This window comes from Streptomyces sp. NBC_01016, assembly GCF_026341035.1.
In the GTDB taxonomy this organism is placed as follows: Bacteria; Actinomycetota; Actinomycetes; order Streptomycetales; family Streptomycetaceae; genus Streptomyces.
The window spans coordinates 5,252,805-5,364,261 of the sequence record NZ_JAPEOQ010000001.1 but is presented as its reverse complement, the minus strand read 5'-3'; the positions used below and the strand labels follow the sequence as shown (position 1 = coordinate 5,364,261).

The 111,457-nt window shown below is 70.9% G+C and carries 106 protein-coding genes, 3 pseudogenes and 4 riboswitches (2 of these 113 only partly in view); of the genes and pseudogenes, 52 read left to right on the top strand and 57 right to left on the bottom strand.

Annotated elements, in window-relative coordinates; translation table 11 throughout:
• On the bottom strand, positions 1-519 hold the 5' portion of the coding sequence (gene hutH / locus OG746_RS24130; protein ID WP_266717781.1) for a histidine ammonia-lyase. It extends 1,017 nt beyond the left edge of the window; 519 of the gene's 1,536 nt are visible here — the first part of the coding sequence; the start codon lies at positions 517-519; its stop codon lies beyond the left edge, outside the window.
• Between the two features lie 128 nt (positions 520-647).
• Here hutH and OG746_RS24125 point away from each other — a divergent pair, with 128 nt between their 5' ends.
• Positions 648-1,433, top strand: a complete 786-nt coding sequence (locus OG746_RS24125) for an IclR family transcriptional regulator (protein WP_266717779.1) — start codon at positions 648-650, stop codon at positions 1,431-1,433.
• 36 nt (positions 1,434-1,469) lie between these two features.
• Here the strand turns inward: OG746_RS24125 and OG746_RS24120 are convergent, their stop codons facing one another.
• From OG746_RS24120 to OG746_RS24105, 4 genes are all read right to left on the bottom strand, one after another.
• Positions 1,470-2,240 (bottom strand): NAD(P)H-dependent oxidoreductase, encoded by a 771-nt coding sequence (locus tag OG746_RS24120; RefSeq protein WP_266717777.1) that lies wholly within the window; start codon positions 2,238-2,240, stop codon positions 1,470-1,472.
• Positions 2,241-2,327: 87 nt separating this feature from the next.
• Positions 2,328-2,933 (bottom strand): DJ-1/PfpI family protein, encoded by a 606-nt coding sequence (locus OG746_RS24115; protein ID WP_266717775.1) that lies wholly within the window; start codon positions 2,931-2,933, stop codon positions 2,328-2,330.
• Between the two features lie 13 nt (positions 2,934-2,946).
• A complete protein-coding gene (locus tag OG746_RS24110; protein WP_266717773.1) occupies positions 2,947-3,915 on the bottom strand; it encodes a GlxA family transcriptional regulator in 969 nt (322 codons plus the stop codon).
• A 98-nt stretch (positions 3,916-4,013) separates the two neighbouring features.
• On the bottom strand, positions 4,014-4,226 hold the full coding sequence (locus OG746_RS24105; RefSeq protein ID WP_266717771.1) for a hypothetical protein: 213 nt from the start codon (positions 4,224-4,226) through the stop codon (positions 4,014-4,016).
• 229 nt (positions 4,227-4,455) lie between these two features.
• On the opposite strand from OG746_RS24105, the gene OG746_RS24100 reads away from it, so the two are divergent.
• Positions 4,456-4,983: a GNAT family N-acetyltransferase gene (locus OG746_RS24100; RefSeq protein ID WP_266719162.1), complete on the top strand. Its 528-nt coding sequence runs from the start codon at positions 4,456-4,458 to the stop codon at positions 4,981-4,983.
• An 87-nt stretch (positions 4,984-5,070) separates the two neighbouring features.
• Here OG746_RS24100 and OG746_RS24095 read toward each other — a convergent pair whose 3' ends face one another.
• Complete coding sequence (locus OG746_RS24095; protein WP_266717769.1) at positions 5,071-5,973, bottom strand: oxidoreductase; 903 nt, start codon at positions 5,971-5,973, stop codon at positions 5,071-5,073.
• A gap of 116 nt (positions 5,974-6,089) precedes the next feature.
• Here OG746_RS24095 and OG746_RS24090 point away from each other — a divergent pair, with 116 nt between their 5' ends.
• Positions 6,090-6,959, top strand: coding sequence for a helix-turn-helix domain-containing protein (locus OG746_RS24090; protein ID WP_266717767.1), 870 nt, complete (start codon positions 6,090-6,092; stop codon positions 6,957-6,959).
• Here OG746_RS24090 and OG746_RS24085 read toward each other — a convergent pair.
• Positions 6,943-8,001: an aldo/keto reductase gene (locus OG746_RS24085; RefSeq protein WP_266717765.1), complete on the bottom strand. Its 1,059-nt coding sequence runs from the start codon at positions 7,999-8,001 to the stop codon at positions 6,943-6,945. The genes OG746_RS24090 and OG746_RS24085 overlap by 17 nt on opposite strands.
• Positions 8,002-8,068: 67 nt before the next feature.
• Here OG746_RS24085 and OG746_RS24080 point away from each other — a divergent pair, with 67 nt between their 5' ends.
• Complete coding sequence (locus tag OG746_RS24080) at positions 8,069-8,605, top strand: TetR/AcrR family transcriptional regulator (RefSeq protein ID WP_266717763.1); 537 nt, start codon at positions 8,069-8,071, stop codon at positions 8,603-8,605.
• Here the strand turns inward: OG746_RS24080 and OG746_RS24075 are convergent.
• Positions 8,592-9,539, bottom strand: a complete 948-nt coding sequence (locus tag OG746_RS24075) for a DMT family transporter (RefSeq protein WP_266717761.1) — start codon at positions 9,537-9,539, stop codon at positions 8,592-8,594. The genes OG746_RS24080 and OG746_RS24075 overlap by 14 nt on opposite strands.
• 61 nt (positions 9,540-9,600) lie before the next feature.
• On the opposite strand from OG746_RS24075, the gene OG746_RS24070 reads away from it, so the two are divergent.
• The 3 genes from OG746_RS24070 (at position 9,601) to OG746_RS24060 (ending at position 13,024) form a co-directional block, all read left to right on the top strand.
• A complete protein-coding gene (locus OG746_RS24070; RefSeq protein ID WP_266719160.1) occupies positions 9,601-10,164 on the top strand; it encodes a MarR family winged helix-turn-helix transcriptional regulator in 564 nt (187 codons plus the stop codon).
• A 501-nt stretch (positions 10,165-10,665) separates the two neighbouring features.
• Positions 10,666-11,319, top strand: coding sequence for a response regulator transcription factor (locus tag OG746_RS24065; protein WP_266717759.1), 654 nt, complete (start codon positions 10,666-10,668; stop codon positions 11,317-11,319).
• Between the two features lie 463 nt (positions 11,320-11,782).
• Positions 11,783-13,024, top strand: coding sequence for a sensor histidine kinase (locus tag OG746_RS24060; protein ID WP_266717757.1), 1,242 nt, complete (start codon positions 11,783-11,785; stop codon positions 13,022-13,024).
• Between the two features lie 44 nt (positions 13,025-13,068).
• On the opposite strand, the gene OG746_RS24055 is transcribed toward OG746_RS24060, so the two are convergent.
• From OG746_RS24055 to OG746_RS24035, 5 genes are all read right to left on the bottom strand, one after another.
• Entirely contained in the window at positions 13,069-13,515 is a 447-nt protein-coding gene (locus OG746_RS24055; RefSeq protein ID WP_266717755.1) for a hypothetical protein, read from the bottom strand.
• Positions 13,516-13,738: 223 nt separating this feature from the next.
• Positions 13,739-14,239, bottom strand: a complete 501-nt coding sequence (locus OG746_RS24050) for a hypothetical protein (RefSeq protein WP_266717753.1) — start codon at positions 14,237-14,239, stop codon at positions 13,739-13,741.
• Positions 14,240-14,394: 155 nt separating this feature from the next.
• Complete coding sequence (locus OG746_RS24045; protein WP_266717751.1) at positions 14,395-15,588, bottom strand: ABC transporter permease; 1,194 nt, start codon at positions 15,586-15,588, stop codon at positions 14,395-14,397.
• A complete protein-coding gene (locus OG746_RS24040; protein ID WP_266717749.1) occupies positions 15,585-16,295 on the bottom strand; it encodes an ABC transporter ATP-binding protein in 711 nt (236 codons plus the stop codon). Before OG746_RS24040 ends, OG746_RS24045 begins: the two co-directional genes overlap by 4 nt.
• Positions 16,292-17,476 carry a peptidoglycan-binding protein gene (locus tag OG746_RS24035; protein ID WP_266717747.1) on the bottom strand — a complete coding sequence of 395 codons (1,185 nt, stop codon included), beginning with the start codon at positions 17,474-17,476 and terminating at the stop codon, positions 16,292-16,294. Before OG746_RS24035 ends, OG746_RS24040 begins: the two co-directional genes overlap by 4 nt.
• A gap of 432 nt (positions 17,477-17,908) precedes the next feature.
• On the opposite strand from OG746_RS24035, the pseudogene OG746_RS24030 reads away from it, so the two are divergent.
• The 3 genes and pseudogenes from OG746_RS24030 to OG746_RS24020 all read left to right on the top strand — a co-directional run.
• Positions 17,909-19,269 (top strand): annotated as a pseudogene (locus OG746_RS24030) (ABC transporter ATP-binding protein); the annotation flags it as partial.
• 33 nt (positions 19,270-19,302) lie between these two features.
• Positions 19,303-19,515: an MbtH family protein gene (locus OG746_RS24025; protein WP_266717745.1), complete on the top strand. Its 213-nt coding sequence runs from the start codon at positions 19,303-19,305 to the stop codon at positions 19,513-19,515.
• A 44-nt stretch (positions 19,516-19,559) separates the two neighbouring features.
• Positions 19,560-20,507, top strand: coding sequence for a TauD/TfdA family dioxygenase (locus OG746_RS24020; protein ID WP_266717743.1), 948 nt, complete (start codon positions 19,560-19,562; stop codon positions 20,505-20,507).
• A gap of 99 nt (positions 20,508-20,606) precedes the next feature.
• Here OG746_RS24020 and OG746_RS24015 read toward each other — a convergent pair whose 3' ends face one another.
• From OG746_RS24015 to OG746_RS24000, 4 genes are all read right to left on the bottom strand, one after another.
• Complete coding sequence (locus OG746_RS24015; protein ID WP_266717741.1) at positions 20,607-21,974, bottom strand: MFS transporter; 1,368 nt, start codon at positions 21,972-21,974, stop codon at positions 20,607-20,609.
• A gap of 124 nt (positions 21,975-22,098) precedes the next feature.
• On the bottom strand, positions 22,099-22,557 hold the full coding sequence (locus OG746_RS24010; RefSeq protein WP_266717739.1) for an RpiB/LacA/LacB family sugar-phosphate isomerase: 459 nt from the start codon (positions 22,555-22,557) through the stop codon (positions 22,099-22,101).
• Positions 22,558-22,607: 50 nt separating this feature from the next.
• A complete protein-coding gene (locus tag OG746_RS24005; RefSeq protein WP_266717737.1) occupies positions 22,608-23,603 on the bottom strand; it encodes a LacI family DNA-binding transcriptional regulator in 996 nt (331 codons plus the stop codon).
• Positions 23,604-23,713: 110 nt separating this feature from the next.
• Entirely contained in the window at positions 23,714-24,724 is a 1,011-nt protein-coding gene (locus OG746_RS24000) for a MurR/RpiR family transcriptional regulator (protein WP_266717735.1), read from the bottom strand.
• Between the two features lie 319 nt (positions 24,725-25,043).
• Between OG746_RS24000 and OG746_RS23995 the strand changes: the two genes are divergently transcribed.
• The 4 genes from OG746_RS23995 to OG746_RS23980 all read left to right on the top strand — a co-directional run bounded on the left by OG746_RS23995 (position 25,044) and on the right by OG746_RS23980 (position 29,473).
• Positions 25,044-25,436: a BadF/BadG/BcrA/BcrD ATPase family protein gene (locus OG746_RS23995; RefSeq protein ID WP_323179690.1), complete on the top strand. Its 393-nt coding sequence runs from the start codon at positions 25,044-25,046 to the stop codon at positions 25,434-25,436.
• Between the two features lie 149 nt (positions 25,437-25,585).
• A complete protein-coding gene (locus tag OG746_RS23990; protein WP_266717734.1) occupies positions 25,586-27,022 on the top strand; it encodes a sugar porter family MFS transporter in 1,437 nt (478 codons plus the stop codon).
• Positions 27,023-27,053: 31 nt separating this feature from the next.
• Positions 27,054-28,568, top strand: a complete 1,515-nt coding sequence (locus tag OG746_RS23985) for a sulfatase family protein (RefSeq protein ID WP_266717732.1) — start codon at positions 27,054-27,056, stop codon at positions 28,566-28,568.
• A gap of 131 nt (positions 28,569-28,699) precedes the next feature.
• The gene (locus tag OG746_RS23980; protein ID WP_266717731.1) at positions 28,700-29,473 is read left to right on the top strand and encodes a haloacid dehalogenase type II; all 774 of its coding nucleotides are present in this window, start codon (positions 28,700-28,702) and stop codon (positions 29,471-29,473) included.
• Between the two features lie 5 nt (positions 29,474-29,478).
• Here the strand turns inward: OG746_RS23980 and OG746_RS23975 are convergent, their stop codons facing one another.
• Complete coding sequence (locus OG746_RS23975; protein WP_266717730.1) at positions 29,479-30,348, bottom strand: bifunctional 5,10-methylenetetrahydrofolate dehydrogenase/5,10-methenyltetrahydrofolate cyclohydrolase; 870 nt, start codon at positions 30,346-30,348, stop codon at positions 29,479-29,481.
• A 22-nt stretch (positions 30,349-30,370) separates the two neighbouring features.
• A riboswitch (ZMP/ZTP riboswitch) is annotated at positions 30,371-30,456 on the bottom strand.
• Positions 30,457-30,547: 91 nt separating this feature from the next.
• Here OG746_RS23975 and OG746_RS23970 point away from each other — a divergent pair.
• Positions 30,548-30,838: a hypothetical protein gene (locus OG746_RS23970; RefSeq protein ID WP_266717728.1), complete on the top strand. Its 291-nt coding sequence runs from the start codon at positions 30,548-30,550 to the stop codon at positions 30,836-30,838.
• Positions 30,839-31,050: 212 nt separating this feature from the next.
• Here OG746_RS23970 and OG746_RS23965 read toward each other — a convergent pair whose 3' ends face one another.
• From OG746_RS23965 to OG746_RS23955, 3 genes are all read right to left on the bottom strand, one after another.
• Complete coding sequence (locus OG746_RS23965) at positions 31,051-32,241, bottom strand: amidohydrolase family protein (protein WP_266717726.1); 1,191 nt, start codon at positions 32,239-32,241, stop codon at positions 31,051-31,053.
• Between the two features lie 200 nt (positions 32,242-32,441).
• Positions 32,442-33,122 carry a (2Fe-2S)-binding protein gene (locus OG746_RS23960; RefSeq protein ID WP_266717724.1) on the bottom strand — a complete coding sequence of 227 codons (681 nt, stop codon included), beginning with the start codon at positions 33,120-33,122 and terminating at the stop codon, positions 32,442-32,444.
• The gene (locus tag OG746_RS23955) at positions 33,119-33,505 is read right to left on the bottom strand and encodes a (2Fe-2S) ferredoxin domain-containing protein (protein ID WP_266717722.1); all 387 of its coding nucleotides are present in this window, start codon (positions 33,503-33,505) and stop codon (positions 33,119-33,121) included. Before OG746_RS23955 ends, OG746_RS23960 begins: the two co-directional genes overlap by 4 nt.
• 61 nt (positions 33,506-33,566) lie before the next feature.
• Positions 33,567-33,689: riboswitch (cobalamin riboswitch) on the bottom strand.
• A gap of 94 nt (positions 33,690-33,783) precedes the next feature.
• Positions 33,784-34,007, top strand: a riboswitch (cobalamin riboswitch).
• A gap of 165 nt (positions 34,008-34,172) precedes the next feature.
• On the opposite strand from OG746_RS23955, the gene metE reads away from it, so the two are divergent.
• Positions 34,173-36,506, top strand: coding sequence for a 5-methyltetrahydropteroyltriglutamate--homocysteine S-methyltransferase (gene metE / locus OG746_RS23950; protein ID WP_266717721.1), 2,334 nt, complete (start codon positions 34,173-34,175; stop codon positions 36,504-36,506).
• 73 nt (positions 36,507-36,579) lie between these two features.
• Here metE and OG746_RS23945 read toward each other — a convergent pair whose 3' ends face one another.
• A complete protein-coding gene (locus OG746_RS23945; RefSeq protein ID WP_266717719.1) occupies positions 36,580-38,043 on the bottom strand; it encodes a PepSY-associated TM helix domain-containing protein in 1,464 nt (487 codons plus the stop codon).
• Between the two features lie 169 nt (positions 38,044-38,212).
• Positions 38,213-38,917, bottom strand: a complete 705-nt coding sequence (locus OG746_RS23940; RefSeq protein ID WP_266717717.1) for a hypothetical protein — start codon at positions 38,915-38,917, stop codon at positions 38,213-38,215.
• A 98-nt stretch (positions 38,918-39,015) separates the two neighbouring features.
• Positions 39,016-39,157: riboswitch (cobalamin riboswitch) on the top strand.
• A 30-nt stretch (positions 39,158-39,187) separates the two neighbouring features.
• Between OG746_RS23940 and OG746_RS23935 the strand changes: the two genes are divergently transcribed.
• The 4 genes from OG746_RS23935 to OG746_RS23920 all read left to right on the top strand — a co-directional run bounded on the left by OG746_RS23935 (position 39,188) and on the right by OG746_RS23920 (position 42,997).
• A complete protein-coding gene (locus OG746_RS23935; RefSeq protein WP_524540444.1) occupies positions 39,188-40,243 on the top strand; it encodes an ABC transporter substrate-binding protein in 1,056 nt (351 codons plus the stop codon).
• Between the two features lie 80 nt (positions 40,244-40,323).
• Positions 40,324-41,391 carry a FecCD family ABC transporter permease gene (locus OG746_RS23930; protein ID WP_266717713.1) on the top strand — a complete coding sequence of 356 codons (1,068 nt, stop codon included), beginning with the start codon at positions 40,324-40,326 and terminating at the stop codon, positions 41,389-41,391.
• Positions 41,388-42,179, top strand: a complete 792-nt coding sequence (locus tag OG746_RS23925) for an ABC transporter ATP-binding protein (protein WP_266717711.1) — start codon at positions 41,388-41,390, stop codon at positions 42,177-42,179. Before OG746_RS23930 ends, OG746_RS23925 begins: the two co-directional genes overlap by 4 nt.
• 131 nt (positions 42,180-42,310) lie before the next feature.
• Complete coding sequence (locus OG746_RS23920) at positions 42,311-42,997, top strand: haloacid dehalogenase type II (RefSeq protein ID WP_266717710.1); 687 nt, start codon at positions 42,311-42,313, stop codon at positions 42,995-42,997.
• 11 nt (positions 42,998-43,008) lie between these two features.
• Here OG746_RS23920 and OG746_RS23915 read toward each other — a convergent pair whose 3' ends face one another.
• Positions 43,009-43,872 carry an alpha/beta fold hydrolase gene (locus OG746_RS23915; RefSeq protein WP_266717708.1) on the bottom strand — a complete coding sequence of 288 codons (864 nt, stop codon included), beginning with the start codon at positions 43,870-43,872 and terminating at the stop codon, positions 43,009-43,011.
• A gap of 161 nt (positions 43,873-44,033) precedes the next feature.
• Here OG746_RS23915 and OG746_RS23910 point away from each other — a divergent pair, with 161 nt between their 5' ends.
• The gene (locus OG746_RS23910) at positions 44,034-45,296 is read left to right on the top strand and encodes an amidohydrolase (RefSeq protein WP_266717706.1); all 1,263 of its coding nucleotides are present in this window, start codon (positions 44,034-44,036) and stop codon (positions 45,294-45,296) included.
• On the opposite strand, the gene OG746_RS23905 is transcribed toward OG746_RS23910, so the two are convergent.
• Together OG746_RS23905 and OG746_RS23900 are read right to left on the bottom strand one after the other, a co-directional pair.
• Positions 45,290-45,805, bottom strand: coding sequence for a DinB family protein (locus tag OG746_RS23905; protein ID WP_266717705.1), 516 nt, complete (start codon positions 45,803-45,805; stop codon positions 45,290-45,292). The two genes, OG746_RS23910 and OG746_RS23905, sit on opposite strands and share 7 nt — an antisense overlap.
• Positions 45,806-45,959: 154 nt before the next feature.
• Positions 45,960-47,444, bottom strand: coding sequence for a glycosyltransferase (locus OG746_RS23900; RefSeq protein ID WP_266719156.1), 1,485 nt, complete (start codon positions 47,442-47,444; stop codon positions 45,960-45,962).
• A gap of 170 nt (positions 47,445-47,614) precedes the next feature.
• On the opposite strand from OG746_RS23900, the gene OG746_RS23895 reads away from it, so the two are divergent.
• Entirely contained in the window at positions 47,615-49,150 is a 1,536-nt protein-coding gene (locus OG746_RS23895; protein ID WP_266717704.1) for a DUF6056 family protein, read from the top strand.
• 1 nt (position 49,151) lies between these two features.
• Here the strand turns inward: OG746_RS23895 and OG746_RS23890 are convergent, their stop codons facing one another.
• The 5 genes from OG746_RS23890 to OG746_RS23870 form a co-directional block, all read right to left on the bottom strand.
• Positions 49,152-49,979 (bottom strand): HpcH/HpaI aldolase/citrate lyase family protein, encoded by an 828-nt coding sequence (locus OG746_RS23890; protein WP_266717702.1) that lies wholly within the window; start codon positions 49,977-49,979, stop codon positions 49,152-49,154.
• Complete coding sequence (locus OG746_RS23885) at positions 49,976-50,860, bottom strand: HTD2 family dehydratase (RefSeq protein WP_266717700.1); 885 nt, start codon at positions 50,858-50,860, stop codon at positions 49,976-49,978. The genes OG746_RS23890 and OG746_RS23885 overlap by 4 nt, the downstream gene beginning before the upstream one ends.
• Before the next feature lie 32 nt (positions 50,861-50,892).
• Positions 50,893-52,242, bottom strand: coding sequence for an MFS transporter (locus tag OG746_RS23880; protein ID WP_266717698.1), 1,350 nt, complete (start codon positions 52,240-52,242; stop codon positions 50,893-50,895).
• 162 nt (positions 52,243-52,404) lie between these two features.
• A complete protein-coding gene (locus tag OG746_RS23875; protein ID WP_266717696.1) occupies positions 52,405-53,217 on the bottom strand; it encodes an alpha/beta fold hydrolase in 813 nt (270 codons plus the stop codon).
• Between the two features lie 47 nt (positions 53,218-53,264).
• Entirely contained in the window at positions 53,265-54,221 is a 957-nt protein-coding gene (locus OG746_RS23870; RefSeq protein WP_266717695.1) for a LysR family transcriptional regulator, read from the bottom strand.
• 166 nt (positions 54,222-54,387) lie between these two features.
• Between OG746_RS23870 and OG746_RS23865 the strand changes: the two genes are divergently transcribed.
• Together OG746_RS23865 and OG746_RS23860 are read left to right on the top strand one after the other, a co-directional pair.
• On the top strand, positions 54,388-55,602 hold the full coding sequence (locus OG746_RS23865; protein ID WP_266717694.1) for a CaiB/BaiF CoA transferase family protein: 1,215 nt from the start codon (positions 54,388-54,390) through the stop codon (positions 55,600-55,602).
• A 76-nt stretch (positions 55,603-55,678) separates the two neighbouring features.
• On the top strand, positions 55,679-56,848 hold the full coding sequence (locus tag OG746_RS23860; RefSeq protein WP_266717693.1) for an acyl-CoA dehydrogenase family protein: 1,170 nt from the start codon (positions 55,679-55,681) through the stop codon (positions 56,846-56,848).
• Here OG746_RS23860 and OG746_RS23855 read toward each other — a convergent pair.
• Entirely contained in the window at positions 56,823-57,200 is a 378-nt protein-coding gene (locus tag OG746_RS23855; protein ID WP_266717692.1) for a recombinase family protein, read from the bottom strand. The genes OG746_RS23860 and OG746_RS23855 overlap by 26 nt on opposite strands.
• Before the next feature lie 94 nt (positions 57,201-57,294).
• Positions 57,295-57,753, bottom strand: coding sequence for an ATP-binding protein (locus OG746_RS23850; protein WP_266717691.1), 459 nt, complete (start codon positions 57,751-57,753; stop codon positions 57,295-57,297).
• Between the two features lie 317 nt (positions 57,754-58,070).
• On the opposite strand from OG746_RS23850, the gene OG746_RS23845 reads away from it, so the two are divergent.
• The 3 genes from OG746_RS23845 (at position 58,071) to OG746_RS23835 (ending at position 60,086) form a co-directional block, all read left to right on the top strand.
• Entirely contained in the window at positions 58,071-58,940 is an 870-nt protein-coding gene (locus tag OG746_RS23845; protein WP_266717690.1) for a Sco1979 family transcriptional regulator, read from the top strand.
• Positions 58,937-59,188, top strand: coding sequence for a DUF397 domain-containing protein (locus OG746_RS23840; protein WP_266717689.1), 252 nt, complete (start codon positions 58,937-58,939; stop codon positions 59,186-59,188). Before OG746_RS23845 ends, OG746_RS23840 begins: the two co-directional genes overlap by 4 nt.
• Positions 59,189-59,270: 82 nt before the next feature.
• Entirely contained in the window at positions 59,271-60,086 is an 816-nt protein-coding gene (locus tag OG746_RS23835) for an SAM-dependent methyltransferase (RefSeq protein ID WP_266717687.1), read from the top strand.
• Positions 60,087-60,137: 51 nt separating this feature from the next.
• Here the strand turns inward: OG746_RS23835 and OG746_RS23830 are convergent, their stop codons facing one another.
• A complete protein-coding gene (locus OG746_RS23830; RefSeq protein WP_266717685.1) occupies positions 60,138-61,652 on the bottom strand; it encodes a hypothetical protein in 1,515 nt (504 codons plus the stop codon).
• Between the two features lie 184 nt (positions 61,653-61,836).
• Here OG746_RS23830 and OG746_RS23825 point away from each other — a divergent pair, with 184 nt between their 5' ends.
• Entirely contained in the window at positions 61,837-62,529 is a 693-nt protein-coding gene (locus OG746_RS23825) for a DUF899 domain-containing protein (protein ID WP_266717683.1), read from the top strand.
• Between the two features lie 2 nt (positions 62,530-62,531).
• Here OG746_RS23825 and OG746_RS23820 read toward each other — a convergent pair whose 3' ends face one another.
• Positions 62,532-62,753, bottom strand: coding sequence for a hypothetical protein (locus OG746_RS23820; protein ID WP_266717681.1), 222 nt, complete (start codon positions 62,751-62,753; stop codon positions 62,532-62,534).
• 254 nt (positions 62,754-63,007) lie between these two features.
• On the opposite strand from OG746_RS23820, the gene OG746_RS23815 reads away from it, so the two are divergent.
• The 3 genes from OG746_RS23815 (at position 63,008) to OG746_RS23805 (ending at position 65,822) form a co-directional block, all read left to right on the top strand.
• Positions 63,008-64,213 carry a serine hydrolase domain-containing protein gene (locus OG746_RS23815; RefSeq protein WP_266717679.1) on the top strand — a complete coding sequence of 402 codons (1,206 nt, stop codon included), beginning with the start codon at positions 63,008-63,010 and terminating at the stop codon, positions 64,211-64,213.
• 30 nt (positions 64,214-64,243) lie between these two features.
• A complete protein-coding gene (locus OG746_RS23810; RefSeq protein ID WP_266717677.1) occupies positions 64,244-64,957 on the top strand; it encodes a TetR/AcrR family transcriptional regulator in 714 nt (237 codons plus the stop codon).
• 100 nt (positions 64,958-65,057) lie between these two features.
• Positions 65,058-65,822 (top strand): hypothetical protein, encoded by a 765-nt coding sequence (locus OG746_RS23805; protein WP_266717675.1) that lies wholly within the window; start codon positions 65,058-65,060, stop codon positions 65,820-65,822.
• On the opposite strand, the gene OG746_RS23800 is transcribed toward OG746_RS23805, so the two are convergent.
• Positions 65,794-67,449, bottom strand: a complete 1,656-nt coding sequence (locus tag OG746_RS23800) for a tetratricopeptide repeat protein (protein ID WP_266717673.1) — start codon at positions 67,447-67,449, stop codon at positions 65,794-65,796. The genes OG746_RS23805 and OG746_RS23800 overlap by 29 nt on opposite strands.
• On the opposite strand from OG746_RS23800, the gene OG746_RS23795 reads away from it, so the two are divergent.
• From OG746_RS23795 to OG746_RS23785, 3 genes are all read left to right on the top strand, one after another.
• Positions 67,387-68,004, top strand: a complete 618-nt coding sequence (locus tag OG746_RS23795) for a DUF3592 domain-containing protein (protein ID WP_323179650.1) — start codon at positions 67,387-67,389, stop codon at positions 68,002-68,004. The genes OG746_RS23800 and OG746_RS23795 overlap by 63 nt on opposite strands.
• A gap of 1,203 nt (positions 68,005-69,207) precedes the next feature.
• Positions 69,208-70,698: a UDP-N-acetylmuramoyl-L-alanyl-D-glutamate--2,6-diaminopimelate ligase gene (locus OG746_RS23790; RefSeq protein WP_266719154.1), complete on the top strand. Its 1,491-nt coding sequence runs from the start codon at positions 69,208-69,210 to the stop codon at positions 70,696-70,698.
• Positions 70,699-70,806: 108 nt separating this feature from the next.
• Positions 70,807-71,334: a cupin domain-containing protein gene (locus OG746_RS23785; protein ID WP_266717669.1), complete on the top strand. Its 528-nt coding sequence runs from the start codon at positions 70,807-70,809 to the stop codon at positions 71,332-71,334.
• Positions 71,335-71,350: 16 nt separating this feature from the next.
• Here the strand turns inward: OG746_RS23785 and OG746_RS23780 are convergent, their stop codons facing one another.
• From OG746_RS23780 to OG746_RS23770, 3 genes and pseudogenes are all read right to left on the bottom strand, one after another.
• Positions 71,351-71,524 carry a hypothetical protein gene (locus OG746_RS23780; protein ID WP_266717667.1) on the bottom strand — a complete coding sequence of 58 codons (174 nt, stop codon included), beginning with the start codon at positions 71,522-71,524 and terminating at the stop codon, positions 71,351-71,353.
• Positions 71,521-72,960: an ATP-grasp domain-containing protein gene (locus OG746_RS23775; RefSeq protein WP_266717665.1), complete on the bottom strand. Its 1,440-nt coding sequence runs from the start codon at positions 72,958-72,960 to the stop codon at positions 71,521-71,523. Before OG746_RS23775 ends, OG746_RS23780 begins: the two co-directional genes overlap by 4 nt.
• A gap of 335 nt (positions 72,961-73,295) precedes the next feature.
• Positions 73,296-73,725: pseudogene (locus OG746_RS23770) on the bottom strand (PIG-L deacetylase family protein).
• A gap of 464 nt (positions 73,726-74,189) precedes the next feature.
• Here OG746_RS23770 and OG746_RS23765 point away from each other — a divergent pair.
• The 7 genes from OG746_RS23765 to OG746_RS23735 all read left to right on the top strand — a co-directional run bounded on the left by OG746_RS23765 (position 74,190) and on the right by OG746_RS23735 (position 83,166).
• Positions 74,190-74,990: a triphosphoribosyl-dephospho-CoA synthase gene (locus OG746_RS23765; protein WP_266717663.1), complete on the top strand. Its 801-nt coding sequence runs from the start codon at positions 74,190-74,192 to the stop codon at positions 74,988-74,990.
• 119 nt (positions 74,991-75,109) lie between these two features.
• Positions 75,110-76,882, top strand: a complete 1,773-nt coding sequence (locus OG746_RS23760; RefSeq protein ID WP_266717661.1) for a PP2C family protein-serine/threonine phosphatase — start codon at positions 75,110-75,112, stop codon at positions 76,880-76,882.
• A 206-nt stretch (positions 76,883-77,088) separates the two neighbouring features.
• Positions 77,089-78,729: an AMP-binding protein gene (locus tag OG746_RS23755; protein WP_266717659.1), complete on the top strand. Its 1,641-nt coding sequence runs from the start codon at positions 77,089-77,091 to the stop codon at positions 78,727-78,729.
• Between the two features lie 43 nt (positions 78,730-78,772).
• Entirely contained in the window at positions 78,773-79,966 is a 1,194-nt protein-coding gene (locus OG746_RS23750; RefSeq protein ID WP_266717657.1) for an acyl-CoA dehydrogenase family protein, read from the top strand.
• A complete protein-coding gene (locus OG746_RS23745) occupies positions 79,963-81,321 on the top strand; it encodes a phosphotransferase family protein (RefSeq protein ID WP_266717655.1) in 1,359 nt (452 codons plus the stop codon). Before OG746_RS23750 ends, OG746_RS23745 begins: the two co-directional genes overlap by 4 nt.
• A gap of 44 nt (positions 81,322-81,365) precedes the next feature.
• On the top strand, positions 81,366-82,196 hold the full coding sequence (locus OG746_RS23740) for a crotonase/enoyl-CoA hydratase family protein (protein ID WP_266717654.1): 831 nt from the start codon (positions 81,366-81,368) through the stop codon (positions 82,194-82,196).
• A 43-nt stretch (positions 82,197-82,239) separates the two neighbouring features.
• The gene (locus OG746_RS23735) at positions 82,240-83,166 is read left to right on the top strand and encodes an enoyl-CoA hydratase-related protein (protein ID WP_266717652.1); all 927 of its coding nucleotides are present in this window, start codon (positions 82,240-82,242) and stop codon (positions 83,164-83,166) included.
• Positions 83,167-83,189: 23 nt separating this feature from the next.
• Here OG746_RS23735 and OG746_RS23730 read toward each other — a convergent pair.
• From OG746_RS23730 to OG746_RS23715, 4 genes and pseudogenes are all read right to left on the bottom strand, one after another.
• A pseudogene (locus OG746_RS23730) lies at positions 83,190-83,391 on the bottom strand (aldo/keto reductase); the annotation flags it as partial.
• Between the two features lie 57 nt (positions 83,392-83,448).
• The gene (locus OG746_RS23725; protein WP_266717650.1) at positions 83,449-84,474 is read right to left on the bottom strand and encodes a phosphotransferase family protein; all 1,026 of its coding nucleotides are present in this window, start codon (positions 84,472-84,474) and stop codon (positions 83,449-83,451) included.
• Positions 84,471-86,033, bottom strand: a complete 1,563-nt coding sequence (locus OG746_RS23720) for an acyl-CoA synthetase (protein WP_266717648.1) — start codon at positions 86,031-86,033, stop codon at positions 84,471-84,473. The genes OG746_RS23725 and OG746_RS23720 overlap by 4 nt, the downstream gene beginning before the upstream one ends.
• A gap of 124 nt (positions 86,034-86,157) precedes the next feature.
• Complete coding sequence (locus OG746_RS23715; RefSeq protein WP_266717646.1) at positions 86,158-87,225, bottom strand: AraC family transcriptional regulator; 1,068 nt, start codon at positions 87,223-87,225, stop codon at positions 86,158-86,160.
• 259 nt (positions 87,226-87,484) lie between these two features.
• Between OG746_RS23715 and OG746_RS23710 the strand changes: the two genes are divergently transcribed.
• Positions 87,485-88,615, top strand: a complete 1,131-nt coding sequence (locus OG746_RS23710; protein WP_266717644.1) for an NDMA-dependent alcohol dehydrogenase — start codon at positions 87,485-87,487, stop codon at positions 88,613-88,615.
• Positions 88,616-88,652: 37 nt separating this feature from the next.
• Here OG746_RS23710 and OG746_RS23705 read toward each other — a convergent pair whose 3' ends face one another.
• The gene (locus OG746_RS23705) at positions 88,653-89,336 is read right to left on the bottom strand and encodes a GAF and ANTAR domain-containing protein (RefSeq protein WP_266717642.1); all 684 of its coding nucleotides are present in this window, start codon (positions 89,334-89,336) and stop codon (positions 88,653-88,655) included.
• 213 nt (positions 89,337-89,549) lie between these two features.
• Between OG746_RS23705 and paaI the strand changes: the two genes are divergently transcribed.
• The gene (gene paaI / locus OG746_RS23700) at positions 89,550-89,930 is read left to right on the top strand and encodes a hydroxyphenylacetyl-CoA thioesterase PaaI (protein WP_266719152.1); all 381 of its coding nucleotides are present in this window, start codon (positions 89,550-89,552) and stop codon (positions 89,928-89,930) included.
• Here the strand turns inward: paaI and OG746_RS23695 are convergent.
• From OG746_RS23695 to OG746_RS23650, 10 genes are all read right to left on the bottom strand, one after another.
• Complete coding sequence (locus OG746_RS23695) at positions 89,911-90,411, bottom strand: nuclear transport factor 2 family protein (RefSeq protein ID WP_266717640.1); 501 nt, start codon at positions 90,409-90,411, stop codon at positions 89,911-89,913. The two genes, paaI and OG746_RS23695, sit on opposite strands and share 20 nt — an antisense overlap.
• A gap of 53 nt (positions 90,412-90,464) precedes the next feature.
• Complete coding sequence (locus tag OG746_RS23690; RefSeq protein ID WP_266717638.1) at positions 90,465-91,625, bottom strand: thiolase family protein; 1,161 nt, start codon at positions 91,623-91,625, stop codon at positions 90,465-90,467.
• 48 nt (positions 91,626-91,673) lie between these two features.
• Positions 91,674-92,432, bottom strand: a complete 759-nt coding sequence (locus OG746_RS23685; protein ID WP_266717636.1) for a 3-hydroxyacyl-CoA dehydrogenase — start codon at positions 92,430-92,432, stop codon at positions 91,674-91,676.
• Positions 92,433-92,476: 44 nt separating this feature from the next.
• Positions 92,477-93,634, bottom strand: coding sequence for an acyl-CoA dehydrogenase family protein (locus OG746_RS23680; RefSeq protein ID WP_266717634.1), 1,158 nt, complete (start codon positions 93,632-93,634; stop codon positions 92,477-92,479).
• A gap of 91 nt (positions 93,635-93,725) precedes the next feature.
• Positions 93,726-94,628 carry an acyl-CoA thioesterase gene (locus OG746_RS23675; protein ID WP_266717633.1) on the bottom strand — a complete coding sequence of 301 codons (903 nt, stop codon included), beginning with the start codon at positions 94,626-94,628 and terminating at the stop codon, positions 93,726-93,728.
• A complete protein-coding gene (locus OG746_RS23670) occupies positions 94,625-96,304 on the bottom strand; it encodes a class I adenylate-forming enzyme family protein (RefSeq protein ID WP_266717631.1) in 1,680 nt (559 codons plus the stop codon). Before OG746_RS23670 ends, OG746_RS23675 begins: the two co-directional genes overlap by 4 nt.
• Positions 96,305-96,327: 23 nt before the next feature.
• Positions 96,328-97,473: a CaiB/BaiF CoA transferase family protein gene (locus OG746_RS23665; protein WP_266717629.1), complete on the bottom strand. Its 1,146-nt coding sequence runs from the start codon at positions 97,471-97,473 to the stop codon at positions 96,328-96,330.
• Entirely contained in the window at positions 97,470-98,237 is a 768-nt protein-coding gene (locus tag OG746_RS23660) for a crotonase/enoyl-CoA hydratase family protein (RefSeq protein ID WP_266717627.1), read from the bottom strand. The genes OG746_RS23665 and OG746_RS23660 overlap by 4 nt, the downstream gene beginning before the upstream one ends.
• Positions 98,238-98,449: 212 nt before the next feature.
• A complete protein-coding gene (locus tag OG746_RS23655) occupies positions 98,450-99,325 on the bottom strand; it encodes a universal stress protein (protein ID WP_266717625.1) in 876 nt (291 codons plus the stop codon).
• A 173-nt stretch (positions 99,326-99,498) separates the two neighbouring features.
• Positions 99,499-100,479, bottom strand: coding sequence for an aldo/keto reductase (locus OG746_RS23650; protein WP_266717623.1), 981 nt, complete (start codon positions 100,477-100,479; stop codon positions 99,499-99,501).
• Positions 100,480-100,562: 83 nt separating this feature from the next.
• Here OG746_RS23650 and OG746_RS23645 point away from each other — a divergent pair, with 83 nt between their 5' ends.
• The 7 genes from OG746_RS23645 (at position 100,563) to OG746_RS23615 (ending at position 107,040) form a co-directional block, all read left to right on the top strand.
• Positions 100,563-101,198: a TetR/AcrR family transcriptional regulator gene (locus tag OG746_RS23645; protein WP_266717622.1), complete on the top strand. Its 636-nt coding sequence runs from the start codon at positions 100,563-100,565 to the stop codon at positions 101,196-101,198.
• Between the two features lie 120 nt (positions 101,199-101,318).
• Positions 101,319-102,341, top strand: a complete 1,023-nt coding sequence (locus tag OG746_RS23640) for a hypothetical protein (protein WP_266717620.1) — start codon at positions 101,319-101,321, stop codon at positions 102,339-102,341.
• A 185-nt stretch (positions 102,342-102,526) separates the two neighbouring features.
• Complete coding sequence (locus tag OG746_RS23635) at positions 102,527-103,435, top strand: LysR substrate-binding domain-containing protein (RefSeq protein ID WP_266717618.1); 909 nt, start codon at positions 102,527-102,529, stop codon at positions 103,433-103,435.
• 16 nt (positions 103,436-103,451) lie between these two features.
• A complete protein-coding gene (locus tag OG746_RS23630; RefSeq protein WP_266717616.1) occupies positions 103,452-104,555 on the top strand; it encodes a mandelate racemase/muconate lactonizing enzyme family protein in 1,104 nt (367 codons plus the stop codon).
• Positions 104,556-104,597: 42 nt separating this feature from the next.
• Entirely contained in the window at positions 104,598-105,452 is an 855-nt protein-coding gene (gene catA / locus OG746_RS23625; RefSeq protein ID WP_266717614.1) for a catechol 1,2-dioxygenase, read from the top strand.
• Between the two features lie 6 nt (positions 105,453-105,458).
• Positions 105,459-105,755, top strand: a complete 297-nt coding sequence (catC, locus tag OG746_RS23620) for a muconolactone Delta-isomerase (protein WP_266717612.1) — start codon at positions 105,459-105,461, stop codon at positions 105,753-105,755.
• A 109-nt stretch (positions 105,756-105,864) separates the two neighbouring features.
• On the top strand, positions 105,865-107,040 hold the full coding sequence (locus OG746_RS23615) for a pyridoxal phosphate-dependent aminotransferase (RefSeq protein WP_266717610.1): 1,176 nt from the start codon (positions 105,865-105,867) through the stop codon (positions 107,038-107,040).
• 28 nt (positions 107,041-107,068) lie between these two features.
• Here OG746_RS23615 and OG746_RS23610 read toward each other — a convergent pair whose 3' ends face one another.
• From OG746_RS23610 to OG746_RS23600, 3 genes are all read right to left on the bottom strand, one after another.
• The gene (locus tag OG746_RS23610) at positions 107,069-107,383 is read right to left on the bottom strand and encodes an EthD family reductase (RefSeq protein WP_266717608.1); all 315 of its coding nucleotides are present in this window, start codon (positions 107,381-107,383) and stop codon (positions 107,069-107,071) included.
• 102 nt (positions 107,384-107,485) lie between these two features.
• The gene (locus tag OG746_RS23605) at positions 107,486-107,683 is read right to left on the bottom strand and encodes an antitoxin (RefSeq protein ID WP_266717607.1); all 198 of its coding nucleotides are present in this window, start codon (positions 107,681-107,683) and stop codon (positions 107,486-107,488) included.
• A 132-nt stretch (positions 107,684-107,815) separates the two neighbouring features.
• Positions 107,816-109,918 carry a glycoside hydrolase family 3 N-terminal domain-containing protein gene (locus OG746_RS23600; protein ID WP_266719150.1) on the bottom strand — a complete coding sequence of 701 codons (2,103 nt, stop codon included), beginning with the start codon at positions 109,916-109,918 and terminating at the stop codon, positions 107,816-107,818.
• 179 nt (positions 109,919-110,097) lie between these two features.
• On the opposite strand from OG746_RS23600, the gene OG746_RS23595 reads away from it, so the two are divergent.
• Both OG746_RS23595 and OG746_RS23590 read left to right on the top strand, forming a co-directional pair.
• Positions 110,098-110,910, top strand: coding sequence for an endonuclease/exonuclease/phosphatase family protein (locus OG746_RS23595; protein WP_266717606.1), 813 nt, complete (start codon positions 110,098-110,100; stop codon positions 110,908-110,910).
• Between the two features lie 33 nt (positions 110,911-110,943).
• Positions 110,944-111,457, top strand: partial view of an alpha-amylase family glycosyl hydrolase gene (locus tag OG746_RS23590; RefSeq protein ID WP_266717605.1) — the 5' end (the start) only. It continues 1,097 nt past the right edge of the window; 514 of the gene's 1,611 nt are visible here — the first part of the coding sequence; it begins with the start codon at positions 110,944-110,946; its stop codon lies off the right edge, out of view.

Here is a 111,457-nt window from a genome sequence, read left to right as displayed (position 1 = left end):
GCCTGCGGGCTTCTTCTCACCGTCGGCGGTGCGCACGACACCCTCGCCCATGACGGCGAGCGCGCAGTGCGCGAGGGGGGCCAGGTCGCCGGAACAGCCGAGCGAGCCGTACTCGTGGACGACCGGGGTGATGTCGGCGTTCAGGAGGGCGGCGTACGCCTCGGCGGTCTCGGTGCGCACGCCGGTGCGGCCGGTGGCGAGGGTGGAGAGACGCAGCAGCATGAGGGCGCGCACGACCTCGCGCTCGACCTCCGGTCCCGAGCCCGCCGCGTGGGAACGCACGAGGCTGCGCTGGAGCTGGGCGCGCAGCTCGGTGGGGATGTGACGGGTGGCCAGAGCGCCGAAGCCCGTGGAGACGCCGTAGTGGGGCTTGACGTCGTCGGCGAGGGCCTTGATGACCTCGCGACTGCGGGCGATCTCCTGGAGGGCCTCGGGGGCGAGGCTCACCTGGGCGCCGTGACGGGCAACGGAAACAACTTCGTCGGCTGCGAGGGCGCCGACACCAACAACAACGGTCATGCCCCAATGAAGCCGCAGGCAGGCAGGGGTTCGCGAGTCGTGCGACACGTCTAGTGTCTGGGATCCCAGACACTTGATCTGGGATCCCAGACAGATGGTTTGCGACATCTCTGGTCTACGCTCGCCCCATGAGCATCGTCCCGGCCGCCGCCCAGGTCCTGGCGGTCCTGCGCTATCTCGCCCGCCAGGCCGCGCCCGTCCCCGCGGCCGCCATCAGCCGCGACGTGGGGCTGCCGCGCTCGACGACGTACCACCTGCTCGACACCCTGGCGGCGGACGGCTTCGTGGTCCATCTGCCGGAGGAGCGGCGGTACGGACTCGGGGTCAGCGCCTTCGAACTCGCCTCGGGCTACGAGCGCCAGGCCCCGTTCCAGCGCCTGGCCCGGGCACCGCTCGCCGCGCTCGTCGACCGCACGGGACACAACGCGAACCTCGCCGTGCTGCACGGCCGCGAGGTCATCTACGTCATCGAGGAACGCGCCCCCGGACGCCCGCCACTGATCAGCGAGGTCGGCGTCCGGCTTCCCGCCCACCTGACGGCGAGCGGACGGGCAGTGCTCGCTCTCCTCCCACCTGCGCAGGTGCGGGCGCTGTTCCCCGACCGCTCGGCGTTCGTGCAGCGGCACGGGGCGGGTCCTGCGACGCTCACCGCGCTGCGCACCCTGCTCACCCAGGCGCGGCGCCGCGGCTACGCGACGGAGGAGGGCGAGGTCACCCCGGGCCTGTCCTCGGTGGCCGCACCCGTTCTCGACCACCACGCCCACCCGATCGCCGGGATCGCGGTGACGTTCCCCGACGAGACGGTCGACGAGGCGGAGCAGCGGCGGATAGCGGGGCATGTGGCGCAGACGGCGCGGGAGTTGACGCGACGGGTGGGCGGGGCTACGCGGGGGCCGGGGACGCCGTCGGCGTAGGGCCGGGCGGGGCATGTGGCACCGTCGCGACGACTTTCACCGCTGGTGCACCCCCAGGCCGTCGCGGCCCGGCGCGAGTTCGGGGCGCAGGACGAGTTCCTCGTCGTAGTCACCGCCCGCCTCGGACCGGTACGCCAGCGGTTCCTCGTCGGGCAGCGTCCGCAGCCGCTCCCGCAAAGCGGCGGACGTACGGGCGTAGTCAGCCGCGTCGTGCCGGTCCGCGCCGTACGCCACGAACGGCTCGAGGGGCGCCATCCCCGTGTACCAGAACGTGCCGTGCAGCAGCGGGAACAGCACCTGGTCCAGCTGCCCGTGGATGCCGCGCGGCCCGAACCCGGACGGTCGGGCGCCCACCGACGTGACGATCAGGGCTCGCTTGCCGGCCAGACCGCCGTCGCCGTACCGGCGGGTGTGTCCGTCCGGCGCCTTCACACCGAATCCGAGCCCCTGCACCAGGACCCGGTCGAACCAGCCCTTGAGGATCGCCGGAGGCCCGAACCACCACAGCGGGAAGTGCAGAACCACGACATCGGCCCAGGCCAGCTTCTCGATCTCGGCACGGATGTCGGCGCTCAACTCACCTGCCGTGTACGCACGTTCCTGCTCGGCGCCGACCAACAGCCGCTCACCGTCGGGCGGCCCGCCGCCGAAGTCGTCGGCGTCGACGACCGCCTTCCACTTCATCGCGTAGAGGTCGGACACCTGGTACGCGTGCCCGAGCCCGTCGAGGGCTCCGAGCGCGTCGGCCATCAGGGAGCCGTTGAGGGAGCGCTGTTCGGGATGGGCGAAGACCCAGAGGATGTTCATGCCTTCGAGCGTGCGCCCTCACCCTCGTACGACATCAGTGGCCAGACGGCCATGGGGTGAAAGAATCTGGCCACCGCGGGCAGGGGGTTACGCGGCCGGCTCGTCCGCCAGGTACGGCGGCGCCGGCTCGTACTGCATGGCACGGCGCACCGCACGGGCGTGGTCGCGGCCGTGCAGCCGCCCGACGAGCCAGAGCGCGCTGTCGATGCCGGCCGAGACGCCCTGGCTGGTCAGCAGATTGCCGTCGACGACATAGCGGGCGTCGCGCACGACGGTGATGTCACCGAGCTCCTCCAGTCGCCGCTCGTGCTGCCAGTGCGTGGCGACGCGGCGCCCGCGGGTGAGTCCGGCGGCGTGCAGCAGGAAGGCTCCCGTGCACACACTGTGCACCCACGACGCCCGCTCGGCGGTCTTGGCGATCCACCCGGTGACCACGGAGTTGTCCACCTGGACAGTGCGCGCGCCGACACCGCCCGGCACCGTCACCACATCCAACGGCGGGTGGTCGTCGAGCGTGTGGTCGGGCAGCACGCGCAGGCCCTTCGCGAAGCGCACCGGGCCCGGCCCCTCGGCGACGAGCACCGCGCGGTCGATGTCACCACGCAGCCGCGCGGAGGTCGTGAACACCTGCCACGGCCCCACGACATCCAGATCCTCGGCATCATCGAAGACGAGCAGACCGTACACAGTCATCCTGAACTCCATCTCACAGTGCGGTAGTTGAACGAAAGCGGGCCCGGTACTCCGACGGCGCGACGCCGAGCCTGCGATGAAACGTGCGGCGCAGCGTCTCCGCCGTGCAGAAGCCGTGCCGCCGGGCGATCGCCTCCAACGGCTCGTCCCCCTCGGCGAGGGACCGCTGCGCCGCCTCCACCCGCACCTGCTCCACGTACCCGGCGGGCGTCACGCCCGTCTCCGCGGTGAAGCGGCGCTGCAGATGACGCGGGCTGAGGGCGGCATGCGTGGCGAGGTCGAGGACGCTGTGCCGGGCGCCCGGGTCGGCCTGGATCGCGGCGACGGCGGCCCGGATCGGGTCGGTGGCCGGCGGCCGCGTCGCCATGGCCACGCTGAACTGCGCCTGGTTGCCCGGCCGGCGCAGGAAGAGGACCAGCTCGCGGGCGACGGCGTGCGCGGCGTCCCGGCCCAGGTCGTCCTCGACCAGCGCCAGAGCGAGGTCCATGCCCGCGGTGACCCCGGCCGAGGTCCAGATGCGTCCGTCGCGGATGAAGATGGGACCGCAGTCCGCGGCGATCTCCGGGTGCTCCGCGGCGAGTTGACGCTCGCGGGCCCAGTGCGTGGTGACCCGCCGCCCCTCGAGCAGGCCCGCCGCCGCCAGGAGGAAGACCCCGCTGCACACGGAGGCGACGCGCCGGGCCCCGGCCGCCGCCTCACGGACCCAGCCGACCAGCTCCGGATCCTCGCGGGCCCGGTCGACACCCCGGCCGCCGGCCACCACGAGCGTGTCCACACCCGCCGGGTCCCGCTCGGCCAGGGAGTGCTCGGCGTGCAGCACCAGCCCGCTGCGCGAGCGCACCGCGCCGCCCGTGGGGGCGACGATCTCGCACGCGTACCGGCCACCGAGCCGGTCGCCGTGCTGGAACACCTCGTACGGGCCGACGAGGTCGAGCGACTGGAACCCGTCGAAGATCACGAAAACGATGCGGCGCTTTGTCACACCTCAACGTTCAGCGACCCCACCCCATGGCGTCAACGACACGCACCCCACAGATCGTGCCATGAGGGCAGTGACGCTCGGAGACGTGCCGGGCACGTCTACTCCATCAGGGAAACCGCGAACGCCACGACGATCAGCCCACTCGCCAACCCGACGAGAACGAGGCGCAGAGCGGCCTCCCGGTTCCGAGGTGGTCGGGAGCCATCACATTCGCGGGGCGGTGGCCCCTGCCCGAGCACGGGTGAATCGAGCCGGTTCGCATCGGTCGGCTCGGACTGTTCCTCTTCCTCGGCGCGCACGGTGTTGCTCATACCGGGGAAACGACACTGCACCGTGCACGGGCGCGGACCTGCCCGAACCGTTATGCCGCCCTCACCGAATCGGCACAGCCACCCGGCCCCCGCGCGACTCCGCGTAACGATCGCGGCACTTCGGCGGCGAGTGGTCCCGCGGCACTGCACGGTGTGGTGCATGTCCGATGCCACTGACCGCCGAGAAGGCGCACACGCGACGCAACACGGTGTCATCGCCGTGGAGCGCATGGACGGGGCTGCCGCGGTGCACGCCGCAGGCGCGTTCAAGCTGGTCTATGCCGAGGCGTTCGCCGGTCCCCCGTACGACGAGTCCGAGGACGACGTCGACGCTGCCTTCCGCCGCTTCCCCGTCCAGGCCCGCAAGCCCGGCTTCCGTTCTGTCCTGGCCCGTACCGAGGACGGCGAGCCGATCGGCATGGCGCACGGCCACCCCCTCGGGCCCGACACGGTGTGGTGGGACGAGTTCACCGAGCCCGTGTCCGACGACATGCGGCGCGAGGACGGGCAGCGCACCTTCGGGCTCATGGAACTCGCGGTGCGCCGCGCGTGGCGTGGACGGGGTGTCGCTCGGCGTCTGCACACGTTGCTGCTCGACGGCGTCGGAGCCGAGCGGGTGCTGTTGAACGTCCACCCGGCGAGCGGGGCGGCTCCGGCCGCCTACCGGTCGTGGGGATACCGCAAGATCGGCCAGGGTCGGCCGGGAGGCCAGGCAGCCGTGGACCTCCATGACGTGATGCTGCTCGACCTGCGCTGAACTCGACCTGCATTGAACTCGACCTGCGTTGAAGCGGATCCGTCAACTCACCGTGCGGGAGCGGCCATTCGCTCCGGCCGCCGTTCTTCACACTCGCACCAGATCCGCGCTGACGGTCAGCTTCTCGTTCGCGTCGACCTCGTCACGCATGCGCTCGATACGGGCCCGGGTACCGGCCAGCGCGTCCGATCCGAGCAGGAGCCGCAACGGCGGTTGTTCGGTGTCTACGACAGTGGCGATCGCGGCGGCGGCACGGGCGGGGTCACCGGGCTGGCGACCGGAGACCGCCAGGGTGGAGGCCCGGCGCCTGCCCGCGGTCTCCTCGTAGTCCGCGAGGTGTGTCCCGGACTGCCGCATCGAGGACCCGGCCCACTGGGTGCGCAGGCCACCGGGCTCGACGAGGGTGACCGCGATGCCGAGGGGAGCCACTTCCGCGGCCAGCGACTCCGACAGCCCTTCGAGGGCGAACTTCGTGGCGTGGTAGTACCCGGTCCCGGCGAAGGCGGCGAGGCCCCCGAACGAGGACACGTTCACGATCCGCCCCGACCGGCGGACCCGCATGCCCGGCAGCACCGCCTTGAGAACGGTGACGACGCCGTGCACGTTGGTGTCGTACAGCGCCCGGACCGCGGCGTCCTCGCCCTCCTCCACCGCGGCGAGGTATCCGTAGCCGGCGTTGTTGACCAGGACGTCGATGCGCCCGTACTCCTTCTCGCACGCCTCGACGGCGGCGGCGACCGACACGGGGTCGGTGACATCCAGCGACAGGGCGAGCGCACGGTCGCCGTGCGCGGCGGCGAGAGCGGTCACGCTCGCCACGTCGCGGGCGGTGACGGCCACCCGGTCCCCGCGCCCGAGAGCGTGCTCGGCGAGGGCCCGCCCCAGTCCGCTGGAGCAACCGGTGATCAGCCACACGGGCGCACCCTGGCCGTCCGCAGTGGAGGTCAAGTCGGCCAACTCATCAAATGCTGCTGTGTCTTGGTTCGTCATGCCATCAGTGCAACAGGGCTTCGGTGTGCGTGCCACGCCCCCTTGAGGGTGGCCCTCAGAGGGTCAGGCTCATGGAGCGGCGTCGTCGTTCACCGCCGACGGTAAAGTCCCACCTGATGACTCGCGACGACGGCAACCAGGACGACAACCGGCTCGGTTCCTTCCTGCGCAGCCGACGGGAGCGGATCGACGCCGCTTCGGCCGGCGTCGTCGACAACACCCGGCGGCGGGTCAAGGGTCTGCGCCGCGAGGAGTTGGCGCTGCTCGCCGGCGTCAGCCCCTCGTACTACACGCGCATCGAGCAGGGCCGCGACCGGCACCCCTCCCGCGAGATCCTCCAGGCCCTGGCCGGGGTGCTGCGCCTGGACGACACCGAACGCGGCTACCTCTGGAGCCTCGTGGCCCCGGCGCTCGCGTCCGCCGACGGCCAGGAGGCGGCGGATCCGGTCCGCACCGTGCGGCCAGGAGTGCTGGTGCTCCTCGAGCGCTGGGCCGACCTGCCCGCCCTCGTCGTCGGGCCCGGCCGCGACGTACTGGCCGCGACCGCCCTCGCGACCCGCGTCAACCCGGCGTGGAGCGCGGGGCACAACCTGATCGAGTTCACCTTCCTCGACCCGCGCGCCCGCGAGGTGTACCCCGACTGGGAGAACATCGCCGTCCAGGCCGTCGCGGGCCTGCGCACCACCGCGGCGGCCCGACCCGGCCAACTCGACGGATTCGTGGCGGACATGCGGGAACGCAGCGAGACGTTCCGCGCCCTCTGGGACTCCCATGAGGTGTACGACCGGGTGACCGGCGAGAAGCGGCTCGCGGTCGACGGCCTCGGCGAGGACGGCGTCCTCACCCTCGACTTCGAGACGTTCGCCCTCGCCGGGCCCGAAGGGCATGTGCTGTACGTGTACTTCCCGCGCCCCGGCAGCAAGGACGACGCCGCGCTTCAGGGGCTCGCCCGACGGTTGGAGCGAGGATTCAGGCCACCGGGATGAGCGGGGTGTCGAGGAGACTCCGGTCGCCGTCGGCGCCGTGGGCCAGCGCGGCGGCGACATCCTCGTACGGGGCGCCGAGCCGGATCGCGCTGACCTCGTCCAGCTTCTGGTAGTGGTGCGGGGCGAGTTCGACGTTCAGGGCGTCGAGGTAGCCCTCCAGGTGGGCCGGCGTGCGGGGCCCCACGATGGGGATCAGCGAGGTACCGGCCCGCGCCGCGCGCTGACGGAGCCAGGCGAGGGCGACCTGGACCGGGCCGGTGCCCAGCTCTTCCGCCACGGCGAGGACGGCGTCGAGTACGGCGGTGCGCTGGTCACCGCCCTCACCGACCGTGCCGTCGGCCGCGGCCCGCGCGCTGAGTCGCCCCTGCTCGCCCTGACGGTACTTCCCGGTCAACAGGCCGCCGGCCAGCGGTGAATAGAGGACGACGCCAAGACCGTGCGCTTCGGCCATCGGCAGGAGTTCACGTTCCGCGGAGCGTTCGGCCAGGCTGTACTCGGTCTGGACGCCGACCAACGGCATCCGTCCGCTCAGCTCCGACCTGACGGCGGCGCCCGCCACCCTCCAGGCCGGGAAGTTCGACAGGCCGCCGTAGCGGATCTTGCCCGCCCGGATGAGGTCCTCGAAGGCGGCCAGGATCTCCGGCATCGGCGTGACCCCGTCGGGAAAGTGCGGCATGAAGACATCGACGTAGTCGGTCCCCAGCCGCCGCAGGCTCGCCTCCAGGGACCGGATCATGGTCTTGCGGCTGTTGCCCGTGGTGCCGGGGCGGACCTCGGCACTCCTGGACCCGGTGTACTTGGTGATCACGACGTAGTCGTCGCGCTCGCGGCCCAGGAGCCCGCCCAGGACGGTCTCGGCCTCGCCGTTCTGGTAGATGTTCGAGACGTCGAAGGTGGTCCCGCCGGCCGCCACGAACGACTCGAAAATCTTCCGCGCCCCGTCCGGGCCCGCCGCTGCCGGGGCCGAGCCGAAGTTGGCCGTGCCCAGCACATACTCCGACACCCGTAGGCCGCTGTGTCGTCCGAAAGTCTGGTAGCGCATGGGATCCTCCTCGGATTCTGCGGTACGGTCGACGACACTAACACGTAAAACGAACGGTCATTCTCTTATGCCGAAGGTCAGCCAGGACCACCTCGACGCCCGGCGTCAGCAGATCATCGACGCCGCCCGCGCCCGCTTCGCCGAGCACGGCTTCGCACGCACCTCCATGCCCGACATCGTCAGGGCCTCCGGGCTCTCCACCGGGGCGATCTACCGGTACTTCAAGGGCAAGGACGAGATCGTCGCCGCGATCTGCGAACAGTCGAGCCGGGCGCTCCCCGCGGAGCTGACCGCCGAGTCCATCCACGAATTCCTCGAGCACATTCGCACCCTGGCGCGCGACGAGGGCCACGCCCGGCTGGTCGCCCAGATCTACGCCGAGGCCGCCGTCTCGCCGAGCCTCGCCGCGCTCGTCGACCGCCAACTCGAGGAACTGCGTGGGGCAGTCGTCGCGCTGCTGCCCGGCCACGAACCGGCGCGCGCGGGCCGAATCGCCGAGGCCTTCGTGGCTCTGTGCCAGGCCTACAGTCAGCAGCTTGCCGTGCGGGGCGACGTCGATCCCGCCCCCTTCACGGATGCTCTGGTCGCGATCACCCAGTCGTAGGCGAGGAGTTGGTACGCCTTCTTTCCGATCGCTCTGCTGCCTTAGCGCCCGTTGCGGCAGCGGTCACGCGACTCCTTGCATCGGCCGCACGCCTGGTCGGCCGTCCCAGTGCGATACCGACCAGGACCAGGGCCATGCCCGCGGCCTGGCGCACGGTGAGCGGTTCCCCTCCGAGCGCGACGCCGAGGGCCACGCCGGTGACCGGGTTGAGCAGGCCGATGAGGCCGACCGTGGCGGCGGGCAGGTGGCGCAGGCCGGTGAACCAGGCGACGAACGCGAGAGCCGTGGCGATCACGGCCGTGTAGGCGAGTGCCGCCACACCGGGGGCGGCGAGCGGCGGGGGTCCGCCCTCGAAGACGAGGGCCGCGACGAGCAACAGCACGCCCCCGAAGGTGAGTTGCCAGGCCGTGGTGGCCAGGACCCCGGCATCGGAATCCCAGCGCTTGGACAGGGCGTAGCCGATCGAGGACGAGGCGAGAGCGCCCACCGAGGCGAGCAGACCGGAGAGGCTGGGCGACCCGGCCTGGCCAGCCAGCATCAGCACCACACCGCCGAGCCCGATCGCGGCCCCGGCCAGCGGCGCCATCCGCGGCCGTTCGGACAGCAGGACCCACGCGCTGAGCATCAGGGCCGCCGGGGACAGCGCCATCAGCGTCGAGGCGGTCGCCGTGGTCAGCTGGTGGGCGGCGACGTAGACGAGCAGGAAGAACGCGCTGGTGTTGAGCAGTCCGAGCACCGCGGACCGCCACCACCAGGCGCCACGCGGAAGCTTGCGGGACAGGGCCAGCAGCAGACATCCGGCCGGCAGGGCCCGCAGCGCGGCGCCCCACCAGGGACTGTCGGCCGGGAGGTACTGATGGGTGACAAAGTAGTTGGCGCCCCAGGCCACCGGGGCGAGCGCCGCGACGGCACCCCACCGGTAAGTAGTTTCCATGGAAGCTAATATAGCTTCCATGGAAGACAACTCGTCCGGTGCGGACATGCCTCACCCGGACATGACTCCCCCGGATACCGCTCACACCGCTCACCCGGATCCCGCTCCCAAGGATCACGTCGCCCGCATCCAGGCCGCCTGGCGACAGGAACGCCCCGACCTCGACGTCGCACCGCAGGGCGTCATCGGCCGCCTGCACCGGATCGCGACGCTGCTCACGCAGGAGCTGTGCACGGTCTACGGCCGATACGACCTCAGCGAGGGCGAGTTCGACGTACTGGCCGCCCTGCGCCGCGCCGGCGCCCCCTTCGAACGCGCCCCCGGCGAACTGGCCGCTCACACCATGGTCACCACCGGCGCCATCACCAAGCGCATCGACCGTCTGGAGCGCGGGGGCCTGGTCGCGCGGCGCCGCGCCACGGGGGACGGACGCGGCCGGGTCGTCGCCCTCACCGACGCGGGCCGCGCCCTCTTCGACCGGGCGTTCACCGACCACATCCGCAACGAACACCGGCTCCTCGCCGCGCTGCCGCCGTCCGATGCCGCGGCCCTGGAACACCTGCTGACCTCGTGGCTCGCCCAACTGGAGCCGCCCGTACCGGCGCCGGAGCGCGACCGGCCATAGGTGCCGGGCGCGCTCCGGGGCGGGTAGGGGCAGTTCAGGTCGCCGCACCGCTCGCCGCGCTCCTCGATCGCCGAGGCATTCGCAGCTCTGTGCCAGGCCTACGGTCAGCAGCTTGCTGTGCGGGGCGATGTCGATCCCTCCCCCCCCTCCCTTCACGGATGCTCTGGTCGCGATCACCGAGTCGTAGCCGCGTTCGCGTAGGGGCAGAGCATGTCGACAGCGATGGGTGCTGGGTAGTCAGCCCAACAGGCGTCGGACTGGCGGTGTCTCGGACGTCTACCGCGCGCGCATGGACCGCAGCTGCGGCCTGGTCTGCTTTGCGTCGTCGGCCCGGGTCGCCAGCCAGGCGGCGAGGGCGGCGGGGGTGGGCTTGTCAGCTCAACGACCTGCTGATGTCGCTGGCGGCGGACGCCTCCGGACCTCCGACCGCACAGCCGTCGGACGAATCCTGACGGGTCTTGCATACTGCCGCGGCAACGCGGATCTGTGCCAATCTTTGGCATGCGAATTCTGGTGGCCGAGGACGAGCGTTTCCTGGCGGACCTGGTGGTCGAGGGACTGCACGATGAGGCAATGGCGGTCGATGTCGCCTATGACGGGGCCACGGCGCTGGAGCGCCTCGCCGTCAACGACTATGACGTACTGGTACTGGACCGCGACCTGCCCCGGGTGCACGGCGACGAGATCTGCCGCACCGTGGCCCAACTCGGGTCGCGGGTACGCATCCTGATGCTGACCGCCTCCGGCGCGGTGCACGACCGGGTCACGGGACTGAACCTGGGGGCCGACGACTACCTGGCCAAGCCCTTCGCCTTCGACGAACTGGTGGCGCGGGTCCGCGCGCTCGGGCGCCGCGCCGGGCCGCCGCTGCCCCCGGTGTTGGAGTGCGGCGACATCAGCATGGACACGGCGCGCCGACAGGCGTCCCGTGATGGGCGCTACCTGGCGCTGTCGCGCAAGGAGTACGCGGTCCTTGAGGTGTTGATGCGGGCGAGGGGCGCGGTCGTCAGCACCGAGGAACTGCTGGAGCGGGCCTGGGACGAGTACACGGACCCGTTCACCACGGTCGTCAAGGTGACGATGAGTAAACTCCGCTCCAAGCTCGGCGATCCGCCCGTCATCGTCACCGTGCCGGGAAGCGGCTACAGGCTTTGAGCCCGCATGAGCCGGTGCCGGAACGCTCGTTGGCGGGCCGGCACCACTGTGTCACCGGCCCGCCAACTGCATGGCTCAGATTGCCCCGCGACGAGCGGGGGACCACGACCGCGTCGGTGCGCGCGCAACTGCAGCACCAGGCATGCATGTCCGAAGTAGCGGATCCGGCCGCCGTTTTCGATGTGCCGGTCCGGTGCGAGGCTCGGCTCGGGGGCGAGCAGCCGGTCCAGCTGGGCGGCCTGGTCGCCGTTGAACTCGAGCGCCTCGTGCAGGGGGGCGGCGGTCGTGCCCTCATCAGCTTGTCCAGACCGGATCGGCAGACCCCGTACCCGCTGGAGGAGATCCGCAGAGCCCTCACGGCACGCCACGGTTGAGGATTCACCGCCTCCATACCAGCGATCTGCACCAATGGAACCTCGGATACTGGTGACCGAGTCACCGTCCCAGGAAGCAGGTACAGGGTATGAGGCCGGTACGGGGCATGCGGCGCTTCGCCTCTGTGATCAGCGGCTCGGTGCAGGCCAAGATCACGCTGCTCTACGGCGGTGTGTTCACGATCATCACCCTCGCGGTGCTCAGCAGCGTGCAATGGCTCCAACAGCGGTTCGTCGACGCCAAGTTGAACGACTTCGTATTCACCGGACCGGTCTCCGCGATCCCCTGTCCACCGCGACGCCCGGACGTTGCCTGTTCGACCGGTCCCTACCAGCCGTCCAAGGCCAGTCCCGTCGACGCGGCGGCCGGCCCGAGCCGCAGCATCTTCGACGGGAACGAGGAACTCCACAAGGACGTGGCAAGCACCCAGCAGATCTTCGCCCTGATCGCCATCGCCGCGATGATAGTGCTGGCGTTCGCGGTGTGCTGGTGGCTCACCAGACGGATCCTGCGCCCGCTGCACCGCGTCACCGCCACCGCCCAGCGCCTGTCGCTGTCCACCCTGCACGAACGCATCGGGCTGACCGGACCGCAGGATGAGCTGAAGGACCTCGCCGACACCTTCGACGCGATGCTCGATCGGCTGGATCGCGCCGTGGCGAGCCAGCGCCGCTTCGTCGCCAATGCCTCCCACGAGCTGCGCACTCCCCTGGCCATCCAGCGAACCGCGATCGAGGTCGGGCTGACCAAACCCTCTGCCGAGCGGGTCTCGCGGATCCGCGACGAACTGCTGCGCGCCACCGAGAGGTCCGAGCGGCTCATCGAGGGCCTGCTCGTTCTCGCGCAGGGGGAACAGGAACTCCTCGACCGGGACCCGGTGGATCTCGCCGCCGTGGTCACTCAGGTCGTCGGAGAGCATCTCCCCTTCGCCGAACGGCGCGGCATCACCCTCACCACCTCCACTCAGCCGGTCGTCGTCGCAGGCGACGACACGCTGCTCACCCGCCTTGTCGCCAACCTGGTACAGAACGCGATCCGGCACAACAACGCGGGCGGTTACGTCATCATCGACCTGTCCGCCGCCGGCGGCCTGGTGGTCTGCAACTCCGGCCCGCACGTCCCTGAGGACAAGGTGGACGGGCTGTTCGAGCCGTTCCGGCGGCTGCCCGCAGACCGGACCACATCGTCCGAGGGCGCGGGCCTGGGGCTGTCCATCGTCTCCGCCATCACGCACGCCCACGACGGCACCGTGCGCGCGACGGCCAACTCCGAGGGCGGGCTCTGGGTCACCGTGACCCTACCGGCCCACGCTCCGGCGCCGTCCGCCTGAGCCTCGACTCCGCCTGCGGCCGCAGGCGGAGTCGAGGCCGGGCCTCAGGCTCCCGGTTCCGTGCGACGCGTCTCCATCCATTCGGCTATCGCCTGCCATGCCCGGCTCAGCATCTCGGGCAGCATCAGGTTGGTGTGCCGGCAAGGCAGGCCGACCGCCGCGATGGAACCGCGGACGTAGGGCTCCCAGAGCCGCAGCCGTTCGTCCGGCGTGGCGTTCTCGCCGCCGTCCTCGGCGACGACGAGCAGCAGGTCGCCGTCGAAGACACCGAGCTCGTGCCGTCGTCGCATCTCCGTGTTGTTGCGGAAGATCTTCGCGATGAGGAGCAGTTCATCCTCCGAGATACCGTCGATGACCTCGCCGATCTCCTCCCTGAACCGAGCCGCGATCTCGTCCTCCGTGACGCCGGCGGACTCCCCGGCCCCGACAACCTCGCCAGGTCGGACCGGCTCGTTCAGCACCTCGTCGGGCGCCGTGGCGAGCAATGACAAGGTTCGGCGGCCACGGTGGGAAAGACGGTGCGCAGCGATTCATGGCGCACCAGCAAATCCCGGAGAGCCGCGCTCAATGCCGCGACATCCAACGGGCCGTGCATTGCCAAGGCAATGACGTTGTCATAGGTGAGACCCAGCCGGCTCGGCCATTCCAGCCCATGCGGGGAATAGAGCAAGGTGTGTCTGAACAGGGTCGCCGCGGAGCGGTGGCCGACGGCCGTCAGCCCTCGTCGGCGCCGATCTGCTTGTTGCAGGCGCTGAAGGCCTTCACCAGCTTGTCGTTGTCCGCGGTGCCTTCGATGGTGACGTCCAGCGTCCCGGGCTTGGGATCCTTGGCATTGACGCCTTTGTTGCGCAGGCACTCGGCCTTCTTCAGCGCCAGGTCCTTGTCGGCTTCCGTGATGTCCTCGTTGATGTCGTCGCTGGGGGCGTACTTCGCGCAGGCCGCCCGTGCCGCTTCGGCTTTCGCCTTGGAACCGCCGTCGGGCTTCTCGATATTGCTGTCCTTGTCCCCACCCTGGTCCGCGGCGGGTTCCGGAACGTCGACCCCTTGCTTGGCCATGCACTTGATGAACTGCTGCATGCGGTCGTAATCGGCGTCTCCCTGCGAGGGCGCGCTCTTCTTCGGGGATGAATCGTCGCCGCACGCGGTCAGTCCGAACATGGCGGTGGCCGTCAAAGTCACCGCGACGATAGTGAGTTTCTTCATGCTCACCAGCATGGCAACCGCCAGGTTTCGCCCCGGTGACCGTCAGCGTTAACCGAACTCTTACAGAGATCGCGGAGCCGGAGCAGCACACGGCAAACGGATGCCTCCGCGCCCATGAGCGGACGCGGAGGCACCCTGACGGCCGGCCGGGGGTTGTCGGCCGTCGGTCAGGTGGTAGCGAGGGCCTCCGTGGGAGTGAGGCCGGCGGCGCGGCGGGCGGGGTAGATACCGGCGACGGCGCCGATCGCGACGGCGGCCAGGGCGCCGCCCGCGATGGCCTGGCCTGGCAGGGTCAGGGGCCAGTCGCGGTAGAGGGCGTAGCCGAGGCAGGCGCCCAGTCCGATGACCACGCCGGCGGCCCCGCCGAGTGCCGACAGGCTCACCGACTCGGTGAGGAACTGCATCCGGATCTGTCCTCGGGTCGCTCCCAGCGACCGTCGCAAGCCGATCTCCTGCCGGCGCTCCAGCACCGAGATCACCATGATGTTGGCGATGCCGACGCCTCCGGCCAGCAGCGCGATGGCACCGAGGCCGAAGAACAGCGCGTTGAAGGTCTCCTCCGCGGCGGCCTGGGCGGTGAGCGCGTCGGAGGGGCGGCTGACCTGAACTTCCTCCGGGTTCTTGGGGTTGATGGTGCGCCCCAGCACGTCGCGCACCGACGACACCGTCGCGTCCGTGGACCGCTCGTACAGGGAGGTGACGTGTCCGTCGAACCCGAGACGGGCGGCGTAGGGCCAGCCGATCAGGGCCGAGCGGTCGATCTCGGGGGCGAGCGGGAGCTCGTCGAGGATGCCGACGACCAGGAACCACTGGCCGCCGATGAACACGTTCGCGTCGGCGCGGTCGATGCCGAGCCGGTCGGCGGCATCGGCGCCGAGCACCACCGACGGATACCGGCTGGTGGCGGAGTTGAGGAAGGCGCCTGAGCGCACCGTGCCGCTGAGCGTTTTTAGCAGGTTGGTCCGGGTGGCCTGTACCGCGACGCCGCTGGTCTTGGCCGAGGAGATCTTGTCCGTGCGTCGGACGGTCGCGTCCTCCACCAGGCCGATCCCGGACACGCCGGTCACGCCGGGGATCCGGGAGACCATGCCCTCCGCGTCCGTGGGGAGCTTCGCGGCATCGCCGCTCAGCGTCGTACCGGGTTTGGCGGTGAGCAGATTGGTGCCCATTTCCTCGATCTCGGCCATCAGCCCGGCCCTGCTGGCGCTGCTGAGGCCGACCAGCGCGACCATGGCGGCCACCCCGATGGCGATGCCCAGCGCGGACAGCACGGCTCGCAGCGGCCGGCCACGCAGTCCGTCCAGGCCTACCGCGACCAGGTCCCTTCCGCGAAGTCGGGATGTCTCGGGCAGTTCTTTCATGTCAACACCCCTGTATCGGCCTGGACTTGACCGTCGCGGATCTCCAGTCGCCGCGGCAGCGCGGCCGCAACGTCCAGGTCATGGGTGATCACCACGATCGCGGTGCCATCCCGGTTCAGCTCGCTCAGCAACTGAAGCACCCCCGCGCCGGACGCCGAGTCGAGGTTGCCGGTCGGCTCGTCGGCGAGCAGCAGCGGCGGATTTCCCACCACCGCCCGGGCGATCGCGGCCCGTTGCTTCTCTCCGCCCGACATCTGCTGCGGACGATGGTGCAAACGGTGACCGAGGCCCACACGCTCCAGCGCCGCCTTCGCCCGCAGCCGGCGCTCCCGGAGCGACAGGCCGTGGTACAGCAGGCCGGTCGCGACGTTGTCCAGGGCGGACAGGTGCGCGGTCAGGAAGAACTGCTGGAAGACGAACCCGATCCAGTGCGCCCGTACCGCGGACAGCCGCCGGTCGGGCAACGTGGCCACGTCGTGTCCGTGGATCAGGACCCGTCCCGAGCTCGGCCGATCCAGCGTCCCCATCAGGTTCAGCAGCGTCGACTTGCCCGACCCCGAAGGGCCGACGATCGCAACCAGCTCACCGGCCCTGATGGTGAGCGATGCCCGGTACAGGGCCCGCACATTGCCGCCGTAGACCTTGCTCGCCTCCTCCACGGCGATGACCGCGGCCGGCTCCTCCGCCGCCTCGACCCCTGCGGTCATGAGCGCGGCACCTGCACCTTCATGCCCTCGCGGAGGTCGCCCTTCACCTCGACGTTGTTCCCGTCGAAGATGCCGAGCTCGACCCGCACCGAGCGCACCTTCCCCCGAGGACTCACCACCTTCACCCGGTAGCCGCTGCCGGCGGCCAGCAGCGAGTTGATCGGCACCGCCAGTACGCCCTTGTGCTCGGTACTGGTGAACCCGACCGTCGCCGGAGCACGGTCCAGGTTCCCCGCGCTGTTCTGCTTGTCCAGCTCGACGTAGACCGGGATGGTGGCATCCTGCGTGCCCTGCCCGGTCTGGGACTGGGAGTTGCTGCTGCCCGCGGTCGCCACCTTGCCGACCGACACGATGTGCCCCTGGGTGGTCTTCTTTCCCGGCAGTGTCACCCGGACCTTCGCCCCCTTCTTGGCGATGTCCTGATCACTGACCGGCACGTCCACCGTGATCCAGCGCTCGGTGCTGCTGGCGGTGAACAGGTTGCCCTTGGCCGGGGCACCCGGCAGCGCCTTCACCTCGGTCACCCGGATCGCATCCTTCTGCACCGCCACTTCACCCGGCTTGACCACTCCGTTCTCGGTGACCCCGAGAGCCTTCTGCCACTCCTTCACGGCCGACTTGGTGGCCGAGCTGAACTCCTCGTTCACGGCCAGGTAGCCGCCGTAGCCGAGCGCCTGCAGATTGCGTTCGAGCTCCAGCACGTCGCGTCCGTCGGACATCCCGACCTTCAGATCCCGCCACAGCGGCACCGACCCGTAGATGAGCGGGACGGCACGGCCGTTCGCCTCGAAGACCCGCTCGCCCCGCTTGATCACATCGCCATTTCCGGGCAGCCACGTGAGCCGTCCGGAACCCTCGGCGAGCACCGTGTAACTGCCTCGATAGCCCAACGTCCCGTCTATCTCACTGGTGTTGACCATGTTCGTGCGGAGCACCTGCTTCGTCGGCAGCGATGACAGTTGCTGCTTGGGCGCACTGTCGTCATCGCGCCCCACCACATACACCGCGGCCGTGGCACCCATCGCCAGCACCACGGCCACGCTCAGCGTCTTCCAGGGCACGCGCCGGCGCCCGGCCGGCGGCGGCTCCTCCTCGTACTCCTGGTGCAGCTTCTGTTCCAGCTCCAGCTCCTGTTCCTGTTCCGGAACCCGCGCCTGGGCCGTGGTCTCAGACTCGAACATGATTCAGCCTCCACGTGTGCCGCTCGGCACGGCACGTCGGGCCGAGGGCGAGGACGACGGCCTTCATGGCCCCGGGACTTGAAATTACCTGCATGACTCAGAGAGTGGATTGCGGCAGGTTTCCCGACGGTGAGCGGGAACCTTAACCGCCGCCTTATCCCGCAGCGTTCGCCGTCGGCCGCGCTGTTCAACTGTGGCCGCGCCGAAGTTGAACAGCGCAGGCTTTCACACGCTTCGACTCCGCCGGTACGGTCACTGACGCATCGGCCACCCGTGCCGCTTGGGACCGCGACAAGAGGAGGATTCCGTGGCCATGATGGGCGGCCCGCGCATGGGTCTGATGCCGCTCGGCGCAGACAAGTCGATCACCAAACAGAAGATCAAGCCGGGCACGGTGCGACGCATCGTTCCCTATGCCCTGCGACCCAGACCTGGTTTTCCGGGCGGGTCGGCCAGGGCGTCATCTGCGACTTGCGCTGCCAGGTGTTCGAGCATGTCCAGCGGCAGCCACTGGCCTTCTTCACCCGCACCCAGACAGGGGCTCTGGTCAGCAGGCTCAACACCGACGTGGTCGGCGCACAGCGAGCGATCACGACGCTGCTTCCGAGGGCTTTGCCCAGAAGGCGGTCGAGGTCCGTGACGTCGCGATCAGGACAGCCGTCTGGGGGCGCGTTCTCGTCCTCATCGCCACTTTGATCGCCGGGGTGACCACCGCGCTGGTCTACGGCCTCGGCGGCGTGCTGACCATCAACGGCTCGCTCCAGATCGGCACCCTCGTCGCCATGGTCGCGCTGCTGCTGCGGCTGTACGGGCCGATCAACCAGCTGTCCAACATGCAGGTCAACATCATGATCGCGCTCGTCAGCTTCGACCGCGTCTTCGAGGTGCTGGATCTCAAACCGCTCGTCGACGAACGTCCCACCGCCCGACCGCTCCCGCTCGACGACGGCCTCGCCCCGGACATCGAGTTCGACGAGGTCTCCTTCCGCTACCCGGCCGCCGACGAGGTGTCCCTGGCCTCCCTCGAGTCGATCGCGCTGCGCACGCCGTCGCGTGGTGGCGACGCCATGGTCCTGAACGAGGTGAGTTTCCATGCACCGGCCGGCAAGCTCACCGCGCTGGTGGGCCCTTCGGGAGCAGGCAAGACCACGGTCACCAGCCTGGTTCCCCGGCTGTACGACACCACCTCCGGGACGGTACGCGTCGGCGATCACGACGTACGCGATCTGACCATGCGTTCCCTGCACGACACGGTCGGCGTCGTCACTCAGGACGCGCACCTGTTCCACGACACGATCCGGATGAACCTGCTGTACGCCAGGCCGGACGCCAGTGAGAAGGAGCTCGTCGAGGCATGCGAGGCGGCCCGGATCTGGGAGATGGTCTCGTCCCTGCCCGACGGTCTCGACACCGTGGTCGGCGACCGCGGTTACCGCCTCTCCGGTGGCGAGAAGCAACGCATCAGCCTCGCCCGGCTCCTGCTCAAGTCACCGCCGGTCGTCATCCTCGACGAGGCCACCGCGCACCTGGACTCCGAGTCCGAGGCGGCGATCCAGCGGGCGCTCAACGTCGCGCTGGCGGGCCGCACGTCCCTGGTCATCGCTCATCGGCTGTCGACCATCCTGGAGGCCGACCAGATTCTCGTTCTCGACGGCGGCCGGATCCGCGAACGCGGAACCCACACGGACCTGCTCGCCGCCGGCGGGCTCTACAGCGAGCTCTACCGCACTCAATTCGCAGGACAGCACTCGAACGGCACACCCAAGAATGTCGCGAACAAGGCGGGCATCTAACCCGGCCTGCCGCCAAGAGAAGAGGTCAGTAAGGTGCCAAACCCCTTTGAGGATCCTGACGCAAGCTATGTGGTCCTGGTCAACGACGAAAATCAGCACTCGCTGTGGCCGGTCTTCGTGGAGGTGCCGGACGGCTGGCAGACCGTATTCGGCGAGGCCGCTCGGGAAGAGTGCCTCGCGTACATCGAGAAGTCGTGGACCGATATACGGCCCAAGAGTCTGATCGAGGCCATGAAAGCGAATTGACCGCGGTCACGCCCGAAAGACACCACGCGCTTTTGGAGGACGTGTTGGACACCGTTGAGTCAGGCAGTGACGCCTGGCGGCCATACGAGATAGGCGCTGACGAGGTCGGCGCGTCCGCCCTCGCCGACCGGCTCGACGAGCTGGGCGCAGACGCTCTTGCCGACCTGCTCACCGAGCGCAAAGCGCTTATCTTCAGGGGCTTCGGCGTCTCGCCCGAGGCGATCGAGCCGGTGCTCTCCCGCCTGGTGCCGGATCGCCTGCCGTACGTGCACGGAAACTCGCCGCGCACCAAAGTGGGCGGCAATCTCTACACCTCGACCGAGTACCCGCAGAAATACACCATCTCCATGCACAACGAGCTCAGTTACGCCCACCGCTGGCCGACCCGGCTCACCTTCTACTGCGAGAAGGCGGCGGAGACGGGCGGCGCCACTCCGGTGCTCGACGGTCAGCTCTGGCTGGACTCGCTCGACGCCGAGGTGCGCGAGGCGTTCGCCGGCGGCATCCGCTACGTCCAGAACCTGCACGACGGGTTCGGCTTCGGAAAGAGCTGGCAGGACACGTTCGAAACCGACGACCGCGCGGCGGTCGAGGAGTTCCTCAGGCAGTCGCGGGCCGATTGGGAGTGGGGCCCGGACGGCCTGCGCGTCACCCAGCTCCGCCCCTCGACCACCAAGCACCCTGCCACCGGCGCCGAGGTCTGGTTCAACCAGGCCGACCAGTGGCATCCGGCCGGCCTGGGCGACGAAGCCTCGGCCGAGCTGTACGACATCCTCACGACCGACGAGTTCCCGCAGTACGTGACGTTCGCCGACGGAACCGCGATCCCTGACGCGTACATCGAGCAGATCATCGATCGTGGGCTGGAGAGCGCCGTCGACGTCGATTGGCGCAGCGGCGACGTACTGCTCATCGACAACGTCCTGCTCGCCCACGGCCGACGCCCGTTCGAGGGGACCCGGCGCGTCCTGGTGGCGATGTCGGACACCTGACGGCAGTTCGTCGAACCGGGCGGGAGAGGTCAGGGGGTCTGCCTGCCGCGACCGCACCGGTCAGCGGTTCTTCCAGGAAAACGTTCGTCACACCTCGGATCAGGTCCTCGCGCCGGTCGCCGCAGCCCCCGCGGCCGCCGTCGTGCCACGTTCCTCGGCGACCAGGGCGTGTACGCGCTCGCGCTCCGCACGCCCCCAGGTCTCCTTCGTGACCAAGATGCCTACGAGGCCGATGATGGCCGCGCCGAGGTAGAGCAGCGCGGCGCCCGGCCAGCCGAAGGCACCGACCAGGGCGGCGGCGAGCAGCGGGGCGAAGCCGCCGATGGCCGCCGCGACCTGGTAGCCGAGCGAGGCGCCCGACGTGCGGGTCGCGGTGCGGAACTGCTCGGTGAGCAGGGAGCCCTGGGTACCGGTGAGCGAGGCGTGGATGAGGCCGATGCCGATGATGAACACCGCGACGACCAGGGCGGGTTGAGCGGAGTTGGCGAGCAGGTACATGGGGAACGCGAAGAGGATGGCCGCCGTGCACCCGGCGATGTAGATGGGTCGGCGTCCGATGCGGTCGGTGAGCGCGCCGGCCAGGAAGGTGACACCGATGGCCAGGACGCTGGCGACGGTGATCGCTCCCAGGGCGACGGGCCGCAGGTCGGGGTGGTGGTCGGTGATGTAGCTGAGCAGGTAGGTCGCGGTGGAGTAGTAGGCGAAGGACTCGACGACGCGCAGCGCGATGACCCGCAGGATGCCGCGCCAGTCCCCCTTCAGCGTCGCCAGGAAGGGATTCTTCTCCGTCCTGCCGTCGGCCCTCGCCTCCTGGAACTCGGGGGATTCCGAGAGCCGCGAGCGCACGATCAGCGCGGCGACCACGAGGACGGCGCTCGCCAGGAACGGGGTCCGCCACTGCCAACTGCCCTCCAACGTGGAGCTCCAGGCGAACACACCGCTGGCCAGGGCGATGCCCAGTGGGTTGCCCGACTGGGGTATCGCGGCGAACATGCCGCGCCGGTGCCAGGGCGCGTGCTCGTACGCCATGGTGATCGCCCCGCCCCATTCGGCGCCGAACGCGAGGCCCTGGATCATTCGGATCACGGTGAGCAGGATCGGGGCGAGCACGCCCACCTGTCCGTATGTGGGGAGCGCGCCGATGAGGAACGTGGCCGCGCCCATGACGATCATCGCGGCGACGAGGACGGGCTTACGGCCGAACTTGTCGGCGAAGTAGCCACCGACGGCGCCGCCGAGCGGGCGCATGACGAAGCCGACCGCGAGCGTGGCGAAGGAGAGCAGGGTGCCGACGAAGCGGTCGCTGTCGGGGAAGAAGACCGCGCCGAAGTAGAGGGCGGACGCGGTGCCGTAGGCGATGAAGTCGTAGTTCTCGACGCTGGTTCCGAAGGCGGCGGCGATCGCGGTTTTCACGCGGTCCTTGGAGCCGAGCACGCTTGGCTGTCCGGCGGGGGTGCGGGTGGACATGGGGATCTCCTGCGGGTTCGGGGCACGTGCGGGTACGCCGAGGGGACGCCTGGCGCGGTGGGTGTGCGCGGGCGTGGGGAGGGGGCGGTGCGAGGGAGAGCGGGGGTGGTGCGGCGGGGGTGTGTCAGGCGATGGTGGGCGTCAGATCGTCGAGGGCGTTGAGTTTCGCGACGCGGCGGCGGGTGTCCGCGTCGTCGTCGAAGGTGGCGCCCAGGAACTCGCGGACGATGTCGGGCACCAGCGCATGCGGCACGAGCCAGGCACCCATGGCAATCGCGTTGGCGTCGTCGTGCTCGACCGACTGATGGGCGGAGTACGGCTCGTGGGCGAGGCCGCAGCGGATGCCGGGCAGCTTGTTGGCGGCCATGACGGCGCCCTGGCCGGTGCCGCACACGAGCACGGCGCGGTCGGCGGCGCCGCTGAGCACCGGCTCGCAGGTGGCGCGGGTGATGTCGGGGAAATCGACGGGTTCGCTGCCGTGGGTGCCGCAGTCCACCACGTCGTGCCCGAGCGCCTCGATGGCCTGTCGGACGGCGTCCTTGAGTGCGAAACCGGCGTGGTCCGCGCCGAGGGCGACCCTCATGTGTTGTCCTGCCTTTCGGATTTCTGTGAGCGCAAGTGCCGTGCGGACACTCACTGTTGGGCCTTGGGAGACCGGTCGACGAAGGATGTGGGGACGCGTTCGCCCGCGGCCGCGCGCCCGGCGATGAGGTCCACGACCCCGCGTACGCCGAGGCGTCCGATCTCCGCCGCGTCCTGGCGGACCGCACTGATGGGCGGCGAGGCGAACTCGAACCAGTCGAGGTCGTCGACGGACACGACCTCGATCCGGGCCGCCTGTTCGACGCCGAGCCGCTCGCGCAGCGCACGTACCGCGCCGAGGGTGGTCAGGCCGTTCGCACCGAAGACCGCCGTGAACGGGACGCCGCGGTCGAGGATGCGGTGCATGGCCTTGGCCGCCCCGTCGGCGAGGAAGTCACCTGCCTCCAACAGCCCTTGGTCGGTACTGATGCCGTGCTGCTCACGCCCGGCGAGGTAGGCGGCGCGGCGCTCGGCGCCGGTGGAGATGGTGTCGGGGCCCCCGATGAAGGCGACGTCGCGATGCCCGCGCCGCTGCAGCCAGTCGAGCACCTGCCCGACGCCCTGCGCGTTGTCCGTGCCGTACATCGGCGCGTCGATGCCGTCGATGGTGCGGTTGAGGAAGACGAGCGGAAGGCCGGAGGCGACGGTGGCGGCGAGCTGCGGCGAGACGGTGCTCTGCGGCGCGAACAGCAGGCCGTCGATGCGCTGGGAGGCGAAGGTCTGCAGGTAGGCATCGGCCTGGTCGGCGTCCTCGTTGGCGTTGGCCAGCAGGACGGTGTAGCCGTGCCGGCGGGCCTCCTGCTCGGCGGCGTGCGCCAGTTCGGAGAAGAACGGGTTGCGGATGTCCGAGACGAGCAGTCCCAGTACGTCGGTCCGGGCCCGCCGCAGCGCACGGGCGGGCCCGTTGGCGATGTAGCCCAACTCGGCGGCAGCCGCCAGCACTCGGGCGCGGGAGTCGACCGAGGTCTGACTGCTCCCACTGAGCACACGCGACGCGGTCCCCAGCGCGACCCCGGCCCGCGCCGCGACGTCCTTGATCGTGGCCATCCGTTGCTCCACCTCCTCGTGGATTCCATGGAAACGTTTCCATAGCATGGATGACTTTAAGATCGCATACGGGGCGGGGCGCGGGCAAGAGGTTGGGGTGACCGGGCCGGTCAGTCAGGTACCCCGCCCTGGTCCGACCCACCACGCGGCGACGCGTCCTGGGCCGGCACGGACGGAGCATCAGGTGTCGAGCGCCGAGCGGCCGTGTACGGGACGCTTCTACGGTGGATCGCCTTGAAGGTGTCGTTCAGCGCGGTCGCACTGTGGTCGTAGCAACGCTGCGCCACCCCCACGAAGAGGCAGTCCACGACGGCGAGTTGGGCGGTTCGGCTGACGGTCGCCCCTGAGCGCAGCGGCATCTCCCGGACCGACGTGGTGAGTACGAGATCGGCGCTTTCGGCCAGCGGCGAGCGCGGGAAGTTCGTCAGGGCCACGGTCGTCGCCCCGCGTTCGGCCGCCGCCTGCAGCGGGTCGAGGGTGTCCGCCGTGGTGCCGGAGTGCGAGATGCCCAGGGCGACATCCCCCGGCCGAAGCAGCGCGGTGGCGGTCAGCGCGGCGTGGGCGTCCGTCCACACGAAGGCCATCAGGCCGATCCGGTGCAGCTTTTGATGGAGATCCGCCGCCACGAACCCACTGGCCCCCACGCCGAAGATGTCGATGCGCCGGGCACCGCCCACGGCCTCGACGACGCGTTTCAGTACGTCGATGTCGAGTTGCGCACGGGTCTCTTCGAGCCCTCGCGCCTCATGGAAGACGATCTTGTCCGCGATCTCGTCGAGGGTGTCCGTCTCGCTGATGTCGGTGTGACTGTGCGTCCGCGGCTGGCTCTGCGCGTTCTCCAACGCGACGGCCCCTGCGAGCGCGAGGCGCAATTCGGGGTAGCTCCGCAGGCCGTTGGTCCGACAGAAGCGCATCACGGTGGTGACCGAGGTCCGGGCCCGGTCCGCGAGCACACCGATGCTCCAACGCGAGGCCTGGGCAGGGTCTTCGATGATGGCTTCGGCCACCCGCTGTTCGGCGGGCGCGAGGGCGGGGAGCGCCGAGCGGATGCGCACCAGGATGTCTCCGGACGGCTCTCCGGCACTCTCGTTCGAGTCGGTGCGTGTGGTCGGACGACCCATGTGAAGCCTCCCCGTGTGTGGGGACCAGCGTAGGCGCAACCTCGCACACGTCAATAAGTAACCCCGAGACGAACTCCCCGGAAACTTATTGACATTGACGGCTGGCCGTTTCGATACTGGCCCGCGTCACGACGACCTTCACCGGCCGTCCGGACGAGGTCCTGCCCGGCACCACCAGCCCTTGCCACGCGGCTGTTCGACCTCACGAATCCATGGAGCGACCGACCCCCAGCTGCTCCCTGGCCTCGGCACACGCACGTAATCCACTGGTTCCCTTCTGCCTCCGTGAGGTGAGCGCCCTGACTGCCGTCCTGGCCCGCTGGAACAGCTGCCCGCCGCGCTGGACCAGGGCGGCAACACCGCCCGGGCGACCGCGGCCTTCGCGCCCGCCGTCGCGAAGGCGGCCGCCGCGGGCGACTCGGTCGCGGACGCCATCCTGCGCGAGGCCGCGACCGCATGGTGCGAGACGGTCATCGCCGTGGCACACCGGCTCGGTGACACATCGCCGCTGCCGGTGACGGTGACGGGAGGGCTCGCCCACTTGGAGGGCGCACTGCCGACCGAGTTCGACACCCTCCTGCTCGCATCCGGGCGCGAACTGCCGCGCGTACAGCCGCTGGGCGGTTCTCTTGAGGGGGCCCGTCTGCTCGCCTCGCGGCGCGATGCCCCTCACGAGGCCTTTGTCACCAGGGTCGGCCTGTCATCCGTGTGAGCCGCTCCAGCCGCATCGGAGCGGTTCGGTTCCGTCGGCGTCCCTGCTCGCTTCCGCCGGCGTCTCCGCTCGCTCCCCACACATCACCTCGCCCGTGTTCATGAGCTTCGCCAACCCACTGGACAGAAAGGCTCGTTGTGAGACTCCCCATGCGTTCGCCGGAGCGGACAACAGGAGCGGGCAGGCCGCCCCTCGCCATCGTCGGCAGCGCCGCCGCCGTCGGTGTCATCTACGGCTACGACGTGGGCGCCAGCGCGGGTGCGCTGCTGTTCCTCCCCGGCGACTTCGATCTCACCATGGCCCAGGCCGCCTCGATCGTGACGATCCTCGGCGTCGGCCAGTTGATCGGCGCCCTGGTCGCGGGCCGCCTCATCAACGCGATCGGGCGCAGGGGCGGCATGCTGGTCGTCACCGCCGGCTTCGCGGTCTTCGCCCTCACCTGCGCCGCGGCCCCGAACCTGCTGGTCCTGGACGCGTCCCGGCTCCTGCTCGGCGTCGCCATCGGGATATCCACCGTCGCCGCACCGGTGTACGTCGCCGAGTCCTCACCGGCCACGAACCGCGGCGGGCTGGTCATCATCTACCAACTCGCCAACTGCATCGGCATCATGCTGGCCTACGCCGTGGCGTACCTCCTGGCTCCCACCGAGTCCTGGCGATGGATTCTGGGCGTGGCCGCCGTTCCGGCGGTCGCCGTCTTCTGGGTGCTGTGCACGCGCATGGACACACCACGCTGGTACGTGATGAAGGGGCGGCACCGCCAGGCGGAGGAAGCGCTGCGCAAGCTCGACCGTGACGTCGACACGGTCCGGGCACTCGCCGACCTCCGAGCCACGCTCGCCACCCAGGAGGCGGGCCCCCGCCGTCGCGGTGAGACCGTGCGCACACTCCTGCGTCCGCCCTATCTCCGGGCCCTTGTCTTCCTGGTGGGTCTGGGCGCCATCATGAAGCTGACCGGCATCAACGCACTCGTCTACTACAAGCCTCTGATCCTGCAGTCCATGGGGTTCAGCGGCTACACCTCGCTCCTGCTGATCCCCGCGGCCATCCAGGTGGTCACCGCGATCGCCACCACGTTCTCGGCGCTCCGGGTCGACCGGATCGGACGGCGTCCACTGATGCTGACCGGCCTCGCGGTCATGGCGGTCGCGCACGGTCTGATCGCGCTCACGTACGTCACCGGCGTGCGGACCACCACGACGCAGGTGCTGGCCATCCTCGGGTTCGTGCTCTTCCAGGCCGGATTCGGGCTGGGTCTCGGCGCGTTGATCTGGGTGTACGCCTCGGAGAGCCTCCCGGGATCACTGCGCGCGGCGGGCGCGTCCATCACGCTGACCGTCGACTACGGCATCAACCTGTTCATCGCGCAGTTCTTCCTCACGATCCTCAACGCCGTCGGTGGCGAGGTCGTCTTCATCGGATTCGTCGTCATCACCCTCGCCTCGTGGGCCTTCATGTGGAAGCTGGCGCCGGAGACCAAGGGGCGTCCACTCGAGAGCATCAAGCAGTACTGGGAGAACGGCGGCAAGTGGCCCGAGCCCGCCCCGGTGAAGCACCCCGCTCCCCCACAGCCCGAAACCATCTGACCGGCCGACAGCACGTGAAAGAGACCTCCGCATGACCGACCGCATGACCGACAAGCCCAACATCCTCTTCCTGATGACCGATCAGCACCGGATCGACACCCTCGGCTGCTACGGGAACGACGTCGTCCGCACCCCGAACCTCGACCGGATCGCCGGCGACGGAGCCAGGCTGGACCGCTGCTACACCCCGACCGCCATCTGCACGCCCGCCCGCGCAAGCCTCCTCACCGGCCTGCACCCGTTCCGGCACCAGCTGCTCGCCAACTACGAGTGGAACAGCGGGGGCCGCGAAGAGCTGCCGGACGGGCTCCCCATCCTGTCCCGTGAGCTCAGGTCGGCCGGCTACAACGTCGGACACGTCGGCAAGTGGCATGTCGGGCGCGACCGCGGACCCGAGTACTACGGACACGACGCCGAGCACCTGCCCGGCGCTCTCAACGGCACCAACCTTCCGGGCTACCTCGACTGGCTGGACCGTACGGGCCAAGTGAAGCCACAGGTCAGGGACGCCACGCACGGCGTCCTGCCCGACGGATCACCCGGCCATCTCATCGCCGGCCGGCTCGACCAGCCGACGGAGGCCTCCTTCGAGCAGTTCCTCACCGACAGGGCGCTCGACACCCTGCGCGGCTACGTCACCGACCACCAGGCCGACGGCAAGCCGTTCTACCTCGCCTGCCAGTACTTCGGCCCGCACCTTCCCTACCTGGTGCCGGACAAGTACTTCGACATGTACGACCCCGCGGACGTGGTGCTCCCCGCCTCGATGGCGGAGACCTTCGCGGGCAAGCCCGCGGTGCAGGAGCGGTACAAGGACTACTGGTCCGCCGACCACTTCAGCCCCGACCAATGGCGCAAGCTGATCGCCGTGTACTGGGGTTACGTCACGATGATCGACGACCAGATCGGCAGGCTGCTCGACGTTCTGGACGACGCCGGGCTCTACGACAGCACGGCCATCATGTTCACCGCCGACCACGGCGAATTCACCGGAGCCCACCGCCTCAACGACAAGGGCCCCGCGATGTACGAGGACATCTACCGCATCCCCGGGCTCGTCCGCGTGCCGGGGACGGAGCCCACGCGGGTCCGGCAGTTCACCTCGCTCATCGACTTCACCGCCACCATCCGCGAACTCGCCGGCATCACTCCGGACATCCCGGGTGACGGGCAGAGCCTGCTCCCGCTGATCCGCGGCGAGGAGCCGTCGGACTGGCGCCCGCACATCCTTGCCGAGTTCCACGGACACCACTTCCCCTACCCGCAGCGCATGATCCGGACCGACCGCTACAAGCTCGTCTGGAACCCCGAGAGCGTCAACGAGCTGTACGACCTGGAAGAGGACCCGCACGAACTGCTCAACGTGTACACCTCCCCCGCCCATCGCACCGTGCGACGGGAGTTGAGCGACAAGCTGTACACGGAACTCCGCGCCCGCGGCGACATGTTCTACCGCTGGATGCACTTCATGGCGGACCTCGACCGCACCGACCGCGACCCCACGGACACGGGCGCACAGCCACAGCGCCGCCCCGTGGTGTCGTGAGAGCAGCACGACGGATACGCCGGATCGCCTGCGGCGCCTGATGTATTTACCCCGCCCACGCTCCGGCGGCATCATGATCCTTCGCGTCGCCGCACCGGGCCGTCCTCGCCGCCTACGAAAGGTCGTTTCCAGTGGATGGGCGAATTCAGCAGGTCGAGGCCGTGCTGTTCGACACCTTCGGCACGGTCGTCGACTGGCGGACCGGAGTCGCGGCCGCCGTCGACGACTTCGCCGCACGGCACGGCCTGACACTCGACGGGACAGCGTTCGCCATGCGCTGGCGGGAGCTCTACCAGCCGGCGATGGAACCCGTACGCACCGGTCAACGGGGATTCGTGCCGCTCGACGTGCTCCACGCGGAGAACCTGCGGACCGTGCTGGGCGAGCACGGCGTCGACCCGACGGCGTTCGACGAGACCGAGTTGAGATGGCTCAACGAGGCGTGGCATCGGCTGCCGGCGTGGGCCGATTCCGTTCCCGGTCTCGAACGACTGGCCCGGAGCGTGACGACGGGAGCGCTGTCGAACGGCAACCTCGCGCTCCTGTCCCGCCTGGCCAAGCACGCGGGCCTCCCCTGGGACGTGATCGTCGCCTCCGACATCACCCGCGCGTACAAACCCCAACGCCAGGCCTACGAACGGGCCGCCGCCTTCCTGGGCCTGCGCCCCGAACAGGTCATGCTCGCGGCGGCACACAACGAAGACCTGCGCGCCGCGCGGGACGCGGGCCTTCGGACCGCCTTCGTCGCCCGGCCGACCGAGTACGGACCCACGCAGACGAAGGACGTGACACCCGACGCGGACTGGGACCTGGTGGCGGGAGACCTGGTCCAGTTGGCGACGCTGGTGGGTGACAGGCCCTGGTCCGCGGACCGGCACCTCGCGCCGTTCTGGGGGCGCGAATAGCGGTCTCACATGTGGTGCGGCGTTCCGAGCTGGTCCGCGGCGGCCTTCACTGTCTGCTCGAGCAACACCGCGATGGTCATCGGCCCGACGCCACCGGGAACCGGGGTGATCAGACCGGCTCGGGTGAGGGCGGTGTCATGGTCCACGTCGCCGACGTTGCCGGGGTTGTAGCCGGCGTCGATCACGACCGCACCCGGTTTGATGTCCGCACCGTGGATCAGCCGGGGCCGCCCCACGGCTGCCACCACGATGTCCGCTTCCCTCAGGATCGCCGACAGGTCGGTGGTGCGGGAGTGGCAGTAGGTCACCGTCGCGTCCTTTGCGAGCAGGAGCATCCCGACCGGCTTGCCGAGAATCGCGCTGCGTCCCACCACCACGGCCCGCTTGCCGGCGAGTTCGACGTTGTACGCCTCGAGCAACCGCATGATTCCGCCCGGCGTGCACGACACGAAGCCGGGCCGCGCGAAGCTCATCGCGGCGAAGGAATGCATCGTGACCCCGTCGACGTCCTTCTCCGGCGCGATGACCTCGAACGCGGCTCGCTCGTCGATGTGCGGGCCGCAAGGGTGCTGCAGCAGGATGCCGTGCACGTCCGGATCGCCGGACAACTCCGTGAGGGTGCGCACCAGTCCGGCGGTCGTGGTGGTGGCGGGCAGGCCGATGTGCCGGGAGGTGATGCCTGCCTTCGCGCACCGTGCCCGCTTCATGCGGACGTAGGTGGCGGACGCGGGGTCCTCGCCCACCAGTACCGTCGCCAGACAGGGACTGCCCCCCGTACGTCCGGTGATCTCCGCCGCCCTGGCGGCGGTCTCCGCGACGATCCGATTGGCGAGGCCGGAGCCGTCCATGAGGTGAGCCGTGCGAGTCTCGGACATCGTTGCCCTCCAGGCGTTGCTGACCACTCGCCCAGGCGCACGGCAACGACATCTTGTCGGACCGCTCCCCGGTGGTACTCCACCTCAGCGCCAGTCACGGCCCACGAGGAACTGTAATGGACACCGCAGCCGCACGGAGCGCGCCGACGAGAAGATCCGATTCGGTGAAAGTCCGCCGAAACGCTCGTAGGATGCCGGGGTGCCGAGACTCATACCGACGAGCCGCCGCGCGTGGGTTGTCACGTGGGCGGTGCTGTGCGCGGCCGGCCTCGCCGTCACCTTCGGCATCAACGCCTCCTCGGAGCCAGACCCGCAACCCGAGAAGCCCGTCAGCGCCCGGTGCGCCGAGCTGATCGCGGGCATCGAGAGGCAGTTGGCCAAGAACGAGGAGGACGGCAGGAAGGACGGGGTGGTGGCGTTCTCGCGCGTCCGGAGCTCCGGCGAGGACGACTGCCACGAGGCGCTCCGCGACCACTTCGGCGGTGAATGACGATCCGCTTCGTCATGCTGGTCGCCGTCCTGGTCATGCTTGTCGCCGCCGGCGTCGGGTTGGCCGTCGCAATGAATGCCACATCAGGACCTGAGCCACAGCCCACGCCGACGCGCGTGTATTCCTCCTGCCTGGCGGCTGACACCCGGCCACTGGCCTCCGGCGACGACCCGTGCGAGGGCCCCGGGGACTGAACAACTCCGCCTCCCCCGCTACGCGTTGTCTCTCGGCCCGTGCAGTCGGCCCGCCGCGATCACCGTCTCCACGGACCGCAGCGCCCCAAGCTCTGCGAGCGGGTCGCCCGCCACCACGAGGATGTCCGCGCTGTAGCCGGGAGTGAGCTGGCCGGTCGTCTCGTTCAGGCCCAGCGCGCGAGCGGCTTCCGTCGTGGCCATCGCGAGGATGCGGTCGTTGGGCAGGCCCAGGTGCTCGTAGAACGTGAGGCTGGCGGGCAGGCCGTCGAACCCGGCGCGCTGGACGCCCGCGTCGGTGCCCGCGATCAGGCGCGCACCGGCCTCGGCCATCCGACGCACCGCGTCGAACATGGCCTCGGCACGCTCGGCGCCGAAGAACTTCGGCAGCATCCGCCAGTTCGGGCTGATCGTGGGGCAGACGTAGATGTTCCGGTGGACGATCTGGTCGAGCACGTCCTGGCGGACCTCGAATCCGTCGGCCGTCATCCACGTGCAGTGCTCGATGCTGTCGACCCCCGCCGCGGCCGCTGCGGCGATACCGTCCGCGCCGTGCGCGTGCGCGGCGACCGGCAGTCCGGCGCGGTGTGCCTCGTCGACGAGCGCCGCCAACTCCTCCTCGGAGAGCTGGGTCTCCCAACTCTTGGCCCCACCCTTGGTGAGCCCGCCGCCGGTCTCCATGACCTTGATGACCTCGGCGCCCGCCTCCACGTTGCGCCGCACCAGGCGCCGGACTTCATCGGGGCCGGAGACCTCACCGCCGAGGAACCAGCAATGGCCACCGGGCGGAGTGACCGGCGTCGTCGCCGGGACGACACGCGGGCCGACGACCGAGCCCTCCCTGATGTCCCGGGCGAGACGCACCGCGAGGCCGCCCCGGTCACCGAGATCACGGACCGTCGTGACGCCGACGTTCAGCAGCTGCTGCGCTCGACCGGCCATGGCGGCGAACAGCGCCTCGTCGCCCTGCTCCTGGAGCGTGGCGACGGGGTCGGGGCCCGCGTCGAAACAGAGGTGCACGTGGGCATCGATCAGGCCCGGGAGCACGGTCCCGGCAGGAAAGGCGAGCCGAGGATCGTCGGGCCGCGCCTGGCGCTCGACCTCCTCGCGCGGGCCGACGCAGGCGATGACGCCCTCGCGTACGAGCACCGCGCCGTCGGCGACAGCGTCACGATCGGGTCCGGCCAGTACTTGCGCGGCGGTGATCAACATGAGGCGCGGCTCTCTTTCGCATGCGAGGACGTCGGCTACTGGAGGCACTGGAGGCACTGGAGGCACTGGAGGCACTGGAGGCAGAACATCAGACAGGACATCAGACAGAGCGAGGAGTTGGTGGATGCCGGGCCCCCGGCGCTGATGTGTTTTGTGTGTCTTGAGTGTCCTGTCGTCATCGCCGCACCATCGCCGCCCCATCAGCGCGCCAAACAGCAGTCTCCGCACTTGCCGCCACCCGGAGCTCGGTAGAAGAGGCAGCAGCTGCGCCGCCGGAACGCCAGATCGGCTCCGGTGATCCGGCCCGTGCCCCGCAGTCGGCCCGTCTCCAGCAGTTCGTGCGTCAGGCGCGTGAGATCCGTGCGCAACTCGGGCCGGGACCCCAGCAGTTGCGCCGCCGATCCGACGAGCGCCGACGCGGAATTGCCGGCCAGCAGGCGCGGCGCCACCTTGGTGGTGAAGCCGCTCTCGACCGCCTCCAGGACGCCGTCCACCTCCGAGTGGACCGCGTCGGCGAGTGACGGGAACTCTGCCGCGCGTCGGCCCTCGGGCCGGGGCAGCCGGAGAGCCGAGCCCTCGCCCGACCACTCCACCGTGGTCATCGTCGGCACGATCCCGTGGACGAGCGTGCAGGCGAGGACCGGTGACCAAAGGCGGGCCGCCAGGCCCAGGTGTGCGATGGAGGCGCCGATGCGGGGTTCGGGCGTGTTGTAGCGGTCGTTGACCGCCTGGGCGCGTTCGGCGAATCCGGCGCGCGCGAGCCGTGCGTCGGCGTCGGACGGCTGCGTCGGGTCCGTGTCGAGGGCGAAGAATCCGCCGATTCTCGACACGTCGCGCAGCGCCTCGGTGACCTGTTCCGGCGTCACGTCGGTCGACTTCATGAGGTCTTGGCCCTGCCCGGCGCGTCGATGAGGTAGAGGTCCAGGATCTCGGGGCGGGGCGCCACACCCGGTCCGCCGGCCCGCACCCAGTCCGCTATGTCCTCGGTGGCGTCACGGTCGTTGACCAGACCGAGCCACACCGGCCGCGCTCCGGCCGCCCGCCCGGCGGCAGAGGGCTGTACGACGATGACGTTGGCCTGTTCGCAGACGTCCAGGCACTCGGAGATCCGCGTCGGCGCGATCTCGCGCAGTCGCGCCGTCTGCGCCGCGTGATCCCCTGTGACCTTGACCGTTCCGCAACAGCAGTCGCGGCACACCACCACGCGGCACGGAACCGCCCGGTCCGCCGCGGGTGCCGGTACTTCGGCGAGCCGTTCGGGCATGCCGTTTCCTCCCTCTCGCCGGGGAGTTCCGCCCCGGGTTGCTTCGAGGAGGCGACGGCGTGAGTCTCCTGGCTCTCGGGTCCGTGCTCGTCCCGGCCTTCCCACCCTCGCGGGGCAGTGGCTCTCCGGGATCCGCTCGCCGATCACAGTGGCGGTACCGCACCGGATTCGCACCGGTTTCCTCGGGCCGCCGTCGCCCGTGTTCGGGGCCATCATGCCATCCGGCGCGGGACGGCCTGCGGGGGCGGACGTTGTGGCGTCTTCCGGGCGCGGACCCGTAGGGTGAACGACGCAGCTGGTTCGCCCCGCCCGCCAGACGGGGCGTCGTAAGAGGGAACCCGGTGGGAATCCGGGACTGCCCCGCAGCGGTGAGTGGGAACGACCGCCGTCATACGCACTGGACTCCGGAAGAGGGGTTCGGGAAGCGACGGTCATTAGGTGTCCGCCCTTTCGGGTGGGCGTGCCCGCGAGTCCGAAGACCTGCCGACTGCCCGTGCACGGACGACTCGTGCGCGGAGATCTCGGTGACCTCGAGGGCGGGTCGGCGTACACATACCGGCGGAAGCCCGTGCCTCGCGGCGCGCGGTCGCCGCCACGGTGGTGTCACTCCTTCATGCCGCAGAAGTCCTCCGGGATCTCAGGGATACGTCTCTCGAAGGAGATTTCCGTGACCACCAGGACCGCGACCACAAAGACCGCAGCCGCACGGGCCACCGTGTACGGCTACCCCCGCCAGGGCCCGAACCGGGAACTGAAGAAGGCGATCGAGGGCTACTGGAAGGGCCGCGTCGACGCCGACGCCCTCCGCTCCACCGCCGCCGAACTGCGCCGCACCGCCTGGCAGGACCTGGCCGCGTCCGGCATCGACGAGGTGCCGACGGGCGACTTCTCGTACTACGACCACGTCCTGGACACGACCGTGATGGTCGGGGCGGTGCCCGAGCGCCACCGGGCCGCCGTCGCGGCGGACGCCCTGGACGGGTATTTCGCCATGGCCCGCGGCACCCAGGATGTCGCTCCGCTGGAGATGACCAAGTGGTTCGACACCAACTACCACTATCTGGTCCCGGAGTTGGGGCCGGACACGGTGTTCTCCGCCGATTCCGGCAAGCAGGTCGCAGAGCTGCGAGAAGCCCTCGCTCTCGGTCTGGACGGCCGTCCTGTGCTGGTCGGACCGGTCACCTATCTCCTGCTGTCGAAGCCCGCTCCGGGCGTGGCCGACGACTTCGATCCGCTCACCCTGCTGGACCGGCTGCTGCCCGTCTACGCCGAGGTCCTCACCGACCTGCGCGCCTCGGGGGCCGCCTGGGTGCAGCTCGACGAGCCCGCGCTGGTCCAGGACCGCACCCCGGCCGAGTTGAACGCCGCCGCCCGCGCCTACCGTGACCTCGGCGCCCTCGTCGACCGACCGAAGCTCCTGGTCGCCTCGTACTTCGACCGGCTCGGCGAGGCCCTGCCGGTGCTCGCCAAGGCTCCCGTCGACGGCCTCGCCCTCGACTTCACCGGCTCCGCCGCCGCCAACCTCGACGAACTCGCCGCCGTCGGCGGCCTGCCCGGCAAGCGTCTCGTCGCCGGTGTGGTGGACGGCCGCAACGTCTGGGTCAACGACCTGGAGCGGTCCCTCGCCACGCTCGGCACCCTGCTCGGGCTCGCCGAGCGCGTCGACGTGGCCGCTTCCTGCTCGCTGCTGCACGTCCCCCTGGACGCGTCCGTGGAGCGGGACATCGAGCCGCAGATCCGGCGCTGGCTCGCCTTCGCCCGCCAGAAGACCACCGAGGTCGCCACTCTCGCCAAGGGCCTGACCCGGGGAACCGGCGTGGTCGCGGCCGAACTCGCGGCCAACCGCGCCGCGTTGAGCTCCCGCGCCACCTCACCCATCACGCGCGATCCGGCGGTGCGGAGCCGCGCCGCCGCCGTCACCGAGAGCGACGGGCGCCGCTCGCAGCCGTACGCCGAGCGGACCGCCGCCCAGCGCGCCCTCCTGAACCTGCCGCTGCTGCCGACCACGACCATCGGCTCGTTCCCGCAGACCGGCGAACTCCGCTCCGCCCGCGCCGACTTGAGGGCCGGTCGCATCGACACCACAGGGTACGAGGACCGCATCAGGAACGAGATCCGTGAGGTCGTCTCCTTCCAGGAGAAGGCCGGCATCGACGTGCTCGTGCACGGCGAGCCCGAGCGCAACGACATGGTCCAGTACTTCGCCGAGCAGCTCAACGGCTACCTGGCGACCCAGCACGGCTGGGTCCAGTCCTACGGCACCCGCTACGTCCGCCCGCCGGTCCTCGCGGGTGACATCTCCCGCCCCGAACCGATGACCGTGCGCTGGACGACGTACGCCCAGTCGCTCTCCGACCGCCCCGTCAAGGGCATGCTCACCGGTCCTGTCACCATGCTCGCCTGGTCCTTCGTCCGCGACGACCAGCCACTGGGCGACACCGCCCGGCAGGTGGCCCTCGCCCTGCGCGACGAGGTCAACGACCTGGAGATGAACGGCACTTCGGTCATCCAGGTCGACGAACCCGCGCTGCGCGAGACCCTCCCGTTGCGCGCCACCGACCACGCGGCCTACCTCGCCTGGGCCACCGAGGCGTTCCGCCTCACCACCAGCGGCGTCCGGCCGGACACGCAGATCCACACGCACATGTGCTACGCCGAGTTCGGCGATATCGTGCAGGCCATCGACGACCTCGACGCCGACGTCATCAGCCTGGAGGCCGCCCGCTCCCACATGCAGGTCGCCCACGAGCTCGCCGCTCACGGCTACCCGCGCGAAGCCGGTCCTGGCGTGTACGACATCCACTCGCCGCGCGTTCCGAGCGTCGACGAGGCAGCCGCCCTGCTGCGTACGGGACTTGAGGCCATCCCCGCCGAGCGGCTGTGGGTCAACCCGGACTGCGGGCTGAAGACCCGCGGCTGGCCGGAGACCCGCGCCTCCCTGGAACACCTCGTCGCCGCCGCACGCACGGTCCGTGAGGAGCTCGGGAGGACGGCGTCCTGACGCGCGGCTCCACGGCCCCTGCCCCTGGTGCCTGCATCGGCACCAGGGGCAGGGCGCGCACCGGCCTCCTACATCAGGCGGTCGGCGCGTACGTGCGCTTCCCCCGCCGGTACGCGATCTCGCCGAGCGCGATGTCGCAGAGCATGAACGCGGCGAGCGGGATGCCGAGCAGCGGCACGAAGTAGCCGAGCAGCGCGATCACCACCATCAACGGAACCAGGACGTACGGCGGCACGTGCTGCCAGGCACCGCGCGGGACGGGCCGGCCGAAGGCGGAGCCGCGCCCGCGCTGCCACCACATGCGGTACCCCCACACGATGAGGAGCACCACCGCCAGGGCGAGGGCGGCGAGGGCGATCTGGTTGACGAGGCCGAACAGGTTGCCGGTGTGCAGGTCGATGCCCCAGCGGGACAGCTTGGCGAGCACCGGGTAGTCCGCGAACCGCACCTCGTCCGTGACCTCGCCGCTCGCCGGGTCGACGGCGACGACGTCCTGCTTCTCCGGCCAGCTCCGCTGGATCTGCTGGACGACGTACGCCGAGGAGGAGTCGGCGGGCGGGACGATCTCCACGGGGTTCGAGAGGCCTTCGGCGCGGGCCGCCTTCAGCACCGCGTTCAGGCCGACGTCGCCACCACCCTTCTCGGCGCCGGCCCCGCCCATGTCCATGCCTTCCATGCCCTCCATACCGGCCATGTCGTGGCCGGCGTGTTCACCGCCTGGGGTCACGGTCGCGGAGACGGTCGGAGTCGTCTGGCCTAGCGCGGCACGCAGGTCGGTGATGTTCGCCCCTGCGTACGTTGACCAGGTCAGGCCCGTCGCGGACAGGAAGAAGAGGCCGAGCGCCGCCCAGACACCCACCGATCCGTGCAGCGACAGGGTGCGCCTGCGGCCGGTCGCGCCGCGGATCGCGCGCCGGGAGCGGCGCCGGGAGAACCAGAGGACGAGGCCACCGCCCGCGATCACCCACATCCAGCTCGCCGCGAACTCGCTGTAAAGGCGGCCGACTTGGCCGAGGTGGAGGTCGCGGTGGAGCTCGTCGATCCAGGTGCGCAGCGGCAGCGCGCCCGTCGAACCGTACTGTTCGAGGGCGCCGCGCACCTCCCCGTTGTACGGGTTCACGAACACCGCGAGCGTGTAATCGGCGTCGACTCCGGCGACACCGGAGAGCATGACTCGTGTCGTCGACCCGGCTTCCGGGGAAGGCCGTACGGCGCTGACGTCTCCTTCCGGATGAGCCTTGCGGGCGGCGGCGACCTGATCGGCGATCGGCAGCTCGGACTTGCCCACGGGAACGTTCAGCTCATGGGCGTACACGATCTTCTCGGCCTGGAACGAGCCCGCGTAGAGCAGGCCCGTGACCGCGGCGACGAACAGGAACGGGGCGACGAACACCCCGGCGTAGAAGTGCAGTCGCAGCACCAGTGGGCGCAGCGAGGCCCAGGTCGAACGGTCGGCGGGCGGCGACGGCGGTGCGTGCCGGCTCTCTTCCGCAGGGCGCGGTTCAGAGGTGTCGGAGGTTTCGGAGGTGAGGGACAACGTGGTCCTCCAGTTTCGGGCAGCACGGAGTCCGGGCGCGGGCCGCTCGGCCCTGGGCACATCCGGATCCGGTGCGTTGCATGGGGACTCGACCGCGCGGGCCCGCTCGGGGTGTGCGCACGGCCGGATGCCCGAGGGTGCGGCGCAGCCTCGGGTGAACCGGCTGTCGTCAGGCGACAGCGTCCCCTGCGGGCGGGCCCCTGGAGGTGATCGTGTCCGCGAGGAGGAGGTCACGGAGCGGGCGGTGGCGCCGCATGCGTCGGATCTGGACACGCGGCCGGTGCGGCGGAGTCGGAAGGCGGAACGGGAGCCTCAAGGGCGCGACGAGCCGACCGACGACGGACCTCGCGATGCGGAACGCGGCCTGCTCGCCGTACGCGAGCCACAGCCCGCTCAGCACGGCGGCCAGCAGGTGGGCCACGAGCATGCCGGACGGTGACATGCCGCCCATGTCATGACCGTGCGACTCCATCTCGGGCATGTCTGCCATGCCGGCCATGCCATGCATGCCGCTCATGCCGCCCATGGGGTCGGCCGGCATGGACGCCGTGGGCACACGGCACAGCACCTGGTCCAGCCACCGGCCGGCGACAGAACCGCCCGACGCCGCCGGGTGCGCGAGGACCTGCGCCCCCGAGAAGAAGACGTGAAGTACCGCCTGCGCGGCCACGGTAAGACCCACGACCGGCAGGAGTCCACGCTCACGCCCGGCCGGCACACAGGCCGCTCCACCGATGACCACGAGGCCGGCGGCGGGCGCCCACCAAGGCACGGTGTCACCGGACATCAGCGTGTGCGCGAGCGCTGTGAGCAGCACGCAGACGGCCGCGAACACCGCGGCCCGTCCGGCGCGGGCATCCCAGCCTGTAGTCATGGCGGCCCATCTTGGCATCCGCCGACCGGTGATCACCGGCAGGTGGTCAACTCCCCCACCGTTCGCCCGCTTTTGCTTCACCTTTGCCTTTCGCCCACCACTGCGTACTATCGCCAGGTCATCGCCGCGACGGGAGACAGGAAGCCGGTGCGAATCCGGCACGGTCCCGCCACTGTGACCGGGCAGCGCGAGCCAGCACTGCCCGGGAGTCAGGTCACTGACCCGTCGCGGGCTTATTCCGAGGAGCGCGGACTCCGTAGGAGGCTTCACGTGTACGACGGTCCATGCCGTCCCCATTCCCTTTCCCTCCCCCGGGTGCGACGACGGCGTTTCGTCGTGCGCGTCGGGGCCACCGTCGCCGCGCTGTCGGCGACGGTGCTCGCCGCCGGCTGCGGCCCGTCCGGGTCGGCCGCCGAGCGCGCCGGTGGCCCGCAGTCGTCCATCACCAAGGGCTTTCCAGTCACCATCGACAACTGCGGCGTCAGGACGACGTACGCGAAGCCGCCGTCGCGCGTGGTGACCATCCATCAGCACCCCGCCGAACTCATGCTCTCGCTCGGCCTGAAGGACCGCATGGTCGGCACGGCGTTCCCCGACTCCGCCGTCCTGCCGAGCCTGCGCAAGGACTACGGGTCGGTTCCGAAGCTGTCCGCGAGGGCGCCCTCGTTCGAGAAGGTCCTCGAAGCCGAACCCGACTTCGTCTACGGCGGCTACTCCAGCGCGTTCGACGAGAAGGAGGGCCGCTCCCGAAAGGCGTTCGCCGACGCGGGCATCGACACGTACCTCAACCGCGAGTACTGCGGCGAGAAGAACGTGACCATGCGGGACACCTACGCCGAGATACGCACCATCGGCAAGATCTTCGGGGTCCCCGACCGCGCCGACGCCCTCGTCTCCGACCTCCGCGGCCGGGTCGAGAAGGCGAGCGCCGCCGTCCGGGACGAGCCGGACGTCCCCGTGTTCGTGTACGACAGCGGCGACAAGTCCGCCTTCACCGCGGGCGGCAAGAGCCTGGGCACGCAGCTCATCCACCAGGCCGGCGGCCGCAATGTCTTCGCCGACCTGGACGACGTGTTCGGCGACGTCTCCTGGGAGCAGGTGGTCGACCGCGGGCCCGAGGTCATCGCGATCTACGACTACGCGGGCGACAAGAGCGTGGAGCAGAAGAAGCAGTACCTGCTCTCGCAGCCCGCGCTCGCGGACGTACCCGCCATCAAGCACAAGCGGTTCGTCGTACTGCCGTTGACCGCGACGCTGGTCGGTGTCCGGTCGGCGTACGCGGTGGAGGGTCTGGCGCGCGGACTGCACCCGGAGAGCTTCAAGTGACGGCGTCCGTCGTGGGTGACAAGCAACCGGTCGACAAACAACCAGGCGACAAGCAAACAGCGGACAAGCAGCCAACTGGCGTGCGGCAACGGCACATTGGGCAGGGGGCGAGACTCACCGCCACCCTGGTCCTACTCACCGTGCTGCTCGTCGTCTCCCTCACGGCCGGACTCGCCATCGGCTCGGTGCATGTGCCGCCCGGTGAGGTGTGGGGCATCGTGACGCACGCGCTCGGCGCCGACTGGTGGGGTGACGCGGACTGGTCGCGGGCGCGGGAGACGATCGTGCTCGACGTGCGGGCGCCGCGTGTCCTGCTCGGCGCGATGACAGGCGCCGGACTCGCGGTCGTCGGCACCGCTCTGCAGGCGCTGGTACGCAATCCGCTCGCCGAGCCGTACCTTCTCGGTGTCTCCTCCGGCGCCTCGCTCGGCGCGGTCGCGGTCCTCGTGTTCGGGGTCGGTGTGTTCGGGGCGATGTCACTGTCGGCGGCGGCGTTCGCGGGTGCGCTCGGCGCGCTCGTCCTCGTCTACGCCACCGCGCGCACCGGCGGCCGCATCACGTCCAGTCGCCTGATCCTGTCCGGTGTGGCGGTCGCGTCGATCCTCAGCGCGCTGCTCAACCTGCTGCTGCTCACCACGGACCGCGGCAACGAGGCACGTACGGTCCTCGCCTGGACGCTGGGCGGACTTGGCGGGGTGTCCTGGAACTCGCTGTGGCTGCCGGGTCTTGCCCTGCTCCTCGGGATCGGCGTCCTCATGGTGCAGGCGCCGAACCTGAACCTGCTGCTCGCGGGCGAAGAGGCCGCCACGACGATGGGCCTGGACGTGGCCCGCTTCCGTGCCCGCATGTTCATTCTGGTCTCGCTCGTCACCGGTGTGCTGGTCGCGGCGGCCGGGCCGATCGGCTTCGTCGGCCTGATGCTGCCGCACATCGTGCGCCTGCTCGTCGGCGGCGACCACCGGCGCGTGCTGCCGACGGCCGCCCTTGGCGGGGCGGTGTTCCTCGTATGGGCGGACATCGCGGCGCGGACGGTCGCCGCGCCCATGGAGATCCCGGTCGGTGTGCTGACGGCGCTGTGCGGCGGCCCGTTCTTCCTGTGGCTGATGCGACGGGACGCCCGGCGCAGGAACGCGGGAGGTGTCGGATGACGGCGGCCGATCTCGACGTCGAGGGTGTCACCCTCACCGCGGGCGCCCGGCGGCTCGTCGACGACGTCTCGCTGACCGCCCGCCCGGGCGAGACGATCGGCCTCGTCGGCCCCAACGGCAGCGGCAAGTCCACGCTGCTGCGGGCCGTGTACCGCGTACTGCGCCCGGACGCGGGGACGGTACGTGTGGACGGCGCCGACGCGTGGTCGCTGCCCGTGCGCCAACTGGCCCGAACCGTCGCCGCCGTCGTGCAGGACGCCGGAGCCGACGTGGACCTGACGGTGGGCGAGGTCGTCGCGATGGGGCGCGCCCCGCACAAGCGCCTGCTGGCGGGCGACACGGCCGAGGACGCCGACCTGATCGAAGCGGCGCTCGCCTCCGTCGACGCCGCCGACCTCGCCCACCGCCCCTTCGACCACCTCTCCGGCGGCGAACGCCAACGCGTCCTCATCGCCCGGGCCCTCGCCCAGCAGCCGTCCCTTCTCGTCCTGGACGAACCCACCAACCACCTCGACATCCGCCACCAGTTGGAGATCCTCTCGGCCCTGCGCCGCCTGCCCACCACGGTCCTGGTGGCCCTCCACGACCTCAACCTGGCCGCCCACTACTGCGACCGCCTGTACGTACTCCGCGCCGGCGAGGTCGTCGCCTCGGGCCCACCGCGCGACGTGCTCACACCACGGCTCCTCGCCGAGGTCTACGAGGTGACGGCCGAGGTCGCCGTCCACCCGCGTACGCGTCGGCCGCAGGTGACGTATCTGCCGAATGACGAAGGAGGCCCTCGATAGGGCGGTTCGTAGGGCAGTCCGGAGGACAGACCGTGCGATTCGGGAATCCAGGGGGTTGCCGGCGGCGTTCGGTCAATAGCCGGTACCTCGCCCCTGCTTCGTCCGGGAGACCCTCGCCCATGTCGGATCTCATGTCAGAGCCACAGATCGACGCCCTCGTGTTCGACGTGCTGGGCACGCTCGTCGACGAGCCCGCCGGAATCCGCGCCGGCATTCGTCGACTCGCCCCAGCACTCGACGACACCGACGTCGAGAAGCTCTTGGCGCTGTGGCAACAGCACATCGAGCGCGAGCAGCAGCGCGTACTCGACGGCGGGCGGCCCTACCTCGCGAGCGATGCCCTCGATCTGGAGGCCGCCCGGCTCGTCGCCGATGCCGCCGGGGTCGAGGATCCGGCCGCGGTGGCGGAGTTGGCCCTGGCGGGGCGCAGGCTCCCGCCGTGGCCGGACACGGTGGCGGGGCTCGCCCGGCTCGCCGAGCGGTACCCGCTGATCGGGCTGTCCAACGCGAGCCGGACGGCGCTCCTCGGCCTCAACGCCCACGCCGGACTGCGCTGGCACCAGGCGCTGTCCGCCGAGGACGCCCGGTCCTACAAGCCGGACCCGGCGGTCTACCGGCTGGCCGTCGCCGTCTCAGGACGACCGCCGGAGCGGCTCCTGATGGTCGCCACCCACGCCTGGGACCTGCGCGCGGCGCAGGCTCTCGGCCTGCGCACCGCCTACATCTCCCGTCCCGTCGGTGACCCACCCGCCTCCTCGGACCGGTTCGACCTGTACGCCGACGATCTGGCCGGGCTCGCCGCTCGGATCGGGGCGTGAGCGGCCGGAACTCAGGTGTGCGGCAGGAAGTCGGCGATCTGCGCCGCCACGACGTCGGGGACGAGTGACGGCGCGAAGTGCATCTGGCCGGGGAGCGTCGTGTACGTGACCTGAGGCAGGGCCGTCGCGAGCCGGTCGAGGGTCTGCGGCATCGGCTGCCAGGTGTCGGCGCCCCGCATCAGCAGGGTCGGGACGGTGACATCGGACCAGCGCTCCACGTCCGCCGAGTCGGCGATCAGCGATTCGAGGTCGCGGCACCAGCCGGGCGCCTCGTCGGGCTCGGCGTCGCGTTCGGTGTCTCGTTCAGTGCCCGGCTCTGTGTCGTCGGAGTCGCCCGCGTCCATCATGTCCAGGAGTGCGGCCGGGATGCGGGCCACCTTCTCGGCGAGCAGCCGGTCGGCGCGCCGCCGCTCGTCCTTCGCGGTCAACTCCTGGAACTCCTCGAGTACGGAGGCCAGTTCGTCGCCCACCGCGAACAACGGCGGCTCCCACAGCACCAGTGAGCGAACCGGCAGGCCGGCCACCGCCGCGTGCAGGGCGACGTTGGCGCCGTAGGACATGCCGACCACGTGCACGGGGCGGCCGATCTTGGTGATGAGTGCGCCGAGATCCGCCACTTCGTCGGCGAAGCTCTTGGGTGAGCGGCCCGGTCCGCTCGGGGCGTAGCCGCGGCGCACGGGCGTCCACACCTCGTAGCGGTCCGCGAGGAGTTCGGCCACCGGCTCCCAGGAGTGCAGCCCGCCGCCGGAGCAGTGCACCATGACCACCGGCGGCCCTGAGCCGAACTGCCGGTAGGCGATCGCCGTACCGTCCATGGACTCGATTGATGCAACAGGCCCGAAGAAGGACTCGGGTGACTCGAACTCGCTCGGCATGGCAGGACCGTCGCACGGCCCGTCGGGAACGGTCCACTCATTTTCGCCGCTCGCGAGACGGGCGGCGGCAGGTGCACGCGGCGACACGGCCCGGCGGCTCGCTCTCCCGCCGTCCCTGTAGGTGACACTGAACCGACCATACGGAGCAGAGAGGTTGGATCATGACTCACGCGGTTGTCGCAGGGCTCGAGAAGATTCGGGGCGACCTGGCCGATCTCTACCGGGACCTGCACGAACACCCGGAGCTGTCACTTCAGGAGACGCGCTCGGCCGAGCTGCTCGCGGGGCGTCTGCGGGCCGCCGGTGTCGACGAGGTCGTCGAACACGTCGGCACGACCGGCGTGGTCGGGGTGGTCCGCAACGGCGAAGGACCCGTGGTCATGCTGCGCGCCGACTTCGACGCGCTGCCGGTGGAGGAGAAGACCGGGCTGCCCTACGCCAGCGTCGCCCGCGCGGTGGACCGCGAGGGCAAGGACGTGCCGGTGATGCACGCGTGCGGGCACGACATGCACGCGACCTGTCTGGCCGGGGCGGCGACCCTGCTGGTCGGCGCGCGTGAGCAGTGGAGCGGCACGCTGCTGCTGGTCTTCCAGCCCGCGGAGGAGCTCGGGTGCGGCGCCCGCGGCATGGTCGACGACGGGCTGTTCGAGCGCTTTCCAACGCCTGAGGTCGTGCTGGGCCAGCATGTGGGGCCGCTGCCCGCCGGGTTCATCGGTCACGGCAGCGGTCCGGTGATGGCCGCTTCGGACTCCCTCGATGTCACCCTGCACGGTCGCGGCGGGCACGGCTCGCGCCCGGAGGCCGCCATCGACCCGGTCCTGATGGCCGCCCATGTGGTGACCCGGTTGCAAGGTGTCGTCGCCCGCGAGGTGCCTCCGTCCGAGACGGCGGTCGTCACGGTGGGCCGCATGCAGGCCGGCACCAAGGACAACATCATTCCCGACGACGCGGAGCTGGGCATCAACATCCGCTCCACCACTGCGTCCACCCGCGATCTCCTCCGCTCGGCGACCGAGCGCGTCGTCCGGGCCGAGGCCGTGGCCGGAGGTGCCACGCGCGAACCCGACCTCGACTGGACCGGGAGCGTCCCCGCCCTCGTCAGCGACCCGGATGCCACCGCCACCACGCTGGCCGCGTTCGCCGGCCACTTCGGTGACCAGCGCATCATCCCCATGCCGCCGGTCAACGCCAGCGAGGACGTGGGTGTGTTCGGCGATGCGATCGGAGTGCCGACCGTCTTCTGGTTCTGGGGCGGCCTCGACACCGAGACCGTCGTGGCCGCACTGCGGGACGGCACGCTCGACGACCTGCCGGCCAACCACTCCCCGCACTTCGCCCCCGAGATCGAGCCGACCCTGAGCACCGGCGTGGAGGCGCTCACCGTCGCCGCGCTGACCTGGCTGGGCACCAGGGACGGTCAGTAGTACCCCTTCGACCCGTCGATCAGTTCCCGCACGATGTCCGCGTGGCCTGCGTGCCGACCGGTCTCCTCGATGAGGTGGATGAGCATCCAGCGGAGGTCGATCTTGCCGTCGCCGTACTTGGGGTGGCGGCCGGTGTCGTCGAGGGAGGCCGTGGCCACGATCTCGTTGCTACGGGCGCACTGGGACTCGTAGTCGACCAGCAGTTGCTGGAGGGGGACACCGTCGGTGCGCCAGTCGTCATCCTCGTCCGACTCACCGAAGGACGGGTTCACCGACTCGTCGCCGCCGAGGAACAACACCTCCAGCCAGGTGTGTTCGACCCAGCGCATATGGCTGATGAGACCGGCCATCGTCATCGCAGGCGAGGTCGGGACGACGCTGCGGCGCGCGTCCTCCTCGCTCAGTCCTTCGCACTTCCACCGCAGGATCTGCCGCTGGAGGTCCAGCCATCCGATGAGCGCCGTGCGCTCGTCGGCCTGGAAAGGAGGGCGTTCGAGTGAAGGGGCCATGCCCACGGACGCTAGCGTGCCCGGTCCCCCGATGTCTGCGGGTTTTCGGCGGGGGGCGGGTGAGCACCGCGTGCATGTAACACCTACTGGTCTCTCGGCGCTGTCCCAAAGAGGGGTTCCTCGGCAGTCGGCGGCCGAGGAACCCCTTTCGGCGTCACAGACTCTGATGCTCCTTCTGCCTCAGCAGGTCCGGCGAACTGTTCGCCGGTGGCGCCCGGTTGGGCTCCGGCTGCGGGGTCTGTGCGGCGCCGGAGTCGATGGCCCAGCGGGCGATCACGAACGACAGCGGCGTGGCCAGTACGCCCGCGGCCAGCGCCGTGAGGTTCTTCTCCGTCCCCAGGGAGTGCACGCCGAGGTAGAGGAGCGCTCCGCTGAACACCATGTTCACGAGGCTCGACAAGGGGAAGCGGATGAATCCCTGCCAGGTCGGCCTCGTGCGGCAGGTGACGTAGCTGTTCAGCAGGAACGAACCGACGACGCTGACCATGAAGCCGATGACGTGCGCGATCAGGTAGGGGATCCAACGGTTCAGCGACACGTACACAGCCATGTACACGGCGGTGTTGACGATCCCGATCAGTCCGAAGACGAGGAACTGCCGCAAGGTGCGCAGACCGGCCGTTGACCGAACCGGCGCCGCCGGCCGCACGATCGCGTCCACGGTGAGCGAAGGCTCGGTGCCGGGGGCGGGCACTGTACCGACCCGGCGCGGGTTCTCCTCGGTCTCTCGCACCACATAGGGCGGGCGGCGTTTTGTCTCGCTGTAGATCCGGCCGACGTATTCACCGATGACGCCGAGCGTGGCGAGTTGGATTCCACCAAGGGCCACAATGGCGATCAGTAGCGTGGCGAATCCGGGGACGTCCACTCCGTGCCTGATGACATTGGCGGCGATCCAGAGCGCATAGGCGAACGCCGCGAAAGCGAGCCCCAACCCCACGTAGATGACCAGCCGCAGCGGACGACTGTTGAAGGAGATCAGGCCGTCGATCCCGTAGTTGAGGAGGCGCCGGCCGCCCCATTTCGACCGACCCGCGGCGCGGTTGACATTCTGATAGGTAAAACTGACGGTCTCGAATCCGATCCAGGAAAAGATTCCTTTCGAGAACCGGTTGGCCTCCGGAAGGGCGAGAACCGCGTCGACCGCGCGGCGCGACAGCAGCCGGAAGTCCCCCTCGCCGTCGACGACATCCACGTCCATGCAGCGCCCCATGGCCTGGTAGTACGCCGAACTGACGGTCCTGCGCAGCAGCCCCTCGCCGGAGCGGTCCCGGCGGGCGACTACCTGGTCATAGCCGTGCCGGCGCAGTTCCAGCATCCGGTACAGAAGCCCGGGAGGGTGCTGCAGGTCGGCGTCCATCAGGGCCACGGCCGCGCCGCGGGACATGCGCAGCCCCGCGAGCATGGCCGCTTCCTTGCCGAAATTCCGGCTGAAGGACGTATAACGAACGCGCTTGTCCTCGGCGGCCAGGGCGCGGAGTTGGGCACGGGTGCTGTCGCGGCTCCCGTCGTCGACGTAACAGATCTCGAAGGAGCGCCCCGTCCCTTCCAGGACTTCCATCAACGCACAGTGAAATGTGTTGATCACTTCTTCCTCATTGAAGCACGGCACAACAACTGAGATCTGACACGCTTCCATTCGCCACTCCGGCAGGTGTGAGTCCAGCATTTGCGACTACGGCCACCACCATGACGCATCAGGTCAGGACAACGGTAAGAAGGCACGGCCGAACGCGCCGGGACAAACCCCTGCCGCGTTATCTTTCGATCAGGCCGACCGGCGACACTCAAAGAGTAAGGAGGCAGCCTGTGGTGCGTGCACCGGAGAAGGCTGTTGAGGACCAACGCACCGATGTCCCTCCGCAGTCGCGGACGTCGTGGTCGCGGAGGACGTGGTCGCGGAGGACGTGGTCGCCGAGGACGTGGACGCCGAGGGCATGGTCGCGGACGGCCGCACCGCTGGGGCTGCTCTCCCTGCTGCCGCTCGCCGTGTTCGTCTTCGCCGCATGGAACGCACGCCTGGTGCGTCCCGGCGGGGACGACTGGTGCTTCCTGCCGGTGGTCCACGACGGCGGACTGGCCGCGATGGTCGGGAAGTTCTACCTCCACGACAACGGACGGATCGTCAACGCCGTGCTGGTGTGGGCGTATGCGCGTTTCGGTGAGACGGGTCAGCAGTGGTTCGCGCCGGTCAGTGGCGTGCTCGTCCTCGCGCTCCTGTGGGCCTTCGTCGGCGCCTTCCTGCACGCTGTGCGAGCACGGGTCCCCCGGGGTGTTCCGCTTCTGGTGGCGTCCATGGTGACGGCCCTGTTCCTCTTCGGATCGCCCAACACCTACAAGACGTTCTACTGGCCGGCCGCCTCTGTCTCCCACACCTTGCCCCCGGTGTTCGCCTGCGCGGCGGCCGTCCCGGTGCTGCGGGCGACGTCGCGGCGCGGCAGGTTCCTCGCGCTCGGCGCCGTCGTCCTCGCGGGGGTGTCCCTGGGGCTCGTCTCGGAGGAGACGAGCGTCGTCGCCGCGACCGTCCTGGCGTGCGCGCTGCTGATCAGCGGAAGCGTCTTCCCCGAAGCGCGACGGCGGTTCCTCCGCCTGTGCTGCACGGCCGGCATCGCGAGCATCATGATCGGCACGCTGATCCTCTACACCTCCCCCGGCGCTTCGCGCCGCCGCGAGCGCAAGCACGCGTCGACGATGTTCACCCCCGACTCGCTGCTGGGCGCCCTGCACGGATTCGCCGAGATCACCGCCACGGTGCTCACGACCTGGTGGTACCTGGGAGCCGTCGTGGTGGGTGTCATCGTGGGCGTGGTCACCCCGGGCGTCGTGGGCCGCGTCCCGGCTGCAAGGAAGTATGTGCCGGTCCTGGTCGCGGGTGTCGGCGCGCTGCTCGTCTCCGGCTACGTGTGCACGGTCATCACATACCCCGTGTTCAAGCACCACGTGGTGTCGTCGACCCGCCTGTGGAACGACTACCTGCTGCTCTACCTCCTGCTGCTGGTGTTCGTCGGCGCGCTCGCCGGACAGGCCGCGCGGGACCGGGTACCTCGGACAACACCCGTCCTCGCCGCCGGGGGCCTGTTGTACGCCGTCGTCTGCGTCGCCCTGACGGTGTCCCTCGCGGGCCTCGCGACCACCATGCAGACGCATGCCCGCGACTGGGACCGGCAGGATCGCTGGATGCGCGGTCAGGCCGCGGCCGGCGCCCAGGTACTGCCGTACAAACGGCTCCCCCAGAGCAGGATGACCGAGCCGTTCCGTCATGGTGGGAAGGCGAAGTGGCCCGCTTCCTGCATTGCCACCTATTACGGCGTCCAACACATCGAGCAGGCTCACAAACTGCCGTGACTCAGCCCGTCCGCCCGGCCTGGGCGAGGAGGCGGCGGGCCCGATCCAGGACGGGCTTGTCGACCATCTGGCCGTCGACGGTGGTGACGGTGTCACCCGCGGCAAGTACGGATTGCGCCCAGGCCAGTTCGGCTTCGGTGGGCATGAATCCCGCCTCCATCGCCGGGAGTTGAGCCGGATGGATGCACAACTTGCCCGCGAATCCGAGGCGGCGGCCGTGCGTGACATCGGCGGCGAGGGTGTCCGCGTCCCGTACGGCCGTGGTGACACCGTCGACCGGCGGGCACAGGCCGGCGGCCGCGGCCGCGAGCACCACCTGGGAGCGGGCGTGCGCCAGAGCGAGGTGGTCGTCGTGCGCGACGCCGAGGTCGGCGGCGAGGTCCACATTGCCGAAGGCGAGGCGCACCACGCCCGGCGCCTCGGCCACCTCGTGGGCGCGCAGCACTCCGCGCGCGGTCTCGATGAGGGCGATGAGCGGGCAGCGGCCGGCCGTCCGCGTCGCGATCCCCGAAAGAGCCGCCGGATCCTCGGACTTGGGCACCATCACCGGGCAGCCGTGTTCCGCCACCATGGCCAGGTCGACCTCGGACCAGGGCGTGCCGGGGGCGTTGACGCGCACGACCGGCCGGTGCCCCGCGGCCAGCCAGGCGGCGACATGCGTACGGGCCTCGTCCTTGTCGGCCGGGGCGACCGCGTCCTCCAGGTCGATGATGACGAGGTCGGCGCCGGAGGCGTGCGCCTTGGCGTAGCGGTCGGGGCGGTCGCCGGGGACAAAGAGGAAGCTGCGCGCGGCCGCGATCGCCTCACGGGTACCGGGGGCGTCCGTCATACGAAGGTCACCTCCGCGGACGCGTGCCGCGCCTCCCGGTGCGTGGCGACGCCCAGTTGGGCGTCCCGGCCGTCCTCCGTCGGTGTCCCGGTGGCCAGCAGGTGTTCCCCGGCGAAGACGGGGCGGTGCAGGCGGTAGGAGAGCGAAGCCACCTGTCGTTCCGGCGAGTTGCGGCGCACCAGATCCAGCATCAGCAGCGCGAGCAGCGGGCCGTGCACGACGAGGCCGGGGTATCCCTCGACGTCACGGCAGTACGGGGCGTCGTAGTGGATCCGGTGGGCGTTCGCGGTCAGCGCGCTCACCCGGAACAGCTCGCGCTCGTCGGGCTGGGCCCGCAGCTGCCAGGGGGCCTCGGACTGCGGGACGGTCGTGCTGTCGACCGTGGTGGGGTGGCCGGCCGCCGCGCTGCGGCCGGAGCGGTAGACGATGTCCTGTTCCTCGACGAGGCAGGTGCGGCCCGCCTGGCGGAACTCGCGGCGTTCGGTGACGAAGAGCAGCTCGCCGCTGCGGCCGCTCTTGGGGGTGACGGAGGCGAGGCTGCAGACGCGTTCGGCCGGTTCACCGAGGCGCAGCGGCTCCTCGACGCTCACACGGCCACCCGCGAACATGCGCTGCCGGTCGGGGATCGGCGGCAGGAAACGGGCGTCGCTGAGGTGTCCGTCGGGGCCGAGTTCGCTCTGCGCGGGCCACTCCAGGAAGTACAGCCACTGCCACAGCGGGGGCAGAGCGTCGCCCGCCTTCGCGGCCGGTTCGGGCAGATCGAGGACGGCCGAGAGGGCGGCGGCCGGGCCCGGGGGCAGGGCGTCCTCGTCGGTCGTCGCGGAGGGCGCCCAGGACTCCACGTAGGAGCCGAGGGTGGGTGTGGAGGCGGCGGGTTCCATGGTGGGGCTTGCCTTCCGTTGAGGGGCGGGTGTCACGCGGGGGTCGTGGCGGAGGGCTCGGCGGGGGCGGTCGTCGCGCCCGGTTCGGTCTCCAGGTGGGAGTCGCGGGAGGGCTCGCGCACGAGGAGCGTGGCCAGCAGCGTGAGGGCGACGCACCCGGTCACGTACCAGAAGAACACGGTCTCGTGCCCGTTCTGCTTGAGGGCCAGGGCGATCGGCTCGGTCAGTCCGCCGAAGGTGGCGGTGACGAGGGCGTGCGGGAGGCCGACACCCAGGGCGCGCACCTTGGTGGGGAACATCTCGGCCTTGACGATGGCGGCGAGGGCCGAGTATCCGGTGACGAACGCGAGGGCGAGCGTCATCAGGAGGAAGGCGACCCACGGGTTGCTGGTGTGTCCCAGGAAGGTCATCACCGGGACCGTGAGCACCATGCAGCCGATCGAGAAGCCGAACATGACGGGGCGGCGGCCCACCCTGTCGGACAGCGCGCCGACCAGCGGCTGGATCAGCATGTACACGAAGAGGGCCGCGAAGCCGATGACCGTCACGGTCGACTTGGGGATACCCGCGGTGTTCACGAGGTACTTCTGCAGATAGGTGGTGTACGTGTAGAAGGCGACGGTGCCGCCGATGGCGAGGCCGAACACGGCGAGCAGCTGGCGCGGGTACTCCTTGAACAGGGCGACGAGCCCCTTGCGTTCGCCGTCGGTGGCGCGTGCCTGCTCCTTCTGGAAGTGCTCGGACTCCTCCATGGTGCGCCGCAGGTACATGACGGTGAGACCGGCCAACGCGCCGACGACGAACGGGATGCGCCAGCCCCAGCTCGCCAGTTGGGCCTCGGTGAGCGCGTTCTGGAGGACGATCGCCACGAGCAGCGCGGAGAGCTGGCCGAGCACGATGGACACGTACTGGAAGCTGGAGTAGAAGCCGCGCCGCCCGGGCGGTGCCACCTCGGAGAGGTAGGAGGCGCTGGAGCCGAACTCGCCGCCGACGGACAGGCCTTGGGCCAGGCGCGCCACGACGAGCAGGGCCGGCGCCCACAGGCCGATGACGTCATGTCCCGGGGACAGGGCGATGACGAGTGATCCGGCGCTCATCAGCAGCACGGAGAGGGTCAGCGCGCGCCGTCGGCCGAACCGGTCCGCGTAGGCGCCGAGCAGCCAGCCGCCGAGCGGCCGCATCAGGAAGCCGACCGCGAACACCACGGCTGTGGACAGGAGTTGGGCGGTCTGGCTGCCTTCCGGGAAGAACACCGGCGCGAAGTAGACGCTGAAGGTGGCGTAGGCGAACCAGTCGTACCACTCGATGAGGTTGCCCAGACAGCCGCGCACGACGTTCGCGGTGACGCGGGAGGGTGGGCTGGGGGCCGGTGTCTTACTCATCGGTGGCGTCTCCGTACTCAGTGCTCGATACGAGGTGGTCGGGCGGCTCAAAACGCCACTCATCATGAGCGCTGATGCGGGATGCGGAACAATAGAAAATGGTGATGCTCCCATGCGCCGGGAGCATGGGAGTCCGCAGGCGCAGCATCCCCGCGGACCGGCTTACCTCGACGACCCGTCGAGGAAGTCGAGAACCGCCTCCCCGGCCTCCGTCCGGCACTCCTCGAAGTAGGCGTGGCGCGCGCCGGGGAACAGCCGCGTCGCAGCATCGGGGATGCGGGCGGCGAGCAGCGGCAGATTGTCCGGCGGGGTGAGCCGGTCCTGGTCGCCGTGGAGGATGAGCGTGGGCGCGGTGATGTGCGGCAGCGCGTCCCACGCGTCGTGCCGGTTGCTGGCGCGCAGGTGGCCGCGGCGGGCGTGCGGCGGCATGTCGGGGTCGCCGAGTGTGCCGTACGGGCCGGGGTGGGCGGCGCGCCAGGCGGGTGTGTACATGAGGTCGGTCAGCGCCTCCTCGGCGGCGCCCGGTTCGGTCCTGGCCAGCGCGCGGCGCACCTCGGCGGCGCGCTCCACCGCGTGCGGCCCGCCGGGTGAGGTGCAGCCGAGGACGAGCCGCCGGATCCTGTCGGGGTGGCGTGCGGCGACCCATTGCGCGACCCGCCCGCCCATGGAGGTGCCGTACAGGTCGGTGCGCTCGATGCCGAGGGCGTCGAGCACGGCGATCACGTCGTCCGCGAACTGGCGGGTGGAGTAGCCCTCTTGAGCCTCGGGCTTGTCACTGGCGCCCGTTCCCCGGTAGTCGAGCGTGATGGTGCGGTGGGTCGGGTGGAAGTCGTCGCGTACGGCGTCCCACCAGTGGTGGTGGTTGGCCTGTCCGGCGAGGAGGACGAGGGGGTGGCCGGTGCCGCGGGTCTGGTAGGCGATCGTGGTGCCGTCGGCCGCGGGCGTGGTGGCTTCGAGGTGGTGGGGGTCAGGCATGGTTCTCCTGGGGCGCTGGTCGTGGAAGGTGTCGTGGTCGTCGGGTGTCACTGCTCCCGCGCCGCCCCGTCCTCCGTCTCGGGGAGCCGCGCCGAGGGCCATCTGCCGCTCTCCACGGCGGCGTTGACCTGGCGCACCAGTTCCTGCGCGACGACGTTCACGGCGGGTGGTGTGCGGCCGGTGCGAGGTGTGCCCAGCACGATGGAGCGCCACGCGGCGGGCTCGCACAGGGGCGCGGCGCTGAGCTCGCCGGCGGCGACGTCCTCGGCGATGCCCACGCCGGGCAGGATCGTCCAGCCGTGTCCGGCCCGGGCGAGTTGTTTCTGTACGGGCATCGAGTTGGTCTGCGCCGCGACCTCGATGCGGGCGCCCGCGCGGGCCGCCGCCGATTCGATGAGCGCGCGCAGCGCGTGTCCGGACGTCGGCATCACCAGCGGGCGCGCCGCCGCATCGGCGAACGGAACGGGTCGCTCGGCGCGGAGCCCCGCCTCCGGCGGGGCCGCCACCCACAGCCGCTCGCGCACCAGGGGCCGTACGTTCAGGGAGGGCGCCCTGTCGAGGTTGTAGAGCAGCGACAGATCGAGGTCACCGTCGTCGAGCCACTGTTGCAGATGGCCCGAGTACGCGGTCATCACCCGCAGCTGCACGCCCGGATGGGCCTCACGCATGGCCGTCACCAGTGGCTCCGCGAGCAGCCCGAGGGTGCTCTCCAGCAGGCCGACGGTCACGATGCCGGACACCTCGCCGGGCGTGGGCCGCACCTCCGCGCGGGCGCGCTCCAGCTCGTGCAGCGCCCGCCGGGCCCGCTCCACGACGGCCGCTCCGGCCTCGGTCGGCCGCATGCCCTGCCGGGTCCGCTCGAAGAGCGGCACGCCCAACTCCTCCTCCAGGGTGCGGATCTGGCGGGTGACGGCGGGCTGCACAAGGTGCAGGACCGTCGCGGCCCGCGTGACGCTGCCGACCTCGGCCACTGTCACCAGCGCCTTGAGCTGTTTGATGTCCATCGCGTCCCGCCCCTCGCCTGCCATCCGCGCCGCGCATGGTGGCATCACGATTTGCTATTTCCCGAGCATTGCCATGAAGACCCATGATGTTAGTCGTCACGGAGCGGCCGCCTGCCGGCCACCCCGTGCACCCCACATGACCACCCCCGCTCCTGGAGGTCACCGCATGACCGGGACGATCGACCGTGCCGCCGCACCGCCGCAGCACCCGCTGTCCGGGATCACCGTCGTCAGCCTCGAACAGGCCGTGGCCGCCCCCTTCGCCACGCGCCAACTCGCCGACCTCGGCGCCCGCGTCATCAAGGTGGAGCGGCCCGACGGCGGCGACTTCGCCCGCCGCTACGACTCCACGGTGCACGGCGAGTCGAGCTATTTCGTCTGGCTGAACCGCGGCAAGGAGTCGCTGACGCTGGACGTGAAGTCGCCGGCCGGGCGCGAGCTCCTCGACGAACTCCTCGCGGACGCCGATGTGTTCGTGCAGAACCTCGGCCCGGGCGCCGCCGCCCGCCTCGGCCTCGACGCGGCCACGCTGGCCGCGAAGTACCCGCGCCTGATCCCGTGCACCGTCTCCGGCTACGGCACCAGCGGGCCCTGGGCCGACCGCAAGGCGTACGACATGCTGGTGCAGTGCCAGACCGGTCTGGTCTCGCTCACCGGCACGGCGCGCGAGGCCGCGCGGGCGGGCGTGTCGATCGCCGACATCGCCGCCGGGATGTACGCCTACACCGGCATCCTCACCGCCCTGTTCACCCGCGCGACCACGGGTGTCGCCCGCGCGGTGGAGGTGTCACTGTTCGAGGCGCTCGCGGAGTGGATGGGCCAGCCCGCCAACTACACCCGCTACGGCGGAACCCAGCCGCCGCGCATCGGCACCCAGCACGCCACCATCGCCCCGTACGGCGCCTACACCGCACGCGACGGCAAGCAGATCCTGATCTCCGTACAGAACGAACGCGAGTGGCGCGCGCTGTGCGAACAGTTCCTCAAGCGGCCCGAGTTGACCGCGGACCCGCGCTTCGCCACCGGCTCCGACCGCGTCGCCCACCGTGACGAGCTGAACGTCCTCATCGCCGAGCGCTTCCAGGAGTGCGAAGGCGCCGACGCCGCCGAGGCGCTCGACACGGCGGGCATCGCGAACGCGGGCGTCAACGACGTCGCCGAGTTCCTCGACCACCCGGTGCTCGCAGGACGCGGGCGCTGGCACGAGGTCGGCACGCCCGGCGGCCCCGTCCAGGCGCTGCGGCCCCCGGCGGATCTGGCCGGAATCGACCCCCGGATGGACCCGGTCCCCGCCCTCGGCGAGCACACCGAACGACTTCTGGCCGAGCGGGGACGCACCGCCGAGCAGATCGCGGACCTGCGCGCAGCGGGCGCGATCTGACACTCCCCTCCCCCGGACACGGCAACACAGCGACACAGCGACACAGCGACAAGACAGCAAGCAGAGGAGAAGGCCCGTGAGCACCCTGGACGCCCTGGACAGCGACGAGCGGTTCGTCGTCGAGACCGTGCACGACTTCGTCGACAAGCAGGTCAAGCCGGTCGCACAGGAGTTGGAGCACGCCAACACCTACCCCGAAGCCCTCATCGAACAGATGAAGGAGATGGGCATCTACGGGCTCGCCGTCCCGGAGGAGTTCGGCGGCACCCCCGTCTCGATGCCCGCCTATGTCCTGATCACCGAGGAGCTCGCGCGCGGCTGGATGAGCCTCGCGGGCGCCATGGGCGGGCACACCGTCGTCGCCAAGCTGCTCACCCTCTACGGGACCGACGAGCAGAAGGCGGCGTATCTGCCCCGCATGGCGACCGGCGAGATGCGCGCGACGATGGCGCTGACCGAACCGGGCGGCGGCAGCGACCTCCAGGCGATGCGCACCACGGCCCGCCGCCAGGACGACGGCACGTATGTCGTGAGCGGATCCAAGACGTGGATCACCAACTCCCGCCGCTCCGGCCTCATCGCACTGCTGTGCAAGACCGACCCGGACGCGACGCCCACCCACCGGGGCATCTCGATCCTCCTCGTCGAGCACGGTCCCGGCCTCACCGTCTCCCGCGACCTGCCCAAGCTGGGCTACAAGGGGGTCGAGAGCTGCGAGCTGTCCTTCGACGGGTACGTCGCCGCCGCCGGCAGCGTCCTCGGCGGGGCGGAGGGCAAGGGGTTCGGCCAGATGATGAAGGGCCTGGAGACCGGCCGTCTGCAGGTCGCCTCGCGCGCCCTCGGCGTCGGCCGTGCCGCCCTGGAGGACTCGCTCGCCTACGCGCAGGAGCGGGAGTCGTTCGGCAAGCCGATCTGGCAGCACCAGGCGATCGGCCACTACCTCGCCGACATGGCCACCAAGCTCACCGCGGCCCGCCAGCTGACCCTGCACGCGGCCCGGGAGTACGACGCGGGCCGGCGGGTCGACATGGAGGCGGGGATGGCGAAGCTGTACGCGTCCGAAGCGGCGATGGAGATCGCACTCAACGCCGTCCGCATTCACGGCGGTTACGGCTACTCCACCGAATACGACGTCGAACGCTACTTCCGCGACGCGCCGCTGATGATCGTCGGCGAGGGGACGAACGAGATCCAGCGGAACGTGATCGCGGCTCAGCTCGTCAAGCGAGGGGGCCTGGACGCGTGAGCGGCGCCCAGGTGTAGCGGACGCGCACACCATGGTCCCGGAGCCAGCTGGTCTCTCTGTGCCGGAGTTCGTGCGCGGACTCCGGGGCGATGGCGCAGGGCCAGCGGACGAGGACCGAGGTGACATCGCCGGTCTGGACCAGCTGCCGCACCCGCCGCCAGCCCGTGCGCCGGGCCGGGTCGGGCTCGCCGTAGGTGTCGGTGACGACCTCGGCGATCGTCAGTCCGCGCTCCTGGGCGAACGCGCGGCCTTCCGTCTGCGCGCACTCCGTGGCCGTCCCGGACGCCTCCGGGGACCGGTCGGCACATACGTACAGCACGGCGGGTGAAGCTGTTTCGCAGTGCGGGGTCATGGGCGCCTCCTGTGGATGGCTCGAGGAGAATGGATTCCTCGCCGCGCGAGGGTGAAAGGGCGGGGCCGCTCGGCCCCTACCGGTCTCCATGGACTCAGGAGAAGGCCGTCAACTCGGCCCAGACGACCTTGCCTTCGGCCCGCGTCGAGCGTGCGGAGCCCCAACGGTTTGCGAGCTGCTGGACGAGGAACAGACCGCGCCCGCCCTCCTCGCCGGGGCCTGCGCGGTGCTCGGGTGGCTGCACCGGATGGGGGCAGTCGTCGTGAAGTTCGATGCGCAGACTCCGCTCGTCGCCGGTCAGCCTGAGGCCGCACAGGACGTGATCGCTGTCCGTGTGCAGCAGCGCGTTCGTGGTCAGCTCCGAGATCAGCAGCACCGCGTCGCAGCAGGTGTCGCCGGGCACCCCCCAGGATCGGAGCCGCTCGCGCACGGTGTCGCGGGCGGCTCTCGCGCTCGTGCGCAGCGCGGGCAGACCGAACCAGTACTCCCGGCCGGGCGCGGTGGCGACTAAAGCGGGGGACGACGCCGGGGTCAGGGGCGTGGGGAGAGTCACGAATGTCGCCTTCCAGTGCCTTCCGCGGGGCGGGCGCGGTGTGGGGGTGCGGGCTACAGCTCGAGCTGTGAGAGGCGCGGGCCCAGGCAGACGCCCGGCGTTGGCATGCCGACGACGACGGCAGCACCGCGCGCCCCCTCCGGGCCGGATGCTGCGTCAGAGCCGTGCCGTGACCGCTCACAGTGCAACTATGCGCGTGATCGTGCTCACGCTGCAACCGACTCCCTGATAATTTCAGCAAGCGGGGTATCACTCTGGCGTCATCATCAAGTCACTGCAAGAATGGTCTTGTTGATGAAGCTTCAGGGAGGTAGGGCGTGAGTGAGGCCCGTGCTGGCACCAGCGCGCCGACAGTGCTGCGCATGATCCTCGGCCGTCGGCTGCAGGACATGCGCTTGGCTGCCGGTGCTTCGCTGGAGGACGCGGCAAGGGCACTGCGCGTGAAGACCCTGACGATCCGCCGGCTGGAAAAGGCCGAAGTAGCGCTGAAGCCTCTCTATGTGGAGAAGCTCCTGGAGACCTTCGGCGCGGACCGCCAGGAGATAGACGAGTTCGTCGACCTGGCCGAGCAGGCCAACGAGCCGGGCTGGTGGCACTCCTACCGGGACGCCGTCCCCAGCTGGTTCACCGCCTACGTCAGCCTGGAGACCGACGCCAAGACCCTGCGCACCTACGAACCCCAGTACGTCACAGGCCTCTTGCAGACCCCTAACTACGCGCGCGCCGTACTGCGCGGCGGTTTGCCGAACGGCACCGAGGAGGACCTAGAGCGCCGCGTCGCGCTGCGGCTGCGCCGCCAGGGGCTGCTGGAGAAGGAGGACGCGCCCACGTTGTGGGTGGTCATGGAGGAGGCCGTCCTGCACAAGGAGGTGGGCAGCCCCGACGTGATGCGGGAGCAGATCGAGCGCCTCCTGGACGTGTCCGAGCTCGCGCACATCAGCCTGGACATCGTGCCCTTCTCCGCGGGAGCACATGTCGGGGCGTGCGCGCCGTTCACGTACTTCCGGTTCGAAGAACCCGAGCTGCCCGACATCGTGTACAGCGAACTCCTGTCCGCATCCGTCTATTTGGACCAGCGCGCGGACGTGGTCGCCCACCTTGAGGCGCATTCGCGTTTGTCACTGCTGACGTCGTCGGATGACAGCAGGGCGCTCTTGAACCGTATGCGCAAGGAGTACTCAACATGACGGTCGTCGAAGAGGGCGTCTACAACGGGATGCCGGCCCGCAACCTCGGGGAGCAGGGCTGGGAGCGTCCCTGGAGCGGGCCCAACGGTGGTCAGTGCGTCGAGACGAAACTGCTCGCCGACGGCCGTGTGGCCGTACGGCAGTCGACCGACCCGGCAGGACCGGCGCTGATCTACACGCCGGAGGAGATCGCCGCGTTCGTCCGCGGCGTCAAGCAGGGCATGGCCGATCACTTGGCCTCCGGATGAACCGGCGGCCTGCGGGAGGGACGCCGACACCGATACGGTTCCCGGCCTCAGGACCGACAGTCACACCTACGAAGGGGAGCACATGACCACCAGGCAGTCCGGCCGGGACCTCGACACGAGCAAGGCCCACTCGGCCCGGATGTACGACTACTTCCTCGGTGGCAAGGACCACTTCGAGGTCGACAAGGAGGCGGCCATGGTCGCCGCCAAGGCCCACCCCGGCCTGCCTGTCACCGCCCGCGAGAACCGCGCGTTCATGCACCGGGCCACCCGCGTCCTGGCGCAGGAGCACGGCATCCGCCAGTGGCTCGACATCGGCACCGGCATCCCCACCGAGCCCAACCTGCACCAGGTCGCCCAGTCCCTGGTGCCCGAGGCCCGCGTCGTGTACGCCGACAACGACCCGCTCGTCCTCAAGTACGCCGAGCGCCTCATGCGCAGCACGACCCAGGGGCGCACGGCCTACATCGAGGCCAGCGTCACCGACCCCGACTCGCTGATGGACGCCGTGCAGGACGCCGAGGTCCTGGACTTCGACAAGCCCATCGCGCTGTCCCTGAACGCGCTGATGCACTTCGTCACCGACCCGCACGACCCGTACGCCATCGTGCGCCGGCTGCTCGAACCGCTCCCGGCGGGCAGCGCCCTCGCCATGAACCACTGCACGCCCGACTTCGACCCCGAGACGTGGAACGGGGTGGCGGAGGCGTACACCAACTCCGGGACCCCGGTGCAGTTCCGTTCGCACAGCGACGTGCGCCGCTTCTTCGACGGTCTCGACCTGATCGACCCGGGCATCATCTGCTGCCACCGCTGGCGCCGCGACAACCCCGAGGACGGCACGGAGATCGCGGACGCCGAGATCAGCCTGCTGGCGGGCGTGGGCATCAAGCACTGAGCGGGGACGGGCCGGTGCGGACCGGCCCGGCGTGGATCGTACGCGCGGCTCTCAGGCGCGCCGGTTCCTCCGGTACCGGCGTGCCAGCACCAGACCTCCCACCACGACCACGGCACCACCCGCGGCCGCCCCGCCGATGACGAGCGGGGAGGTTCGCTCGCGGGCGTCGATGTCGGTCGGCAGCGCGGCGCTGTCGTTGCCATGGGTGCGGTCGTACTTGCCGATGACGCGGACCGTGCCGCGCGCACCGGGCACGTCGTCGTCGATGCGGAGGCGGACGGTCACGGTGGTGCGCGCGCCCTTGCGGCCGTCGATCTGCTCGAACGCGTCACTGCCCAGGCCGCAGCGCCACGCGCGGGAGCCCTTGGCCGGGCGCTTGCACGCGTTCGTCATGGGGTCGCCGTCCACCGTGTACGGCGTGCCGGTGATCGTGGTGCCCTCGGGCGGGACGATCTCGAAGCGGTCCGGGTTGACGCCGGGCAGCTTGCCCCCGTTGACGTTGCGCGCGCCGATGCGCACCGTCACGGTCTCTCCGACCCTTCCGCGGACGGGTCCCTCGACGACCGGCGCGTAGTCGACCTGCGCGGTGCCGCGCACGATCAGTGAGCCCCAGGCGTTCTTGTTGTCACCGGTCTTGATGTCACTGGTGGGAACGCGTTCGAGCGTCAGCTCCGGGCCGCTCCCCCGGTGCGGATAGACCGCCTTGTCCCGTTCTTCGTAGAGCAGTTGATAGCGGGCGCTCTCCGCGGGCATGTCCGCGTCCAGGTGGCCGGTCATGGGCCGGGCGATCCGCCAGGCGCTGTGCGGCGGCAGTGGTGTGTCGAACTCGCACCAGACGAGTTCGGTCCCGGCCAGCCCCGCGTCCGAGGCGTCGTCCCCGTCCTCGGGATACCAGCAGTTGCGGTACTTCTGGTCCACTGTCAGATGGCGGCCGTAGGCGCTCATGCGCAGCGCGAACCGCTCGACCGGCCAGCGGCTCTCGTTGGCGAGGCCCGGCCGCAGCACGACCGGCTCTCCCGGCTCGACCAGGCCGGGCACCCGCTCCGCCCCGGCCGAGGTCAGATCCGGTGGCCGGATCTCCATCCGCATGTCCGCGCGCACCGTCGCAGCGTTGTCGGCGCGCGCGGTGATGTGCACGGTCCCGCCGTCCCCAGGAGCGGCGCCGTCCTCGCCACGCAGGTAGAACGGGCTGAAGTGCGTCGCGTAACGCAGGGAGCGGGGGTCGAAGCGGCAGCGGAACACATCGTCGCCTCCCGTGCAGCGATGCCCGGGAGTCATCGTGCCGACGTCCTTCAACTCCCGGGCGTCCACGGTGATCTCGACATTGCGGGCCACGCCGCCGTGCGGTTGCACGAGCATTTTGGGGGCCTCGAACCGCGCTTCGCCACCCTCATCGGCGTCGTAGAGACCGGACGCCTCGGGCACGTCCAGCGTGAGCCGGACCTGTCCGTCCGGGCCCTCCGCGGCGAGGACCGGCGCCGCCGCCCCGGTCATGGCCAGCAGCGCCCCGGTCACCAGTGCCGCGGCCCGCTCCCCGAAGCGCCGGCCCTGTCCGCGTATCCGCAATGCCACTCCCCCGTGCTCGGTCCTTCACCGGCCCCGTTGACCGTCGGGGCCTCCAATGCACCCTACGAGAGACCTTCCGGGCCACTGCGAGCCGGTCGGTGCGACCGATGACTTTTGGCGCCCCGGACAGTCCCCCCTGCGAACGGCCAAACAGCGCGCAAGCGCCCCACCGTCCGGAGGCCCCATGTCCACCACCGGCAACGCCCTGCCGCCCGTCGTCGACCGCGCCACGTGGGAGAAGGAACTGGCGGCGCTGCGGGTCCGTGAGAAGGCAGCCACGCGGGAGCTCGACGCCATCGCCGCGCAGCGGCGCCGGCTGCCGATGGTCGAGCTGCCCGACTACGTACTGGAGGGCGAGGACGGGCCGGTGCGGCTCGCCGACGTCTTCGGCGAGCAACCGCAGTTGATCGTCTATCACCACATGTGGAACGAGGGCGCGGAGTGGCAGTGCGGCGGCTGCACCGGCTTCACGTCGCAGTTCACGCGGCTCGCGGGGCTCGAGAAGTTCGACGCCCGCTTCGTGATCGTCACGCAGGGGCCGATCGACGAGGCGCTCGCGTACCGGCACAAGGTCGGCAACACGATGACCTGGTACTCCACCGCGAACAGCGAGTTCGGCGCCGACCTCGGCGCGCCGCCGAACGCCGGGTTCGCGGTCAATGTGTTCCTGCGCGACGGCGACACCGTGTATCGCACCTGGCACACCGAAGGCCGCGGTACCGAGCAACTGAGCTATCTGTTCGGCCTGGTCGACCTGCTGCCGTACGGCCGGCAGGAGGAATGGCAGGACTCCCCCGCGGGTTGGCCCAAGTCGCCGACCTACAGCCGGTGGGCGTCACCGCAGGAGATCGCCGCGGCGTACGGCGAGCGCGGCTGAGGTCAGGCGTCCTCGACGCCGAGCACGCGGTGCACGGTCTGCTGGGCTTCGTAGAAGTCGGTGTCGGAGACGTCCGGGTCGTCCTCGGTCTGCTCGAGCCAGTCCGACATGTCGTCGGGCGACCAGCGGTCGAAGTCCTTGGGGATGTCCAGTGTCGTGGTGTTCATGCGCAGCCGGGCGACGGCTGTCGCTTCCTCGACGCTGATCGTGTTCACTTCGGTCATCGCGCCCCTCCCATCGGGTCTTCACGGGATCGGACCGGCGACCTTGCCAGACGCGCCCTGCGAGTGTCCAACCGCGACGTCACGGACAGTGAGGAGCGGTCACCAAGTCCTGGCCCCGAGTGCCCGGTTGACCTCCGGAAACGGTCAGGCGTGACCCTTCGCGGCGCCCCGTACGACGGCATCCCATTGCCTCGGGCGAACCAGTGGTGTCACCATTGGTTCATAAATCGGTTCGAGCCCTCGGGAGCACACGTATGGCACGCACTGCGCGATGGATGGTGGGCGGAACGGCGGTCGCGGCCGCCGGGGCCGGGATGGCCTGGCTGTGGCGGCACCAGGAGGAGGTCGCGTTCCGGCGGCCCGTGAACGAGTGGACGTTCACGCACATGTCGACGGTGCTGCCGGTGGCGGCCGTGCCCGCCGCCGCGCAGGTGCGCCCGCTGCCACCGGGTGACATGCCGACCGGATTCACGTACGAGTTCCGCGGCACGCGCCGCACCCTGGAGGAGCTGCACGCGCGGACGCACACCACGGGGTTCGCCGTCCTGCACCGCGGGCGGCTCGTGCACGAGAGCTATCCGGGCCGGTTCGGCGGGCCCGCTCGCCGCTTCCAGCTCTTCTCCCTCACCAAGTCCGTGACGTCGGTGCTGCTCGGTATCGCCCTGTCGGAGGGCACGGTGGGCTCGCTCGACGACAAGGTGGTGACGTACTGCCCCGAACTGGCCGGGTCGGCCTTCGACGGGCCGACGATCGCGGATCTGCTCGACATGACGAGCGGGGCCGGCGGCGTCGAGGACTACGAGGACCCGCAGGCACCCGTCAACCGTCTGATGCGGGCCGTGACCGGGCGGGGCTCGATACTCGACGTGGTCCGTTCCGTCGACACCGGAGCGGCCCCCGGCACGTTCTTCAACTACTCGACCCTCGATACGCAGGTCCTCGGCTGGGTGGTCGAGGCCGCCACCGGCATGCCGCTTGCGCAGTACGCCTCCGAGCGGCTGTGGAGCAGGATCGGCGCGGAGACGGCCGCGTACTACGGGCTCTCGCGCAGCCGCCCGCGGACCGCCGTCGGCGGCGGATCGTTCAATGCGACGGTGCGGGACATGGCCCGGGTGGGGCTGCTCATGGCGCGCGGCGGGGCCGTCGACGGGGAGCAGGTCGTCCCGGAGGAGTGGATCGAGCGTGGGCGCGGGAGCGGGAAGGAGTTCCTGCGGCCGGGAGCGCTCAGCGAGCTGTACCCCGCGCACTACGGCTACGCGAACCAGTGGTGGACGCTCGGCGGCGAGCACCGCGCCTTCACCGGGCTCGGCATCTACGGGCAGTTCCTGTGGGTGGATCCGGTGGCGGACGTCGTCGTGGTGAAGACGAGCGCCTGGCCCGTGGCCGAGGATCCGGACCGGGACGCCGAGACCGTGGCGGCGCTCTCGGCCCTGGTCACCCACCTCGCCACGGCGGAGTGACGGGGCGGGCCGGTGCATAGGATTGGCGCCATGACAGACCACGGCGGCAGCACGCCGGCGCCGGCCGCCCGAACCGCCCGGCGCGGTCGGCCACCGTCCACCGCCCTCAACCGGGACCGGATCCTGGACGCCGCCCGCGCCCTCCTCGCACGCGAGGGCCCGGACGCCCTCACCCTGCGCCGCCTCGGAGCCGAGCTCGGCTCCAATCACACCGCCGTGCTGCGCCACTTCTCCGGCAAGGAGGAGATCCTCCTCGGGCTCGCCGAGCAGCTGATCGAGGAGGCGGTCACGGGGTACGAGCCGACCGACTCCTGGCGCGAGACCCTGGCCGGCCTCGCCCGTCGCGTACGCGGTGCCTGCCTCACCCACCCGCAGGTCGCCGCCGCCGTGGCCGGCCGGGTCTCCCGCCGCGACGCCGAGTTCCGGGGCGCGGATCTCGTCATCGGCGCGCTGCGGCAGGCCGGTTTCGGCGACCGTGACGCCGCCCGCTACTACCGCGCGCTCGCCGACACCGCCCTCGCCATGGGCGCCCAGGAGGCGGCCGTCGCCGCGCTGGACAGCACGGCCCGGGAGGGCGACCGGCTGGCCTGGCGGCGCGAGTACCTGGCCGTGTCGCCGACCGCCTATCCGCACCTCGCGTCGGTCGCCCCGCATCTGGCCGACGCGGACGAGGACGACCAGTTCGAGACCGTGCTCGGGCTGCTGCTCGACGCGGTGGAGATGCGGGCGCCGCAGAAGCCCTGATGAGGCAATGCGGCCCCGCGCCCGCCGAACATCCACGACGATGGGGCGCGGAGACGATGGGGCGCGGGCCATCGTCGCGTCGGGTGAAGGAGACCGGACCGTGTTCGGATTGCTGTCCAAGCTCGCGGAGTTGCTCGCCCAGTTCAGCACGGGCCTCGTCACGCTCCGGCGCACCGCGCAGGACACCGATGTGGCGGCCGCGCTGCTGCGCTGCGCGGTGGAGCTGCAGGATCTGTGCGTACGCGGAGACCGGCTGCTGGCCCTCGCCGACGACCTGCTCGACGGTTCCGAAGGACCGGGTACGGCGCAGGAGTTCGTGCGCCTAGTGAACGTGCAGGCGGAGGCGGTCGGCGCGCTGCGCGGCACCCTCGTCGAGTGTCAGGCGCTGATGGCAACCGTCGACGCGGAGGTCTACGTGCAGCTCGCGCCGCTCCTCGACGCGAAGTCCGGCCTGCTGGCGCGGTGGCAGCACCAGGCCACGATGAGCGCGCTGTCGACGACGACCCTGTTCTTCCTGCCGAGGGCGGCGCTGGACGAGGTCCTCGCCGTCGGCAGGGTCCACGCGGCCCCGGACGGGCTGGCCGACGATCGTACGGACTACCTCCTGGCCGTCGGCGAAGGCATGCGCGCCGCACGCGCCCGCGAGGTGCGCGACCTCAGCCGCGCCGCGGCGACGGGCCACGCTGCCGCCGTCAGGGACGAGTTGGCCGACGCCAAGGACGAACTGGCGCGCGCCGGTGCCCTGTGCCGACAACTCGTGGACTCCGTGCAGGAGGCCGTGGGGCCCGACGCGATGGCGCGACTGCGGCGGCAGTTGGTGCCGAAGCAGGGGGTGGCTAGGCCCGGCCGGACCCCTGCCCAGTAGCCGGCTTGTTCACCTTCTCGTACAGCTCGCGGTCCCGTGGGAAGCCCGCCTTGGCGAAGGCGAGGCTGCCCGCGCCGGTGGCCAGGATCCGGATCGCGTCGAGGCCGAGGGCTCCGGCGAGCCGCTCGGTGTTGAACTGCAGGCGCTGGAAGAGTCCGCTCCCCCGCGCGTCCGCCGCGATGCGGACCTCGTCCATGGTGATGTCCTTCGTCCGGAAGTCGAACCGGAGTTGCAGCACGGCCCGGTTCTCCCCGCCGTCCCGCAGCACCAGGTCGACGCTGCCGGCGCCGTCCGGGTAGAGAACGATCTCCGCCTGCGCCCCGGTCAGCCGGTCCAGGAGCAGATCGGTGAACATCGCCGGGGTGATGGGCACCAGCGACTTCCAGATCTCGACGAACTCCTCGTCCAGTCGGCCGACGAGCAGCCTCGGCTCCAACGACCGGAACTCCGCGACCGTGAGGGCAGCCACCAACTGCCGTTCAGCTTCCCGGTCTTGGGCGTCCGGCGCCGCGACGGCCGGTTCCAGGGACGGGCCGGACCCGCAGCGCACCAGATGGTCCCATACCGGGTCCTTCGGGAAGGGCGGCAGACTCCAGTCGTCCGCGCACGCCTCCCAGCCCCGCTGCCACCACGCGACGGCCTTCAGCGAGCGCAGACCGAACCGGAGCGCGCCCGCGATCTCGCAGCGCACCAACAGGCCCCTCGCCGAGACGGTGTCGAGGTTCGCGCCCGGCTCCCCGGCGGCCGTCGCGAAGCGCTCCGCCGCGGCGACGGTCTCGGCATGACTGATCAGCCGCGGCGCGTCCGAGATCACCACCGGAATCGGCGACTGGAGGACCCGCACCGGGTCCTCGGGGGCGAACACCACGTCGTCGGCGAGGACGATCAGCGGCCTGACGTCGCCGCCGTCGATCATCACGACCTCGAGCGCCGCGTCACCCATCGGTGTGTGGCTCCTCGTGACGCGCTTGACGTCACAGACGGGCAGGCTGAGCGTCTCGCCGATCGCCGGTATCTCCACGCTCACCCGACCGCCGTCCACGGTGGGCCGCAGGCCCAGCACCTCGGTGAACGCCGTCGCGATCTCACGGGTCAGCGCGCTCTCGTCCCGCTCGCGCCTGGTCGGCAGGGCCTTGAGGGAGTCGAGGTTGGCGCGCACCGTCCCGGTCAGCGCGTGGCCCTCGCCGAGCACGCGCAGGCAGTCGGCGAGGGTGTGCTCGAAGTCCGCGGCGGCACGCTCGGCCTGACCGGACGTCAGGTACGCGGTGGCGAGGTCGTTGCGCGCGGAGAGGGTGCCGGGATCGTCGGCCCCGCTGACCCGCCGCCGCTCCGCCACGGCCAACTCATAGAGCGGCACGGCCTGTTCGGGCCGATCATCTGCGAGCCATCCGGCGAACCAGATGGAGGCGAGGTTCGCGAGCGTGGAAACGGTGACGTGGTCGTCCGCCCCCACGACCCGCACCACACCGGCGAGGAGCCTCTCCTGCAGCCCGAACGCCTCTACGTAGCTCCGTTCCCGGTAGTACGCGTGGGCCAGTTCTCCGCAGGCGGCGAGCGTACGCGGATGATCCTCGCCCAACGTGCGGACGTTGTCGTCGTACTGCCGCCTCAGACCGTCGATCCCCATGCCACCGATGATCCCTCAACGACCCCCGGGACCGGGAGGAGGCGATGGCAAAGGCGAAAAGGAAGGATGCGAAGGTGGATGCGGACTCCCGGGCCTTCCGTAACTGAGAGCCGCCAGGTGTGCACACCGCATTCGAGGAGGAGACAAGAGTTCATGGGGCCAGTGGAGGCGGCGGTATCTCTCATGGCATTCGGTGCCGTGTTCGGGATCGCGGGCGCCGGGAGCCTGTTCAAGAGGCGATGGCTGCGGCGCAACGGCGCGCGAACGTCAGGCACCGTCGTCCGGTTGGACAGGAGCTCCGGCAGCGACGGGGCGTCCTACCATCCGATCGTGCAGTACCGGGCCGGCGACGGCAGCCTGGTGGAGTCCCGGTCCTCGTTCGGGAAGGGCCGGTCCTCAACGCTGCAACCCGGCACACCGGTCACGGTCTTCTACGATCCGGCCAAGCCGCGGCGGATGGCCATCGACGGCTACGCCACCGGCGGCCAGTTCCTCTTCTCCCTCGTCGGAGCCGTCATCTTCGCGGGCGGCGTATTCATGCTCGGCCGAGGGTGACCTGCTCCGCCCGGCACTGACACGCGGCACCTCGTTCCCGGCACCGTCGGGGCATATGGAATTTTATGGATGAATGCCCCGTGGAGTGATGAATCGCCGTTCCTTTTCTGCCCTGATGGCGGCATGCGCCGCGGGAGGGGTCCTCGGCCCACTCCTCGGCTGCTCCCGGTCCGACGGCGCCTGGACACCGGGGACGGCGACAAGATCTACGCCAGCCTGCACACCGGCACGACGGCCTGGTTCACCTTGGCGGTCCGACGGGCCAATCCGCTCGTGGTGACCCGATGAGCCGGGGGAAAATCCGGTCGCGCGGTGGCGTCGATGGGATAGCCTGCCCGGGATTTCGCGCGGCAGGTTCTCTGCCGCCCCGTTCGGCGCGCTCGGCGTCGACACGCATCGCGTGCCCTGCCCGGAAGGAGGCGAGAGACATGGACCGTACTGAATGCGTTGCGGCCATAGTTGCCTCCGGCCGTGTGCCCTCCCTCCTCTGCGGCGCGCGGTAACTCTTCCCTCCCTTCTAGTTTCTTGTCTTCGGCATCTTCCTGAGATGCCGCGTCACGAGATGTCCTGGCCTGCACGGTTCGTCGCCGCTCGGGCCGCGGGGGCGCGCGCCCGAAGACGGGCCCTTCTCCTGCTGGTCACCGTGATCTCGGCACTCTCCGCCTCACGACCGGCAAGAGCGCCGGCGTGAGTTGACACGCAGTTGGTGAGGCAGGTCCCGGGTGCTGTCCGCGGTTCCCGCTGCCCTGTCGCCATGCCGTGTCCCGTGCTGCGTACACCGGACCATCGTCGCCGAGCCCTTGTGATGCCCCAGGTGTGCCGGCGGTACCGCGAGCAGGCTCTCGACTTTGAGAAGCAGGCGGCGGACATGGGGCCGGGCCAGGACGGACCTCCGGGGGAAAGGTGGGGCGTACACTCCGAACATGGGTTGCACATACGCGGTGAGGGAGTGCCTTCGATCGGCACCTCGCGCGCTGTGCGCCGCCGGTCCCGGAGTTCGCTGCCGTGCCCTGCACGGCCACGGCTGACCTGCGCGACGAGGCCCGCTCCTCACCCACCCTCTTCCTCCTTCCCGCGTTCCCGTCCTCGGGGCCGCGTTCCTGTCTGTTCAACACCACCCCCGCGACCCCTCGGCGTGCCGTAGGTGTCGCCTTCGGCGGCGGGCCCGGACCATCGGGCCCGCCGCACTCCGAGAGGACCCCTGTGAAGTTGAGCGAGTTGCTGGCCGGGCACGACCATGAAGTTCTCCTCGGCGACTCGGAGACGCGGATCACCGCGGGCACGTGCTTCGATGCCCACCGCGTATCGCCCGGCTCCCTGTTCATCGCGGTGCCGGGCCATGTCGAGGGAGGTCCCGAACTCGTCGGCCCCGCCCTGGCGCGCGGCGCCGTCGCGGTGCTCGTCGACCGGGCGGCGCCCGAACTCCCGGCGGGCGTGCGGGCGTCGGCCGCCGGAGTGTGTGTGGTGCGGGTCCCCGACACCCGTAAGGCGGCCGCGGTGGTCACCTCGCGCTACTACAGCGAACCCGGACGGGACATGGACATGGTGGCCGTCACCGGCACCAACGGGAAGACCTCCGTGTCGTACATGGTCGAATCCGTGCTCCGGCTCGCCGAGGGCGCACGGGTGGGGGTCATCGGGACGGCCGGCAGCCGGATCGGCGACGAACTGATCCCGATGCCGAGGTCGGTGCTGAGCACCCCGGAGTCACCGGACTTCCAGTACCTGCTCGCCTGCATGCGCGACCGCGAGGTCACCACCGTGGTCCTGGAGGCCACGTCCATGGGCCTGTTGAACCACCGGGTGGACCGCGCGTTCCTCGACGTCGGCATCTTCACCAACCTCACGCAGGACCACCTGGACGACCACGGCACCATGGAGAACTACCGGGACGCCAAGCTGCGCCTGTTCCAGGGGCTGTGCCGGCGCGCGGTGGTCAACGTGGACGACCCGGTGGGAGCCCGGATCCCGGCGATGATGCCCGGCGCTGTCACGACGTACGCGCTCGACACGGAGGCGGACTTCCGGGCCACCGACCTCAGCATGGACGCGCTCGGCACGCGCTTCACCCTCCACCACGCCGGACGCAAGTACCCCGCGGCGATCCCCGTCCCCGGACGCTTCTCGGTGTCCAACGCGCTGGCCGCGGTGGCCGCTTGCCACCTGCTGGGCCACGATCTGAACGGGCTGGCTGCCGCGCTCGACGGGATGCCGCCGGTCCCGGGGCGCTTCGAACGCTTCGAGACGCCCCGCGGCACCTCCGTGATCGTGGACTACGCGCACTCTCCCGACTCCCTGGACAAGGTGCTCACCGCCATCCGCGACTTCGCCACCGGCCGGGTCATCACCGTCTTCGGCTGCGGGGGAGACCGGGACGTCACCAAGCGCGCGCGGATGGGGGAGATAGCCGGAACCCACTCCGACCTGTGCGTCCTCACCTCCGACAATCCGCGCACCGAGGACCCCGAGCGGATCCTGGACCAGATCGCACCCGGACTCAGGGCGACCGGGACCCGGTTCGAGCGGGTCACCGACCGCCGCCGCGCCATCGACTTCGCGCTGTCCGCCGCGGAAAAGGGAGACATCGTCCTGGTCGCGGGCAAGGGCAGCGAGCCGTACCAGACCATCGGCGAACGGCTGCTGCCCTTCAGCGACATGGCGACGGTGCGGGAACTCGCCGCGATGCAGAGCTAGGTCTTTGGACCTCCTCCGGTCGGTCCGCGTCAATCATTCACGGGCCCGATGCCGCGCCCGGCCACTCCGGGGCAGTGTGGTGGCGAACCTGCCGACAAGGAGCGCACGATGTCGTACTTCGAGAACATGCAGTACCCCGAGCCCCGCTACCACGGCGACAAGGGTGAGGTGAGCGCGTCGTTCCGCTCGGCCGACACCCCGCCGGAGGTGTCCTCGCCCGGCGGGTCCACCAGTTACCTCGCCACACAGGAGTCGACCGGCGGCGAATTCGGGCTCTACAAAGGCGTGTTGGGGCCGCGGTCCGCCGGGGCGAAGGAGCACTTCCACCGGGCGATGTCGGAGTCCTTCTACGTCCTGTCCGGCGAACTGGAGCTCTATGACGGCGAGAAGTGGGTGACGGGTCGGGAGGGAGACTTCCTGTACGTGCCGGCCGGCGGTCTGCACGCCTTCAAGAACACGACCGACGACCCCGTCTCCATGCTCATGCTCTTCGCCCCCGGCGCCCCGCGCGAGGACTACTTCGAGCGGGTCGCGGAGATGTCGCAGCGCGGCTCCGAGGAGCTCAAGGAGTTCCGCGTCCGGCACGACAGCTACTTCGTGGAGGACTTCGACTTCGGGGCGGGGCCCGCACAGTAGCCGGCGCCCACCGGCTTCAGAGCAGCCACAGCCACCGCGCCACCAACACCCCCGCGACCAGCAGCACCGCGACCAGCAGCACCGCGACCAACTCCAGCCAGAACAACCGGTGATCGCTCCGGCGATCCTCGCGCGTCAGGTCCCGCGCGCGCTGTGCGAGCCGCTCTGGGGCGTGGTCGTCGTTCGTCATCGGCCCGCCGCCACCTTTCCGGTCTTCTCGGTCTTGTCCCACGTCATTTGCTTGTTGCGGAGTTCCTGGACGAAGGAGGCGACCAGGCAGGCCGCCAGCAGCGAGCCGTATCCGGCCAGGTGCAGCAGGGGTGGGGCCAGCCACCGGAGCCGGGTCCCGGTCAGGAGTTCGGCGAGCCAGGCGATCGGCATCGAGAGGGCCGGCCATGCGTAGACGGCAAGCATCACCGGGTGGATCGAGCCGTCCTGCGGGAGCAGCCCCGAACGTTCCAGCAGCGGCATGAAGATGCCGGGCAGCGCCGTGATCACGAGGATCGCCGTGGCGATCGCGCCGGGGTAGATCAGGGCCTCGAACCTGCTGCGGCGGAAGGTATCCGGGTCGATGACGGCCGTCATGAACGTGATCAGGAGGTAGCAGATCAGGTTCGTCACCCAGAGGAGGTGGAACAGGGGCCAGGCGCGGTCGGGGTCGGTGAGGTAGAGGAAGAGCAGCGACGCCGAGCACAGCACGAGCAGGACGGGCGTGATCAGGAGGGAGAACCAGATCAGGCCGAAGAAGAAGGACCCGAGCCGGTGGTGGTGGTCGCCGCGCGCGGTGCGGCCCCGGAACCAGACGTCCTTGTAGCGGCGGGTGACCTGGACGTTGCCGCGGGCCCAGCGCAGGCGCTGCTTCCACAGGCCCGCCAGGTCGCCGGGTTCCTCCGCGAGGACGGTGGCGAAGCCGTCGAAGACGACGCGGCGGCGCGCGAGTTGGGTCTCGAACGTGGTGACCGTGTCCTCGGCGAGCGCGGACAGTTCGGGGTCGTGCAGGACGCTGCCCGCGACGACGATGCCGGAGTCCGTCTTGTCGCGGGCACGCGGCACCGCGGCCACCACCCGTCCGTCGGCGTTGGTGAGCACGTTCACGGAGTACTCGGTGCCCGGCAACATCTCCTGGAGCAGATACGTGCCGTCCTGCGGGAGCCGGGCGAGGTCCTCGGGGCGCTCGACGACGGTCACGCCGCGGGAGCCGGAGCCGGTGCGCGGCTTGGCGATCGCGGGGAAGCCGCCCTCGAAGTCGGCGCCCGGGACGCCGACGGGGCCGATGAGGCGGGTGACCGGCTGGCGCACCCTGCCCTCGCACGCCTCGGCGAGACGCCACTTGTCGAGGCAGGTCTCCAGGCCTTCGGCGTCCGGGACGAGCACGCGCACCCCGGCCTCGGCGAAGGAGTCGGCGGCGCGGGCCAGGGCGACGAGCTCGGAGTCCACGGTCGGGACGACGACGTCGACGGCGTAGCGGCGGCACAGGGTCAGCACGGCCTCGGCGAAGTGCGGGGCGTGGCCGGGAGGCAGCAGCGGACGGTAGGCGCGCGGCACCAGGTACAGGCCCGCGCCGTTGGGGTCGATGTCGGCGGCGTACCGCTCCGCGGAGCCTTCGAGGGCCCGCAGGAAGCACACGCCGGAGGGCTCGCCCGCCGCCGGTCACCAGCACGCGGGGCGGCCGCCCGAGGGAGGCGGCGAGGTCCGGGACGGGCGTGGTGTGCGGCTCGGACATGGCCTGCGAGAAATCAGGCACGGTCTGCGGGACATCAGACCCGGTCCGCGGGAGATCAGACATGGTCTGCGGGGAAGTAGCCGAGCGGAGTGGCATCGCGGATGACCTCCAGAGGTTCTGCGTAGCGGGCCTGTGAGAAGCGGCCCCAGTAACGGGCGGTGGAGCGCAGCAGGTCCTCTTCGAGGTACCAGCGGCTCGCGGCCTGGGAGTGGTGTTCGTTGATCGCGGAGAGTTTCGCCTAGAGGTCGTTCGCGCGCAGGCCGACGAAGCGGTTGGGCCGGTAGGCGACGGTGGCGGAGGGCGACTGGTAGCACGCCACGCGCGGCACCCGGCGGCAGGCCACGAGGGTGGCCCGGTGGACGGCGCGGTGGTCCTGGTGGGTGTCGCTGTCGGAGTGGACGAGGACGACGTCGGGCCGGGTCTCGGCCACGGTGCATTCGATGGTCCTGACGGTGTGGCTGTCGTCGGAGATGGAGCCGTCGGACAGGTCCTGCGCCCATGGCCCGTGCCGCCCGGTACGCCTCCCCGCGGCGCTCGTCGGGGTCGCCGCCGCCGGCGCCGTGGGACAGCGTCAGGATGGTGACGTCCCAGCCCTCGTCGGCCCGCCGGTGGATGGTTCCGCCGGCCCCGATCTCCACGTCGTCGGGATGGGCGTCGACGACCAGCATGTGGATGCGGCTGCGCGGCTCGACGGTCTCGGCCGGGTCGGGCCGTTCGCGCAGGGCGCGGGTCACGGCCGCCACCAGACCGTCGTCGCTTCCGGTGAGTCCGGTGTCCCATACGGCGACGTCCCAGTCCGGCGCGGACGGCGGTGGCTGCTCCCCCACCTCGAAGAACGCCTCCGGCGACCCGACGGTGTGGACGCAGGCCGCCCCCTGGGCGCGCAGCGCGTCCGCGGCGGCCGTCCCGGCACCCTCGTCGTCACGGTCCGCCAGCAGGATGCGGGCCCCGGAAAGCCCGGAGGGGTCGCCCTGGGCGGGCGGGCGCAATCCGCCTTCCCCCTCATTCGAAGCGCGGGACTTTGGTCCCGGTTTGCCCGTCTCGTGCCGGGCAGGACGACCTTTGCTCACGGCCCGCCGCCGGTCCGTGCACCGAACCGTCCGACCGAACCGTCCAGTGGAAGCGACAGAGCATGCTCGCCAGCAATCCGAACTACTCCGCCGACCGTCTCGCCGATCTCGCCGTCGCCGCCTTCACCCGCGAGGTGTTCCTGACGCCGAAGCCGGGACTACCGGATTGCCGGACCGCGCAGACCCCGTCCAACACCGTGTTCTCCTCGCTCGTCGACGCCGGTGTCGGCCTGCACGGCTCGTTCCGCGCCGCCGCCGAAGCGGGGGCCGGGGCCGACCTGGACCGGCTCGCGGCGGCCTGCGCCGACGCGCAGCAACAGGTGCCCTACGTCGCCTCTCTCAACGGCCTCGACGTCGCCGCCCGCTCGCTCTGCCTGCTGTCGGCCGCGTGGGCGCAGGGCGTGGAGAACGCCGACGAAGCCTGCCGCCTCGCTCTGGATCTCGACGCGCGGGTCGAACCCACCGGGGACTTCCGCGACGGCTACCGGGCCATGTCGGCCGCGGACAAGGAGCACCACCTGGCCACCGCGCTCACCGTCCTGCCGGAGCTGCGCGCGGCGCGGGAGCGGGGAGTCCCCGAGGAGACCGCGCAGCTCGACGCGCTCCTCACGATCATCGCGTCCATCGACGACGTCCGGGTGGCACAGGACAAGGGCCCGCTGGCGGTCCGCCTGATCCGGCAGGACGCCGCCGCCGTGCTCGCCGCGGGCGGCTCCGGCACCGAGGAAGGGAGCCGGCTGCTGGCCGAGCTCGACGAGGAGATGCTCCGCTACGGGATCTGCCCGGCGGCCGGCGGCGCCCTGCACACGGTGCTGCTCTTCCTGGACTCCGTCGTCGAGCGCCCGCTGGCGGCCGCGGCCTGACCCACGGTCCCGGCCCCGAGCGGCAGCACCGCATGGCGTACGCGGACTGGCCCGCCCCCGCCCTGGCACCGAGGCTGATGGGCACCGGCCACGTCGCGTACAGGAGGCACTCCCCCCGCATGGACGCCACCTCACCGGTGCCCGACGCCCGCACCCACCTGGCGCTCCAGTCGATCAGGGAGCTCTTGGCAGCCCAGCGACGGCGGATCAGGAAGTACGCCGAGTCGTACCAGGACGAGGACGAAATCCCGGGGCGGGACCGGGACCAGGACCAAAATGCGGCCGAATCGACGGCCGCCGTCTCGTCCACTCCCCTGCCGCCTGCGCCCTCCGCCCGTGAGGTGCTCGAAGCCCTGTCCGTTCCTGCGCTCCTGGTGGCTCCGCTCCTGGACGACGACGGCCGGATCCAGGACGCCCTCTACGTCGCCCGGAACGCGGCGGCCCTCGAGTACGCCGCCGAGCGCCTCCCGCGGGGCGGTGTCCCCCAGTGGAATCGCCCCGCCTCGCTGTTCGAGCGGTTTCCGTCCCTGTCCGGGTCGCCGCTTCCCGACATGCTGACCGAGGCCCTGCGCCGGGGCGCCCCGCAGGGGCCCACCTTGGTCGAGTGGGTGATGACCACGACGCACGGCCCGGTGCGGATCAACGATCAGGTACGGGTGGCCCCGTGCGGCGAGCACCTCCTGATCACCTGGGAACGCGGCCACCGGCTGCACATGGCGACGGCCGCCCAACAGCTGGTGCGTACCTGCTGGGCGGAGTGGAACCTGGGCGACGGCGGCGTCGATCCGTCGCGCGGGTTCCGCCGGGTCCTTGGCATCCCCGGCCACGCGGACATCCCCACGCTGTCCGAGCTGGCGGCGACCGTGACCCCGGAGAGCCTCCCCGACCTCTACCGGACGCTGTACGACGTCATCCTGCGCAAACGCACGAGCGTCTGCGAACTACGCATGAACGGAGCCGGTTCCCGGGTGATCCGGATGACCGCGGAGCCGGTGCGGATCGCCCCCGGCAGCCTGGTGTGGGCGCTGCGGGCCGTGCTCACGGACGTGACCGCCGAGCGGCGCCGTCGCGCGACCGCCGAGCGCGCGGAGCGCGAGGCGCGGCGCCAGCGCGAGCGCGCCGAGGCCGTCGCCGAGGTCGCCGGCGTCCTGCGCGAGGCGGTCCTCCCGCACTTCCAGGACGAGCCGGCCGCCTACGGGCTCGAGGCCACCACCGTGTACCGGCCCGACGCCCGGGAGGCCGGGGTCGGCGGCGACTGGTACAAGGCGCGCAGGCTCCCCGGCGGGAGTCTCCTCGTCGCGCTCGGCGACGCCCGCGGGCACGGCCTGGCCGCGGTCACCCTCATGGCGAAACTCCGTTACGCGCTCGCGGGTCTCGCCTACACCGAGCAGCGCGTCGAGCAACTCACGCAGTGGCTCAACGAGTTGGCCTGCGCCGACGGCGCCGAGTCCACCGCGACCGCGATCATCGCCCGCTACCACCCGGAGCGGGGCCTGCTGCGCTGGACCTGCGCGGGCCATCCGCGCCCGGTCCTGCTGCGCGACGGCACGGCCCGCCAACTCCCGGACCCCGAGGGCGGCCCCGGCCTGCCCCTGGGTGTTCTGCCGGGTACGCCGTACACCGCGGTGGAGGTGTCCTTGCGGGTGGGCGACATCGTCCTGATGTACTCCGACGGGCTGACCGAGCGCCGCGACAGCGACCCCGACCTCGATACGCGGCGCTTCCTCGACGCGGCACAGGAGTGCCTGGGCGGTGCCGCCCCCGGCGCGGGGCACGATGCGCTCAACGAGTACGCCGAGCGCATCGTCGGCGAGCTCGACGGTCCGCACCGCTCCGACGACGCGACGCTCCTGGTCCTGCGGCGCACCGCGATGTCCGCCTCGGCGCCTTAAACGGTCCACCTCGGCGCCTTAACGACCGCTCAGCACCCTCGCCCGTGACGCCGGTGGACCTGGCCGGAACAACCGCGTTTCGCGCCGCGGGGGTTGTCGAAGGACCGCGCGCCTCTTAACGTTCGATCAGTCCTGGATCGGGTCCCCGCAGGCCGCCGCGGCCGGGGTGGCCCGGGCCGCCCGGCAGCCGTCGACGGGAGCCCCGCGTGTCCTCCGTGTCCGCCGCAACCGAAGCCACTGACGCAACCGACACATCAGGTCCCACCGCACCGCCCGGCCCCTCGCCCGACGCCTCCCTGCGGGCCGGTCGCCGTCTCTCGCTCGCCCACCAACTGGCGCGCCAGGCGCGGCGTACGCCCACCGCCCCTGCCCTGCGCCACCGGGACCGGGAGATCACCTACGCCGCCCTCGACGCGCGGGTGAACCGGCTCGCGCGCGCCTACGCGGCGCGTGGTGTCGGGCCGGGCCACCGGGTCGCCGCGCTGACCACCAACCGGATGGAGACGGTGGAGGTCTGGTTCGCCGCGCTGCGGCTCGGCGCGATCGCCGTGCCGATCAACTTCCGCCTGGTTCCCGCCGAGGTGGCCCATGTACTCGGCGACTGCGCGCCGACCGTGTTCGTGGTCGACGAGCCGCTGACGGAACTGGGCCTGGAGGCACGGCGCCTGGCCGGTTCGGACTGCCGGGTGCTGCACCTCGGAGAAGACGCGAGCAGCGCACCGGAGGGCACGGAGAGCCTCACCTCGGTGCGCGAGGCGTACGGCGAAGGGCCCGTCGAGGTCGACGTCGACGAGAACGACCCGGCGTTCCTGATGTACACCTCGGGAACCACAGGTCGCTCCAAGGGAGCCGTGCTCAGCCACCTCAACCTGGTCGTGAACACCCTGCACATGGCGGAGGTCCAGGCGCCCAGGCCCACCGACCGGGGCCTGTTGAACATCCCGATGTTCCACATCGCGGGCGTCGACTCGGTCGTCGCCTCCATGCTCTACGGCACCTGCACCGTCATCGGCGCCACCGTCGGCTTCGACGCTGCCGAGACGGTCGACCTGCTGGAGCGGGAGCGGATCACCGGCTGCTTCCTCGTGCCCAGCCAGTGGAAGGCGATCTGCGAGGTGCCGCGCATCCGGGACCGCAAGCTCGTGCTGAACAGCCTGAGTTGGGGCGCGTCCGTCGCGCCGCCCTCCGTCCTGGAGGCGATGAACGACACGTTCCCCGGTGTCGTCATCAGGAGCGCCTTCGGCCAGACCGAGATGGCCTCGGTGACCTGCTACCTCGACGGCGAGGACGCGGTGCGCAAGCTCGGCTCCGTCGGCAAGCCGGTGCGCCATGTGGACGCGCGGATCGTGGACGAGGACATGCGGGACGTGCCCGTGGGCGAGGTCGGCGAGATCGTCTACCGCGGCGGCAACCTGATGCTGGGCTACTGGAACAACCCCGAGGCCACCGCGGAGGCGTTCGAGGGCGGTTGGTTCCACTCCGGTGACCTGTGCCGGATGGACGACGAGGGCTACATCTACGTCGTCGACCGCAAGAAGGACATGATCATCTCGGGTGGCGAGAACATCTACTCCGCCGAGGTCGAGGCCGTCATCGACCAGCATCCCAAGGTCGCCGAGGTGGCCGTCGTGGGCGTGCCGCACCCCGAGTGGGTGGAGACCCCGCGCGCGTACGTCGTACCGAAGGACCCGGCCGACCCGCCCACCGAGGCGGACATCACCGACCACTGCCGCGAACGGCTCGCCTCGTACAAGAAGCCAACCTCCGTCGTCGTCATCGAGGCACTGCCGCGCAATGCCGCCGGAAAGGTGCTCAAGGTGCGGCTGCGCGAGTCCGCCCGCGACTGACCGGACTCCCCCGACGCCCGCACCCCAGACTGGACGGATCCGCATGCCTGACCTGACACACGAAGAGCTGACGGAACTGCGCGCCCGGATGGCCGCCTTCATCGACGACGAGGTGATCCCCGCCGAGAAGGCGCTCGCCGGCCGCACCCCCGAGGCCCGCGCCACGCTCACGGCCCTTCAGGAGCGGGCGAAGAAGCTGGACCTGTGGATCCTCGGCCACCCGGCCGAACTCGGCGGCAAGGGATTGCCGTTGTACGAGTTCGCGCTCGTCAACGAGATCATCGGGCGTTCCGAGTACGGCCAGCTGGCCGTCGGCACGTACACCATGCAGGACTCCATCATGCTCGACCTGTACGCCTCACGGGCGCAGCGCGAGCGCTGGCTGAAGCCGCTCATCAATGCCGAGATCAGCCCGAGCGTCGGTCTCACCGAGCCGGAGGTGGCCGGCTCCGACCCCACCCGGATCGCGACGACGGCCGTGCTCGACGGCGACGAGTGGGTGATCAACGGCCACAAGTGGTTCACCACCGGGGCCAGCCGGGCCGCCTTCACGACGGTCTTCGCCCGCACCGACGAGGACGCCGCGAGCCCGCACGGCGCCGTCTCCGCGATCATCGTCCCGGCCGGCACGCCTGGCCTGGAGATCTCCCGCGTCCTGGAGACGATGGGCGACACCGAGGGCGACCACTGCGAACTGCGCCTCACCGACGTACGGGTCCCCGCCGACCATCTCCTCGGCGAGCGCGGCGAGGGGTTCACCATCGCGCAGCGCCGGCTCGGCCCCGGCCGTATCTTCCACTGCATGCGCTGGCTCGGACAGGCGCAGCGCGCCTTCGAGTTGATGGTCGAGCGGGCCAACACCCGTTACGCGCATGGTTCGTTGCTGGCCGAGAAGGGCGAGATCCGGCGTTACGTCGCCGAGTCGGCCGCCGAGATCCAGGCCGCCCGCCTGATGACGCTGGACGCGGCGCGCCGCTACGACCAGGACGGGCAGGCCCGCCTGGAGATCAGCATGGTGAAGTTCTGGGGCGCGCAGGTCCTGCACAACGTCGTCGACCGCGCCATCCAGGTGCACGGCGCGCTGGGCGTCACCGCGGACACCCCGCTGGAGGCCATGTACCGGCGCGCCCGCTACGCGCGCATCTACGACGGCCCCGACGAGGTGCACCGGATGGTCGTCGCGCGCAAGCTGCTCGCCGACGTGAGCAGGGCACCGTGGGCGGGGCTGCCCGCGTGAGTGAAGCGTTGCGGGAGGAGCTACGGGCCCAGCTGGCCGAGTTGTGGATCGGACCCGTGACCGTCGAGGGCTGGCGGCGACTGTCCGGTGGCGCCAGCCGGGACACCTTCTCCCTCGACGCCACGGCGGCCGACGGCATCGCGCACCCCCTGATCCTGCGCTGCGACCCGCCGGTGAAGCCGAGTCCCGAGGTGATGGCGCGGGAGGCCGCGGTCCTGGCCGCGGCGGCCGAGGCCGGGGTGCCCGTGCCCCGGCTCGTCGACCATGGCACCGTTCTCGGCCGCGCCCACCTGCTCATGGAGCGCGTCGAGGGTGAGACGATCCCGCGCCGTCTGCTGCGGGACGAGCGGTTCACGGCCGTGCGCCCGAAGCTGGCGCGCGAACTCGGCCGCATCCTCGCGCGCATCCACACGATCCCCGTCGCGTCCGTCCCGGACCTGCCCGAGGTTGACCCGCTCCATCACCTGGCCGATCTCTACCGCCAGTTCGACGACCCGCGTCCGGCGCTCGAAGTCGGTCTTCGGTGGCTCGCCGATCACCAACCGCCGACCGGCCGCCCGCCCTGCGTCGTGCACGGCGACTTCCGCAACGGCAATCTCATGATCGACGAGACGGGCGTGCGCGCCGTCCTCGACTGGGAGCTCACCCACGTCGGAGATCCCGTCGAGGACCTGGGCTGGCTGTGCGTCAAGGCATGGCGGTTCGGGTCGCCGGAGCCGGTCGGCGGCTTCGGCCCTCGCGAGGAACTGCTCGCCGGATACGCCGAGATCGCCGGTACCCGCCCGGGCGAGAACGAGCTCCACTGGTGGGAGGTGTACGGCACGCTCCGCTGGGCGGTGCTGTGCCGCATGCAGGCCGAGCGCTTCCTGTCCTGCGCCGAACAGGCCGTCGAGTACGCCGTGTTGGGGCGCAAGGTCTGCGAGCAGGAGTACGACGTGCTGCTCGCGCTCGGCGCCGCCGAACCCGGCCCCGTGCCCGACGTCCTCGCCGGCCGCGACGACACCACCGCCGCTCCCCCGCACGACCGGCCCGGTGCCGACGCGCTGTTGCGCTCCGTCCAGACCTTCCTGACCGAGGAGACGGCGGGCGATCCCCGGCTGCGCTTCCTGTCGAAGGTGGCGGCCAACGCCGTCGCCATCGCCCGCCGCGAGGCGCTGCTCGCGCCCGCCCAGGCCGAGACCCACGCCCGCCGCCTGGCCCTGCTCGGCCTCGCCGACGACCGCGCCCTCGCGGAGGCGATCCGCGACGGGGCCGCGCCGGCGGACGACGCGGCGGTCCTGGAAGCCGTACGAGGAGGCGTCACGGACAAGCTGGCGGTCGCCAACCCGGCGTACGCGGCACAGGTCGCCCGATGACCGCCGCCCCGAACCCGTAGGAACGAGAACCGAGGAGCACACGCATGACCAGCACAAGGACCGCCCCCGAAACGGCTCAGCGGGTGACGGTCACCGTGACCGACGGCGTCGCCGACGTACGGCTCAACCGGCCCGAGAAGCGCAACGCGCTCGACCCGGCCATGTTCGAGGCGCTCGTCGCCACGGGCGAACGGCTGAAGACCGAAGAGGGCGTCAGGGCCGTGGTGTTGTCCGGTGCGGGGCCCGACTTCTGCGCCGGGCTCGACTTCACCTCCTTCCAGGCGATGCGGGACGGGGAGCGCCTTTCGGGGCTCGCCGCGCTGCCGCCGTCGGACGGGCCCGCGCAGGCGGCCGGGCAGCGCGCCGCGTACGTCTGGGCCGAGCTGCCCGTGCCGGTGATCGCCGCGCTGCGCGGCAACGCGCTCGGCGGCGGGCTGCAGATCGCGCTCGGCGCCGACATCCGCATCGTCGCGCCGGATGCCCGGCTGAGCGTGTTCGAGGTGGCGTGGGGCCTGGTGCCCGACATGACGGGAACCCAGCTGCTGCCCGAGCTCGTCGGCCGCGACGTGGCGAAGGTACTGACCTTCACCGCCCGGACCGTGGGCGGCGAGGAGGCCGCACGCATCGGCCTTGCCACCTACACGGCGGACGACCCGGTGGCCGCCGCGCTGGAGACCGCGGGCCGGATCGCCGCGCAGAGCCCGCACGCCGTACGCGCCTCCAAGCGGCTCCTCGACCTCGCCGGCCGCACCGACCTCGCGACCGGCTTCGCCGAGGAACAGAAGGAGATCGGCGCGCTCATCGGCAGCCCGAACCAGGTCGAGGCGGTGGCCGCCCGCTTCGAGAAACGGGCACCCCGCTTCACCGACAGCTGACTCCCTTTACGCACTACGGACTTGAGGACTTGAGGACAACGACATGACTGACGCTCAGCGGGCCACCGGAGCCACCGACGTGGGCACCGACTTCACGCAGATCCAGCTGCGGATCGCCGACCACGTCGCCACCATCACCCTGCACCGGCCCGAGCGGCTGAACGCCTTCACGCACATCATGGCCGAGGAGCTGATCGCCGCGTTCGACGTGACCGACGCCGACGACACGGTCCGGGCCGTGGTCGTGACCGGCGCGGGGCGTGGGTTCTGCGCGGGCGCCGACCTGGCGGGCGGCGCGTCCACGTTCGACCACCGGGCGGCCGGACGGGAGGGCGGGCGTACGGACTTCGGCACCATCGACGGCGCGCCGCGCGACGGTGGCGGGTGCGTGGCGCTGCGCATCGCCGCCAGCGTGAAACCGGTCATCGTGGCGGTCAACGGGCCCGCGGTGGGCGTCGGTTCGACGATGACGCTCCCTGCCGACATCCGGATCGCCGCCGAGTCGGCCCGCTTCGGCTTCGTCTTCGCCCGCCGCGGTCTGGTCCCGGAGGCGGCGTCCAGCTGGTTCCTGCCGCGGGTCGTGGGCATCTCGCAGGCGATGGAGTGGGTGGCCACCGGCCGGCTCTTCGACGCGGCCGAGGCGCTCGCCGGGCGCCTCGTCTCACGGGTCGTCCCGGACGGCGAACTCCTGCCGACCGCGTACGCGTTGGCCGCCGAGATCGCCGAGAACACCTCCGCCGTCTCGGTCGCCCACGCGCGCCGCCTGATGTGGTCGATGCTCGGCGCGGCCTCACCGTGGGACGCGCACCGCCTCGACTCGGCGGCCATGGTCCGCCTGGGCCAGGGGCTCGACGCAGCCGAGGGCGTCACCTCATTCCTGGAAAAGCGCCCACCGAAGTTCCCGGCAACCCTCGCAGACCACGCGGACACCCTGCCCGCGTGGCCGGAGCCGCCGGAGGACGTGCGCTGAGCACACCTCTGGTGCCGCGTTCGCTACGCCGCCTCGGACAGCGCGTCGAGACGCTCGCGCTGCTCCCGGGGCAGCTGGAGGGATTCCGCGGCGACGTTCTCCTCCAGGTGGTCCAGGCGGGCGGTGCCGGGGATGGGGGGGGACGCCCGGTGAGTGGCCGAGGAGCCACGCCAGAGCCACCTGGGTGGGAGTGGCGTCGAGTTCCGCCGCCACGGCAACGCTAACAGGGAAGTTGACCTCAACATCGGTGCCCCGATCGGTGTCGATCGGTGTCCAGCGCCGTCAAAGCCCTCCGAGGTCGCCCACCGCCTCGTACGCGGCCTCGCTCTGCCGCAGGACCTGACGTTCCAGTTCCTGGACCGGCAGTTCGTTCTCGCCCATCACGCCCGCCGCGAAGCGGGCCGCGACCCCGGCTCCGATGCACGCCGAGCGCCAGCGGGAGAACGCCACGTAGTACGGCAGTTGGGACACGTCGACGCTGGAGGCCTTCGCGTAGGCGTCGATCAGGTCGGCGCGGCCGCAGAAGCCGGGGGCGGCGCTCGGTCCGGCCGTCGTCGGCGGGACCGTGTCGCCCGGCTGCTCCCAGGTCGAGACGAGCCAGCCGAGGTCGGCCAACGGGTCGCCCAGCGTGGCGAGTTCCCAGTCGAACACGGCGATCACCGTGCCGTCGGGCGCGAAGGAGAGGTTGCCCGGGCGGAAGTCGCCGTGCACGATTCCCGTGCGCTGCGCCGGTACGCGGGCGAGCAGCGCGTCGTGCACCGTGTCGAGGAGCTTCAGGTCGGGTGCGCCCGAGCGGTGCACCTGCCGCTGCCAGCGGTGCAGTTGACGTTCGACGTAGCCGCGGGGGCGCGCCATGTCGCCCAGGCCGACCTCGGCTGGGTCGAGCTCGTGCAGCGCGGCGAGAACCTCGACGAGGCTCGTGCCGGCCCGACGACGGGCCCGCTCCGGCCAGTCGCGTACGGCGTCCTGTTCGGCGCCCACCGTGCCGTCGACGAAGTCCATTACGTAGAACTCCGCCCCGGTGACCGAGGCGTCCGCACAGTAGGCGAGCGGGGTGGGCACCGGTACCGCGGTGGGGGCCAGGGCGGTCTGGAAGCGCCACTCACGGCTCATGTCGTGCGCGGTACTCAGGACGCCGCCCGTCGGCGGCCTGCGCAGCGCCCGCACCGTGCCGCTCACATCGGTCACCCGGTAGGTGAGGTTCGAGCGGCCGCCGGACACGAGGTCGAAGGTGAGCGGAGGGACGACGCCGGGGACGTGTGCGGCCACCCACTCGGCCACCGCGGGCTCGACGCCTGCCGTCGTCATGCCCGGCCCTGTCGCTCGGCCGGCTGCGCGTAGCGTGCCTTGAGTTTTCCCTTGACCAGCTTGCCCGTTGGTGTGCGCGGCAGTTCGTCCACGAAGTCGACGCTGCGCGGCGCCTTGTAGTGCGCGATCCGTTCCCGTACGTACGCGATCAGGCGCTCCTCCAGGTCGGGGCCCGGTGTCACGCCCGGCGCGGGCTGCGCCACCGCCTTGACCGCCTCGCCCATCTCCGGGTCGGGGACACCGATCACCGCGACATCGGTGATGTCGGGGTGCAGGGCGAGGATGTTCTCGATCTCCTGCGGGTAGATGTTCACCCCGCCGGAGATGATCATGAAGGTCTGGCGGTCGGTGAGGAAGAGGTAGCCGTCCTCGTCAAGATGGCCCACGTCTCCGAGCGTCACCCAGTCCGTGTGCTCCGGGTGTTGGGCGCCCTTGGTCTTGTCGGCGTCGCCGAGGTACTCGAAGGTGCCGTCACCCTCCCGCGCGAAGTAGACCGTGCCGGTCTCCCCCGCGGCCAGCACGCGCCCCTCGTCGTCGCAGATCCGCGGCTGCCCGAGGATGGGCCGGCCCACCGAGCCCGGCTTGGTCAGCCACCCCTCGGAGGTGATCAGCGTCATCCCGATGCCCTCGGTGGCGGAGTAGTACTCGTACAGCTTCGGCCCCCACCAGTCGATCATCGCGCGCTTGACGTCCGGCGGGCAGGGCGCGGCGGCGTGCACGACGATCTTGTGGCTGGAGAGGTCGTAGGCGGTGCGGACCTTCTCGGGCAGCCGCAGCAGGCGGATGAAGTGGGTCGGCACCCATTGGCTGTGCGTGATTTGGTAGCGCTCGATGGCGCGCAGCGCGTCCTCGGGGTCGAAGCGCTCCATCATGACGACCGTTCCGCCGAGCGCGTGCACGGAGGCGCCGTAGCGCAGCGGCGCCGCGTGGTAGACGGGCGCGGGCGACAGGTACACCGAGTCCTTGTCGAAGCCGTAGAACAGGCGCAGCAGTTCGACCAACGTGTCGCCCGGCTCACCGACCTGGCGGTCCGGCAGCTCGGGGCGGATGCCCTTGGGGCGGCCGGTGGTTCCGGAGGAGTAGAGCAGGTCGGCGCCGCGCGGCTGGTCGGCCGGCGGCTCGGCGGACGCCCCCGCGAGCGCGACCGCGTAGTCCTCGTACCCGTCGACGCTCCCGCCGTAGGCGAGCCGTACGCGCACGGTGGCGGGGATCAGGCCCGCGACGTCCCGCGCCAGATCGGCCAGGGCGTCCGAGACGACCAGCGCGGCGGCGCCGGAGTCGCCCACGATGTACGCGATCTCGGGCGCGGACAGATGGTGGTTGACGAGGGTGATGTAGAGGCCGGAGCGGACCGCCGCCCAGTAGACCTCGTACGCGTGGATCGAGTTGTCGGTCAGCAGGGCGACCACGTCGCCGCGGCGCAGGCCCGCCTCCCGGAACACATGGGCGAGCCGGACGGAGCGTTCGTCCAGCTCCCCGTACGTCAGCTGTTCGCCGGTCGACGCCATGATGACGGCGGGCCGCTGCGGATCGGTCTGGGCATGGGCACCTGGATACACGGGACGCCTTTCGCATGGACGTGGACGCCGGTGGCCGTGGACTCTTTCTAAGTCACCCCGCGAGGCGGCAGCAAGACGTACGACGGAATGAATTGATCGTTCGTTCAGGGCGGGCGGGCACGGCTCAACTTCCCTCGGACCGGCCGGAGTCGGCGGCCGTCCAGCGGCGGAAGGCCCGCATGAAGCTCGACGGCTCCGAGTAGCCGAGCCGGTGCGCCAGCTCGGCCGCGGACAGCCGCTCGTCCCGCAGACCGTCCTGTACGAGGGTGAGCCGTACGTCGTCGAGCAGGCGCCGGTAGGTGGTGCCCTCGGCCGCGAGCCTGCGGCGCAGGGTGCGCGAGGTGATGTTCATCCGGCGCGCGATGTGCTCGATGCCGGGGTCGGGGCCGCCGCCCGCCAGCAGCTGCCTGCGCACCGTGCGGGCCGCGCCGCTCGCGCCCGCCCGCTGCGCCACGAGGCGTTCGCACAGCTCCCGGCAGATCTGCGCGGTGTGCGGATTCCCGTGCGGCAGCGGGCTGTCGAGGATGCCGTTGTCGTAGACGAGGGCGGTCGTCGCGGCGCCGTAGCGGACCGGCGCGTCGAGCACCGTGGGCCGCGCGGCGCCCGGCGGCTCGGGGAAGGCGAGGTCGACGCGGCGCAGCGGGACGGGCGGGCCGCCGGCGAACACCTGGCGGCCGAGGACGATGTTGGCGGCGCAGTCCCGTTCGACGAGGAAGCGCCGTACGTCGGCGGGGATCCGGCCGCCGTCCATGCGGTGCAGGACGTCGCCCGCCGCGTCCACGACGGCGCTGTGCCGGGCGAAGCCGAAGGTGAGCGCCGAGTACCGCAGCCCGTACCGGAACACCTCGCGCATCGTCGGGGCGCTGAGCAGCGCGTAGCCGAACAGGCCGAACGTGGTGACGTGGTAGCGGGCACCGACCTCGATGCCGAGTCCCGGGCGGTCGCCGAGCCCGTGCAGCAGATTGCGGACGACGGCGATCTCCTGCGAGGCCTCGACGAGGTGGTGCGGGTCGCCGAGCGAGGCCGCTTCGATGCCCGTGCCCGCGAGGCAGTCGGCCGCGGCAAGGTCCTGTTCCGCGGCGAAGTCGAGCAGCAGGACGACGCCCGAGGCGGCGCGCGGAAAGTCCCAGTCGGTGAATCCCTCGGCGATCACCTCCGGCTGCGCGGCAGCCGTGTCCACCGGCACGGTCATGACCGGCCCTCCGTTTCCCGCTGTCACACGGCCAACGCCCGTACCCGTCAGGGGAGTTCATGACAGCACGGTGCTCTCGGCGGCCACAACCCGGCTGCGTGTCCGAATCTGTCCCGGCCTTGTCCGCTTTGGTCATGGAGGCGCTCGGGCGTGCCGCCCTAGCGTGAGGCAAGTGTGTCCGGCCCTGTCCGGCCGTCCGGTGGTTCGTGACGAGGGCGCGGTCGGGCGCGGCAATGTTGCCGAAGCAGGGAGGATGCGCATGCAGACCAAGGGAGCCCTGCTCCACAAGCCCGGCGAGGACTGGACGGTCGAGCCGATCGAGGTCGGCGACCCGGTCGCGGGCGAGGTGCAACTGCGCCTGGCCGCCTCGGGCCTGTGCCACTCCGACGAGCACTTCCGGGGCGGGGCGAACCTCGCCGCCTCCTACCCGCTTCTCGGCGGGCACGAGGGCGCTGGTGTCGTGACGAAGGTCGGCCCCGGTGTCGCCGGCGTCGAGGTGGGCGACCACGCCGTCCTCGGCTTCATCCCGGCCTGTGGTGTCTGCCGCCCCTGTTCGCAGGGTCTGCAGAACCTGTGCGACCAGGGCGCCAACCTGCTCACCGGGCAGTCCATCGCCGACAACACCTTCCGCACGCGCACCGCGGGCGGCGCCCCGGTCACGCCGATGTGTCTGCTGGGCACGTTCGCCCCGTACGTCACCGTCAGCCAGTCCTCCGTCATCAAGATCGAGAAGGACGTGCCGCTGGAGGCGGCCGCACTGCTGGGCTGCGGCGTCTCCACGGGCTGGGGCTCCGCCGTCTCCATCGGCAACACCCGGCCGGGCGACACGGTCGTGATCGTGGGTGTCGGCGGCGTCGGCATCAACGCGGTGCAGGGCGCGGCGGCGGCCGGCGCGCGGTTCGTGATCGCGGTGGACCCGGTCGAGTTCAAGCGGGACAAGGCACGGGAGTTCGGCGCCACGCACACCTTCGCCTCCATGGAGGAGGCCGCGGGTCCTGTCGCGGAGCTGACCTGGGGCGCGCAGGCCCACACCGTCATCCTGACCGTCGGTGAACTGCAGGGCGACCAGCTGGCCCCGGCGCTCGCGATGACCGCCAAGGGCGGCCAGGTCGTCGTGACGGCCATCGCCGACATGACGCAGATCGACGCCAAGGTCGGCCTCTTCGACCTGGCGCTGATGCAGAAGCGGATCCAGGGCGCCATCTTCGGCGGCATCAGCCCGCGCACCCAGATCCCCCGCCTCCTCGAGCAGTACCGCACCGGGCAGCTCAAGCTGGACGAACTCACCACGCGCACCTACCGCCTGGAGGAGATCAACCAGGGTTACCAGGACATGCGGGACGGCAAGAACCTGCGCGGCGTGGTCCGTTACACAGACGCGGATTACTGAGCCAGGACCGGCCGACGAGGGGCGGGTCCCTGGAGGGTCACAGGCCGCCCCGTTCGCTCACCTGGCGGGCCACGTCGCGGAGCTTGACGTTGTTCTCCTGCGAGTAGCGGCGCAGCGTGGCGAACGCCTCCGCTTCGGTCAGGTCGTGGCCGGCCATCAGGATGCCCATGGCCTCACCGATGATGTGTCGGGTCTCCACGGCGCGGTACAGGGAGGCGTGTTCGCGGGCGCTGGCGAAGGCCACGGCGGCGTGCGAGGCGAGGAGCCAGCCGGCGGTCTCACTGGCCTCCGTGAACGCTCCCGGCTTCTTGGAGTAGATGTTGAGAGCCCCGAGGTCGCCCTCGTTCTCGGTGTAGAGCAGGAAGCCCATCATGCTGCCGATACCGAGCTCGTGGGCGCGCGGGGCGTACTCGCGCCAGCGTGTCGTCTCGGTCGAGAGGTCCTTGAGGCGGAACACGGGGTGTCCGGTGCGCGCCGCGTCGAAGCACGGTCCCTCGCGGAGGCGGCCCTGGAGCCGGTCGCTGTCGACGACGAGTTGATCGGTGGCGGCCAGCGTTTCGACCTCGCCCTTGCGCAGGACGAGGATGCCCGCCGAGTCGCAGCCCTCGACCTGGTCGACGGCCCATGTGGTGATCTTGTGCAGCGTCGCGTCCACGGACTCCTGTGCCAGGAGCTCGCGCGCCATGGACGCCATATTCAGGGCGAAATCACGCCATTCCATGTCGTGCTCCTCGGCTTCGGGGTACGTACGTTCCTTGCGACGGGCCAAGCCTGCCACGTCCGCCCCGACCGGAACCTGTCGCGGTCCGGGGCGGACGTGGCAGGCTTGGCCCCACCACACACCGAATGGTCGGTCGGCAATTGAGCGGGAGGGGAAGCCGGCGTGAGGGAAGACAGCGTGACGGAATCCGGCGAACTGGGCCCCGCAGAGCGCATGTTCGCTGCGGACCTCGCCTCCCAGCTCCTCGGCATCGAACTCCTGGAGCACGGCACGGGACATGCCACGCTCCGGATGAAGGTGACGGCGTCGATGGTCAACGGCCACGGCATCGCCCACGGCGGCTACATGTTCCTCTTCGCCGACACGGCCTTCGCCTGCGCCTGCAACAGCGAGGGCCCCGTCACCGTGGCCTCCGGAGCCGACATCACCTTCGTCGCGCCCGCACACGAGGGCGACGTGCTGGTGGCCACCGCCCACGAGGTCACCCGCTTCGGCCGCAGCGGCCTCTACGACGTGCGCGTGACGCGCGAGGAGTCGGTGATCGCCGAGTTCCGGGGGCGCAGCCGCAGCGTTGCTAGAGGCCCAGGTCGCTGAGGCCCGGGTGGTCGTCGGGGCGACGGCCGAGCGGCCAGTGGAAGGCGCGGTCCTTCTCGGCGATCGGCAGGTCGTTGATGGAGGCGTGGCGCCTTCGCATCAACCCGTTGTCGTCGAACTCCCAGTTCTCATTGCCGTACGCGCGCTTCCAGTTGCCCGCGTCGTCGTGACACTCGTACGCGAAACGGACCGCGATGCGGTGGCCGTCGAACGCCCACAACTCCTTGATCAGCCGGTAGTCGAGCTCCTGGTTCCACTTGCGCGTGAGGAAGGCGACGATGTCGGCGCGCCCGGCCGGGAATTCGGCGCGATTGCGCCACTGGCTGTCCGGCGTGTAGGCGAGCGAGACGCGCTGCGGGTCACGGGTGTTCCAGGCGTCCTCCGCCAGACGCACCTTCTGCACGGCCGTCTCGCGCGTGAACGGCGGAAGCGGCGGGCGGGCGGTGGCGGAGTCGTCCGGCGTGGCGGTGTGGTCGGTCAAACTCTGCTCACTCCTTCTGTCGTGGCCAGGACGCGCCCGCACCGCCCCCGGTCTCAGAGCAGTTCGAGCACCGTCGCGTTGGCCATGCCGCCGCCCTCGCACATGGACTGCAGACCGTAGCGGATGCCGTTGTCCTTCATGTGGTGCACCAGCGTGGTCATCAGGCGGGCGCCGGAGCCGCCGAGGGGGTGGCCGAGGGCCATCGCGCCGCCGTTGGGGTTCAGGCGGGCGTAGTCGGCGCCGGTCTGGCGCTGCCAGCCGAGGGAGACGGAGGCGAAGGCCTCGTTGATCTCGTACGTGCCGATCTCGTCGAGCGAGAGGCCCGCGCGCCGCAGGACCTTGGCGGTGGCCGGGATCGGGCCCTTGAGCATGGTGATCGGGTCGACGCCGGTGACGGTGCCGGTATGGAAGCGGGCCAGCGGCGTCCAGCCGTTGCGCGCGGCCACCTCGGACGTGGTGACGAGGAGGGCGGCGGCGCCGTCGGAGATCTGCGAGGCGTTGCCCGCCGAGATGACCCCGTCCTCCTTGAACGGCGTCTTCAGCGCGGACAGCTTCTCGACCGTCGTGCCGCGCCGTACACCCTCGTCGGTGTCGAAGAGCGTGCCGTCGGCGAGGGTGACCGGGGTGATCTGGTTCTTGAAGCGGCCCTCGTCGATGGCGCGGGCGGCCTTCTCGTGCGAGTCGGCGGCGTGCTGGTCGAGCTCGGCGCGGGTGAGTCCGAACTCCTCGGCGATCATCTCGGCGCCGACGCCCTGGTTGAAGACGACGTGGTCGTAGCGCTCGCCGACGAGCGGGCCGAACGGCTTGCCGGCCTGGCCGCCCGCGCGCGAGGAGCCCATCGGGACGCGGGACATGGACTCGACGCCGCCCGCGATGGCGATGTCGTACTGACCGGCGATGACCCCGGCGGCGGCCTGGTGCACGGACTGCTGCGAGGAGCCGCACTGGCGGTCGATGGTCAGGCCCGGCACGGACTCGGGCCAGCCGGCGGCGAGCACCGCGAACCGGCCGACGCCGCCCGCCTGCTCGCCGACCTGGGACACGCAGCCCCAGATGACGTCGTCGACGGTGGCCGGGTCGAGGCCGTTGCGCTCGGCGAGGGCCTTCAGGACATGGGCGGAGAGGTCGACGGGGTGGACGTCGGAGAGCGCGCCGCCCGGCTTGCCCTTGCCGACGGGGGTCCGTACGGCGTCGACTATGACTGCGTCACGCATGGTGAACTCCTCAACGTAATAAGGGGGTTGGCGCGGTTTGCGGGCGGCCTACTTGGGGGCCATGCGGATGGCGCCGTCGAGGCGGATGGTCTCGCCGTTGAGCATCGGGTTGGTGACGATCGACTCGACCATGTGCGCGTACTCGGCCGGCTGTCCGAGGCGGGCCGGGTGCGGCACCTGCGCGCCGAGCGAGTCCTTGGCCTCCTGCGGCAGCCGGCCGAGCAGCGGCGTCTCGAACAGGCCGGGCGCGATGGTCATCACGCGGATGTTCATCCGGGCGAGGTCGCGGGCGATGGGCAGCGTCATGCCGACGATGCCGCCCTTGGACGCCGAGTACGCGCACTGGCCGATCTGCCCGTCGAACGCGGCCACCGAGGCGGTGTTGACGATGACGCCGCGCTCGCCCTCGACCGGTTCGTTGCCTGTCATGGCCTGGGCGGCGAGGCGGATGACGTTGAAGGTGCCGATCAGGTTGATCTCGACGACCTTGCGGAAGGTGTCGAGGACGTACGGGCCCTCCTTGCCGACCGTGCGCCCGGCGGAGCCGATGCCCGCGCAGTTGACGGTGACGCGCAGCGGGGCGAGCGCGACGGCTGCCTCGACGGCGGCGGTGGCGTCGGCCTCGCTGGTGACGTCGCCGGCGACGAAGGTGGCGCCGATCTCCTTGGCGACGTTCTCCCCGTCGGAGGTGGGCAGGTCGAAGATGACGACCTTGGCACCCGTGGCGAGGAGCCGCTCGGCGGTGGCGCGCCCGAGGCCGGAGGCGCCACCGGTGATCAGGGCGGAGGACTGGGCGTCGATCTGCATGGCAGGTCCCTTGTTCGTCGTGGCGGTGGAGAAGGGGAGAAGGGTCAGAGGCCGAGCGACTTGGCGATGATGGTCTTCATCACCTCGTTGGTGCCGCCGTAGATGCGCGAGACACGGGTGTCGGCGTACAGGCGAGCGATCGGGTACTCGGTGACGTAGCCGTAACCGCCGTGCAGCTGAAGGCACTTGTCGATGACACGGCCCGCGACCTCCGTGCAGAACAGCTTCGCCTTCGCGGCGTCGGCGACGGACAGCTCGCCCTCGTCGTGCAGTTCGAGGGCGCGGTCGGCCATCAACTGTGCGGCCTCGACCTCGGTGGCGCACTCGGCGAGCACGAACTTGGTGTTCTGGAAGTGGGCGACCGGCTTGCCGAAGACCGTGCGCTCCTTCACGTAGTCGGTGGCGAAGCGCAGCGCCGCAGCGGCCGTCCCCGAACCGCCCAGGGCGATCATCAGGCGTTCCTGGGCGAGATTGTGGGACAGGTAGGAGAATCCCTTGCCCGCCTCGCCCAGCAGGTTCTCGGCCGGCACCTTGACGTCCACGAAGGCGAGTTCGGCGGTGTCGGACGCCTTGAGCCCGATCTTCTGGAGCTTGCGGCCGACGGAGAAGCCCTCGCTCGCGGACTCCACGACGAGGATCGACAGGCCGCCGCGGCGGTCCTCGGGATCGTAGGGCGCGGTGCGCGCGACGACGAGGACCAGGTCGGCGAGGGCACCACCGGTGATGAACGTCTTGGCGCCGTTGAGGACGTAGTGCGTGCCGTCGGCGGAGCGTTCGGCCCTGGTCTGGATGTTGGCGAGGTCGGATCCGGTGCCGGGCTCGGTCATGGCGATCGCCGTCATGAGGTCACCTGAGGCGAAGCCGGGCAGCCAGCGCTCCTTCTGTTCCTGCGTGGCGTACGTCAGCAGGTACGGCAGGATCAGATTCGAGTGCACCGAGTAGTTGCCGAAGGTGACACCGGCCCGCGTCGTCTCCTCGACCGCGACGGCCGCGAACTTGAGGCTGGCCTCGCCCGCGCCGCCGAACTCCTCCGGCACCTGGATGCCGAGCACGCCCAGCTCGCCGAGCCTGCGGTAGAAGTCGCGCGGCGGGTGCCCCTGTTCCTCCCACTCCTGGTGGACGGGGGTGACTTCCTTGGCGATGAAGTCCCGCAGCATCCGGCGGAACGCCTCGTGGTCCTCGTTGAACAGCGTACGGCGCACAGCGGCCCCTTCTGCCTGTGTAGAACGATCGTTAAGTTACGTCGGCCGACGGGCCCTGACAACCCGTCCCCGTGGATCTTTCACCCGCGCGTCACGAGACACCGCGCGGCACATGGAGGAGCGCCTCCTGGGTGACCGAGGCGACCAACTCACCTTCTCTGGTCCAGAATTGGCCCTGCGCCAGGGTCCTGCCGTCACCGGCGACGACGCTGTGGCACGCGAACAGCAGCCACTCGTCGACGCGCACCGGGCGGTGGAACCACATGGCGTGGTCGAGCGAGGCCAGCGCGATGCCGCGGGGTCGTGGCTCGCCGTAGGCCACCAGGGCGGTGGGGGCGAGCGGGGCGTCGCAGATGTAGGCGAGGACGCAGGCGTGCAGGCCCGGGTCGTCGGGCATGGCGCCGACCGTGCGCAACCAGACGTAGCGGTCGATGCGTCCGGCGTCGGGGTCCCGCTCCAGCGGCACTTCGCGGTACGCGGTCGAGGTGTACAGCGGATGGTCGTGCGGGCGGTGCGTCCAGCCTTCGGACAGGCCCTCGGGTCCCGGCACCTCGGGCATGCCGGGCTGGCGCCAACTGCCGGCCGGCTGCTGCTGCTTGAACGAGACGCTCATGGCAAGGGACTCCTTGCCGTCCTGGACGCCGGTCACCTGCCGCATCGAGTAGCTGCGCCCGTCGCGCACCACCTCGGGCGTGAAGCGCACGGGCCGCTCGGGCGACAGGGCGCGCAGGAAGTAGGCGTGCAGCGAGTGCACGACCCGGTCCTCGTCCACGCTGCGCCGGGCGGCGTCCAGGGCCTGGGCGAGGACGGCGCCGCCGTAACTGCGGGCGGCGGCGCGGCCGGAGTGGCAGTACCCCTCGTAGGCGCCGTCGCCGACCGCCTCGACCTGGACGTGTCTGCCCTTCCCCAGCTCGCCGAGGGCGGCAGGGGCCGCGATGTCCGCCTCCCCGGACGCGTCCCGGGCCGTCGCCTCGTCGACCATGCCGCCGCTCACGCCTGTGTCACTCCCGCTCCGTCGGCGGCCGCGTACCGCTGCCGCAGGTCCGTCTTGAGGATCTTCCCGGCGGCCGAGACCGGAAGGGCTTCCAGGAAGTGGATCTCCCGCAGCCGCTGGTACGGGGCGACGTGCTCGGCCACGAACGCCATGAGTTTCTCGGCCAGTTCGGGGCCCGCCCGATGCCCGGAGCGCAGCACGACGTACGCGACGGGGATCTCGCCGACCCCGGACCGCGGCGCGCCGATGACGCTGGCGCCCGCGACGGCGGGGTGCCGGTGGAGCAGGTCCTCCAGCGGCGTCGGATAGACGTTGTACCCCTTGTAGATCAGCATGTCCTTGGCCCGCCCGACCAGGTACAGCCAGCCGTCCTCGTCGACGCGCCCCAGGTCGCCGGTGCGCAGCCAGCCGTCCTGGAACTGCTCGGCCGTCAGGTCGGGGTGACCCTGGTAGCCGTCGGTGATCTGCGGGCCGCGCGCCCACACCTCGCCGGTCCCGCCGACGGGCAGGGCGGGGCCGCAGCCGAGTTCCCTGATCTCGACCTCGGTGTCGAAGACCGGGGCGCCGACGCTGCCCTCGGGCACCGGGTTGTCGTCCACCAGCGGGTGCGCGGCGAGCGCCATGGTGGCCTCGGTGAGCCCGTATCCCTCGACGATCGTGGCGTTCGGGAAGAGCGTGGCGAGGCGGTGCATGGTGTCCGTGTCGACGGGCGCGGCGCCGGAGTTGACGCTGCGCACCGAGGAGAGGTCGAGCTTCTCGACGCCGGGCAGGGCGAGCAGGGCGTGGAAAAGGGCGGGCGAGCCGGGCACGGTGGTGACGCCGTGCTCCTCGATGAGCCGCACGAACCGGCGGGGTTCGAAGCGGCCCGCCATCACGACCGTGCTGGCCACCGCCACGCTGACGGACTGACCGACGAGCCCCATGGCGTGGAAGAGCGGGGCGAGCGCCACGGCGGTGGCCTCGCCCAGGTTCAGGGTGTGTGCGGTCCGGGCCGCGGGCACGGATGCGAGCGCCACCCGGCCCGCGCCGTCGGTGCCGGGCACGGCGGCGCCGCGCCAGCAGGCCATCTGGAGGGCGTTCGCCAGGACGTTGCGGTGCAGCACGCGGACCGCCTTGGAGCGCCCTGTCGTGCCTCCGGTGAAGGCCAGGTGTGCCAGATCGTCCCCGCCGACGGCCACCCGCTCCCCCGGCTCGGCCGCCAGCAGCTCTTCAAGTGGTACGCCGCCGGGCTCGGCGCCCTCGTCGGCGGCGGGCGCGGTGGCCGTCGCCGGGACGAGGACGGTCAGGCGGAGGCCCGGCGCGGCGGCCTTCGTGAGCGCGGGCGCGGTCACCGGGTGGGTGAACGCGGCGACGGCCCGCGCCTCGTCGAGCTGCTCGCGCAATGCCGCGGGCGGCAGGGCCGGGTTGAGGGGCACGACGACCGCGCCGGCCAGCAGGACGGCGTAGTACGAGACGGTGAACCAGGCCGAGTTGGGCTGGTGCAGCGCGACGGCGTCGCCGTGCCCGACGCCCCGTGCGCGCAGTCCGGCGGCCAGCCGCAGCGCGGTGTCGTACATCTCGCTGTAGGTGAAGGTGAGTTCGCCGTCGCGCAGGGCCGTGCGGTCGGGGTGGCGGTGGGCGGTTCCGGCGAGCAGGTCGCCGACGGCGGCGTCGGGGTAGCTGAGGCTCTGGGGCATGCCCGGGGGCACGTAGCGCGTCGTCAACCGACGATTCCCTTCTCGCGGAGTGTGTCGATGTCGTCGGGGGCGAGTCCGGCCAGTGTGGTGAGGACCTCCGTGGTGTCGGCGCCGACGCACGGGGCGGGGGCGGGCTCGCCGGGTGGTGTGGTGGTGAAGCGCGGCGCGGGCGAGGGTTCGGGACCGCCGTGGGGGCCGCGCCGGTAGGTCGAGCGGGCGCTGTTGTGGGGGTGCTCGGGCGCCTCGTTCAGCGACAGGACCGGGGACACGCAGGCGCCCTGCCCGTCGAAGGCGCGGGCCCATTCGTCGCGGGTGCGTGTGGCGAAGAGGCGCGCCAACTCGTCCTTCATCAAAGCCCAGTTGGCACGGTCGTGCTGGCGCGCGAACCGCTCGTCGTCTACGAGGTCCAGGACGCGCAGCAGCGCCGCGTAGAACTGCGGCTCGATGGCGCCGACGGCGACGTGCCGGTCGTCGGCGCAGCGGTACACGGCATAGAAGGGGGCGCCGCCGTCGAGCATGTTGACGCCGCGCCGGTCCTGCCAGCCGCCCTTGGCCAGGAACCCGTACGTCATGGCGAGCAGCAGCGCGGTGCCGTCGGTCATGGCGGCGTCGACGACCTGTCCCACGCCGCTGGTGCGGGCGTGCAGCAGCGCGCTTACGAGGCCGAGCGCGAGCAGCATGCCGCCCCCGCCGAAGTCGCCCACGAGGTTGAGCGGCGGCACGGGGTCCCCGTCGGCGGGCCCCATGGTGTGCAACGCCCCTGCTACGGCTATGTAGTTGATGTCGTGCCCGGGCTCCTGGGCGAGCGGACCGTCCTGCCCCCAGCCGGTCATCCGCCCGTACACGAGCTTCGGGTTCGCGGCGAGCAGGACGTCGGGGCCGAGGCCGAGGCGTTCGGCGACGCCGGGCCGGAACCCCTCGATGACGGCGTCGGAGCGCCCGATCAACTCCCGTACGAGGGCGGCACCTTCGGTGTCCTTGAGGTTGACGGCGACGGAGCTGCGGCCCCGCAGGATGACGGGGTGGGGGCTGTCCTTCCCGGTCTCTGCGGGGCGGTCGACCCTGATGACCTCGGCGCCGAGGTCGGCGAGCAGCATCCCGCAGAACGGGGCGGGCCCGATGCCGCCCAGCTCCACGATCCGGATCCCGGCGAGCGGTCCGGCGCTCACCGGCCGGTCCAGCGCGGGGCGCGCTTCTCGGCGAAGGCGCGGGCCCCTTCACGCGCGTCGTCGGATTCCATCACCGGTCCCGCGATCTCCCGCATGCGCTGCCACTCCTCGTCCGCGGGCCAGTTGGGCGCGTTCGCGACGATCTCCTTGGTGGCGCGGACGGCGAGCGGTCCGTTGGCTGCGATGGCGCGGGCGAGTGCGAGCGCGCCGTCGAGCGCGGCGCCGGGTTCGGTGACCCGGTTGACGAGGCCGTAGGTGTGGGCGCGGGCGGCGTCCAGGAAGTCGCCGGTCAGGGCGATCTCCAGGGCGACGGAGTACGGGATGCGCCGCGGCAGCCGCAACAGCCCGCCCGCCGCGGCGACGAGCCCCCGCTTGACCTCGGGTATCCCGAACTTGGCGTCGCTCGCCGCCACGACCATGTCGCAGGCGAGCGCGATCTCGCAGCCGCCGGCCAGGGCGTATCCCTCGACGGCGGCGACGATCGGCTTGCGCGGCGGCGCCTCGGTGATGCCGGCGAGGCCGCGTCCCTCGATGCTCGGGGTCTCGCCCGTGAGGAACGCCTTGAGGTCCATCCCGGAGCAGAAGCTGCCGCCCGCGCCGGTGATCACGCCGACCACCTGGTCGTCCCTGCGGTCGAGTTCGTCGAGCGCGGCGGCCACGCCTTCGGCGACGACACGGTTGACCGCGTTGCGGGCCTCGGGGCGGTTGAGCGTGATGACGGTGATCCCGTCGGCACGGAATTCGCTGAGCACGGCGTCGGTCATTGCGGGGCTCCCGGAGTGGGTCGCGGACTGCGTACGCTGCGACGGAGCGGCCGACGACCGCTCCGCCCGGCACGGCTCGGCCTCACCCACCCCGCATTGAACATTCGTTAAGCTACGAGGGTGGGTGCCGGGCTGTCCAGACCCGTGATCAATTCCGGGGGACGGCAGGGGTGTTCGCGCCGCGCGGCCGCCTGGAGGGAACTGTCGGCCCGTCAGCGGCGCGTGACGAGGACCGGGCAGTCCCCGTGGTGCAGCAGCGCCTGGCTGACCGAGCCGAGCAGCAGCCCCTGGAAGCCGCCCCGGCCGCGCGCGCCGACCACGAGGAGGCTCGCCTCCTGCGAGGTCTCGATCAGGCTCGGGCGCACCCGGCCGTGCACCGAGCGCGCCTCCACCTCGACATCGGGGTGGCGGATCCGGCCGGCGGCCAGCGCCCCGGACAGCGTCTGCTCGCTGTCCTCGCGCAGCTTGTCCGTGTCGTACCAGAGCGGCGCGGGGGCGCCGGGGCCCGCGGGGCCCGTGCCGCTCCAGGTGTTCCACACGTGCACGGCGAGCAGCTCCGCCCCGCGGTGCGCGGCCTCGTCGAAGGCCTCCTCGACCGCCGTCTTCGCAGCGTCCGAGCCGTCGACGGCGACCGCGACGGGGCCCTCCGGCCGGGCTCGGCCGCGTACGACGAGGACCGGGCAGTCCGCGTGCGCGGCGAGGTGCACGGCGACCGAGCCGATCAGCAGGCCGGAGAAGGCGCCCAGGCCGCGGCTGCCGACGACGATCAGGTCGGCGTCGCGCGAGCGGGCGGCCAGGACGGTGAGCGCTTCGCCCGTGACGACTTCGCCCTCGACCGGGGCGAGGCCGGGCTCCTCGGTGCGGACCCGCTCGACCGCCGCCGCCACGATCTCCTCGGCCCGACGGCGCAGGGCCGGCTCCGCCGTCTCCTCGGACGACGAGCCGTGCCGAAACTTCAGCATCGGCCAGGTGAACGCGTTCAGGACGCGCACACCGAGCCCGCGCCGCCGCGCCTCGTGAGCGGCGACCGCGACCGCCTCCAGGCTCGAATCCGATCCATCGGCCCCGACCAGCACGTGGCCCGCCATGTGTGCGCTCCCTCGTCGGCTCTGCCGTCCTGCCTGCGTGGCTCCGCTCTCCAGACTGACCCGGGGAGCGGTCGCTCGCACGGCGGGGCGGCCGGGAGCCCTGCGCGTACGGCGGCGTTCGGACCCGGCATCCAGGCCCGAACGCCGCCGTCAACCGCTCACTCGTGAACCGCTCACTCGTGGTCCTCGATCTCGATGTCGCCCGATCGCGTCGGCACCGCGTCCAGCTCGGCCAGCGTCGCCGCGTCGAGGGCGAGCGCGCCCGCTTCGACGTTCGCCGCGAGGTGGTCGGCGTTCGCGGTGCCCGGGATCAGCAGGACGTTCGGGGCGTGGTGCAGCAGCCAGGCGAGGCCGACCTGGGCCGGGGACGCGCCCAGCTTCTCGGCGGCCGCGGTGACGGCGGGCTCGTCCGTGACCTTGGGCATGCCGGGGAAGGCGCTGCCCAGCGGGAAGTAGGGCACCCAGGCGATGCCCTCGTCGAGGCAGAGCCGCAGCATCTCCTCGTCGCCGCGGGCCACGAGGCTGTAGGCGTTCTGTACGCAGGCGATCCCGGCGGGCAGGCCCCGGCGCAGTTCGTCGATGCCCACATTGCTGAGCCCGATGGCGCCGATCTTGCCCTCGTCGCGCAGGGCGGTCATGACGGCGAGCTGGTCGTCGATGTCGACGATCTGGTCGCCCTCGGCCCGCAGTCCGGGGCCTGTCTCGGCGCGGCGCAGGTTGACCAGTGGGACCTGGTCGACGCCGAGGCTCTTGAGGTTGTCCTCGACGCCGGCCCGCAGTTCCTCGGGCCGTTGGGCGAGCCGCAGCGGCAGCGGTCCTTCGGAGTCGGGGGTGGCGCCGACCTTGCTGACGACGAGGACGTCGTCCTCGGGGCGCAGCGCCTCGCGGATGATCTCGTTGGAGAAACCGTGCCCGTAGAACTGGGCGGTGTCGATGTGGTCGATGCCCAGCTCGACGGCGCGGCGCAGCAGCGCGACGGCCGCGGCGCGGTCCGGGTCCAGGCGGGGCATCTGCATCGCGCCGAATCCGACGCGCGAGACGTCCCGGCCGAAGAGCCGTCCGGCGCCGCCGGGGCGCGGGGTGCCGTTCGCGGTGACGGCGGAGGGTGAGGAAGTGGAGGGAGAGGAAGCAGAAGAAGACGCGGAAGAGGTCATGGGAATCCCGCCTCGTGCGAAGATAGAGGAAACGGAGGAACCTCCGTTACGTCGAAGGTAGCACAACCGGAGGAGCCTCCGCTTTGCCTGCGTCCACGAATGACCCGAACCCGGCGCCCAGCGGGGGCAAGGCCGACCGCCCCGCCCGCGCGGACGCGCGCCGCAACCGGGAGAGACTCCTCACCACCGCCCGTACCGCCTTCACCCGGGACGACACGACGGTGGCGCTGGAGGCGATCGCCCGGGAGGCGGGGGTCGGCATCGGCACCCTCTACCGGCACTTCCCCACCCGTGAGGCCCTCGTCGAGGCCGTCTACTCCGCCGAGCTGGACGCCGTGACCGACGCCGTCGAACCCCTGCTCGGCGAGCTGCCGCCGCAGGACGCGCTGCGGGCATGGATGAACCGGTACGCGGACCTCGTCACGACGAAGCGCGCGATGGCCGGCAGCCTCGCTCTCGCCCCGGCCTCCGGGCGTGGCGTCACGGCGAACACCCGGGAGCGGCTGACCGCCGCGGTCACCTCGTTCCTGGACGCCGGCTCGCGCGCGGGCACGCTGCGCGGCGACGTACCCGCCGACGACGTGATCACCATGCTGCTCGGCGTGTTCCTGTCCACGACGGCGGGCGACCGCGCGGACCGCGTCGGTCCGCTGCTCGACCTCGTGGTGGACGCACTGCGCCCGTGCGAGGAGACGGACACCGGGGCCGCGTCCGCGTAGCTCCACCCCTACCCCCGGCCGCGTGGCCGATCAGCACCGCATGCGTATCCCGCACACGTTTCGCATCGCACTCGTCGGCAAGGCACCCCACGGACGATGATCACTACGTGGGGAGGCCAGATGCGGACAGTCGGTCACAGCGCCGGCCGGGACGACAGCACGGACCCCGGGGCGGGAGGTTCGCGGCGGCGGGTGCTGCTCGCCGCGGGGGCGACCTCCGCGGCCGCGCTCATCGGCGGATGCGGCACGTCCGGGGCCGACGACCGGCCCTCCGGTACCGAGAAGGCGGCACGCGGACCCTCGAAGTCCTCGCGGTCCCCCTCACCCAGCCCCACCCACCACCGCCCCGAACTGCCGCGCGGCGGGCGCCGGTTGTTCCCCGAGCACCGGCTCGTCGGCTACTGCGGGCTGCCGGGCGCGACCGCGCTCGGCCGGCTCGGCACGGGTGACCTCGACGACCGTGTCGCGGAGCTCGAACGGCGCGGGCGCGCGTACGCCGACGGCCGCCGCGTGCTGCCCGTCCTCGAACTGCTCGCCACCGTCGCCAACCCCGGCGCGGGCCCCGACGGCACGTACCGCACGCGCACGCCCGACGAGACGATCCGCACCTTCCACGAGGCCGCGCGCCGACACAAGGCGCTGCTGCTGCTCAACATCCAACCCGGCCGCGCGGACGCCCTCGACGAGGTGAAGGCCCTGGAGAAGTGGCTCGTCCGGCCGGACGTGGGCATCGCACTCGACCCCGAGTGGGAGATGGATACCGGCCAGATCCCCGGCGACACGTACGGACACACCAGCGGGTCCGAACTCACCCGGATCGCCGACCATCTCGCCTCGCTCGTGGACCACCACGACCTGCCGGAGAAGGCGTTCGTCTACCACCAGGTCGCGGAGTCGGTCGTCCACGACGAAGCGGCGCTCGACGTCCCCGACGGAGTAGCCGTGATCAAGAGTGCCGACGGCATAGGCAGCCCCCAGCTCAAACGGCACACCTGGGACCGCCTGGTCGACAAGATGCCCGACCGGCTCCGCACCGGTTTCAAGCTGTTCCTCGAGGAGGACACCGAGGGCGGCACCCACCTGATGACCCCCGACCAGGTCCTCGGCCTGCGCCCGCGCCCGTCGTACGTGATGTACGAGTGAGGCCGGTCTTCTGGGTGGCGCCCAGCTCGATCATCCTGCGCCCCTCCCCCCGAGGCTGACCCGGGGGCTATTGATATCGCGGACCTCTCAATACCCTGCAACAAGATATTTGTGGGGTATGGGGTCCGCTCCCTACGCTGAAGCGCAACGAGGGCCCCGCCGATCCGCAACAAAGGGGCAGTCGGATGGAATTGAGGCACCTGCGCTACTTCGCGGCCGTCGCCGAGACACGTCACTTCGGCAAGGCCGCGCAGGCGCTGCACATGGCTCAGCCGCCGCTCTCCCAGGCGATCCGTCGCCTGGAGACGGAACTGGGTGTGGAGCTGTTCACCCGCACCACCCGGCAGGTGTCCCTGACCGGCGCGGGCGAGGTGTTCCGCACCGATGTGGAGCGCATCCTCAAATCCGTCGACGAGGCGGTGGCCCGCGTGGGTCGGTTCGCCACCGGCGTCGAGGGGGTGCTCCGGGTCGGCCTGACCGGGTCCGCCTCGTACCGCCAACTGCCGTCCCTGGCACGGCTGGTGAAACAGGAGATGCCGCACGTACGGATGGAGGTGCACACGGAGATGCTGACGCCCGCCCAGGAGCTCGGCCTCATCGAGCGGCGCCTCGACGTCGGCGTGCTGCGCCCGCCCATCCGCCAGGAGGGCATCGCGCACCGGCTGATCGCCGACGAGCCGCTCATCGCGGCCGTACCGGAGGGTCACCGGCTCGCCGAAGCCCAGGACATCCGCGTCGAGCAGCTGCGCCACGAGGACTTCATCATGTACGGCGCGACGCTCGGCTCCGTCGTCAACGACGCCGTCGTCCGCTCCTGCCTGGCCTCGGGTTTCTATCCGCACCGCGCGTACGAGGTCACCGAGACCTCGGCCGCGCTCGCCCTGGTCGCCGCCGGTCTCGGGGTGGCGGTGCTGCCCGCCTCGATCCGCTCCGCGCCCCGCGAGGGCGTCGTGTGCCGGGCGATCGAGGACGCGCTGACCGTGCCGCTGGCACTGGCCTGGCGCCCCGAGGACGAGACACCACTGATCCGGCAGCTCCTTGACGTCCTGGAGCGGCACGACCTGCTTGCGAGAGAGACCGAGGAAACCCTATGAGGACCGAGGGAATGCCATGAAGATCGTCAAGGTGGAGGCCATTCCCTTTGCCATTCCCTACGTCAAGCCGCTGCGTTTCGCGAGCGGCGAGGTGCACACCGCCGACCACGTACTGGTCCGCGTGCACACCGACGAGGGCCTGGTGGGAACCGCCGAGGCGCCGCCGCGCCCCTACACGTACGGCGAGACGCAGGAGTCCGTCGTCGCGGTGATCGAGAAGATCTTCACGCCGCAGATCCTCGGACTCACCGTCCTGGAACGGGAGATGGTGCACGCCCGCCTCGACCGGACCGTGGGCAACCCGGCCGCCAAGGCCGCCATCGACATGGCCCTGTGGGACCTGCTCGGCCAGCACGCGGGACTGCCGGTGTCCGGCCTTCTCGGCGGCTTCGGCGACCGGATGCGCGTCAGCCACATGGTCGGCTTCGCCCCGGCCGACGCGATGGTCGCCGAGGCCGAACGGATCCGGGACACGTACGGCATCACCACCTTCAAGGTGAAGGTCGGCCGCAACCCGTACTCCGAGGACGTCGCCGCCTGCCGGGCGCTGCGTACGGCACTCGGCCCGGACGTGGAGCTCTACGTCGACGGCAACCGCGGCTGGTCGCCGTCCGACGCGGCCCGCGCCCTGCGCGAGATGGCCGACCTGGACCTGACGTTCGCGGAGGAACTCTGCCCCGCCGACGACGTGTTGGGGCGGCGGTGGCTCGTCGCGCAGAGCCAGGTCCCCTTCATCGCCGACGAGAGCGCGACCCGGGCAGCCGAGGTCACCCGCGAGCTGCTCAGTGGCTCGGCGACCGCCATCAGCATCAAGACCGCCCGCACCGGTTTCACCGCCTCCCAGCGGGTGCTGCACCAGTGCGAGGGCCTCGGCGTCGAGGTGGTGATGGGCAATCAGATCGACGGGCAGATCGGCACGTTGTGCTCCGTCGCGTTCGGCGCCGCCCACCGCACTTCCTCGCTGCACGCCGGTGAACTCTCCAACTTCCTCGACATGTCCGACGACCTGCTCACCGAGCCGCTCACCATCGCGGACGGGACGCTGCGCGTCCGCGAGGGCGCGGGCCTCGGGATCGACATCGACCCCGAGAAGCTGGCCCGCTACCGCCAGGACGTCTGACACACCCGACGCACCTCCACCCCATCAAGGACGGGACACATCATGACCGACACCGCCACAGAGCAGGCCACGGCCGCCGCATCGGGCAACGCGGCCACCGACCAGTTCCGCAGCAAGCAGCGCGCCGGGGCCCCGGCCGCCGACACCGCGCGGGTGAACACCCTCGTCTCCGAACTCCTGGGCGCCACCCACGACATCATCCGCCGCCACAAGGTGACCTACGCCGAGTACGACGCTCTCAAGTCGTGGCTGATCCAGGTCGGCGAGGACGGCGAGTGGCCGCTGTTCCTCGACGTGTGGGTCGAGCACGTCGTCGAGGAGGTCGCGAACGAGGACCGGGAGGGCAGCAAGGGCACCATCGAGGGCCCGTACTACGTCCCCGACGCGCCGGAGCTGCCCGCCGAGGCCACCCTGCCGATGCGCGAGGACGAGGGCGGCACACCCCTGCTGTTCCAGGGCCAGGTGCGCACCGTCGACGGCACCCCCCTTTCCGGCGCCACCGTCGAGATGTGGCACGCCGACGACGACGGCTTCTACTCCCAGTACGCTCCCGGCCTGCCGGAGTGGAACCTGCGCGGCACGGTCGCCGCCGACGAGCAGGGCAACTTCAAGATCCACACGGTGCAGCCGGCCCCGTACCAGATCCCCACCGACGGCTCCTGCGGCCAGCTCATCTCGGCCGCGGGCTGGCACGCCTGGCGCCCGGCCCATCTGCACCTCAAGGTGTCGGCTCCCGACCACCAACTCATCACCACCCAGCTGTACTTCAAGGGCGGCGAGCACGTGTCCGACGACATCGCCGACGCCGTCAAGCCCGAGCTGATCCTCGATCCGACGCCGGTCGCCGCGGGCGACGGGCGCGAGGTGACGTACGACTTCGTTCTCGACAAGGCGTGATGCACGATGCTGTTCGCTGTACGCATGGACGTCGACATCCCGCGCGATCTCGCGCCGGACGACCGCGCCGACCTGGTGGCCCGCGAGAAGGCCTACTGCCATGAGCTGCAGAAGTCCGGTGAGTGGGTGCACATCTGGCGATGTGTCGGCCAGTACTCCAACCTCAGCGTCTTCGACGTCGCCGACAACGAGACGCTGCACCGCATCCTGTGGAACCTCCCACTGTTCCCCTTCATGTCCATCGAGGTGACACCGCTCGCCCAGCATCCGTCGGACCTCGCCGCCGGGGACCCCGCCCCCTGAAATATGATCACGCCATGCCCGACACCACCGCGAAAACGCCCGGACGGCCCGCCCTGACCAGCTGGAGCAGCTCCGAGCTCCCGGCCGTGATCGTGACGGAGGTCGCGGCATGAAGATCTCGCAACGCGCGCGGAACGTCGCCCCGTTCTACGCGATGGAGTTCGGCAAGCAGGCCGCGGCGCTGGAGGCCGAGGGCCACCACGTCGTCAAACTCAGCATCGGGGAACCGGACTTCGGGGCGCCCCCTGCGGTGCGGGAGGCGATGCGCGAGGCCATGGACGGGCGGCCGCTGCCCTACACGCAGGCGCTGGGCCTGCCCGCGCTCAGGGAGGCGATCGCCGGCTTCTACCGGGAGCGGCACCACGTCGAGGTCGACCCGTCGCGCGTCGTCGTGACCGCCGGCGCCTCCGCCGCCCTGGTGCTGGCGACCGCGGCCCTCGTCGACGCCGGCGACGAGGTGCTGATCGGGGACCCCTCGTACCCGTGCAACCGGCAGATCGTCGAGAGCTTCGGCGCGCACGTCACCCTCGTACCGACGGCCGCGGAGACCCGCTTCCAGTTGGACGCGGCATCGGTGCGGAAGCACTGGACGGACCGGACTTCGGGCGTCATGGTCGCCACGCCTTCGAACCCGACCGGGACCTCCGCGCCGATCGAGGAACTCGACGCGATCTGCCGGTTCGCACGCGAGCGCGACGCGTGGCGGATCGTCGACGAGATCTACCTCGACCTCAGCGACCACGACGAGCACGGCCGGCCGCCGCGCAGCGCACTGTCGGTCGACCCCGACGCCATCGTCATCAACAGCTTCTCGAAGTACTTCGGCATGACCGGCTGGCGGCTCGGCTGGTGCATCGCGCCGAAGGAGCTGGTCCCCGCGCTGGAGCGGCTCGCCCAGAACTACTTCCTGTGCGCCTCGGCCCCCGCCCAGCAGGCCGCTCTGGAGTGCTTCACCCCGGCGTCCCTCGCGGTCTGCGAGGAGCGCCGCGCCGAGTTCGGCGAGCGGCGCGCGCTCGTCCTCGACGGCCTGCGGCGGATCGGCCTGCCCGTCCCGGTCCCGCCCGACGGCGCCTTCTACGTCTACTTCGACGTCGGCGGCACCGGCCTCACCTCATGGGAGTTCTGCGAGCGGGCCCTTCAGGAGGCGCACGTCGCCCTCACGCCGGGCCGCGACTTCGGCACGCACACGGCCGACACGCACGTACGGCTGTCGTACGCGGCGTCGGCCGATGAACTGCGCGAGGGCATCGAGCGGTTGGGCAGGTTCGTGGCCACCCTGCGGTGACCCGACCCGGGCGGCGTGGGCCGCGCCCTCAGAGCGGGTAGGTGATGACCTCCGAGAAGCTCACGGTGACCCCGCCCGGCGCGACGAAGTTGGCGATGTCGTCGGCGCCCGCCTTACCGGCCGGTGTGGCGAGCGCGGCGAGCGCGTCCTCCTTGGAGTCCCAGTCGAGCGCCGCCACCACGAAGTGCGGCGGCCGCGAGCCGTCGGGCATCTCGGACACGCTCCACTGGAAGGACCGCAGCCCCGGCGTCCCCGAAGCCAGCGGCGCGTGCACCTCCCGGTAGTACTTCAGGAACTTCTCGGGGTCGGCGGGGTGATCGTAGATGACGGTCATCCGGTACATCGGTCGGCCTCCTCGTGGCACGGTCCGCTCAAGTAGAGGGCCGTGTCGACACGGCCCTCCCGCACCACTGTCACCTTCCCCGGCCGGGACGGAGCAGTCCGGCTACTTCTGCGACTCGTCCTGCCCCTTGCCCTTGTCCGCTCCCAGATACTTCTTGGCCTGGTCCTGGGCGGAGTCGACCTGGGAGCTGTACTTGTTCCCGGTCTTCTTGTCCACGGCGTCGCCCGCCATGTCGATGCCCTTGCCGGCCTGGGACTCGCGCCCCTTGATCATCTGTTTGATCTTGTCCATCGCAGACATTGCAACCTCCTCGTGGACCTCTCCTGTCATCCAGGATCACCCCTGTGGGCGTTGCTCGCATGCGCGCGCAGCTGCGTGGCGGGAAGGAGCGCCCGGGGGCCCCGCGGGCCGGGGTCCCGGGCGCGCTACAGGTCACAGCACGCGCAGCGTCCCGTACGCGCGCGTCGTCGAGCTGGTCCCCGCGTACACGTCGAACCGTCCCCGCTCGACGCGGAAGGTGCCCGCCGGGTCGTTGGTCCAGAAGCCCAGGTCCTCCTCGCCGAGGGGGAAGGTGACCGTGGTGGTGGCGCCGGGGGCGAGGGTGACGCGTCGGAAGCCGCGGAGCTTGCGGACGGGCTGGGCGATGCTGGCCGCGACGTCGTGGACGTACAGCTGGACGGTCTCGTCTCCGATGCGGTCGCCGGTGTTGGTGACCGTGACGGTGACCTCGACCGTGGCGCCGTCGCTCAGCTCGTCCCTGGTGAGCGACTCGCGGGTCAGTGTCGGGGCCGATGTCGTGAACGTCGTATAGCTCAGGCCGTGGCCGAAGGGCAGGCGCGGGCCGTCCTCCAGGTCGAGGTATTTCGAGGTGTACTTCTCGTCCGGGTCGTAGGGGCGGCCCGTGCTCTCGTGGTTGTAGTAGACGGGGATCTGGCCCACCGCGCGCGGGAACGTCACCGGCAGCTTGCCGCCCGGGTTCACCGCGCCGAACAGGGCGTCGGCGACGGCGCTTCCCGCCTCGATGCCGCCGTGCCAGGCCTCGAGGACGGCGGGCGCCGCGTCGTACCAGTCGCCGAGGACCAGCGGCCTGCCGTTGACGAGGACCACCACGTACGGCTTGCCGGTCGCGGCGACCGCGGCGATCAGCTCCTCCTGGCCCGCGGGCAGTCCGATGTCGGCGCGGGCCGCGGCCTCGCCGCTGAGCGCCGGGTCCTCCCCCACGACGACCACGGTGACGTCCGCCTCGCGGGCCGCGTCGGCCGCCTCCGAGGGGTCCGTGCCCGCGTGCGTCACCAAAGCCGACGGCGCCGCGTCCCGCACCGCGTCCACGACGCTCACCGACGGGAAGCGGCGGCAGCCGGGGCCCGCCCATGTGCCGTGCAGGTCGGCCGAGTCGGCGAAGGGGCCGACGACGGCGACCGATCCGACGTCCGGCGCGAGCGGCAGCGCCGAGTCCTCGTTCTTGAGCAGCACCATGCAGCGCGCGGCCGCCGCACGGGCGGCCACGCGTGCTGCGGGGCCCGGTTCGGTGATCTCGGCGGACTCGTCGCAGTACGGGGTGTCGAACAGGCCGAGCGCGTACTTCAGGCGCAGGACCCGGGCGACGGCGTCGTCCAGGCGGCCGAGCGGCAGCGCACCCGACGCGACCAGGCTCTCGCCGTGTTCGGTGATGTTCGTGGAGACCATCTCCATGTCCATCCCCGCGGTGAACGCGAGGGCGGCCGCGTCCGCGCCGTCCTCCGCGAAGCCGTGCGCGATCAGCTCCTGGACGCCCGTGTAGTCGCTGACCACGAAGCCGTCGAAGTCCCACTCGTCCTTGAGGATCGCCTGCATCGTGTGCGCGTTGCCGTGCGCGGGGACGCCGCCGACCGTGTTGAACGCGGCCATCACGGTGGCCGCGCCCGCGTCGACCACGGCCTTGAAGGGCGGCAAGTAGTGGTTGCGCAGCCGCTGTTCGGACATGTCGACCGTGTTGTAGTCGCGGCCGCCCTCCGCGCCGCCGTACGCGACGAAGTGCTTGGCGCAGGCGGCGAGCCGGTCGTCGTGCGCGAGTTCGCTGCCGTCGGCCGCGCCCTGGTGGGCCCGGATCTTGGCGACGGCGTAGACCGCGTTGAGGTACGGGTCCTCCCCGGAGCCCTCGGCGATCCGGCCCCAGCGCGGCTCGTGCGTCACGTCCATCATCGGGGCGAACGTCCAGCGCACCCCGTTCGTCCTGGTCTCGGCGTTCGCCACCTCGGCGTCGCTCCTGGACACCTCGGGGTCGAAGGCCGCGGCCTGGGCGAGCGGGATCGGGAACGTGGTCCAGAAGCCGTGGATCACGTCGAGGCCGAAGAGGAGCGGGATGCCGAGCCTGGACTCCTCGACGGCGATCCGCTGGAGCGCGTTGGTGTGCGCCGCGCCGTGGATGTTCAGGACGGAGCCGAGCCGTCCCGCCCGCGCGGCCTCCTCCGTCTCGGCGGTCTGCCCGCCGCCGGGTCCTGTCTCGCCGGTCCACGTCAGCTGCTGGAGCTGCCCCAGTTTCTCCTGGACCGTCATCCGGTCCAGCAGTTCCTTGACTTGTGGTTCGTACGCTCGCAGCACGGGGTGACCTCGAAGCCTTCTCTGCCTGTTGCCGTATCGATGTCCGCGAAGTTAACGTTCTCGCGCGGCATGAATGTAAGCGCATTCAATTGGTGGCGACAAGGCCCCCCACCGGGCCTTCCCGGAGGTTTCCCATGACGGACGACGAATCGGGGCTGCTCCGGGTCATGACGCTCAACCTGCATGTGGACTGGCCCGGTTCACCCCGTCCGTGGCGCGGGCGCCGCCCGCTCGTCGCGGAGTTGCTGCGCGCTGCGCGGCCCCATCTGCTCGGTACGCAGGAGGGCCTGCGGGAGCCGCTGCGCGAGCTCGCCGACGATCTCGGGCGGGAGCGCTACGCGTGGGTGGGCCAGGGCAGGGAGGGCGGCGAGAGCGGCGAGTTCATGGCCGTCGGCTACGACCGCGAGCGCTTCGAGGCCCTGGAGCACGGCGACTTCTGGCTGTCCGACACACCGGACGTGGCGGGCTCGGAGACCTGGGGCGGGGGCTGCCCGCGCATGGTGACGTGGCTGCGGCTGCGCGACCTCGTGACCGGCGCCGAACTCCTCGCCGCGAACACGCACTTCGACCACGCGAGCGCGCACGCGCGTACCCGCGCCGCCCACCTCCTCGCGGACCGTCTTCACACCCTCGCCCTCGGTCTCCCCCGCATCGTGACCGGCGACTTCAACACCGCCGCGGGAGGCGACGTGCACGCGGCGCTGCTCGACGCGGCGGACCTGGTGGACGCCTGGGAGGTGGCCGAGCGGCGCGGGCCGGCCCTCGGCACATTCCACGACTACGGCACTCCGGAGCCGGACGGCGAGCGCATCGACTGGATCCTCGTGTCACCGGGCACGCGGGTCCGCGAGGTCGTGCTCGACGAGTTCACCCGGGACGGCCTGCGTCCGACGGACCACCTGCCGGTGCGTGCGGAGATTCGAGTCCCGCGCACGCCCGCCCGCTGACCACAACCACCCGCATCCCAAAGGACGTTCACCGTGTCGCAGTCCGACCGACGCCCCGCCACCGAGTGGCTCGCCGACGCCGTGCTCTACCAGATCTATCCGCAGAGCTTCGCCGACTCCGACGGGGACGGCATCGGCGACTTCGCAGGGATCGAATCGCGGCTCGACCATCTGTCCTGGCTCGGCGTGAACACTGTGTGGCTCAACCCCTGCTTCGCGTCCCCGTCCCTCGACGCCGGATACGACGTCAGCGACTACTTCTCCGTCGCGCCCCGCTACGGAACCAACGACGACCTGGCCCGCCTCGTCGAGGCCGCCCGGAGCCGCGGCATCCGCGTCCTGCTCGACCTGGTGGCCGGGCACACCTCCGACGCGCACCCGTGGTTCACGGCGTCCGCGAACGACCCCGCAGACCAGCGCTACATCTGGGCGAACCCCGAGGACCCGGCCACGCTCCCCGACGGCTTCGTCGCCTCCCCCGGCAGCCGCCCCGGCTTCTACCTGCCGAATTTCTTCGAGTCGCAGCCCGCCCTCAACTTCGGCTACG

Bases quoted from the DNA above. Each gene is read 5' to 3' on its own strand.
- OG746_RS24125 (WP_266717779.1), top strand. From the start codon at position 648: ATGAGCATCGTCCCGGCCGCCGCCCAGGTCCTGGCGGTCCTGCGCTAT.
- OG746_RS24120 (WP_266717777.1), bottom strand. From the start codon at position 2,240: ATGAACATCCTCTGGGTCTTCGCCCATCCCGAACAGCGCTCCCTCAAC.
- OG746_RS24115 (WP_266717775.1), bottom strand. From the start codon at position 2,933: ATGACTGTGTACGGTCTGCTCGTCTTCGATGATGCCGAGGATCTGGAT.
- OG746_RS24105 (WP_266717771.1), bottom strand. From the start codon at position 4,226: ATGAGCAACACCGTGCGCGCCGAGGAAGAGGAACAGTCCGAGCCGACC.
- OG746_RS24100 (WP_266719162.1), top strand. From the start codon at position 4,456: ATGGACGGGGCTGCCGCGGTGCACGCCGCAGGCGCGTTCAAGCTGGTC.
- OG746_RS24095 (WP_266717769.1), bottom strand. From the start codon at position 5,973: ATGACGAACCAAGACACAGCAGCATTTGATGAGTTGGCCGACTTGACC.
- OG746_RS24090 (WP_266717767.1), top strand. From the start codon at position 6,090: ATGACTCGCGACGACGGCAACCAGGACGACAACCGGCTCGGTTCCTTC.
- OG746_RS24085 (WP_266717765.1), bottom strand. From the start codon at position 8,001: ATGCGCTACCAGACTTTCGGACGACACAGCGGCCTACGGGTGTCGGAG.
- OG746_RS24080 (WP_266717763.1), top strand. From the start codon at position 8,069: ATGCCGAAGGTCAGCCAGGACCACCTCGACGCCCGGCGTCAGCAGATC.
- OG746_RS24075 (WP_266717761.1), bottom strand. From the start codon at position 9,539: ATGGAAACTACTTACCGGTGGGGTGCCGTCGCGGCGCTCGCCCCGGTG.
- OG746_RS24070 (WP_266719160.1), top strand. From the start codon at position 9,601: ATGACTCCCCCGGATACCGCTCACACCGCTCACCCGGATCCCGCTCCC.
- OG746_RS24065 (WP_266717759.1), top strand. From the start codon at position 10,666: ATGCGAATTCTGGTGGCCGAGGACGAGCGTTTCCTGGCGGACCTGGTG.
- OG746_RS24060 (WP_266717757.1), top strand. From the start codon at position 11,783: ATGAGGCCGGTACGGGGCATGCGGCGCTTCGCCTCTGTGATCAGCGGC.
- OG746_RS24050 (WP_266717753.1), bottom strand. From the start codon at position 14,239: ATGCTGGTGAGCATGAAGAAACTCACTATCGTCGCGGTGACTTTGACG.
- OG746_RS24045 (WP_266717751.1), bottom strand. From the start codon at position 15,588: ATGAAAGAACTGCCCGAGACATCCCGACTTCGCGGAAGGGACCTGGTC.
- OG746_RS24040 (WP_266717749.1), bottom strand. From the start codon at position 16,295: ATGACCGCAGGGGTCGAGGCGGCGGAGGAGCCGGCCGCGGTCATCGCC.
- OG746_RS24035 (WP_266717747.1), bottom strand. From the start codon at position 17,476: ATGTTCGAGTCTGAGACCACGGCCCAGGCGCGGGTTCCGGAACAGGAA.
- OG746_RS24015 (WP_266717741.1), bottom strand. From the start codon at position 21,974: ATGTCCACCCGCACCCCCGCCGGACAGCCAAGCGTGCTCGGCTCCAAG.
- OG746_RS24010 (WP_266717739.1), bottom strand. From the start codon at position 22,557: ATGAGGGTCGCCCTCGGCGCGGACCACGCCGGTTTCGCACTCAAGGAC.
- OG746_RS24005 (WP_266717737.1), bottom strand. From the start codon at position 23,603: ATGGCCACGATCAAGGACGTCGCGGCGCGGGCCGGGGTCGCGCTGGGG.
- OG746_RS24000 (WP_266717735.1), bottom strand. From the start codon at position 24,724: ATGGGTCGTCCGACCACACGCACCGACTCGAACGAGAGTGCCGGAGAG.
- OG746_RS23990 (WP_266717734.1), top strand. From the start codon at position 25,586: ATGCGTTCGCCGGAGCGGACAACAGGAGCGGGCAGGCCGCCCCTCGCC.
- OG746_RS23985 (WP_266717732.1), top strand. From the start codon at position 27,054: ATGACCGACCGCATGACCGACAAGCCCAACATCCTCTTCCTGATGACC.
- OG746_RS23975 (WP_266717730.1), bottom strand. From the start codon at position 30,348: ATGTCCGAGACTCGCACGGCTCACCTCATGGACGGCTCCGGCCTCGCC.
- OG746_RS23965 (WP_266717726.1), bottom strand. From the start codon at position 32,241: ATGTTGATCACCGCCGCGCAAGTACTGGCCGGACCCGATCGTGACGCT.
- OG746_RS23960 (WP_266717724.1), bottom strand. From the start codon at position 33,122: ATGAAGTCGACCGACGTGACGCCGGAACAGGTCACCGAGGCGCTGCGC.
- OG746_RS23955 (WP_266717722.1), bottom strand. From the start codon at position 33,505: ATGCCCGAACGGCTCGCCGAAGTACCGGCACCCGCGGCGGACCGGGCG.
- OG746_RS23940 (WP_266717717.1), bottom strand. From the start codon at position 38,917: ATGACTACAGGCTGGGATGCCCGCGCCGGACGGGCCGCGGTGTTCGCG.
- OG746_RS23925 (WP_266717711.1), top strand. From the start codon at position 41,388: ATGACGGCGGCCGATCTCGACGTCGAGGGTGTCACCCTCACCGCGGGC.
- OG746_RS23920 (WP_266717710.1), top strand. From the start codon at position 42,311: ATGTCAGAGCCACAGATCGACGCCCTCGTGTTCGACGTGCTGGGCACG.
- OG746_RS23915 (WP_266717708.1), bottom strand. From the start codon at position 43,872: ATGCCGAGCGAGTTCGAGTCACCCGAGTCCTTCTTCGGGCCTGTTGCA.
- OG746_RS23910 (WP_266717706.1), top strand. From the start codon at position 44,034: ATGACTCACGCGGTTGTCGCAGGGCTCGAGAAGATTCGGGGCGACCTG.
- OG746_RS23905 (WP_266717705.1), bottom strand. From the start codon at position 45,805: ATGGCCCCTTCACTCGAACGCCCTCCTTTCCAGGCCGACGAGCGCACG.
- OG746_RS23900 (WP_266719156.1), bottom strand. From the start codon at position 47,444: ATGGAAGCGTGTCAGATCTCAGTTGTTGTGCCGTGCTTCAATGAGGAA.
- OG746_RS23890 (WP_266717702.1), bottom strand. From the start codon at position 49,979: ATGACGGACGCCCCCGGTACCCGTGAGGCGATCGCGGCCGCGCGCAGC.
- OG746_RS23885 (WP_266717700.1), bottom strand. From the start codon at position 50,860: ATGGAACCCGCCGCCTCCACACCCACCCTCGGCTCCTACGTGGAGTCC.
- OG746_RS23880 (WP_266717698.1), bottom strand. From the start codon at position 52,242: ATGAGTAAGACACCGGCCCCCAGCCCACCCTCCCGCGTCACCGCGAAC.
- OG746_RS23875 (WP_266717696.1), bottom strand. From the start codon at position 53,217: ATGCCTGACCCCCACCACCTCGAAGCCACCACGCCCGCGGCCGACGGC.
- OG746_RS23870 (WP_266717695.1), bottom strand. From the start codon at position 54,221: ATGGACATCAAACAGCTCAAGGCGCTGGTGACAGTGGCCGAGGTCGGC.
- OG746_RS23865 (WP_266717694.1), top strand. From the start codon at position 54,388: ATGACCGGGACGATCGACCGTGCCGCCGCACCGCCGCAGCACCCGCTG.
- OG746_RS23855 (WP_266717692.1), bottom strand. From the start codon at position 57,200: ATGACCCCGCACTGCGAAACAGCTTCACCCGCCGTGCTGTACGTATGT.
- OG746_RS23840 (WP_266717689.1), top strand. From the start codon at position 58,937: ATGACGGTCGTCGAAGAGGGCGTCTACAACGGGATGCCGGCCCGCAAC.
- OG746_RS23835 (WP_266717687.1), top strand. From the start codon at position 59,271: ATGACCACCAGGCAGTCCGGCCGGGACCTCGACACGAGCAAGGCCCAC.
- OG746_RS23825 (WP_266717683.1), top strand. From the start codon at position 61,837: ATGTCCACCACCGGCAACGCCCTGCCGCCCGTCGTCGACCGCGCCACG.
- OG746_RS23820 (WP_266717681.1), bottom strand. From the start codon at position 62,753: ATGACCGAAGTGAACACGATCAGCGTCGAGGAAGCGACAGCCGTCGCC.
- OG746_RS23815 (WP_266717679.1), top strand. From the start codon at position 63,008: ATGGCACGCACTGCGCGATGGATGGTGGGCGGAACGGCGGTCGCGGCC.
- OG746_RS23810 (WP_266717677.1), top strand. From the start codon at position 64,244: ATGACAGACCACGGCGGCAGCACGCCGGCGCCGGCCGCCCGAACCGCC.
- OG746_RS23795 (WP_323179650.1), top strand. From the start codon at position 67,387: ATGATCCTCGCCCAACGTGCGGACGTTGTCGTCGTACTGCCGCCTCAG.
- OG746_RS23800 (WP_266717673.1), bottom strand. From the start codon at position 67,449: ATGGGGATCGACGGTCTGAGGCGGCAGTACGACGACAACGTCCGCACG.
- OG746_RS23785 (WP_266717669.1), top strand. From the start codon at position 70,807: ATGTCGTACTTCGAGAACATGCAGTACCCCGAGCCCCGCTACCACGGC.
- OG746_RS23780 (WP_266717667.1), bottom strand. From the start codon at position 71,524: ATGACGAACGACGACCACGCCCCAGAGCGGCTCGCACAGCGCGCGCGG.
- OG746_RS23765 (WP_266717663.1), top strand. From the start codon at position 74,190: ATGCTCGCCAGCAATCCGAACTACTCCGCCGACCGTCTCGCCGATCTC.
- OG746_RS23760 (WP_266717661.1), top strand. From the start codon at position 75,110: ATGGACGCCACCTCACCGGTGCCCGACGCCCGCACCCACCTGGCGCTC.
- OG746_RS23750 (WP_266717657.1), top strand. From the start codon at position 78,773: ATGCCTGACCTGACACACGAAGAGCTGACGGAACTGCGCGCCCGGATG.
- OG746_RS23740 (WP_266717654.1), top strand. From the start codon at position 81,366: ATGACCAGCACAAGGACCGCCCCCGAAACGGCTCAGCGGGTGACGGTC.
- OG746_RS23735 (WP_266717652.1), top strand. From the start codon at position 82,240: ATGACTGACGCTCAGCGGGCCACCGGAGCCACCGACGTGGGCACCGAC.
- OG746_RS23725 (WP_266717650.1), bottom strand. From the start codon at position 84,474: ATGACGACGGCAGGCGTCGAGCCCGCGGTGGCCGAGTGGGTGGCCGCA.
- OG746_RS23715 (WP_266717646.1), bottom strand. From the start codon at position 87,225: ATGACCGTGCCGGTGGACACGGCTGCCGCGCAGCCGGAGGTGATCGCC.
- OG746_RS23710 (WP_266717644.1), top strand. From the start codon at position 87,485: ATGCAGACCAAGGGAGCCCTGCTCCACAAGCCCGGCGAGGACTGGACG.
- OG746_RS23705 (WP_266717642.1), bottom strand. From the start codon at position 89,336: ATGGAATGGCGTGATTTCGCCCTGAATATGGCGTCCATGGCGCGCGAG.
- paaI (WP_266719152.1), top strand. From the start codon at position 89,550: ATGTTCGCTGCGGACCTCGCCTCCCAGCTCCTCGGCATCGAACTCCTG.
- OG746_RS23690 (WP_266717638.1), bottom strand. From the start codon at position 91,625: ATGCGTGACGCAGTCATAGTCGACGCCGTACGGACCCCCGTCGGCAAG.
- OG746_RS23685 (WP_266717636.1), bottom strand. From the start codon at position 92,432: ATGCAGATCGACGCCCAGTCCTCCGCCCTGATCACCGGTGGCGCCTCC.
- OG746_RS23670 (WP_266717631.1), bottom strand. From the start codon at position 96,304: ATGCCCCAGAGCCTCAGCTACCCCGACGCCGCCGTCGGCGACCTGCTC.
- OG746_RS23660 (WP_266717627.1), bottom strand. From the start codon at position 98,237: ATGACCGACGCCGTGCTCAGCGAATTCCGTGCCGACGGGATCACCGTC.
- OG746_RS23655 (WP_266717625.1), bottom strand. From the start codon at position 99,325: ATGGCGGGCCACGTGCTGGTCGGGGCCGATGGATCGGATTCGAGCCTG.
- OG746_RS23650 (WP_266717623.1), bottom strand. From the start codon at position 100,479: ATGACCTCTTCCGCGTCTTCTTCTGCTTCCTCTCCCTCCACTTCCTCA.
- OG746_RS23640 (WP_266717620.1), top strand. From the start codon at position 101,319: ATGCGGACAGTCGGTCACAGCGCCGGCCGGGACGACAGCACGGACCCC.
- OG746_RS23635 (WP_266717618.1), top strand. From the start codon at position 102,527: ATGGAATTGAGGCACCTGCGCTACTTCGCGGCCGTCGCCGAGACACGT.
- OG746_RS23630 (WP_266717616.1), top strand. From the start codon at position 103,452: ATGAAGATCGTCAAGGTGGAGGCCATTCCCTTTGCCATTCCCTACGTC.
- catA (WP_266717614.1), top strand. From the start codon at position 104,598: ATGACCGACACCGCCACAGAGCAGGCCACGGCCGCCGCATCGGGCAAC.
- catC (WP_266717612.1), top strand. From the start codon at position 105,459: ATGCTGTTCGCTGTACGCATGGACGTCGACATCCCGCGCGATCTCGCG.
- OG746_RS23615 (WP_266717610.1), top strand. From the start codon at position 105,865: ATGAAGATCTCGCAACGCGCGCGGAACGTCGCCCCGTTCTACGCGATG.
- OG746_RS23610 (WP_266717608.1), bottom strand. From the start codon at position 107,383: ATGTACCGGATGACCGTCATCTACGATCACCCCGCCGACCCCGAGAAG.
- OG746_RS23605 (WP_266717607.1), bottom strand. From the start codon at position 107,683: ATGTCTGCGATGGACAAGATCAAACAGATGATCAAGGGGCGCGAGTCC.
- OG746_RS23600 (WP_266719150.1), bottom strand. From the start codon at position 109,918: ATGACGGTCCAGGAGAAACTGGGGCAGCTCCAGCAGCTGACGTGGACC.
- OG746_RS23595 (WP_266717606.1), top strand. From the start codon at position 110,098: ATGACGGACGACGAATCGGGGCTGCTCCGGGTCATGACGCTCAACCTG.